This window comes from Roseivivax sp. THAF30 (assembly GCF_009363575.1).
In the GTDB taxonomy this organism is placed as follows: domain Bacteria; phylum Pseudomonadota; class Alphaproteobacteria; order Rhodobacterales; family Rhodobacteraceae; genus Roseivivax; species Roseivivax halotolerans.
On sequence record NZ_CP045389.1, the window covers coordinates 3,139,112 to 3,254,454 of the forward strand.

The window sequence follows — 115,343 nt, forward strand, 5'->3', positions numbered from 1 at the left end:
TGCGACCGTTCCCGTCAGGCAGGCGGCGGCTTCCAGCACCATCTCGAGGCTTACGGCGAGCGGCAGGACCGGCAGCGCCTGCAAGTCAGGATCGCTGTCCGAAACGTGGTCGGCGTAGAAGGTATGATGAGCGATAAACGGGTCGCCGAGCGGGTCGAAATCGCTCTCGGCGCGCAGATGCGTGTCGCTCATATCGACGCGGTGCAGCAGCGGTGGCTGCCAGTCGCCGGGCTCGGTCTCGGACCCGGTTGCGCGCCCACCCATCGCGGCCTCCGCGACGCTACCCGCCGTTTCGAGGAAGCGCTGCATCAGGTCGAAATGCCCCTGCATGAGACCGGCGGCCATTGCAGGATCGGCGCGCTCTGCGGTGGTTTCGGACTGGGGTTCTGAATGCGGGACCGGAGCAGGATTGGCCCGCTGGACCGTATCTGCGCGTTGCTCGGACATTGGCGCGACCGTGCCGGCATCCGTGGCAAGCGCGGTTGCAAGCTCGGCGGCGACATCTTTGGGCAAACGGACAATTGCGAGCGTGTTGTCGATCCGCTGCGGGCGGCGCTTCGGCGGATCCGCCTCGATATCCTCGCGCACCAGATCGCGCCCGGCAAAGAGCCCGGCAATATCGATCTCGCGTCCCGCGCAGAAGATCCGCCCCAACGCCTGCAAGAGATGCCCGAGTCCACCGCGCCGCCGCGAGTCGAGCGCGATCGCCGTCGTATCGCGCCCCTTCAGCGTGTCCTCGACGAAGCCGGTGAGGTTGGAGGACGGCCCGATCTCGACGAAAAGACGAACGCCATCTTCGTAGAGCCGCTCGACCGTTTCGGTGAACCGCACCCGCGCCGCCCATTGATGTGCGGCGAGCGCACGCAGCGCATCCGGCTCTTCCGGCATCGGCGCGGCGCTCGCACAGGAATAAACCGGCAGGGTCGGCGATGCGAAATCCATCGCGCGGTAGACAGTCTCGACCTTGTCGGCGACATCCTGAAACAGCGGCGTGTGGTAGGGTCGGTCGAAGGGCAGAAACGCGGTCATGCCGCCTTCGGGGCGCAACTCTTCGGCAATGGCTTCCATACGGGCGCGGCTGCCGAACAGCACCGCCTGGTGTTCACAATTGTCGAGCGCGAGATGCACGTCGCGGTCCGCCTCGACGATCTCGAGGATCCGCGCGCGAGGCACGCCGCCCACCGTCAGAAGCGCGCCCGAGCCGACACCGCCCGATGCCTCGATCTCTTGGTAAAGCCCGTTCAGCGCACGAATACGCGTCGCGAAAGCGGCGCGATCCTCGGCCGTCTCCGTCTTTCCGAAGACGCCTGCAGCCGCGAGCGCCGAGTTCTCTCCCGAAGAATGGCCGAGGACCAGATCGGGCGTAAGGCCCACCCGTCCCATCACGGCCATAAGCGCCTGCGCGGCGATGAACATCGACTCCGAGCCAAACTCGAGACCGAAAAGCTTGTCCGCGAGGAGCTGCGAGAGCTCGGGCGAAAGGGTCGTCGGCGGCGGGAAAACGGACGCAGACGGTGGTGTCTCGCGCGATGGAAACAGCCCATCCCAGAAATCGAACCATGCGCGCGCCTCGGGGAAGGCGGTGAGCACCTCGCCGAGCATGCCCTGGTATTGCGCGCCTTCGCCCGGAAAGACGAAGGCCATCTTGCCCCCGACCGGCGTGTCGGACGCGATGATGCCCGACTTGATGCGGAAACTCGTCTTGCCCGCCTCCAGCCGCTCGGCCGCTTTGGCGAGCTTGTCCTCGAGGTCGGTCCGGCTCTCGGCCACGATGGCGAGGCGGTTGTCGCCGGACCCCACCGTCTCGGCAGCGAAACGCGCGATCTCCGCAAGCGAGGCATCATCCCGCACCGCGATCCGCTGGCCGAGATGGCGCGCGGCGGTGGCAAGCTCTGGCGCTGAGGCAGCGGCGAGCACCACAAGCTCTTCCGCCCAGTTGGCGGGCGTTGCGCCGTGGCGGCGCGCCGGATCGTCAGCCTCCGTCCGCGCCTCTTCCAGAACCGCGTGCGAATTGACACCTCCGAAGCCGAACGCGTTCACCGCTGCCCGGCGCGGGACATCGGGCGCGCTGATCCAGGGCCGCGTCTCGGTGTTGACGTAGATCGGCGTCTCCTCGATCCCGATCCCGCCCCGCACCTTGTCGCAGAGTGTCGGCGGCAGCGTCTTGTGATAGAGCGCGAGCGCAGACTTGATGAGCCCCGCGGCACCGGCCGCCGGGATGCAATGCCCGATCATAGATTTCACCGACCCGATCGCCGTCGTCGGCAAGCCCGAGGCAGAGCGCCCTCCGAAAACATGGCTCAGCGCGCCGATCTCGGTGCGATCACCAAGCGGAATGCCCGTGCCGTGCGCCTCGATGAGGCCCGGCGGCGTCTCGGCTGTGCCCGCATCCGCGATTGCCCGCTCGATCGCGAGGCGCTCGCCTTCAAGCCGCGGCGCCAGAAGGCCCGAGCCCTTGCCGTCGCTCGACTGGCCCGCGCCCTTGAGGATCGCGTAGATCCTGTCACCCGCCGCTTCCGCATCTTCGCGCCGCTTGAGCGCCAGAAGCCCCAGCCCCTCGCCCAGAAGCGTGCCATCGCCGCCTTCGGAGAACGGGCGCACATGCCCCTTGCCCGAAAGCGCGCCGAGCTGGTTGAACACCATGTAGACCTCGGCCGGGATCGAGGCGTTCACCCCGCCCGCGAGCATCATGTCCGACCGGCCCGCGCGCAGCTCGAGCATCGCGGAATTGACCGCGAGGATCGACGAGGAGCAAGCGGCGTCGAGAATGTAGTTCGGCCCGTTGAGGTTGAGCCGGTTGGCGATCCGGCCCGACATCACGTTCGGCACGAGGCCCGGCGCGATATCGGCGTTGAAGGGCGGCAGGCGCTTGGCCATTTCCTCCCGCACGCGGTCGAGCGTCGCGGGATCGGCCCAAGGCATGAGCTGCGCGAGGATCTCCCGCGTCTGGTCAAGGACGACGCCGTGCTGCACCACCGCCGCGTTGCCGCGATGCAGGTAGGTCGAATGGCCGATGATGACGCCGGTGCGCTCGGAATTGATCTCCGCCTGCCGCGCATCGGCGAGAGCGGCCTGCGCCACCCGGAGGGCGACGAACTGGTCCGGCTCGCTGCCATCGACCGAGGATGGCATCACGCCGAGATCGACGGGATCGGCGGCGAAATTCTCACCAAGATAGCCGCCGCGCGCGGTTGGAATATGGGTCGGGCCTTCGGCGCTCAGATAGCGCTCGGCTTCCCATTCTGGCGGCGGCTCTCCGACGAAATCGAGCTTGGCGCAGATATTGGCCCAGAAACGATGGATATCGCCCGCGCCCGGAAACATGCCGGCCATTCCGACAATGGCGATATCGCCCTGCCCTGTCCCTGCCCGGCTCATTCCGCTGCCTCGGCGCGCGGCGCACCGGTCACGTCGGACAGGATCTCACCCTTGAAGCCCGCAAAGCGCGCAAGCCCCGCATCGGATGTGCACTCAAAGGCTTCGCAGACGAAAACCGGCCGGTCGTCCGCATCGACAACGACAGCGTCGAACAGGACCTGCGGCGCGGCGTCATCAGTCCGCATCTTGAGAACCATGCGCGCGGGCTCTCCGCCGCTGAGCGGAACGAGCCGGCCGATGGCATTCGGCAGCGCAGGCGCATCGCGCGTCACGACAGACCAGACCCAGGCAAGCTGCGCCACGGCATCGAGGAGGCCCGGATCGACCGTCCAACCCGGGCCCGCACCGAAGGCACCGGCCGGGCTTGGCGCGATGCGGGCGGAGACGCCACTCTCATCGAGGCCGGTCAGGTCTTTCACGCGCTGGTATTCCGAGCCGTGGAACAGCATGTCGCGATAGGCCGCGCGGGCAGAGACCGGCGAGGCAGCAGGCCGCGTCATCAACACCTCGAGTGCCAGATCCTCGATCCCGTCGAGCATTGCCGCGTCGGTCTTGGGACGCAGAAGCGCCGAGGCGCGGTAATGGCCGCGATGGGGAGGCTCGGCCGCTTTCAGATCGACGCGGGCCGAAAAACCTGTCGGATCGCCATGTTCCGCCGAATTGCCCACGACCAGAAGATCGCGCCCGCCGTCGTCGTCGAGCCGGAGCCCGTTCAGCGCGCGCAGATCCGAAAGGCCCGCAACGCGCCAATCGGGCCAGATCGCGGCGGCGGCTTCGGCGCAGATCTCGGCGGCGCAAGCCAGAGGCAGGACCGCCGTGCCGCCGATCCGATGTGCATCGAGCCAGGGATCGGAGGCGACGCTCAAATGCCGCGCGATGGCGGTGCCGCCCTTGGGCGCGGGCACTGGCGTCGGGTCCGGCAGAAGCGGGAAGGCGGAAGGGGCGACCGGCGCCGCAGCCAACGGCTCGCCGCCCGCGCGGTCGCTTTCGTGTTTCTCCCAGGGGCCCGCCCCGAGCGTCACCTCGGCTACGCCCTGAGGCGCGCGCAGGATCTCGTCGAAGAAGGCCTCCGCGCCGCCGGAGGCCGGCACGAGCGTCACGCCCTGAGCCTCGAATTTCGCGCGCACCGCGTCCGAAACCATGCCCGCGCCGAACTTCGTCGCGTCCCACGGCCCCCAGTTGATCGCGACGGCACGGCTGTTCGCCCAGCGATGATCGAGCGCGCAGGCGATGCGGTTCAACACTTCATTCGCGGTGGCATAATCGGTCTGGCCCGAATTGCCGTAGCGCCCCGCGACCGACGCAAAGAGCGCGAAGAAAACCGGTGGCGCGGCGTCGAGCCCCGCTGCAAGCGCCAGCGCGCCCATGACCTTGGTCTCGACCACGCGGTCCCAGCTCTCGGGCGTTTTGTCCTGGATCAGCTTGTCCTCGATCACGCCCGCGCCATGAATGACGCCGTGAACCGGGCCGATATCGCTCAGCAAGGCGCGCACCGCGTCCGGGTCGGCCATGTCGCAGGCGCGATAGCTGACCTCGGCTGCGCCGAGCGCGGCAAGATCGGCCAGGTTCGCGCGGATCTCGCGATCCCGCTGGATCGCGCCGAGGCGACGTTCGATGAGGACCGGCGTGACCGCCTCGCCCTGCGCCTTCGCCTCGGCGGCGAGATGCTTGCGAAGAGCACCGGCATCGCGGATCGCCGCAAGGTCAGCGGGCTCATCGCCCGGCAGATCGGAGCGGCCCACCAGCACGAGCCGCGCACCGGCGCGGGCGAAAGGACGGAGAATTTCTGCCGTGATGCCGCGCGCACCGCCGGTCGCAAGGATCAGCGCGCCTTGAGGCAGATCGCGCGGTGCAAGCTCCGTGACCTCGCGCGCCACGCTGCGGAAGATGGTGCGCGTGCCACCCGGATAGCCGACCTCGATCCGGCCCTCATGCGCGGAGAGCTCGGCGAAGAGGATGTCCGCCATCTTGTCGGCATCGAGCCCGGGATCGAGATCGACCGCGCGGGTCCGGGCCTCGGGCCATTCCTCGCGCAGTGATTTCGCAAGGCCCGTAGACCCACCCGCAAGCGTCAGGCCGGCCGTGCCGTCCCGCCCGAACATGCCGCCAAGCGCGGAGGCGAAAAGAACGCGGGCGGTCTTGAGGCTGTCCGCATGATCGCGGGCGAGCGCATAGGCGCTCTTCTCCGACGCGGCCAGGGCCGCACGCCACGCCTCAACCCCGGCATCCAGCGGAACGGGAATCGCGTCGAGCGCTGCAAGATGCACGAGACCTGCGAGCGGCGTGCCGGTTTGCGCGGGCACTTCCGCTGGCACGATCTCGGGCGTGCCGCCCGCCGCGGCGATGCGCTCTGCAAGACGCTTCGCCACGCCGCGACTGTCTTCGGTCAGCAGATAGACCCCCTTCGGCAGAGGCCCTGTGACGGGGCCCGGCTGGGCCTCCGCCTCGAAAACGAACCGGGGCGGTCGGGCCATGTCGACATGGTCCGCATTCTCCGCCCCGGCAGGATCAAAAGGGACCGGCGCCCCTTCCTTTTCAAGATGCGTCGCCAGCGTCTCGACGATCGCGCCGAGGGTCTTCTGCGCGTTCAGCGTCTCGCCAATCGGCGCGGCAGCTTTCGCCTGCCCCTCTGGCAGTGCCTTGACCAGCGCGCCGACGATCTCGAGCCGTTTGATCGAGTCGATGCCGAGGTCGGCTTCGATGCCCTGATCGAGGCCCAGCATGTCGGAGGGATAGCCCGTCCGGTCCTCCACGATCTCCAGCAGGAGGGCGGTCATGCCCGCCTTGTCAAGCCCGGCGGACGACGCGGCGGGAGCGGCGGCAGGCTGCGGTGCCGGAGCGGGCGCATCCGCTTTGGGCGCTGCCGCGGCGGCCTGAGGTTCGGGCTGCGCGGCCGGAGCGGGCGCAGGCGCGACCGGCGCCGGTGCAGCAGCCTGCGCGGCAATCGCCGGACGCTGCATCGCCGGGCGCGATGTCGGCGCGAAACGCGGCACCGGACGCGCGCTGCGCGCCGCCGGAGCCTGTGCTCCAAGGCTCGCCAGCATCACGCGCTCCTGGGTTTCGAGGAAGCATGCCATCGTGGCCTGGAAGCCGGCCATGATCGCCTCGCTCGGGGTGTCATAGTAGGTTTCTGGATAGACCGCCTCGCTCCGAGACAGGTCCTGTGGGCTCTGGTCCATGCGGGTCTCCTTTCGCGGTCCACGGGATACGACCTCCGTGATGGTGGCCGTGGCGGGTAGGTGTGCAGGACGCGACGGATCGGTCGCGGGTTTCGCCCCGCGCGCCTCGATGTCCTCGAGCGTGAGGACGGGCAGCGGCGGGCTGCCTGCGGGGCGCGCGCCCGATCCGTTCAGCATCCAGATATTGCGGCCTGGCTCCTCGATGCGTTCGACCGGGCCCTTGAGCGCGATGCTCTGCGCCCCGCGTCCCGAGAAGAGCCGCGCGAGATCGAGCGTCGCGCCTTGCGACAGAAGCTGCCCAAGCGCGCCGAGGAAGCCTGCAAGACCGCCCTCTTCATCATCGACCGAAATCGCGAGCACGTCTTCGCCCTGAAGGCACTGGCGGACCATGCCCGCATGACTGCCCTTGGGCCCGAGGCTCAGGAAGACGCGCGCACCGTCGCGGTGCATCGCCTGCACTTCGCTCATGAATTCCACCGGGCGGGCAAGCTGGCGCGCGAGCGTGCGGCGCACGGCCTTTGCGTCGGCCTCGTAAGGCTCGGCCGTCGTGTTGGCGTAGACCGGGAAAGCCGGTGCCGCGACCGGCATCTTGTTGAGGAACCCGGCGAGACGCTTTTCCGCCGGGGCGACAATCGGCGAATGAAACGCCGCGCCGACCGGCAGGACCCGGAAGGAGAGCCCCTCGGTCTCTGCTTTCGCGCCCGCCGCTTCGATGGCGGCGCGGGTGCCGGACAGGATGCTCTGTTCCGGTGCGTTGTGATTGGCGACACAGATGTCGTCCATGCCGGCGATCAACGCCTCGATCCGCTCGCGCGGGGCGCGGACGGCCGCCATCGTGCCAAGGTCTGCCCCGTCCCCTGCCTCGACCATGAAGCGGCCGCGGGCGCGGGAGACGCGGAAAAGATCGTCCCGCGCGATTGCGCCGGCAGCGTGAAGCGCGACAAACTCACCGTAGCTGTGGCCCGCGGCCATATCGGGCGCGAGGCCGAGGTTGCGGAAGACGTCCCAGAGACCGGCCTCGACCGCGCCGAGGGCGGGCTGCGCCATGTCGGTCCGCGTGAGCGTTTTGGCTGCCTCTTGGCGCGCCTCTGCATCGTAGGCGGCCTCGGGCAGGATCGCGCGGCTCAACGGCTCGCCCAGTGCAGCATCGGCGGCGGCGAGGCTCGCTGCCATTTCGGGCAGCATCATCGCGAGATCGGCGAACATGTCGGGATATTGGCTACCCTGCCCCGGGAAGATGAGCGCGAGCTTACCCCCGCTCGCAAGGTGCGGGCTGTCGCTCCAGCTTGCGCCGGCGGGTAGCGGGCCGCCATCTTCAAGCGCCTTGAGAAGCGCGACAAGCCGTGCGGACAGATCCGCCGCGTCCGAGATCACGAGCGTCGCGGTCAGCCCTTTCTTCGGGGCGGCCTCCCAGAGGCTCAGCGCAAGATCGGCAAGCTCCGGCGTCCAGCCTTGTCCAAGCCGGTCGAGCTGCGTGCGGATCTGTGATGCCACGGCCTTTGCGGATGCGCCGCGCCAGACCAACAGCTCATGCGGCCAGCGCGACCGCGCGGGCGGCATGAGCGCAGGGATCGCGCGCTTGGCGTCATGCTCCTCAAGCGTCACGTGGAAATTGGTGCCACCGAAGCCGAAGGCGGAAACACCCGCGCGACGCGGCTCCCCGTTATCGAGCCAAGGGCGCGGACGGTCCACGAGATAGAGCGGAAGACTCTCGTCGGTCAGCTTCGCATTGGGCGCACCCTGGCGGCCATGCGGCGGCAGCACCGAATGATGAAGCGAGAGCGAGGCCTTGATGAGCCCCGAGATCCCCGCCGCCGCCTTGGTGTGACCGATCTGCGTTTTCACCGATCCGATCGCGGCGGAACGCGGTGCGGCCCCGGCCTCGGTCAGCAGTCGCGTCACGGTCTCCATCTCGGCGGTGTCGCCGACGACGGTGCCGGTGCCGTGCGCCTCGAACAGACCCACCGTTTCGGGGCCGTAGCCGGCCATTTCGTAGGCCCGGCGCAGGGCGCGGATCTGCCCGTCGGGATGCGGCGCGGTCATCGACTTGGCCTTCCCGTCCGACGAGCCGCCGACGCCCTTGATGACCGAATAGATGCGGTCGCCGTCACGCTCTGCATCGGCAAGCCGCTTCATCGCGATCATCGCAAGGCCTTCGGAGATAACGATCCCGTCCGCGTCAGCTTCGAAGGACGCGCAACGCCCGCGTGGGCTGAGTGCGCGTGTCTTGGAGAAGCACAGATAGCCGAACGGGCCCTGGACCGTGTCGATCCCGCCCGCGAGCACCATGTCGGAGCGCCCGGTCTCAAGCTCCAGAACGCCCTGATAGACCGCCGCGAGCGAAGAGGCACAAGCGGCGTCGATCGTGTAATTCACCCCGCCGAAATCGAGCCGGTTCGCGGTGCGACCGGCCGCCACGTTCAGAAGGATTCCGGCGAAGCTGTCTTCCGTCCATTCGGGCAGATAGGACGCGGCGTCCCCGTCGATCTTGCCGAGAAAGCGCGGCATCTCCGACCTGACGGCATATTGCGCGCCGACATCGCCTGCGCCGCCGGACGCACCGAGGATAACGGACGTCTTGAGCCGAGGACCTTTGATTCCCGCCTCGCCCGTCAGCCCCGCATCGTCGAGGCAGCGCCGCGCCACCTCGAGCGTCATCAACTGCAACGGATCGAGCGCCTTCACCGCGCGCGGCGGAATGCCGTAGCGCATCGGATCGAAGGGCATGTCCTCGAGGAAGCCGCCCCATTTGGAATAGATCTTGTCGGGCGCGTTCTGGTCCGGGTCGAAGTAGATCCGCCAATCCCAGCGATGCGACGGGATCTCCGAGATCGCGGAACGCCCGTCGAGCAGGTTTTCCCAATATTCGCGCAAGTTCCGCGCACCGGGCAGAAGCGCAGACATGCCGACAATGGCGATATCGGCCGGCGCGGGCGCCCGCACGTCTGCGGGAGTGACCTCTGGCTTCTCCGCCTGAGCCGCGATCTCGCGCAGAAGCGCGCCGCCGTCTTCGCAGATGCCTGTGTGCAAGCCGCGGATGTCGGTCAGCGCGTCGCGCAGCTGCGCGACCTGGCCGATCATGTACATGCCTTCCTGAAGCTGCCGCTCGACCGGCACGGTAAGAAGATCGTCCCCTTGCCGCTCGGTCGCCTTGGAGGCGATGCGCAGGCGGCCGAGCGTGAGGCTCTCTAGCTCTTCGCGCATATCCTCCGCACCCACGCCCTGCGCTTCGAGCGCGCGGCGCTTGGCGGCAAATTCCTGTGCGAAGGGGGTGAGCGCAGCGCGGCTCGCATGGCCTGCGCCGGTCTCCAGTGTCACGGTTTCGGTGCAGGTAAGAAGCGTGTTCTGGAACGTGTCCGCGATGGCCCCGTCCCGCACCGCTTCTTCGGTAAAGAGATACGCGGTGCCGACCAGCACGCCGACCTTGATGCCCTTCGCGGCGAGCGGCGCGGCGAAGGCCCCGACGATGGCCGCGGAGGCCGCATCGTGGATGCCCCCCGCGAAAAGAACAGAGATCTCGGAAGCGGTCTTGGCGTCGTCCACCTCTTCGAGAATCGTGCGGACCATGTTGTCCCAGAGAACCAACGAGGACATCGGACCCACATGGCCGCCGCATTCGCGCCCTTCGAAGACGAAGCGGCGCGCACCTTGTTCAAGGAACATCGACAACAGGCGCGGCGAGGGAACATGCAGGTATGAGGGGATGCCATCGGCCTCGAGCGCGACCGCCTGATCGGGGCGCCCGCCCGCAATGAGCGCGAAGGAAGGTCCATGCTTGAGCGCGACCTCCACCTGGTCCTTCACGAGCTGCGAGGGCGCAAAGCCCAGAAGGCCCACACCCCAGCTCTTGCCCTGAAGCCGCTCGGCCACATCCGCCAGAAGCTTATCGGCCTGGGCCGGGCGCATCAGTGCCAGCGCCACCATGGGCAGCGCGCCACCTTCGGCCACCGACTGCGCGAAAGGCGCAACGTCGGAGACGCGTGTCATCGGCCCCTGGACGATCGGAAACTCGGTGCGGTGGTCCGCTGCGAGCGGCGTGCCAGCACCGAGAATGTCGGTATCCGCCGCGCGGGCGACCGCTTCGGCGGAAAGCTTTTCAAGCGCCGCGCAGAGACGTCCGACGCTGCCATAGCGCCGCGCAAGATCAGGGGCGAAGGCCGCCGCCTGCCCCATCGGCGCAAGATCGCCACCCGTGATGTTCCAGCCGAACGCCCCGTCCGCGAGTGCGTTCTGCGCCTCGGCGACGGCTCCCGCGATATGCGCGCGAAGGCTTGCGGCGGCATTCCTGCCCGGTGCTTCGATACCGCGCCAGCGCAGGCCGCACTGACCTTCGATCAACACCGTCTCGCCACCGGTCATCCGCGCAAGGATCGGCGCGACTCGGTTGGCCAGCGCGCTCTCCCGCAGCATCAGGCATTGATCGTCGAGCACCACGCCCGCAGCACCGCCCGCGCGCACCGCGCCTGCCGAATGCAGCCCGATACCGCCGCGAACGAAGACCTGCGACAGCCCCGCAGCGCGGGCTTTCTGCAGAAGGATGAAGCTCGTCGCCTCGCCAACGCAGCCGCTCGCTTCGTGGCCTTTGAGAATCACGCCATCCGCCGCAAACGGACCGGAAAGGCGGTCATCCCACGTCGTGGCCTCGAGCATCACATGAAGGCCTGCCGCGCGGATCGCCTCGACTTGGGGCTGGGACTCAAAGGCGACCGGAGCCGGAAGAATGACCGTGCCGAGACCCGCTTCGCGGTACGCACCGACAAGATCAGAGGCGAGCCCCGCATCGGTCAGCTGGACGCCCCAGCCCACTGGGGCCGTCTGCGAAAGACGCGAAAGCCCCGCTTCGAGCGCGCCCTCCGGCAGCGGCAGCTCCGCGTTGAAGACGCCGATCCGCCCTGCCCGCTGCGCCGCGATGGCGAGCGAGGGGTCGCCCGTACCCGCGGGGGTCAGAACAAGGATACCGAAATCTTGGTCCATGTCGCGTCTCCGTCAGGGGCGTACGCAGCGCCCGTCCTTGAGCGTCAGGTCTTCTTCGTGATGCTGGGCGCGGCGTCGGCGATGGCCTCGGCCTCTGTTGTCTTCGTGGTCTCTGCGGTCTTTTCGTCCGCTTCGAGCTTCTCGAGGCGGGCCTGAAGCTTCTCGATCCGCTCTTGCAGCTTGTCGCGCAGCTTTTCGGGATCGCGCCCATGCGCGAGCGGCGTTCCGGCCTCGGCCGCAGCGCCGTCGCCCGCACGATTGGCCATCATGCGCCGCAGCAGCGGGCGTCCGCGAAGACCGCCGGCCGCTCCGGCGCCAGCGCCGCCTGCCGCGCCCGCGGCCAAGCCGCTGCCACGCGGTCCCGCCCCGCCATTCTGGGCGCGCGCGCGCAGACGTTCTCGCAACGCGCCACCGCCGGCTCCGGCACCCGCGCCGCCACCGCCAAGCCCCAGGCCGGCGCCCACACCGAGTGGACCGCCACCCCCAGCCTGTGCGCCACCGCCGCGCCGCTCAGCCAGGATCTGGCGCAGCCGCGCGCCGCGCTCACCGGTCGCTCCTCCCGCACCAGCGCCTGCGCCGCCGCCACCACGCCGCGCCCTGAGGCGCTTCAATGCTTCGAGACGCTTGTCGTCTTCGGTATCAGCCATGACAGTCCCCTTCCCACTTCCACACCCGTGTTCTGCGCGCTTTGTGTCGTGGCGCAGTATTCCGTCAGATCAGACTTGCCTTCCTCGGCCGCGGGCCTTCGACATACGGCACCTCGAAGACCTTCTCGTGCATCACCGGCCCGTGGCCGAAATATCCCTGTTCCCCAAAGGCTTCGCCATGATCGCCCATGATCATGAACCACGTGTTCGACGGTGCCTTGTCAAAGAGCGCACCGAGCAACCCGTCGAGATATTCGACACAGCGGATCTGTTGCTGATGCAGCCCGCGCATCACGTCGTCCGAGAAGAATTCGTCAACGCTCATCGCGGATGCGCCACGACCGCCGGCATCGCCGCCCTGGGCCAGCGTCTTGGCGACGCCGTGCAGTCCCGAAATATGGGGCAGCGCCTCGTCCTTGAGCATGTAGGGGTAATGCGTCTCGCCGAGATTGAAGAAGTGAAAGCTGGGATGATCGCGGGAGAAGCTCACGTCCTCGATCATGCCCGCGAAATCATTGTGGTTGGACATCAGCTTGTAATCGTCGAACGCGTTCGAGATGACCGTCTGCGGGTTCAGGACCGGCATCGAGACCCGGCCCACGGTGCGATAGCCATACTGGCGCAACATGCCCGGCAGCGAGAGCTGCGGCAGGAACGTCTCGAAGGCGAGGTCTGGGATCTCGAGGCGATCGGACCACTTCGCGAAATCCTCCTTGTAGACCTCGGAGGCATAGACATGGGCTGGCGACAGATGCGGCACGAGGCCCATCATGAAGGTGTAATGGGACGGCGCGGTCCACGAGGCGTAGGAGTAGCGCTTCTGGATATCGCCAAGCTTGCGCAGGTTCGGCGCATCGGCGGCCATGACCGAGTCATAGCGGCAGGAATCGTAGGTAATGAGGACCAGATTGCGCGGCATGTCGTGTCGGTGTCCTCTCAGCCGGCGGCGGCTTCACGGCGGGCGGCGAGACGCGCGCGGATCGCGCCGCGGCGGGCACCGCCATCCTCGCCCGGAGCGGGGAGTTTCTCTGCGATGGCCGCCTTGAGCGCGGCCGCATGCGACGTCGCATCCGCGGGCACCTCGGCCTCGGCGAGCGTTGTCAGCTCGGGATGCGTTTCCTGCAGCTTGGGCGAGTTCAGGATCGCGGCGCGATAGCATTCCGAGGCATCACCGGGACGCCCCATTGCGAGGTAGATATCGCCCATCGCCTTCTGCACGAAACCGGATCGGCGCGCCTTGGGGCCGAGTTTCATCAGCATGTCGAGGGCATCGCCGTGGCGGCCCGTCTGCGATCGCGCTTGCGCCGCGCGGAGCGTGGCGCGCAGATTGTTCGGCTTGATCGCAATGGCGCGTTCAAAGCTGCGGACGGCTTGCGCTGGCTCGTCGAGCGCGGCCTGCACCTGACCCAGCGCCTGATGCACCGGCGCACGGTCCGGCGCGAGGCTTGCCGCCTTGTCGAGCGCCTCCCGCGCCGCATCCATCTCGCCCTGACGCATGAGGATGCGGCCAAGCTGGTAATGCGGCATCCAGAGATCTGGCTTGATGTCCGAGACGCGGGTCAATTCACGCACGGCCTCGTCCGTCGCACCCGATTGCGCGAGGGCGCTCGCGAGAGACATCCGCAGCCGCACATCCTGTGGATTGTGCAAAACGCCTTCGCGCAGCGCCTCGAGTGCCTCGGAAGACTTGCCTGCCTCTTTCAACATGCGCGCCAGGCGCAGATACGCGGCGCTTGCCGACGGATCGAGCGCGATCGCGGTCTCCAGCTCCGTCATGGCTTCCTCGGTCTCGCCCATCTTACCGAGCATTCCGGCACTCAGGATCTGGGCGGGGACGAGATCGGGCTTCAGCGCTTGCGCTTCCTGGAAGTGCTCCAGCGCGCGGTGCGGATCGTTCAGCTTGGCAAAGACCCGCCCAAGCCCGAGATGCGCGATTGCAAGGTCTGGTTGTGCTTCCAAAAGATCTGTAAAGATCTCTTGAGACGTATCCAGATCGCCGTCCTTCAGTGCGGCCATCCCGTCTTTGACGCGCTGACGCAAGAGAGCCTGGCTCTCACGAGCAAATTGGCGGTCGGACATCTCAGATCCCCCTGAAATATTCTTGGCGGCGCGAAATGCGTGCGCCTTGGCAGGCTTGGTGGCAGCGTCTTAAAAAACACCCCCGGTATAAGGATTGGCAGAGATCACGTCTACATGAACCTCCGCTACGTCACGCTTGACTTTTCAGAATCACCTTTCCCCCCGCCGCTGGCTATATAATTGAAAGTTAACTATCTTTTTGCAAACGCATTATTGCGCGAAGGCGGATTTGCGGCGAAGTAGCGCGTCAGAAATGCTGCGCTGCGGCTAAAAAGTTGAGCATCAGTGACAGATTTACAACGACATATCGGCGCATGGCCTCCGCAGAGACCGCGGCAGCGCGAATCGGTATTTGTAAATTCTCGAATCGATTCGACCGAACTGCGCGATCCGGCTGTCAGGTGACCTTGGAGCGCTTCGCATAAGCGGGGTCGCGCCACATGTCTTCCCCGATGACACGTGTCAGCACGGAAACCGCCGCGTCGATATCCGCCGTGTCGAGAAAGAGCGGCGTCAGCCCGAAGCGCATGATGTCCGGCGCCCGGAAATCGCCGATGACGCCGTGTGCAATCAGTGCTTGCATTGCCTCGTAGCCGTGTTCGAACCGGAACGAGACCTGACTGCCGCGCATCGCGGGATCGCGGGGGCTCGCCAGAGCGAGGTCCGGGCACGCCGCTTCGACACCGGCGATGAACCGCTCGGACAATTCGATGGAGGCTGCGCGCACATCCTCCATAGCGACCCCGTCCCAGAGGTCGAGCGCGGCATCGAGCGCGGCCATCTGCAGAACCGGCGGCGTGCCGACGCGCATGCGCTCGATCCCTTGCGCGGGCCGGTAAGCGGGCTCGAAGGCGAACGGCGCGTCATGGCCGAGCCAGCCCTGCAGGGCCGGCATCACCGTATCGGCGAGATCGGGTCGCACGTAGATGAAAGCCGGGGCGCCGGGCCCGCCATTGAGATACTTGTAGGTGCAACCGACCGCGAACTCGGCACCGGCGGCTGTCAGGTCGATCGGAAGCGCACCGGCGGAATGCGCCAGATCCCAGATCGCCACCGCGCCTGCATCCTGTGCCGCGCGCGTCAACGCGGCCATGTCGTGACGCCGCCCGGTGCGGTAATCTACCTCGGTCAGCATCAGCGCCGCGACGTCCGGGCCGATCCGGGCCGCGATGTCCTCGGGGTCGACGACCTCGAGCCGGTGTCCTTGCCCCAGCGTCGCGATCAGCCCTTCCGCCATGTAGAGATCGGTCGGGAAATTGCCGCTGTCGGACAGAACGATCTTGCGGTCGGGCCGCATCGCCAGCGCGGCGGCCAGCGCCTGATAGACCTTCACCGACAATGTATCGCCCAGAACGACGGAGCCTTCGGGCGCACCGATAAGCTTGCCGATCCGGTCGCCGATCCGCGCGGGCTGCGCCATCCAGCCGGCTTTGTTCCACCCGCCGATGAGCATGTCTCCCCATTCGTGGCGCATCGCCTCCTGCATCCGGACGAGCGCGGCATTGGGCAGCGGGCCTAGCGAGTTCCCATCGAGATAGATCACACCCTCGGGCAGATGGAAGAGATGCTTTCGTGTGACGGATGATGCAGCTGACATGGAAGCTCCGGCTCGGTGACGGGCAAGCTATGACATGAACGCTCGCTCCCGAGAAGGTGCGCGGGACTTTCTTCGCTTCGGTGCTACCGTTCCATGCAGACGGACCAACAGGAGAAAACATGATGCGCCGAGCGCTCGTTTCCACACTTCTCATTGCTGCCCCGACCCTCGCCCAGGCCGAGCCTGCCCGCTACGAGCTCGACCCGGCGCATACGACCGTGGCCTTTCTAATCGATCACGTCGGTTATGCGGCGACCCTTGGCCTGTTCGGCGAGGTCGTGGGAACCTTCACGTACGACATGGAGACCCAGGAACTCAGCGACGTCGAGGTTACGGTTCAGACCGGCAGCCTCGAGACCATGAACGACGCTCGGGACGAACATGTGCGCTCGGGCGATTTCCTGGCCGTGAACGATCATCCCGAAATGGTGTTCACCGCCGATAGCGGCACCCCGTCAAGCGATACCGAAGGCGAGGTCGCGGGCGAGCTGACGCTTCTGGGACAGACGAACCCCCTTGTACTCGATGTCACGCTGAACAAGGCCGAGGAATATCCGTTCGGCCATGGCCGCTTCGTTCTCGGGCTGACCGTCCGGGGCAGCCTCAACCGGAGCGATTGGGGCATGACCTACGGCGTCGACAACGGGCTTGTCGGCGACGAGGTGACGCTCATCATCGAGACCGAAGCGATGCGTATGGACGAATAAAGCCAGTCCGCGCCGCCGGGGCTTCGGCGGCGCGGTGTCGCATCAGGCCGCAGACCGGGCCTCCGCCCTCTCCGCCGCGTAGCCCGCCCATCCGTTCTTCGTATAGCGCGCCGCAACCGCGCCGGTCTCGTCCAGACGGACCAAGGTCAGCCAGCCATTGTCGAACAGCGCCCGCACGTGCGGCTGGCGGTCCAGCACCTCCGAGATCATCGCCTCAGGCGCGTCGATGGCGACAACGAGGCGGCTGGCGGCATGGCGCGGCGCTGCACCGTCATGCACCGATTGCCAAGGCAGACCGGCGCGCAAGGCTCCGCCATTTCCCTCGAGCACACCGATGCCGCCCACGACATTGTGCAGCAGCTTGTTCCCTGCTCCGAAGGTCTCCGGCGCGACCGTCGAGCCGTGGTATTGCAGCGCGATCCAGCTTGCCACGACGACGGGCGCGCTGAGGATCAGCTCGAGCGTTGCGGCATCCTCGTCCTGCCGCCAATCGTAATCGTGCAGGAAGACACGGCCGCCGAGATCGCGCCCGGCCGTGCGGGAGCGCGGCGCGGCGATGAAGCCCCGGCATCCGGCAAGCCCCCATTCGGGCCGGATCTCGGACCAGTCCTGCCCGCGAGAGGCGAGCGCATCGGCGACCCCGTGCGGAAGGCTCTGAGCCCGTTCCGTTCGGGCCAGCGCACCGGCCTGCTTGAGTGCGAGCTTGAGGCGCGCGATATCGCCTGCATGGCTGCTGTGCACACCGTCGGTGAAAAGCGCGACCTCGTCGGAAACGGTGTCGTGCAGCCCGGCGACGAAATGGGTGTCCGCAGGGATCTCGATGCCCTCGCCCGCGAGCCTGCCGCGCACCGCCTGATCGTTCAGAAGTGCAGCCAGAAGGCGCGCGTTCACGTCACCTGCATGTCCGCCACAGGCCCCGCATTGCAATGCGCTGCGATGAGGCGCGTTGGCAACCTCCGATCCGTGACCGCAAATCAGCACAAGTCGCGCGAAGCCAGAGGTCAGCGACATCGCCTTGAGAATGCGCGCGGCAGCCGCGACACGCTCCTCGAGGGGCAGATGAAGCGTCGGCGCGTGGCTTGACGAGGCCGGTTTCGGAAGGCCGAGACCGTCGCGAACGAGCTTGCCGACATAAAGCGGCCCTGCGGCCTCGACGAAGGCGAAGGCCGAGACGGCGGCGCGCTTGAAACGCCCCCAGGCGCGGATTGCGCGCAGGTAGATCCTGCTTTCGGTATCGTCGCCCTCAGCCTGCGTATCGACAGCCGGGGCCAGCAGGATCGGGGCGCGCATCTCGACGATGTCGGAGGCATGGCCATGATGCCGGATCGGCAAGCCGAAGAAGCCGGCAAAGCCGATGGTCCGCAGGTCGGGATCTGCCGCCTCCAATGCACGGCGCAGAACTTCTGAGCGCACGTCGATGCAGAATGCCGCCTGGATCGCAGGACGCGCATCGGTCACTGCGGCGGACGGGCCGTCAAGCATGTCGGCGAGCTTCCGCTCTGCACCCAGATCGGCGGCCTCCTGCAACGCCGCGCACAGCCGCATCTCCTGATCGGGCTCGATCGGCATTGCATAATCATGCAGAGCTGCGTGCCATGCGTCGCGAGTGAGCGCTCCGCCTTGTTCGAGAAGGGCCTCATCCCAGATCAGCCGGATCGTGAGCAGTTCGAAGAGCGTGCGGTCGCGGCCGCCATCCCGCTCCGCGATCCAGCCGAGATGCCGCGCATATTGCGCCCAGCCCGACAATGTCACGAGAAGCCGATGAAAGTAGAGCTGAGCCGCCTCCCGCGTCAGCCCGAGCGCGTCGCACGCCGCGCAGAAGGCCGCGCGCACATCCGTCGGCGCCTCGGCAACGCGCGCATTGAAGCCATGAAGCCCCGCAAGACCGGGCGTGAGGTCGCGGCTGCCATAGGCCCGCCAGGACCGCCAAGCATCGCCTTTGGCCGCGGGCCAGAATGCCTGACCCTGATCGAAATGCGCCGCGGCCCAGGAGCCGAACCGCTCTTCGATCAGCCCAGGCCAATCGATGCCGCTGGCCTCGCGCGCCAGATCGGCCACCGTCGGCAGAGGCTGCACCGAGGGCGCATTGAGCCGCGCCGCGCGGCGCAGCGCATCTGACGTGATGCCGTGCCGGGCGGCGGCATCGGCCAGATCCTCCGGCGTGATCTCACCGCTATCGATCATCCCGGAGACGGATTGCCGGGGCAGGAACATCGCCCCACCGCCGACCCGTGCGAGGCGTGCCGCGGCAACGGCGCGGTCCTCCCCGGTCTGTCCAAGCCACGGGTTGACCGCGACCGTCGCCTCCAGAGGAAAAGCAGGCGGCACTTGGCGGATTGCATCCTCGGCAGCCGCGAAGAACTCGAGCGCTTCGCCAGGCCATGTCATGTGCATGTTCATTGGATCTCCTCCTTTCCGGGGGTCCAGCGGCCGCTGAGCCGTTCAAGGACCGCGTTGATATAAAGGCCGTTCATCAGATGGACGCGCATCCCCGCGGCTGCCGGATGTCCGGCCCAGAGCGGGAAGGTGGTCTGCGCGACGGCGGCGATGGCGAAACTGACGAGCGCAAGGATGATGGTCGCCCAGATCAGCCCGTCCGGTGCGGGCGGTGGCGGCAACGTTCCCGTAGAGGCCAGCGTCGCGCCCTGCTGCAGCGCGAAATACGCCACGGTCGCGGCGACCGACATCGCCACCGTTCGCCAGGCCAATGCGCGCGGCGCGAGATCGGCCAGACCTTGGGCGATCAGGTAGACCACGCCGAAGATGAGGATCGCGCCCAGCGCCACGGTCTGCGGCGGCTTCGATCCGATCCCGAAGGCGAGGCCGACCACCACGTAAAGCGCCAGTGCGAGGCCGAAGGCCCGCGCGACCGCGCCGAGCTTCGGCACCGCAACCGGGCCGGGCCGCCGGATCGCCGCGACCTCGCGCACCGCATCGCCCGTGGCAAGGAAGGCATGCGCCTTGTAAAGTGAGTGCGCGACGATATGCAGAAGCGCCAGCGGGAACAGGGCGAGCCCGCATTGCAGGACCATGAAGCCCATCTGGGCCGATGTGGACCAAGCGAGCGCCGTCTTCACCGCCGGTTGCGTCAGGGCGACCGCCGCACCGATGAGCGCGCTGAACCCGCCGATGAGCGCAAGCACCGCTAGCACGCCGGGCACCGCGACCAGAACGTCGGCAAAGCGAATGAGAAGGAAGCCGCCCGCGTTCACAACGCCCGCATGCAGGAGAGCGGAGACCGGCGTCGGCGCCTCCATGACCTCGGTCAGCCAGGCGTGCGTCGGCACGAGCGCGGATTTGAAGATCGCCGCGACCGCGAGAAGAAGCGCTGCAAGCCAGAGTGTCCCGGTGTCTTGCCCGGCTTGCGCGGCCGCATTGATCGCCGCGATATCGGACGTGCCGAACCCCGCAACGAGAAGGCCGACCGCCAGGAGGAGCGACCCGCTCGCGACGATGCCGCTCAGAGCCTTCTTGCGCGCGGCGCGCTGCGCGCCCGGCCGCCCGGAATAGAATAGCAGAAGCCTGTGCAGCGCGGCACCGGTGGCAACCCAGCCAAGCGCAAGTTGCACGACGTTCCCCGCCGTGACGAGCAGGAGAACGCAGGCAATGGTGGCCGACATCCAGCCCATGAACGCAGGCTGACGGGCTTCGCCGTCCATCGCCACACGCGAAAAGCGCAACACGATCCAGCCGACGAAAGCGACAGTGAGTGCCATTGCCACGCTGACGATGTCGAGGCGCACGGAGAGCCCGATCCCGGCAAAACCGATAAGCGGGCTGGTGACCGGACCAGACAGCCACAAGGAGGCGCCTGCTGCGAGCGCGATGACCAAGGCGCCAAGCGCGGCAATCTCAGGCACGCGCAAGAGCCGCGCGCCCCTGGCAGGTGGCCGATGCGCCATCAGCAATGCTGCGGCAGCCAAGAGAGCCGGCGCGATGAGTAGGGGAAGGCTCATGATATCTCTCCTTCGTTCAATCGAAGGGACATCTAGAGAGCGGCTTGTTTGAGATAAATTATATTGTTTGGAATGTTTCGTTCTATTAATTAGAACAAATGCGTCTCAACTATCATCATCTGCGCTATTTCCAGGAGGTCGCCCAGGAAGGCACGCTGACCCATGCGGCGGCGCGCCTGAACGTCTCGCAATCGGCGCTCTCCTCGCAGATCCGGCTTCTGGAAGAGCGGCTTGGGCATGAGCTCTTCGAGCGAACGGGGCGCAAGCTCGTGCTGACCGAAGCCGGACGCATCGCGCTCGATCACGCCGAGCGCATCTTCGACATGGGTGACGACCTGATCGCCATGCTCGCACAGACCGGTGATGTGGCACCGCCGCTGCGCGTGGGGGCTCTGTCGACGCTGTCGCGGAACTTCCAGCTGCAATTCCTGCGGCCGGTCCTCGGCGTGGCAGCGACCGAACTCGTGCTCACGTCGGGCAACAGCCAGACGTTGCTGACCGCGCTCGAGGATGTGGCGCTCGACGTGGTTCTTCTGACCGAATTGCCCCCGCGGGATCGCCTGCCCGGGCTCGTGGCGCATCGCCTCTCCGAGCAGCCCGTGGCGATCCACGGAACGGAGCGCCGCCTGCGGCACCCCGACCTCGCGACGCTTCTGTCCGAAGAGCCGGTGATCCTACCCACGGAAAGCTCGATCCGGACCGGGTTCGACAGTCTCGTGGATCGGCTTGGCATCACCCCGCGCATCGCCGCGATCGTTGACGACATGGCGATGGTCCGGCTTTTGGCGCGGGACGATATCGGTCTCGCGATTACGCCTCCGGTCGTCCTCGCCGACGAATTGGCGCAAGGACTTCTGGTGCGCGCGCCCTTCGAGCTCGACATCGTGGAGAGCTTCTTCGCGGTGACGGCCAAACGGACCTTTCCGCATCCGCTTCTCGGTCGGCTGCTCTCACCGTCCAAGACATAACGCAAATTCGCACTTCAAGATTCGGAAGCCCGCGTTTTCGCACATATCACGTCGCGATTTGCGGAGTTGGCTTGGCGGTCTTGATCGTCAAGTCTCGGGCATCGCTTGTTCAGGAGAGATCGTCATGAGCTGGAACCCTGCCCTCGATCCCCATTGCCCGACCGGCGACGAAGTCGATGCGATCGAAACCGTTATCATTCCGCGCGCCCGCGATCTCGGCGGGTTCGAGGTGCGTCGCGCCTTACCGGCACCCCGCCGGCAGATGGTGGGCCCGTTCATCTTCTTCGACCAGATGGGACCGGCGGAGTTCCTTCCAACGCGCGGGCTCGACGTAAGACCGCACCCGCATATCGGTCTGGCAACCATCTCCTATCTCTACAGGGGCCGGATGCACCACCGCGACAGCCTCGGCACCGATGCCTGGATCGAGCCGGGCGCGGTCAACTGGATGGTCGCAGGCCACGGAATCACCCATTCCGAGCGCACCGACGATGCCACCCAGACAGAAACCATGCCCTTTTTCGGTATCCAGACCTGGGTGGCGCTGCCGAAGGATCACGAGGATCGCGCGCCGGAATTCGAACATGCCCCGGCGGATGCGCTGCCTGTGCTTGACGGCGAAGGTAAACGTGTGCGGCTGATCCTCGGCTCGGCCTGGGGCGAACGCGCGCCGGTGAAAACCGCGTCCGATATGTTCTATGCGGATGCACGGCTTGAGCCCGGCGCGGCAATCCCGCTGCCGGAGGATCACGAGGATCGCGGCGTCTACGTGGTGGAAGGCGCGGTGACCGTCGCGGGGGAAACCTTTAAGGCAGGACGCATGATGGTTTTCCGGCCCGGCGACCGCGTGTCGCTGCGCGCGGGGCCGCAAGGCGCGCGGGTCATGCTTCTGGGAGGCGAGACGCTCGAAGGATCACGCTATATCTGGTGGAACTTCGTTGCGTCCTCGAAAGAGCGGATCGAGGAGGCCAAAGAGGCCTGGCGCACGGGCGACTGGCAGAATGGGCGCTTCCACCTTCCGCCGGGCGACGATGCGGAATTCATCCCGCTCCCCGATAGATAAGAGAAGCGGGGCGCGCCGTGGACGCGCGCCCCACACTCGGTCGGCTCAGTTCTGAAGCGACCAAAGATAGGCGAGAAGGTCGCGGCGATCCGCCTCGTCGCGGAGGCCCGGATAGCTCATCTTCGTCCCGGGCGCGTAGTCGCGCGGATTGGCGAGCCATGCGTCCATCGCTTCGGGGGTCCATTGCTCACCCTGCAGATCCTGCAAGGCGGAGCTGTAATTGTAGCCCTCAACGGACGCGATATCGCGGCCGATCGAGTTCACGAGGTGCGGACCCACGCGGTTCTGCTCCTGGTCGGCGACATGGCAGGCGCGGCACTGGTTCCAGGTCTGGCTGCCGGCTTCGGCATCGCCGTCGAGAAACGCCATCTGTGCCTCGGGCCACGCACCATCGGACGCACCGCCCTCCGAGCTTGCTTCCGTGGTGTCCTCCGCCTCACCCTCGGACGCCGCGTCGTCGCTGGACGAGGCATCGGCGGTTTCGGTGTGCTCAGTGGCAGCCTCGCCTTCGTCCGCGGCAGCCGCATCGGTACCCTCGGACGCGGCCGGCTCCTCTGCGGCGGCCGTCTCGGTTTCCTGGGCAGGCGCATCCGCTTCGTCCGCAGCAGCTGTCTCGGTCTCCTCGGCAGGCGCGTCCGCCTCATCCGAAGCAGCTGTCTCGGTCTCCTCGGCAGTTGCACCCGCTTCATCCGAAGCAGCTGTCTCGATCTCCTCGGCAGGCGCACCCGCTTCATCCGAAGCAGCTGTCTCGGTCTCCTCGGCAGGCGCACCCGCCTCATCCGCAGCAGCTGTCTCGGTCTCCTCGGGCGCAGCCTCCTGCTCGGTGCCGGACTCTTGCGCCATCTCATCCGGCTCGGCAGAGGCCGTCTCGACCGCCGCGTTCCGGCTCCCCTCATCCGCCATCTGCGGATCGGGCACGACGAGCGCAAACCAGGCTGCCGCCAAGACCAGCGCACCACCGAAGACGCAGATCGCGCCGAAGACGCCCTGATCGAAGTTATCCATATCCTTGAACATGATCTCGTTCTCCCTGTCCTGTCTCCGTCCAATCTGTATCGCGCGGGCGAAGAGAAAAGACCCGCTCTCGACCTTTTGCGCGACGGCGTTGCGCCCGGCACCGGACGCCGCTTGGGAACGAAGCTGCACCGCGCGGTCTTTACACGCAAGCGCACCGCACCAGTTCTCTGCGTTACCGCGCGATCCTGCCCGCCAAGACAATGCCCGCCGCCCGGAGATCGGGCCGTGGACACCGGAGACCCAGATGAAGCTCAACCTCCTCGCCATCGCAATCGCTGCCAGCCCGACCATTCTGGGCGCGCAGGATCTCGTGACCCGGAACCGCGTCGGCCTGCCGGATGCTCCGAACACGCTGACGTTCCGGCTGACGGCCTACGACCTTTATTCAACGGATCAGGACACGAAGGCGGCTTTCGAAGAGCTTTTCAGCGAGTTCATCGAGGCGCGCCCCGACTGGAAAATCGAAACGCAGCTCCAGACCGGAAATATCGGCCAGGAACAGGCGCGGCTTCTGCAGCAGGTGCGCGCAGGGCGCGGTCCTGATTGCGCGATGATCGACAGCTCGCAGCTGGCCGTCTTCAAGAATGCCGGTGTCCTGCAACCGATGAACGCGGTTTTCTCCGAGGAGGAGGTTGCCGACCTTTTTCCGTATGTGCGCGATGCCATCACCGATGAGAGCGGCAACGTTCTGGCCTGGTGGTGGTTCACCGATCTGCGCGTCCTCTACCGCGACACTTCGGTGGTGCCCGACGCGCCGCAGACTTGGGACGAGGTTCAGGTGGCCGCGGAGGCCGCCGTCGAAGAGGGCAAGGAAGGCATTCTTTTCAATGGCGGGCGCTGGGAAGGCACCGCTTTCGACTGGCTCGCCAATTACTGGGCGCAAGGCGGCACGCTTGTGGACGAGAACGGCGCACCCGTCTTCGCCGAAGGTGAGAACCGCCAGAAGTTCCTTGATGCCGTGGCCTATTATCAGCGTCTCGTGGAGGCTGGTGCGGCGCCCCAGCGGGTGACCTCGATCACAGATTACGATTCGTTCAACGCCGCCGCGGCGGCAGGCACGGCGGCAATGTTCGTCGGCGGCAACTGGCAATACGGTCAGTTGCGAAACACGCTGCCGGACGAGGATTTCGCCGATTGGGCGGTCTCGGAACTACCGGGCCCCACGGCTGACCAGCGCGCCACGGGCACAGGCGGCTGGAGCATTGCGGCATTGTCCGAAGATCCCGAAAAGGCAGAGCTCTGCGGCGAGATCGTGAAGGAAATCTATGCCGGTCCCGGCAATACCTACCAGGGTCTCTTGCCGACATCGGAAGCCATCTACGAGCGCTACGACGCGTATGACGGCCCCGAATTCGAACTTTTCGCGGAGGCGCTGCAGAACGGCGTCGCCCGGCCCGGCGCAGAGATCTACCCCGAGATTTCCAACCAGATCCAGATCCTGATCGGCGATGTCCTGTCCGGCTCCGCCTCCCCCGAAGAGGCGCTCGCGGCCGCGGCGTCCGCGGTTCAGGCAGCTTACGAGCGGCAGTGACGGCAACGTCGGAGCGCGCACCGGGCCAGGTGCATCCCGCGCCCTGGCTCGTGCCGGCGGTGCTTGTCCTTGCGGCCTTCTACGCCGTGCCGGTCTTCGATGTGGCGCGCCTTGCGTTCAGTGACGCGAGCCTCGTCGATCCCGCGACCGAGGTATCGACTGCAGCCTTTCGCGCTGTCCTGAGCAATCCGGCGCTTCCCGGCGTCGTCGCCACGACGCTACTCTTCGTCGTGGTGAATGTCGTTGCGCTTCAGATCCTCGGTCTTGCCATCGCGCTCCTCATCGCGCGGGGCGAGCGGCGCGAACTGCCCGGCATGGCGGCCTTCCGGACGTTGGTTCTGGCAGCATGGGTGGTCCCCGGCATCGCCAACGGGCTTATCTGGCAGATTCTCTTCGACGAGGCCCCATACGGCACGCTGAACTCCATTCTGGGCGGTCTCGGGCTCGGCCCGGTCGCTTGGCTCTCCGATCCGCAGATGGCGCTCGTCTCCGCCGTGATCGCCAACCTGTGGCAGGGCACAGCCTTTTCAATGATCGTGCTTTATGCCGCGCGGCGCGGCATCGATCCGACACTCTACGAGGTCGCCGCACTCGATGGCGCGGGGCCTTGGCGGACGTTTCGCGCGATCACGCTGCCGCTTCTGCGCCGGGCCATCGCGGTGAACACGGTGCTGGTATCCGTCCAGACGCTCAACACCTTCGACTCGATCCTCGCACTGACCGGCGGCGGGCCGGGACGGGCAACGGAGGTTCTGGCGCTCTTCACGTTCAATACCGTCTTCTACAACCTCGACCTGGCCGCAGGCTGCGTTCTCGCGCTTTTGCTCTTCGCGCTCGGCATGGCGTTCACGCTACTGATCGGCTGGCTCAATCGTGGAGCGAGCGAGACATGAGCGCCGCCCGCACTGGAGATATCCTGACCTATGTGGCTTTGGTCGCTCTCGGCGTGTTCTTCGCCGTGCCCTTCGCCTGGCTCATCAGCCTTGCGCTGCGCACGCCCGCCGAGGTCTATCTTGGCGCGGCACGCTTCATTCCGTCCGAGCCGACGCTTGGCAATTTCGCCACGATACTCTCCGACCCGGCGTTTCTCATCTACCTGTGGAACGGGTTGAAACTGTCCGCCCTGGGGGGCGGGCTGGCGGTCGCGCTGGCGATCCCGGCGGCCTATGCGTGCTCCCGCATCGACTTTCGCGGACGCGGTGCGGTGATGGTGTCGCTGCTGGCGGTGCAGATGATCTCGCCCCTGGTGATCCTCGTGCCGCTCTATCGATGGATGAATGCGCTCGACCTTCTGAACCGGGATATCTCGGTGATCACGATCTACGGCGCGCTGGGTATGCCGCTTGCGGTGTGGCTTCTGAAGGTCGCGTTCGATGCGATCCCGCGCGAGATCGAGGAAGCCGCAGAGATCGACGGCGCGTCGCGGCTCGATATCCTGACGCGGATCACACTGCCGCTTGCGCGCCCCGGTATCGCCTCCGCCTTCATCCTCGCGATGGTGATGAACTGGTCGCAATTCCTGATCCCCTTCGTGCTTCTGGAGCGGGACGCCGACTGGCCGATCTCCGTGGCGATCTTCAACTTCGCAGGCTCGGTGAGCGCCTCGACCACCCAGCTGCTCGCCGCCGCTTGCCTCGTGGCGGTGTTGCCGGCGGTCACGATCTTCGTACTTCTGCAACGCATGATCGTCTCCGCATTGATCGCGGGCGCAGTGAAAGGCTGACGCGCTTGCCGCGATCTGAGCCCTTGCGGAATTCGAAACATCTTATAATCTGCATAAATGATTATACGTCGCAGAACCTTCCTGGGCTCGGGGCTTGCCTTTGCCTCGCTCGCCTCCACCGCGCTCCTGCCAACCCGCGCCGTCTCCGAAGTGTCTTTGGGGGAAGCGCGCCTTCGCACTGTTTCGGATGGCAACCTCATCCTGCCCGAAAGCTTCGTGATCGGCGATCTGCCCGAAGACGAGGCGGTGCCCATCGTCGAAGCTGCGGGATACGCCACTGACAATCTCGAAGCGCCTTGCAACCTTGCGCTTTGGGAGGACGGCGATGCCCGTGTTCTCTTCGATGCAGGCTCTGGCAGCGGCTTCATGCCGTCTGCGGGCGAGATCGTCGGCAACCTCGAAGCCCTCGGCCTCGCGCCGGACGACATCACGCATGTCATCTTCACGCATGGCCATCCCGACCACCTGTGGGGGGCACTCGACGATTTCGACGAGCCGCTTTTTCTGAACGCACAGCATTACATGGGCGCGGAAGAGCACGCCTATTGGTCCGACCCGGCTACGCTCGACACGATCGGCGCCGCGCGGCAGAGCTTTGCCGCCGGTGCGGCGCGCAGGCTCGAGGTTCTGGGCGACGGCCTGACACTCGCGGGCGCGGGCGACGAAATCTTGCCGGGTCTGTCGATGGTCTCCCTTCCCGGCCACACGCCGGGTCACATGGGCGCGCGGATCGTAAGTGGCGGAGAGAGTGTTCTCATCGTCGGTGACGCGATCGGGAACGCGCATCTGGCACTCGCGCGCCCGGAATGGCCGAGCCCCGCCGATCAAGACCCAGATCAGGGGATCGCGACCCGCATCTCGCTGCTGGAGGACCTGGCCGAGAGCGGCGAGACGATGGTCGGCTTCCATCTGCCCGATGGCGGCATCGGCCGCATCGCAGCCGCGGAGGCCGGTTACAGCTTCCGCGCCCTCTGAAAGTTATTCGGCCGCCTGCGGCACCCGCGCGAGCTGACACCGGCTCCAGAGCTCTCCGAGCGCAGCCAGCAGCTTGGCGACATCCGTGTCCGAATGCACCGGCGAGGGCGTGATCCTAAGACGCTCGGTCCCTTTGGGCACGGTGGGATAATTGATCGGCTGGATGTAGATCCCGTGGCGAGACATCAGAACATCAGACAGATAGCGGCATTTGACGGGATCGCCGACCATGACCGGGATGATGTGACTGGGGTTGTCGAGATGGGGGATGCCCAGCCGGTCGAGCCCTGCACGCACCTGTGAAACACGCGCCTTTTGCGCCGCACGCTCCGACTGGGACATCTTGAGATGCCGGACACTGGCGAGCGCCCCCGATGCGACGGCGGGTGGCAGAGCCGTGGTGAAGATGAAGCCGCTCGCGAAGGACCGGATGAAGTCGACCAGCGCCGCAGAGGCGGCGATATAGCCACCCATAACACCGAACGCCTTGCCGAGCGTTCCTTCGATCACAGTCAGGCGATCCATAAGGCCCCGCTCTTCGGCGACCCCGCCGCCGCGCGGGCCGTACAATCCGACCGCATGAACCTCGTCGAGATAGGTCATGGCACCGTAGCGATCCGCGAGATCGCAGATCTCCTCGATCGGGGCGATATCCCCATCCATAGAATAGACGCTCTCGAAGGCGATAAGCTTGGGCGTCTCCGCCGGCAGCGCCGCGAGATGCGCTTCGAGATCGGCGAGATCGTTGTGTTGCCAGATCACCTTCCGCGCACCGGAATGGCGAATGCCCTCTATCATGGAGGCATGGTTGAGCGCATCCGACAGGATCACCAGGCCCGGAATGCGCGCGCCGAGCGTTCCAAGGGTCGCCCAATTCGAGACATATCCGCTCGTGAACAGGAGCGCGGCCTCCTTGTCGTGAAGCTCCGCGAGTTCCACCTCTAGTTCGACATGGGCGCGCGTGGTTCCAGAGATATTGCGCGTCCCGCCCGCCCCGGCCCCGACCTCGTCCACGGCACGGTGCATGGCATAGAGCACATCCGGGTGCTGCCCCATGCCGAGATAGTCGTTGGAGCACCAGACGGTCACGTCACGGCTCGTCCCCTCGCAGAGCTCGAGGGCCCGAGGGAACTGTCCGCAGCGGCGTTCGAGATCGGCGAAGCGGCGGTAGTTTCCCTCCTCGCGAAGACGGGTCAGCGCGTCCGAGAAGAAGCGGTCGGGGTGAAACGTCATGTGCCGCCGGCCTCGGCCACGATCTCGGAAAGAAGGTCCTCGACGGCCTGCATCGGGCCGTCCGGGTAGTCGCGATGCATGATCTGCACGACCCCGTCGCGGTCGGTGACGGCAATGCCGTAAGGGCAGTGCACGATGTTCATCGGGTCGGCTTCCATGACCTGTCGGCTGATTACGGCCGAGCAGAAGATGAAGATGTCCGCCTCGGTGAAAAGCATCTCCTCCGAGCCGACATCCTCGCCCGTGCGGTTCAGCATCTCGCCGACACGGCTCGTATAGTCGATCACCAGCCCTTTGTTCACGATGGCATTCTCCACCGCGAAACTGGCATCGCCGAAATTGCCCTCGAAATCATACGTGATCGCCTCCTGCGCGAAGGCTGGCGCGGCCATGAATGCGGCGGCGATGATAGATGGTCTGAACATGTCGCTCCCCCCTTGGAATTCATGTCTGCGCCGGGCGAACGGGCCGCCCGGCGCGTCGGCCTCAGCCGAACATGTCGCTGGTGATGGCCGCATACCAACCGACGCTCTCTTGGTAGGTCTGCGCGCGCGTGGCCTCGTCCTCGCCGGTCTCCGAGATAAAACCGCCGGTGCTGGCGATCTTCTCCTCGGTCGCCTCGTAGGAGGCACCGACCTTCACACCGTCCTCGGGCGCGATGAGCGACCAGCAGGTGTTGGAGAACTTCGCCGGGAAGACGCGGCTGTCGGTCAAAGCGCCAAGCACGGCATTGGCACAGACCTTGGCCTGGCTGTTGGCCGAGAAGCCGGATTTCGGCATGTCGCCCTGCGCGGCGGCGTCCCCGAGAACATGGATCGCCTCGTCCATCTTGGACGACATGTCGGCCGCGTTGACCGGGGCCCAGTCGCCCTCGGTGATGCCGGCCGCGTGCGCGATCGCGCCCGCCTTCTGCGCCGGAATGACGTTGCAGACATCGACCTGCTCCACGACGCCGTCGATATCGAGTGTCATCTCGGAAGGATTCACCGATACGTTCTCGCCGCCGAAATCAGGACCGATCCGCTCGATCATGCCGCCGTAATGCTTCTGCCAGCCCTCTTCGAAAAGCGCCTGCTTGGAGAAATTGGCCTTGGGATCGACGATCAGGATCTTCGCCGTCGGATTTATCTCTTTCAGGGTATGCGCCACCATCGAGACCCGCTCATAGGGTCCGGGCGGGCAGCGATAGGGATTGGGCGGCGCGACCATTGCAAAGCGGCCGCCTTCCGGCATCGCAAGGATCTGAGCCTTCAGAAGCTCTGTTTGCGAGCCGCCCTTGTAGGCATGGGGCATGGCGCTCTGCGCCGAGACGTCCCAGCCCGGAACCGCGCCATCCTTGAAGTCGATGCCCGGCGACAGGATCAGCCGGTCGTAGGGCACGGTGGCTCCGCTTGCCAGCGCCACGGTCTTGGCGTCTCGGTCTACGCCCACGGCCCAGTCATGCACGACATTGATGCCGTAGTCGGCGGCAAGCGTGCCGTAGCCGTGGCCGAGGCCATCCATGTCCCGGACACCGCCAAGATAGAGGTTCGAGAAGAAACAGGTGTAGTATTGCCGCGTCGGCTCGATCAGGGTGACGTTCACAGCACCCCCTGAATCCTTGGCAATGTAGCGCGCGGCAGTCGCCCCGCCCGCACCGCCACCGACGACGACGACACGCGGTGCGCCCTGTGCCATGACCATCGGAGCGGCCAGAACGGCGCTTCCGGCGGCGAGACCGCTCAGAACGGTCCGTCTGTTGAGTTTCATGGTGTCTCCTCCCGGTGTTGTGCGGGCCCTTATTCGACCTCGCTGAAATACTTGGCGAGCGCGGCGATCTCCTCTTCGCCGAGCCGCTTCGCAATCGTCTCCATCACTTGATGCTGCCGCTCGCCGATCCGGTAATCCACGAGCGCGCCGACGATATAGCTTTCGGGCAGCATGTGGATCTGCGGGATCGCGCCCTGAGGGTTCGGCGAATGGCAGGCGGTGCATTCGGAGGCGAGGTAGGCCCCGTAATCCGCATCGGCCTCGATCGCCATGATCTCGGCGATCTCCGGATGCACGAGGCTTTGATCGGCCAGCACAATTTGCGCGCTGGTTACCGCGCCGGAGCAGAGTGCCGTGAAAACGCCGCCCCTCATTCCGGGCTCTCGGACTGGATGTAGGCGGTGACCGCCGCGATCTCGTCCTCGCTCCGCAGGCCGGCAAACGACATCTTGGTGCCCTGATATGTCTCGCGCGGGTTGGCGAGAAACTCGGCCAGATGCTCCTCGGTCCAGATGACGCCGTCCTCACCGGCCGATTGCATCGCGCCGGAGTAGGAAAAACCATCGACGCCCGCGACCGTCCGGCCGATCAGGCCGTTCAGCTCAGGACCGACACGGTTTTGCGCGTCCGGGCCGACCTGGTGGCAGGCCTGACATTTGCGGAAGACCTTCGCGCCTTCCTCGACCAGCGCCGGATCGACGGCGGCGACCTCCTCGGCGGCCGGTGCGGGCTCTTCGGCAGCAGGTTCCGCCGCGGCTTCTTCCTCGGCCGGAGCCTCGGGTTCGGCGGCGCTTTCCTGCATCGACGCGCCACCGCCGCCTTCAAGATCGATGCCGCCGCCATCGCTGTCCGGCGTCACGTCGAGGACGCGGGCGCGCATGACGATCTCCACGCTGTCCTTGCAATTCTCCATACAGACCTCGCCCGAGAAACGATCAAGCTCGGTGTCGGCGCGATCGTCCATGTAGAAGTTGCCCGCATTCGGCATCTCGATCTCACCGAAACTGTCCCGCGACAGGACGAAATCGTCTTCCACGACCTCGTTTAGATAGAGGATATAGGCAGTGATCGCGTAGACATCGTCATCGCTCAGCGATTGCGCGTTGCCGAAGGGCATCGCCCGGTGGACGTAATCGAAGACGGTCGAGGCATAGGGCCAGTAAGAGCCCACGGTCTTGACCGGATCCTCGGCATCTAGCGTGCCGAAGCCCATGGAAAGTTGCGGCCAGCGCCCGGCTCCTTCACCGAAATCGCCGTGACACATGGCGCAACTCTCGATGTAGAGTTCCTCGCCCGTCCAGACATCGCCTTCGCCTGCCGGAAGGCCCTGCCCATCGGGACGGATGTCGATGTCCCAGGCGGCAACCTCTTCGGGCAACGCCTCGCGGCCGAGCCCAAGGCCGCCGGTCTGCGCCTGCGCGGGCGCGCCGGTATCCGCAGCAGCCATATCCACCGGTTCCGGCGTCTCGGTATCCTGCGCCTGCGCGGCGGAGACCACCTCTATGGCACCGCGCGCCGGTGCGGGCAGGTCGACCACGAACTGATCGGCGAGAATATAAGCGCCGCCCATGACGATCGCGGCACCGCCGAGCGCGGGCAGGATCGGATTAGGAGATTTCGACATTTTCAGCGACCCCCTGCTCGTTCACGGCCCAGGTCTGGATGCCGTTGTTGTGGTAAATGGAATTCTCGCCGCGCACCTCGCGCAGCATGTCCTTGGTGGGCTGCACGTAGCCGGTGGAATCGTGCGCCCGGCTTTGCAGCAGGAGCGGACCGCCATCCCAGTCGAACTCGTAGTAGAAACGGTGCATCGACTTGTCGAATGACGGGCCCGACATGCGCGCCTGATGCCAGGTGATACCGCCATCGATGGTCACGTCGACGCGCGGGATCGTGCCCCGGCCCGACCAGGCGACGCCGGTGAGCACCGTCGGCCCCGGACCATGCGTGATCGGTGCCTGCGGGCTGGGATTGGTGATGACGGATTTCGCGTCCATCTCCCAGGTGAAGCGTCGGGCCTGGCCATCCGGGAAGAGATCGGTGTATTTCGACGTCTCCTCGCGGTGGTGCCAGGGCTGATCGCCCACTTCGAGGCGGCGGAGCCATTTGACCCACATGTTGCCTTCCCAGCCCGGCACGACGAGCCGGACGGGATAGCCCTGTTCGGGGCGCAGCGCCTCGCCGTTCATCTTGAAGGCGACAAGGCAGTCGTCGAGCGCTTTCTCCATCGGGATGGAGCGTGTCATCGCGGAGGCATCGGCCCCTTCAGCCAGAAGCCAGCTCGCACTGGTCTTGAGCCCAGCCTCTTCCAGCAGGATGCGCAGCGGCACGCCGGTATACATCACGTTGTGAATCATGCCATGCGTGAACTGGCAGCCATTGAGCTGCGCGCCGCGCCATTCCATTCCAGAATTGGCGGCACATTCGAGGAAATGGACCTTGTTCTCGCGCGGGAAGCGCATGAGGTCTTCCATCGTGAAGACCAGCGGGCTGTCCACGAGGCCATTAATCATCAGGCGGTATTCGCCGGGATCGAGTTCCGCGATGCCGCCGTGATGCCGCTCGAAGCAGAGCCCGTTCGGGGTGATGATCCCGTCGAGCTCGTGCAGCGGCGTGAAATTGACCGACGAGGTTGCGTCGGCCGTCAGCCAGGGCACGTTGCGGCGTACCACATGCGCCTCGTGCTCGGAGGGAAAGCCGTAGGGGCGCGCGTCGACGCCCTCGCCGAGATATTGCTGCCAGGGCTGCAATTCCATGATCGCAGGATCGGCGCTTTGCGCGCCGGCGCGGCCAGCCACGACGGCTCCCGCCCCGGCCATCGCGGCCCCTCTCAGGAAATTGCGTCGGGATGTGTCGGTCATCCGCCTGTCCTCCTTGTCACGTCCGCGCCCGGCGCGGTCGGTTATCCGGGATGGAGCGCACCCGGCGCTCCGCCTGTTGTGCGCGCGGGGGTCAGCCCGCGACGACCTCCACGCTCTGGTTGGGGTCGATGGAAACTGTGCCCTGGTTACGGATATGCGCCTCGACCACCTCCCAGATGGGCGGACCTTCGGTGCCCTCGTTGACGCTGGCCCATCCGGCGACGGCATAGGTCGCCGCGGGGTCGATCCGCTCGCCCGTGCGCAGGAGGGTCATTTCGGTGATGCGGCGTCCCTGGGGCTGGGAGATGTCGATGCGGTAGCCCATGCCACCCACGCGCACCATGTCGCCGCCCTGCTGGTAATAGGGGTCGGGATTGAAGAGGTTGTCCGCGACATCTTCCATGATCGTGTGCAGGAACTCACCCGTCATCTCGGTGCGGTAGGCTTCGGGATAGGACATGGCGGTGACGTTGAAGATGTCCTCGCGGGTGATGTCCTGGCCCGGCATCAGCGATGCGCCCCAGCGGAATCCCGGCGACAGCGCGACATCGGCCTCGCGCTCCGAGAGAAGCGCATTGCAGATCACGTCGTCCCAGGTGCCGTTGAAATTCCCCCGCCGGTAGAGAAGCGAGTCCGTCTTGCCGATCACCTCCGACATCTCCTCGGCAAAGGGCGCGCGGGTCTCTTCCACCAGCGCCGCCATCTCGGCATCGGGCGTAATGACATCCGAGAAGATCGGAATCAGCCGGTGATCGATGGCCTTCACGCCGGAGCCATCGACATCGAGATCGACCCGGCTCACGAACTTGCCGTGGCTGCCCGAGGCGATGAGGGCAGTCTTGCCGACCATCACCGGCTCGGGGATCGCGTCGTGGGTGTGCCCGGTCAGGATCACGTCTATGCCGGGGATGTCTTCGGCCATCTTGCGGTCCACGTCAAAGCCGTTATGCGACAGCACGACCACCGCCGCGGCGCCCTGGCCGCGGGCCTCCTGCACCACTTCGGCCATGCGCTCCTGGCGGATGCCGAAGCTCAGCTCGGGGAACATCCAGCCGGGATTGGCGATCGGCATGTATGGGAAAGCCTGCCCGATCACGGCGATCTTCTGTCCGCCGCGCTCGACCATCGTCATCGGCTCGAAGGCGGGCTCGTCCCATTCGGCATCGAAGATGTTCGCGCCGAGAAAGGCGGGATCGAGGTCTCTCTCGATGATCTGACGCACCCGGTCCGAGCCGAGCGTGAATTCCCAGTGCGCCGTCATCGCGTCGGTGCCGAGCGCGTTGAAGAGGCGGACCATGTCCGCCCCTTCCGTACGCAGGGCCGGGAGAGAGCCCTGCCACGTATCGCCTCCGTCAAGCAGGAGCGCGTCGGGGCGGTCCGCGCGGATCGCCTTGACCACGGTCGCGATCCGGTCGAGTCCACCCATGCGGCCGTAAGCTTGCCCGAGCGAGACGAAATCATCGTAGGTCAGCGCGTAATCCAGAGCCGAGCCCTTCTCGATCCCGAAGGCGGCCCGAAAGGCGTCTCCGGTCAGATGCGGCGGCTTGCCGTTGACCTCTCCGACGCCGAGATTGATCTCCGGTTCGCGGAACCAGATCGGCTGCGTCTGGGCGTGGATGTCGGTGATGTGGATCAGAGTGACATTGCCGCTGCCGCCGCCCCCGATCAGATCGTCCTGAGTGAGGGTCTGCTGCGCGGCGAGCCGGGCCCAGTTGCCGAAGCCGGAGGCCCCGACAAGGGCCGATGCGGCGAGGCCGGCTTGCAGGAAGTGGCGTCTTGCGATCATTGTCTCACTACATTCTTATTTTTGAATATTAATCGGATGAGAAAACCCCGCCAATTGCCCGGCGGGGTTTTGCGTTCAGTTACGGACGGCGGGGCCTTCGACCGACAGGCCGTTGCCGCGCGAGGCAACGTAAAGCTCAAGCGCGACGAATTCGGGGCTGCCCGCGGAGAACGTCTCGGCCATCGTGTCGCGCACGCAACCCTTGAAGCGGCCATGCACCGAATTGAGCTTGGCGTTCTTCAGACGGTAGGTCGGGAAGCCGTTGATCATGCCCTGCGACAGGTGATCGGCACGGATCATGTTGTCGTAATTGTCTTCGTGGCAATTCGCGCAGGACAGCTCCAACTGGCCATACCGGGTGTAATAGATGTCCTTGCCCTTCTGCCATGTCTCGGCGGCGGGGCCGTCGATGGCGACGTTGACCGTCTCGCCGCGCGAGACTGCCGACATCAGCGCGGACATGTTGATCATGTCCGTCTTGTCGTAGGCCCAGGCCTCGGCGCCAGCGCGTTCGGTGATGCATTCGTTGATCTGCATCTCGATGGTCTGTACCTCGCCGGCCGCTTCGTCCCACTTGGGATAGACCGCGCGCACGCCTGCCAGATCCTCGGGGCTCTCGTGGCAGCCCGCGCAGCTTTCGCCGTTGCCGAGATCGGCCGAGAACGCGTCGCGCGCCTGCTCCACGCCCAGCATCGCGGGGTTGTCGAAATCGTCCATCTGCATCGCCTGCGTCTCGGGCGAGCGGAAGGTCCAGCCGGAACGGATCGTGGAGATGTTCTCGAGATGCGCCGGGGCCTCTGCCTCCGTTACGATCTCGATGTCGCCGTTGATCACGAGGGGTGCGTCACTGGCATCCTGCGCCAGACCGGCATGCGCGGTCATCGACAGGGCCAGGGCGGTCATCCCGCCGAGGCTCTTGCGAAAGCTCATTTGTATCTCCTCCCTTTCCCTGGCCTGGTGTCAGCCCACGGTAATCTCTTTGGATTCCTCGTAGACGGAGCCGTCGTCGTCGTACCACGAGAACGCCATCGTTCCGCTTTCCGGGATCTTCGCCTGGAATTCGAAATAGGGGTTCGTGGAAATCGCGGGCTCGATGGTCACATCGATCACGGTCTCGCCGTTATAGGCGGCCACGAAGCGATTGATGATCGAGCGCGGAATGATGTTGCCATCGTCATCCTTGCGCTGCCCGGATTCCATCTGGTGGCTGATGAGCGTCTTGATCGTCACGACCTCTCCGGCGCTTGCAGAGCTGGGGACGCGGACGCGGGGTTTCACATTGTCTGCCATGTCTGTCTCTCCTGTGCTCGGATCAGCCGCCGCAGCCGCCGATGGTGACTTTCACTTCCTGCCGCGCCTCGACGAAGCTGCCGTCGGACATGCGCGCGACGGCGACAACATCCTGGGTTCCGGCTAGGCGAATTCGCGTCGAGGCCATTTGTGCGCCCGACAGCGGGCCGAAGTTGAAGGTTGCGACATCGGGGTTGGGATTGCCTGCGGCGAGGATCATGATCGCTTCGGCTCCGGGTGCGGAGACCTCGATCGGCACTGTATTGCCGTTCTCGGCAATCTCGGGCGCGGTGAGCGTCACGCCGCCCGAGCCCAGATTAGCACCGCCGGTGAATTCCGCGATCGCGTCTTCGGCCGCGGCGGCGGCCATGCGGGGCAGCACGAAGATCGAGGCGGCTGCGCCAAGTCCGAGTGCCAGTGTTTCTCTGCGGGACAGTGTCATGGTCGTCTCGCTCCTTTCAGATCAGAAGTCATTCGGGATAGGTGTCGAGCGTCATCAGGTAGGAGACCACGTCCTCGACCTCCTGCGCGCTGAGCAGCGGCGCAAGATCGCCCTCTGCCGCGTTGCCGGTGTAGGCGTCGCCCGGACGCTCGTAGGGGCCGGTATGGTAGAAGGCCGGCATGATCGTGCCCGGGAAGACCATCTTCGCGTTGGAGACGATGCCGCGCAGCTGCGCCTCTTCCCAGCGGGTGGCGACACCATCGAGTGACGGGCCGACTTCGCCGTGGAAAGGAAGCTCCTCGAGATCCGTAACCTGGTGGCAGGCGATGCAGTTGCCCGCCCCCTTGTTCATGAGTGCCGCGCCGTTTTCGACATTGCCTGCCGTGTCGGTCAGGGGCTGTTCGATGCCGCCCATATCGGTGAAGGCGACCTCGGTGGGCGCGACGGCATCCTGGGCCATTGCGACGGTCGCTCCGGCTGCAATAACGCCAAAAGCGCCAGCGAAACGCTGTGCAAATCGAGTCATGGTTCCTCCCTTGGCCGGGGCTTTTTTGCCCTCGTTATCGTCACGGTAGCGTCGGCATACCATCACATGCAACAATTATATTTGCATAAGCGAATATTTATTATTCCAGCACGCCCTCCTCGGCCAGGCGGCGCGCATGATACTTCTGGAACGGCTCGTCGGTCTCGTAGACCTTGTCGGAAACGAAACTCAGCAGGTTGCGTGTCGTGTGCTTGCCGAACGCGCCCGGCATCGTTGCCACGGCTGCCTCGGAGGCTTTTGCATCCTCCGCGACATCTTCGGGCAGGAACATCATCGTCGGGGTGAACAGCATGCCCCAGCGGCGCACCATGTCCTTCTCGGGAAGCGCGGTGCCATCGAAATCCGTGATCTCGACATCCCCGAACATGTTGACCTGCACAACGAAGAACGTCTCTCGGATCGCGGCATCGACCTCTGGCGCCGTGAAGATCTCTTCGTGCATCCGGTTGCAGTAAATGCAGCCGCGCTGCTCCACGAGGACGAGGAGTCGCTTGCCTTCGGCATTCGCTTCCTCGAGGTCCTCGCGCAGATCGAGGAAGGTCTCGCGGAGCCAGTCCGGCTTGTGAAGACCGTCATCGCCCATCGGCACCTCGGCCCAGGCCGGAGCGACCGCAAGCGCAGCGGTCAGGGTGAGAAAAGCACGTCGAAACATCGCGGATTCCTTTCTGATGTCATCCGTAGCGAGCGAAGATCGGGAAGGTCTCGAGCATCCATTGCGCGATGGCGTTGACCGAATTGGTCGCGATCAGGAGGCCGAAGAGGACCAGCATCGCGCCGGTGACCTTCTCCACGACGCCCATATGCTTGCGAAAGCGGGTCATGAATCGCTGGAAGGGTCCGATGAAGGCCGCCGCCAGCACGAAGGGCGCTGTCATTCCGATGCCGTAGGCGAAGAGCAGCCACGCCCCCTGCCCCGCAGTATCGGTTCCCGCCGCCGTGAAAAGGATGGCCGCGAGAACGGGACCGACGCAGGGCGTCCAGCCGAAGGCGAAGGCGAGCCCGAGTACGAAGGCCATCGGCAAAGACAGCGCATGCACATCGCCCGGCTCGGCCCGGAACTGGCGATAGAGAAAGCCGATCCTGAGGACGCCAAGGAAGTGCAACCCCATCACGATGATGAGCCCCGCAGCGATGTAGCGCAGCACGTCGAACCATTCGCGGACGAACTGCCCGGCAAAGGAGGCCGACGCTCCGAGCGCCACGAAGACGGTAACGATACCGAGCGAAAACAGGATCGCAGGAAGAAGCGCCGCGCGGCTGGCGCTTCCGTGCGGCGCACCGGCCGCGACATTTCCAGCCCCTGCGCCTGCGAGATACCCAAGGTAAAAGGGCACGATCGGCAGGATACAGGGGGACAGAAACGACAAAAGGCCCGCAAAAGCAGCACCGCCCAAGGATACTTCGAACAAAACCGGCCCCTCCCCTTGCCGAATTGTATCTTTATATTAGTATTCATGAATAATCATCGCCCTGACAAGGGGCGTTTCGCGAGCGTCGCTATGAGACACCAGATCCAACGCCTCCTGCAGACAGGCGCTGTCGCGGCTTTTGCCGTGTTCGGCGCGCACCCGGCCTTCGCGGAGGTCGAACTCTTGATGATCGAGGAGGATGGCTGCATCTGGTGCGCCCGCTGGGACGCCGAGGTCGCCGCGGCCTATCCCAAGACACCGGAGGGCCAGGCCGCGCCGCTGCGGCGTGTCGACATCCGCGCGCCCTTGCCTGCAGACCTCGATCTTGCCTCCCGGCCCCGCCTGACCCCGACCTTCATCCTGGTCGATGACGGCGTCGAACTGTCCCGCATCGAGGGCTATCCCGGCGAGGATTTCTTCTGGCCGCTGCTCGGCGAGATGTTGACAGACGCACAGGTAAGCTTAGACACCGAGACTACTCGCTCTGGGGGAACAGAGTGATGACATTGCAGATCGTGCCGAAGGATCAACTTCTGTCCGCCGCAGCCAAAAGCTCGTTGCCCGTCTTCGACGAGTCGCTTTCCGAAGAGGATCGCGATCGCATGATCGCGCAGGCGTGCGAAGCCGCGGACTTCCTGAAGACCTTCGGGCATGAGGGACGGCTGATGATCCTGTGTCATCTCGCGACCGGCGAGAAGTCCGTGGGAGAGCTGGAGCGATTGCTTGCTGCGAGGCAATCGGCCGTCTCGCAACAGCTCACAAGGCTGCGCCTCGAAGGGCTGGTCCAACCGCGTCGCGAGGGTCAGACGATTTATTACAGCTTGACCGACGACAAGCCCCGTCGGATCATGGAGCTTGTCTACGACATGTTCTGCCGCGACGCGGAGCAAGGCGAGACACCGTCGGGAACGGAGTAAACTCCGGTAGCCTTCCCGGCGAGGGGAGGAGACAATGCTGGATTTACTGGGCGAAGACTGGGCGCTTGTCCTGGTCGGGTTCGCGGGTGGCGTGCTTCTGGGGCTCGCCGCCAGGCTGGGCCGTTTTTGCACTCTCGGCGCGATCGAGGATTATCATTTCGCAGGTCAATCGCTGCGGCTCCGGATGTGGGGCGTGGCGCTCGGTTTCGGCATCATGCTGATCTTCTCAGCGCAGATGCTGGGCTGGTTCGATGCGACCCGCTCCGTATACCTGCTGCAAACGCCGGGTCTTGTCGCCGCGGCCCTCGGCGGTCTCATCTTCGGTCTCGGTATGGCCTTGGCCGGCAATTGCGGCTTCGGGGCGCTGAGCCGTCTTGGCGGCGGCGAGATGCGCTCGTTCGTGATCGTCGTAGTGATGGGTCTGACCGCGATGGCGACGCTCTCGGGACCGCTGGCCGAATTGCGCCTCGCCATCTTCCCGCGGGTCACCTCCGCCGAAGGGACGGGTGTCGCGCAATTGATCGGCGGCGCGACCGGCATCGCCCCTGCCTTGGTCGGCGTTCTTCTCGGGGTCAGCCTATTTGCGGTCTCGTATTTCGGGGCGTCCGACCGGCGCGTGCTCTGGGGGCTGCCGGTCGCCTGTGCCATTGCGTTGGGGTTTGTCGGAAGCGCCTGGGTTGCCCGCGAAGGTTTCGCACCTGTCAGCGTGACCTCGCACAGCTTCGCCGCACCGATCGGCGAGACGATGATCTACGCGATGCTCTCGAGCGGGATCAGCCCTGGCTTCGGCGTCGGCTCGGTTCTCGGCGTCCTCGTAGGCGCCTTCATGGGCAGCACGAGCCGCGGCGTCTTCAAGTGGGAAGCCTGCGACGATCACCGAGAGCTTCGCCGACAGATCGGCGGAGCGATGATGATGGGCTTTGGCGCCGTCCTGTCCTTTGGGTGCAGTGTCGGGCAAGGGCTCTCGGCCTTCTCCGTTCTTGCCGTGACCGCGCCTGTAACGCTAGGCGCGATCTGGCTCGGCGGCTATCTCGGCCTGCGCTACATGATCGAAGGGCCGGCCTTCGTGAAGCGCTGGCAAGGGTCCGCGGCGGATTGATCGAGGCCCTTTTCCAGCGCCCCTCGACGCGCGGCTTCGGGATGGATCAAGCGGCTCTGGCAGATATCCGCCGCGGTCATGGCGATGGATTGCCAAGAAATTTCACGACTTTGGCAGTTTTTGGCCGACGCGGTGCGCGAGATGACATAGCATCCGAAGTATCTCGAAAGGGAGTCGGGAGTACGACGGGCAAAAGCCCAAATGGGAGGACTATCATGACGAATAATGTAAGCCGCAGGTCTTTCGGCCTGCTCGGAACCGCTGTCGCACTGGCCGTGGGCTTCGGAGCGCCTGCCATGGCGCAATCCCAGCTCTCCATCGCAACGGGCGGAACCGGCGGCGTCTATTATCCGATGGGCGGCGGTCTGGCAGAGATCATCAACAACCATGTCGACGGCTATTCCGCGACGGCAGAAGTCACCGGCGCGTCGGTCGAGAACATGGGCCTCATCGCGCTTGGAGACGCGGATCTGGCCATCGGTCTCGCGGATACGGTCTCGCAAGCCTATTCCGGCACCGGCCGCTTCGAAGGTCAGGAATTGCCGATGATCCGCGCGGTGACGTCGCTCTATGCGAACATGGTGCAGATCGTCGCGCTCGAAGGGTCGGGCATCACCTCGCTCGAGGATCTGCGCGGCAAGCGCGTTTCGATCGGCGCGCCGGGCTCGGGCACCGAAGTGAACACCAACGCGATCCTGGCGGCCAATGGCATCAGCTACGATGACATCGAGGAACAGCGCCTGAACTTCAACGAGACCGCCGACGCCCTGTCGAACGGCGATATCGATGCAGGCTTCTGGTCCGTGGGCGCGCCCACCTCGTCGATCCTCAACCTGTCGACGACGCAGGATATCGTGATCCTCGCGCTCAGCGATGCCGAGCTCGATGCGGCGATTGCCGAGGACGAGACCTTCACCAAAACGACCCTCGCGGGCGGCACCTATACGGGCGTCGACAAAGACATCACCGTTCTGGGCATTCCCAACGTGCTGACCGTCTCGTCCGAGATGTCCGAAGATGTAGTCTATGCCATCACCAAGGCGATGTTCGAGAACATTGCCGAGCTGCAGGCGGTGCACCCCGCCGCGCAGGAAACGACGGTAGAGTTCGGCTTGTCGGCCACCCCCGTGCCGATGCACCCCGGTGCGATTCGGTACTACGAGGAGATCGGCGAGACCGTCCCTGACAACCTTCGCCCATGATCGGTGCGATTTGGGAAGGGGGAAGCAAAGTCTTCCCTCTTCTCGCTCTACTGCTGCTGCCGGTCTCGGTCGGCGCAGAGGCACTGACAGCAACGCGCGAAGACGGTACCGAGATTGCCCGCTTCGACATTCCCGAAGGCAAGGGGTGGTGCGTTCTCTGGAACCACTCGGTTCAGGGATTTACGGTCTCCGATTGTTACGAGAACCAGGCGGGCCGAATGGTTCTGGTCAGGTCGCATCTTCCAGATTTCGCCGCCGGTCTCGATCATATACCCGGACGCGGCCGCCAGGTGACCGATGGGCAGGGCGGCTATTTCATCCTCGACATCGATGAACCGGTTCCGGGGAACGCCTACATCCTGCGTCCCGGTGCCGGTCCGGTAAACCACCGTCTGCAGGTCGGAGACCGCGTCGTTTCCCTGTCCGCGGTTGCGCCCCGAGAACGCGTGCGGATCGCGCTTGAAAGGACCGAGAGCCAATGAGTTCACAGACCGAAGAGACCTCTCTGCCGCTTGAACAGCCAAAGATCGTCGTGCGGGCGATCACGGTGATCGGCATCGCGCTGTCGCTCTTCCAGCTTTACACGGCAGGGCTGCAGCCCCTGGGTCTGTTCTTCCAGAGACCCATTCACCTCGGTTTCATCCTCGTCCTCTGTTTCCTGATCTACCCTGCCTTCGGCCGCCACCGCGAGCGGGGTGTGACGGGATGGATCATCGACGGCGTCCTGATCGTGATGAGCATCGCCGCGGGCGCCTGGGTGCCGATGAATATCGACACCATCGCCAACCAGATCTTTCCCCGGACGATCGACATCGTCATGGGCGTCGCGACGATCATTGTCGTTCTAGAGGCCGCGCGCCGCGCGGTGGGCCTCGGCATGACGTTGATCGGCGTGTTCTTCTTGATCTACGCCTTCGCGGGCAACCGGGGCGAGCTGCCCTTCCTGTCGGACTGGATGCCCGGCATCCTGAACCACCGGGGCTATTCACTCGACCGAGTGGCGAGCCAGATGACGCTCGGCGCCGAAGGCATCTTCGGCATTCCCTTGGGCGTGGCCGCCACCTTCGTCTTCATCTTTGTCCTGTTCGGGGCCTTTCTGGAAGTCACCGGCGCGGGAAAGTTCTTCATCGACCTGGCCTATGCCGCGGCAGGCAAACAGCGCGGCGGCCCGGCCAAAGCCGCCGTCATCGCCAGCGCTGGCATGGGCTCGATTTCCGGCTCGGCCATCGCCAACGTCGTGACGACCGGTGCCTTCACGATCCCGCTGATGAAGAGGCTCGGGTACCGGCCGGCGCAGGCAGGCGGGATCGAGGCCGCAGCCTCTACGGGCGGTCAGATCATGCCGCCCTTGATGGGGGCGGGCGCCTTCCTGATGAGCGAATTCACCCGCATGCCGTATATCGACATCGTGCTGGTCTCGATCTTTCCGGCGGTTCTCTATTTCGGGACGGTGTACCTCCTCGTCCACATCGCCGCGGTCAAACAGGGCATGACCGGCCTCACCGCGGAGGATCTGCCCAATACCCGCCAGATCCTGGCCGAGGGCTGGCACTTCCTTCTGCCGCTCGTGGCCCTCGTGGCCCTTCTCGTCGCGGGCTACTCGCCGATGCGGGTGGGCTTCTACGCGATCCTGTCGATCATCGCCGCCGCCTCGGCGCGGGCGCTCTGGATGTTCGCCGCCTCCGGCCCGACGACCGCGGGGTTCATTGAGCTTTGCAAGCGCGGATTCGTCCTGACCCTCGAGGCGCTTGATCTTGGCGCACGCAATGCGGTCGCGGTCTCCGTCGCTTGCGCGGTCGCAGGGATCATCGTCGGCATCGTGGGTCTGACCGGTCTGGGGCTGAAGTTCTCGGCAATGATGATCGCTTTCTCGGGCGGAAACCTCGTCCTCGCGCTGATCCTTGTCCTCTTGGCGAGCCTCGTTCTCGGCATGGGACTGCCGGTGACGGCTGCGTATATCGTGCTCATCATCCTTGTCGGCCCGGCGCTGACCGAGGAATTCGGCATCCCGCTCTTGATCGCGCACCTCGTCGTGTTCTGGTATTCGCAGGACAGCAACGTGACGCCGCCCGTGGCGCTCGCAGGCTTCGCCGGGGCCGCGATTGCCGGGTCGAAACCGATGGAGACAAGCGTTCAGGCATGGAAATACGCCAAGGGCCTCTACCTGATCCCGCTTTTCATGGTGTTCAACGAAGAGATCATCCTCGGGGGACCGTTGCCCATGGTCTTGTGGAGCGGTGCCATCGCCATCCTCGGGCTTGTCGCTTTCGCAGCCGTGCTGGAAGCCTTCCTGTGGCGGCCGATGGCGGTCTGGATGCGCGTGCTGCTCGTTCCCGGGGTGATCGCCTTGTTCTGGCCAGAACTCTGGGTCGAGATAGCCGGTTTCGCGCTCGTCGCCGTCCTTCTGGGGATGAATTGGCTGCAAGCGCGTCGCGAGAGAGACTTGCCGGGTGGACCGCCTTGGGCGCAGAGCATCTCGAACGGGTGAGCGCGTGAGCCTCGTCCGGCCGCTTCTGCTTGCGGGACTTGTCGGCGGGCTGGTCTGGGTCGGCGCCCAGAACCTCGCCCTCGGCATGGCGCGCACGGAGCTGGACCAGACGCTGCTTCTGACCGAGCGGGCTGTCGAAGCCGAGGTGGAGCGGCTCGGCTCGCTTCCGTCCGTCACGGGCGAGGACGTGCGCGTGCGCGATGCGCTGGCTGGAACCGGTTCGCTGCAAGAGGCCAATACCTACCTCGAAACCATCGCGGTGCATGCCCAGGCGGACCAGTTGTTCCTGATCGATGCACAGGGGCAAACCATCGCGGCGTCGAACTGGAATCGTCCGGGCAGCTTCCTCGGAGAGAATTACGGCTTCCGCCCCTACTTCAAGGAGGCGATGGAGAGTGGGACGGGCGATTTCTACGGCATCGGCGTGACAACGGGCGTGCCGGGCTATTTCCTGTCGCGCCGGATCGATGTCGACGGCGTATCCGGCGTGCTTGTCGTCAAGCTCGATCTGCGCCCGTTGCAGAGTATCTGGCGCACGGCGGATGCCGATGTGTCGCTGGCCGACGAGCACGGTATCGTCTTTCTCTCCGCCCGGCCCGATTGGGAGTATCGCGCGCTGACACCGCTCAGCCCGGACGTGCTCGAGGAGTTGGAGGCAACGCGTGCCTACGAGGGCGCACAACTCGGCTCGACTCCTCCGCTTGTCACCAAGGCCCGCGATCTCGACGATGCCGCAGGAGCTGGGTGGATCGGCCGGATCGCGACGATGCCCTCTACCGGATGGCACGTCGTGGCCGCCCGCTCCACCTCCGGGCTGCAGCTCATGTCCCTCGGCGCAGCGGTTCTCGCGACGCTTGCGACCCTGGCGCTGGTCGCGACCTTCAAGGCCTGGGACCAGCGCCGCCAGATCATCGCTCTGCGCCTGTCTCAATCCGAGAAGCTCGAATCAATGGTCCGCGCCAGAACCGCCGATCTGGCCCGGGAAGTCGAAGCGCGCACACAGGTGGAAATCGATCTGCGCGCCACCCATGAAGCCCTGGTGCATACCGAGAAGATGGCCGCGCTGGGGCGGATGTCCGCAGCGATCGTCCACGAGATCAGCCAGCCGCTCGCCGCGATGGAGGCCACCTTGTCGGCAGCGGAGATGGGCCTCGACAAGAACGACACCGCCACAGGCAACCGCCTGGCCTCGGCGCGCGGCTTGATCCGCCGGATGCAGCGCACGACCAAGCACCTGAAAAGCTTCGCCCGCAAGGATGTGGCGGAGCTGTCGCTGATCGATCTTGCAGCGCCCGTGGCCTCAGCGCTTGAACTGGTCGCCCCACGGGCGCGGGCCCTCGGCGTGGTGCCGGAATTCCGTGCCCCGTCCCGCAAGATCGAGGTGATGGCCGGCGCGGTGCGGATCGAGCAGGTCGTGGCCAATCTGCTGTTGAACGCGCTCGACGCCGTGGCCGACATGCCAAACGCCCGGATCACCGTCACGCTGGAGGAGGCAGGCGGTCAGGCCGTTCTCTGCGTGACAGATACTGGGCAGGGCATCCCGGAGGAGGATTTGCCAGATGTCACCGAGCCCTTCTTTTCGACCAAGATAAGCGGCGAAAGCCTCGGTTTGGGTCTGGCGATCTGCAAGGCGATCTTGTCCGATTTCAATGGCGGCCTTGAGATAAGCTCGGCGCCCGGCCAAGGCACCGAAGTCGTCGTCACCGTGCCCATCGCAACGGCCAAAGGAGCCAAGGCCGCATGAACGCAGGTATCGTGATCGTCGACGATGATGGAGATCATCTGGCCGCTCTCGCCGATCTGATCGGTGCCTCCGGCTATGCCGTGCAGACCTTCGATACCGCGGACGCCGCCCTCGCGGCGATGACCGAACAGCCGGATCTGGTCGTCAGCGATCTGCGTATGCCGGGCATGGATGGCATCGCCTTTCTCAGGAAACTCCGCGAGAGATGGCATGACGTACCCGTTGTCCTGCTGACGGGCCACGGCGATGTCGGTCACGCGGTGGAGGCTATTCGCGCCGGTGCCGAGGATTTCCTCGAGAAACCCTACGATTCAGCGCATCTCCTGGCGGTTCTGCGCCGCACGCTCGAGGCGCAGGCCGCGCGCAATGAGGTCGCCCGCCTGCAACAGGTTCTGGCCGAGCGCGCCGATGTCAGCATTCTCGGCCAATCCCGCGCGATGCAGCAATTCCGCAAACGTATTTCGGTGCTGGCTTCGGTCGATCTCGATGTGCTCATCACCGGCGAGACCGGAACGGGCAAGGAGCTGGCCGCACGCGCCATTCACGCCGCGAGCGCGCGGGCGGAGGGCCCGTTCGTCGCGCTAAACTGCGCCGCGCTTCCTGAGAGCATGGCGGAAACCATCCTTTTCGGCCACGGCGAAGGCGCGCTGGCGCATGACGCCGATGGTCGGGCAGGAAAGCTCGAAGCGGCAGATGGCGGCACGTTGATGCTGGACGAGGTCGAAACGATGCCGATGGCCATTCAGGCCAAGATGCTCCGCGTGCTGCAAGAGCGCAGTTTCGAGCGTCTCGGGGACAACGTGGCACGGCCTCTGTATGTCCGGGTGATCGCCACCACGAAGACCAATCTGCGCTTGCTCGACACCTTCAGGCCCGATCTGTTCTACCGGCTGGCCGGGGCGGAGCTGACAACGCCGACCCTGCACGAGGCGGGAGAGGATATTCCTCTGATCTTCGCGCACTACGCGCAGCTCGCCGCCCGCCGCTATGGCCGTCCCGACCCCGAAGTGCCGTGGGCGCTATCCCAAAACCTCAAACGACGCGCCTGGAGCGGGAACGTGCGTGAGTTGAAGACAAGCGCCGAAGCTTTCGCACTGGGACTGCTTGAGCTCGAAAGCGCCGGCGCTCAGAAATCCGGGCCGATGACGCTGGCCGATCGCGTGGCCGAATTCGAGGCGCGCGAAATCACGGCCGTTCTGGAGGCTCATGCCGGCAACACGCTTCGCACGGCTGAAACGCTCGGGCTTCCGCGTCGCACGCTGAACGACAAGATGCGGCGATACGCGATCACACTGGATCCCGAGCGGCAATCGGACGAAACCCGATAGCCCTGCCCTGGCAGAACGTGTCGCGGCGACCGGTATGAGGGGCTTGGCGTCACGCGATCCGGCACGCCAGGTTCAGCGCGAAACCGAGAGACAGGGCCCCAGAAAATCCCGACTAAAACACCTTGATATCGCCCTGCGATGGGGCTACGCGATTCCCGACAGAACAACTCAACAATGAGCTCCTCCCGATGTCCCACAAATCCATCACGGCGATTGCACTCGCAGCGTCGGCCTGCCTTGGTTCTGCGGTTTACGCGCAGACGGACTATCCGCTGACCATCGAGAATTGTGGGCAGTCGGTCACGTTCGAGGCACCGCCGCAGAACGCCGTCGCGCTTGGCCAGAACAGCGCCGAGATCATGCTGATGCTGGGGCTTGAGGACCGCATGGCCGCGACGGCCTTCTGGCCGAACACCGTGCTCCCCGAATTGGCCGAGGCGAACGCCGAGGTGGAGCTTCTGTCGGTCGAGTTCCCCTCGCTGGAATCGGTGCTGGCGGTGCAGCCCGACTTCGTCGCGGCGATGCTTGTCACGCTCATGGGTCCCGACAGCAAGGTGGCCAAGCGTGAGGATTTCCACAGCCTCGGCATTCCCACCTACCTGTCCCCGAGCGCATGCTCAGTGACGGACGTCGCCACCGATATCTATGGCGCGCGCTCCGAACTCTGGACCATGGATCAGCTATACAAGGAGATCGAGGATCTGTCGCGGATCTTCGACGTGGCAGATCGCGGCGAGACCGTCATCGCGGACCTGAAGGCGCGCGAGGCGGCGCTGCGCGGACGCTTCGAGGACCGCGGCGACCTCTCCTTCCTGTTCTGGTTCTCCAGCCCGTCGCCCGAGGATGACGCCTACCTTGCCGGCGGCAACGGTCCGTCGACCTATATCGCCGACCTTCTGGGCGGCACGAACGCCGTCAAGGCCTCGTCCGAATGGCCGACCCTCGGCTGGGAAGGCATCATGGCAACCGACCCCACCGTGATCGTCGCGGCACAGGTCGACCGCAAGCGCTGGAGCCTCGACGAGGCCGAGAACAAGATCGCCTTTCTCGAATCCGATCCGATCGTCAGCCAGATGGAGGCCGTGCAGAAGGGCCGCATCGTCGTGATGCCGGGGGCTGCGACCAACGCCAGCATCCAGACGCTCTACGGGGCCGAGGAAGTGGCCGAGCAGCTCGAGGCGCTCGACCTCTCGGAATGAGTACGGGCGTCATGGATCGCGGCATGGTGCGGCTCGCGCTGCTGACGCTGGTCTCGGCCACGGTCCTGGCCTTCGCCATCGCCGTCGCGACCGCCATCGGCGACTACACGATCGGGCTCGGAACCGTCGCCCTGGCAATCACCAACGGGCTCGGCCTGACCGCGGCCGAGCTTCCGCCCATCGAGGAAAGCGTGGTCTGGGACCTGCGGCTCAGCCGCGCGCTCGTTGCGGGGCTCGCCGGGGCGGGGCTGGCGCTCTGCGGAGCGATCCTCCAGGCACTCCTGCGCAACCCGCTGGCCGAACCCTTCGTGCTGGGCATCTCGGCCGGCGCCTCGACCGGCGCGGTCTGCGTGATCGTCCTCGGCGTCGGGGCGGGCAGCCTTTCGCTGTCGGCCGGGGCCTTCGCCGGGGCTTTCGCCGCCTTCGGAGTGGTGGCGCTCCTGTCGAACGGGGCCACAAGCGGGCCGAACCATACGATCCTCGCCGGCGTCGCCGCATCGCAGCTCTTCAACGCGCTGACTTCCTACATCGTGACCACCTCCGGTAACGCCGAACAGGCGCGCAACGTCATGTTCTGGCTTCTGGGCAGTTTCGGCGGCGTGCGCTGGCCCGACTTCCAGCTTCTGCTGGTGACGGTGCCGCTGGGTCTGGCGCTCTGCATCTACATGGCGCGCGCCCTCGACGCCTTCACCTTCGGAGACGAGGACGCGGCCGCGCTCGGCGTGCCGGTGGGGCGGATACGGCTCGCGCTCTTCGCGGTGACGGCCGTGATGACGGCGACGATCGTCAGCATGGTCGGCGCCATCGGCTTCGTGGGCCTTGTCGTGCCCCATGCCGCGCGCTTCGTCGTGGGCCCCATGCACATGCGCCTCCTGCCCGCCTGCGCAATCATCGGGGCGATCTTCATGGTGACTGCCGACATCGTGTCGCGGGTGATCGTGGCGCAGCAGACCGTCCCCATCGGCGTCGTCACCGCCCTTGTCGGGGTGCCCTTCTTCGCAATCATCCTCTACCGCGCGAGGCCGCAGACATGAGCGTCGTGGCGCAGAACCTCACTTGGGGCGTGAAGCGCAAGACCATCGTCTCGGACGTCTCGCTCACAGTCGCCCCCGGCGAGACACTTGGCCTGATCGGGCCCAACGGGTCGGGCAAATCCTCATTGCTCCGGCTTCTCGCAGGGCTGCGTCGTCCGGGCACGGGCCGGGTCGAGATCAACGGTCAGGACGTCGCGAGGATCACCCGCAAGGCACTGTCCCGGCAGGTGGCCTTCGTGCAGCAGAGTGCCGCGACCGACACCAATGTTACGGTCGCGGACGTCGTACGGCTCGGGCGGACGCCGCACCGCTCGGCGCTCGCAGGCTGGTCCGAAGCCGACGAGGCGGCAGTCGGCGAGGCGCTGACCCGCGTCGACATGGCCTCGCGCAAGACACAGGCTTGGCAAACGCTGTCGGGGGGCGAACGGCAGCGCGTGCATATCGCCCGGGCCCTGGCGCAGGCGCCGCAGGTGATGTTCCTGGACGAGCCCACCAACCATCTCGACATCCATCACCAGATCGAAATTTTACGCATGGTGCGTGACCTCGACCTGACGAGCGTGATCGCCTTGCACGATCTGAACCTCGCGGCGATGTTCTGCGATCGGATCCTGGTCCTCAGAGAGGGCGCTGTCTGCGCTTGCGGGACGCCGCACGCCGTGCTTACTCCGGATATCCTGCGTGACGTCTTTCGCGTCTCGGCCCATGTCGACGCCCCGGCAGATGCCGGTCGCCCACATATCCGCTTCAGCGCAGGGTAAGACGCTTTGGATCGAGCAGGATGACACCGAGCCACTCAAGACGCTTCACTGCCCCGGCCGCACGGCCATGAGCGCGCCTCTGCCGCAGGTGACGAGCCTGCCGTTCTTGCCGAACGAAGCGCTCGGGATCACGCTGCGTATTCTCTCCACGCTGGCCTTTGCGCTGATGAGCGTCTGCATCAAGGCTCTCGGCGATGTGGTCCCTCTGGGCCAAGTGGTGTTTTTCCGCTCCGCGATCGCCCTTTTCCCGCTTGCCGCATACCTGTGGTGGCGCGGCGACTGGCCCGGCGGTCTCAGGACATCGCGACCGCTTGGGCATATCGGACGCTGCCTTATGGGCGCCGCGGCGATGTTCACCTCGTTCGCGACGATCCGGCTGCTGCCGCTCGCGGAAGCGACGATGCTCTCCTACCTCGCACCGGTCATGCTCGCCGTTCTGGCATGGGCGCTCCTCGGAGAGCGCCTGACCGCGCGGCGCATCGCCGGCGTGGCGCTCGGCCTTGCAGGAGCGGCCGCCTTCTGCCTGCCCGCCTTCGCGGGCGCCTTGCCCGACGCGGGCGGCCTCGGCGTGTTTCTCGGTCTCGTCACCGCCATGCTGACCGCTGGCGCCTTGATCCAGGTGCGGCGTTTGACCTTGCTTGGCGAGGGTGCTGGCGCAATCGCGTTCTGGTTTGCCGTCGTCTCCGCCTTGTGCGGCCTCACGACGCTGCCCTTCGGATGGGCTTGGCCCGGCGTCGCCGGGATGATGCTCCTGGTCGCCACCGGCCTTGCAGGCGGGCTCGCCCACATCCTGATGACATTGTCGTTCCGACATGCCGATGCCTCCGCATTGGCGCCGTTCGAATACCTCTCGGTGCTCTGGGCCGTCGCGCTTGGCTTTGCCTTCTTCGCCGAAGTGCCCGGTCTCGCCTTCCTTGTCGCAGGACCGCTGGTGCTGATGGGTGCCATCATCACACGGACCCCTCGAGCGCGGTAGCGGATGGCAGTGCTTGGCTTGGCTTGGCTTGGCTTGGAGCAAGGCGCATGGCCCCGGCTCCTCGGCGCAACTGGAACAGCGGTTGAAAAGTGCGATCAGCCCGGGGCTGGCGCGCGCTACCTCGCGCCGGTCGTGATCCGTCAACCCGCGGAAGGGGCTCCGGCATTCCATCGGCTGACAGCACGTCCACGCTGAAACTCGCGGCGCAACGACGCAACGCGGGGCGTAAGAGTTTTGAGAAACATGGCTGGGGTGGTAGGATTTTCTGTTTTATTTCATGATGTTATCAACACTTATTGATATTGGGTCGTTTGTCAATCGGGAGAAATCGGTTTCCGGCGGTTTATTTCAGACTGTGTGTCACAGAAGGTGCCGCCACCATTCTGGCAGCCCGACAGTTGGGTCCGGATCGAAGTGTCGCTGACGGAACTAATGAGATGAACTGCCTTCCCACCAAACGCTGCTACCATGGCGTGCATAGGTGGAGAGACGAGCATCTGAAGGACATCAGGGTTCCGGGCTTGCATCAAACCTTGGGTCAAACGTTTCCGTTTGGCGGCAAACGATACATTTAATTCTCATGGCGGCTGTCCAAGCACACGCTGCCGAGGATTTGTTCTATCGAGCGCGAGAAAGGAGGTTTAGCAGGTCCGGTATCCAAATAAGCCAGCACTCGAGACAAATCATTGGTCATCGTCAAAAAGCGGCGCGCCGCGGGAAACTGATCACCCCCAGATACGATGACATCGTTCGAACGGAAACGCCTCAATATCCTCGGTACGCTCACTTGCCGACCGCAGCAGAAGGTCGACCATGGCGGCCTTTGAAGGCCCGGCCACCGACGGGAAAATCGGACGAGCGCGGTGGCGCTCGCTCTCAAACGAGAAAAGCGAATGGAAACATATTGCGGCGCGAGCCTCTCCAACGGGAAAACCTCTCGCTGGAGTGCTTGCCCGTGCACAGAGGATTAACGTTTCGGCGTCACAGAGGCCTTTTTGTGACCGTCACGGACAGTTGCAATCATGATCTGATGTGCTGCTCATACCCCATGAGCAACGCACCAATGAGGTGGTCCGAGGAAATCGAACAGTCAGCCCGCAGGTAGACCTATTTGTATTTGGTCGTTCGCCGAAAGCGCTCGAAAAGATGCTGTCGCGCCAGGCGCCTTTCCCGTTCGTCCTGAACCTTGATTTACCTGCTGGACCGTCACGAACGGCCCAGATCTGACATCGAGACGTTGACCCTATGCTGCATCGCAGTCCGTCGAAGCCGCCATTCGCAGATCATGCAGCATTCTCCTTCGCGCGTTACGATTATGTGGACCACAGTGGAAGTGCCGCAGGCACATGCTCCAGCGCAACACACTGACCAGATCAGCGAGCGGTTTGCAGTCGTGAAGTGACACTCGTGCAAAGTCGTGGATGATCTGAAAGCCAAGTCGCGATGGAGGATGCGAGGCTATGCTGGCAAAGTCTTGGTATGCAGATAGCGCACGCGAAATCGACTACGCGCTGAGGCAGCTTTATTTACTCGCCGCAGACCCAGAAATTGACTTCGAGTCAAAGGCTCAAAGCCTACTGAAGATTGGTTGCGAGGCGCTGAATCTGTCTCTCGGAATCATAAGTAAGGTTACCGATGAGCGTTATGTCGTTAAGTTCAGCTTCGGTGTGCTGGATGCGCCAACTGTGGGAACCTCGTTCGACCTGTCAGGTACGTACTGCGTGCATACCCTTGAAGCCAGCGACGTGACGGCGTTTCACCACGTTGGCGCGTCTGCGATAAAAACGCACCCATGCTACGCGGACTTCGGCCTGGAAAGCTACATTGGCGTTCCGTTGACAGTACATGGAAAAGCACGGGGTACCCTGAATTTCTCGTGTGCCTCTGCCCGCCCCAAACCTTTCAGTGCGAAAGAGTTAGAACTGGTTCGATTTTTCGGAAAGTGGATATCCAAGGAGTGGGAGCGCAAACTCGAGAAACACGATCTTGAGAATAAGACGATGCTCCTGGAGTCGATATTGGAGGCCATGCCCGACGCCATGGTCTTCGCGAACAGGCACCGTGAAATCGTCGCGGTGAATCCTGCGGCGGAAAAGATGTTTGGGTATCCTTCATCTGACTTGGAGGGTCGCAGGAGCTCGGCGCTCTATGCAAGTCTCGATGTCTATGAAGAGGCCGGACAGCGCGCCTATAACCAAGAGGTCTCAGGCAAGAGCGCGCCGATGATGGTCGATTACATGCATAAGTCGGGCCGCATCGTGGTAGGCGAGACGCATTCGGCTCCCATGGACTCAGCAAGTGGTGATAGGATCGGCTACCTCGCAGTTATCCGAGATGCGACATCGCGCAGTCGAGCAGACACCGAGCGGGACAATGCGATTGCCGCCGCCAGTCATGAGTTGAAAACGCCTATAACCGCCTTGAAAGGCGCACTGCGCCTGCTTGAGCTATACACGACTGATCTTCCATCGGATGCCAAGCAACTCCTGACAAGCGCTGCGCGAAGCTCTGACCGCCTCGAAGCATTAACCCGTTCCATTTTGGATGCCGGGAGGCTTTCGGCGCAGTCCAGGCAAGTTCAGTTCGAAGAGGTCAGCCTAAGCTTGCTCCTTCAATCCTGTGTATTCGACACAGAACGATTTGCAGAGGATAATGACGTGCAGGTGGTGGCGCCCAAGACCACACGCGCAGACTATGTCGTCCGCGGCATCGAAGCTATGCTCCTACAGCTTGCGGTGAACCTCGTGACCAATGCAATCAAGGCTTCTCCAAAAGGAGGCGTTGTCGAGTTGGGGCTGTTCCCGGATCGTGCTGGTTTCTGGGTTAAAGACAATGGACAGGGAATTCCCGAGAGGATTCGACCGGTCTTGTATGACCGCTTTACCAAGGCGGGCGAGACTTCATACCGCTTCGGTGGCGGAACCGGGCTCGGTATGAGCATTGTTAAGGCGGTCGTCGACCAGCACCATGGGAGTATCTCTTTCGATAGCGAAATCGGGGTTGGAACGACATTCTATGTCGAACTACCTGAGGTCGAGTGATCCCGCAGACATTAGAAGTGACATACCTCCGGACAACTTGGCCTCTGGAACTCGAAAAGTACTACCCCTGCATCCTGCCAATACGATACGGATGCTTCGAGTCGAAAAAGAATGCTCTAACCAAACGCCAACGTTAATGAACTCGTGGCCAAGCCAGCCGTCGCTTCTGGCCCAGTCTTGCCATTCGGTCCTTAGCCAATCGCCGCGGTGCAGCTTCACCAGACCGGCCATTTTTTAACCGCGCAGCATTCTTCTTGGGTGATGGTCGGCAGTGCGGGACTTTGCTGCCATTTGCTTATTGGCGAAATTGTGTAGACTCCTGAAAAACGGAGGCCGTCTTGCTTGACCCTTATCTAACCGGCATTTTGCTCGCCTACGGCGTTTTCATGATCGGTATGTTCACGCCGGGCCCAAACATCTTGGCGGTGATTGGCACATCAATGTCGATCGGTAGAACAGAAGGCAAAGCTCTGGCGCTTGGCGTGGCGACGGGAACTTTTTGCTGGTCAATGCTGACCGCTTTGGGCCTCACCGCACTTGTCTCGACCTATGCCTCAATAATGGTCCTTCTGAAGGTGATCGGCGCAGCATATTTGCTCTGGTTGGCCTTCAAGGCGTTCAAGTCGGCTATGACGATAAAAGAGTTAGAGGTGCGTCCTGTTCATCTGAATGGTGGGCCACTTGCGTTCTATCGGCGTGGGCTTCTGATCCAAATGACGAACGCCAAGGCCGCCTTGGTATGGATCGCGATTATGTCCCTTGCGATGGACGGGCAAGCACCGATCTGGGTGGCTTCTCTCGTCGTTGTCGGCACCAGCATCATGTCCGCAGTCGGACATGTGATTTACGCGGTGGCGTTTTCCACATCGCCGGTGGTCGCGGTCTATGCGAAAGCCCGCCGGTGGATCGACGGAGTGCTTGGCGTCTACTTCTGCTTTGCGAGCTACAAACTCGTCACCTATCGCCCGTAGATCGCGCGGTCGAATTGGGCTCGAAGCAGACTTGCGGCGTTGCAGCAGGACGCCCGCCTGGTCCTCGCCCCGCGCCCGTCGCTCCCGGCCCATTGCAGACCTCCACTGCGATGGTCGAGGCTGCGGCGCGGCTTCACCGAATCGGACATCCGCGACCTCCCGCAGCATCCGCTGGGAGGCCAAGGTCAGCAGTGCGGAACCTTGCTGCAGTTCGCTGCACATGCTCACTTTCAGCCGCATCTGCGACGTCATTCGGAGGTAAGGGCGGCCTCAAGACTAAGTCACGAAGTGAACCAGTCGCGGGCATTTCGATAACAGACGTCGCCCACAAGCGCATCGAGAATCTCGGGATCGTCCGGCACGTGCCCCTCGGCCTGCCAGCGGCCGACGATGCGGCAGAACAGGCGTCGGAAATACTCGTGGCGGGGGAAAGACAGGAACGAGCGGCTGTCGGTCAGCATCCCCAAGAAGGTCGAGATGAGGCCCATCTGCGCCAGCGTGCGCATCTGGACCTCCATGCCGTCGAGCTGGTCGTTGAACCACCAGGCCGTGCCCGCCTGCACCTTGCCGGGCACGCTGCCGTCCTGGAAATTGCCCGCCGTGGTGACGATCACCGGGTTCTTCGCTGGGTCGAGCCCGTAGATCACCATACGCGGCAGCTCCTCGGTGCGGTCCAGCCGGTCGAGCAGATCGTTCAGCGGCTCGGCCATCGCGGTGTCGCGGATTGAATCCGCGCCGACATCGCGGCCCACCGTCTCGAACAGGCGGGTGCGCGTGCTGCGCATCGCGTTGACGTGCAACTGCATGACGAGGTTGCGGCGTGCATAGGCCTGCCCCATCGCGACAAACAGCGCCGCGCGCCAGGCCGCGGCATCCACGGCCCCGACCTCGCGCCCCGCGCGGGCCGCGTCAAGCGCCGCATCCAGCCGGGCCACGGACACCTCGGCGCCCGCATCCAGCCGGTCGATGCCGTGATCGGCGGCGCGGCAGCCATGGGCCACGAAGTGATCCAGCCGCGCCTCGAGCGCCTCGACCACATCGTCGAAGCCGGAGATCGGCTGCGTCGCCGCTTCCAGCCGGTCGATCCAGTCAGCGAAGCCCGGCGCGTCGATCTTGACCGCCGGGTCGGGCCGGAAGGTCGGCACCACCCGCCACGGCGCATCGCGAAGCGCGGCGTGGTGTTCGAGCGTGTCCAGCGGATCGTCGGTGGTGCCCACCAGCTCGACGTTCATCCGGGTCAGCAGACCCTGCGCGCCGAACTCGGGGCGGGACAGCCTGTCCTGCGTGACCTCCCACACATGGTCGGCCGTGTCGGGGCCAAGGATCACGCCGTCGAGGTCGAAGTGCCGCCAGAGCTCCAGGTGGCTCCAGTGGTGCACCGGGTTGCCGAGCATCCTTGGCATCGCCCGTGCAAAGGCGTCGAATTTCTCGCGCGGAGAGGCGTCGCCTGTCACCAGACGCTCCTCGACCCCGGCCCAGCGCATGACACGCCACTTGTAGTGGTCATGACCCAGCCAGAGCGAGCCCAGATCTTCCCAGTGCTGATCCCCGGCGATTTCGGCCGGGGGCAGGTGGTTGTGGTAATCGACGATGGGAAGATCCTTCGCCACGTCGTGGTAGAGACGACGCGCCTCGGCGGTGTCGAGAAGGAAGTCTTGGTTCAGGAAACGGGTCATCGGGCCTCCTTAAGCGCGGCGATCATGCCGACCTCCACGATGCGCTCATGCGCCTTGCCGACCGGGCCTGCGAGGGTTTCGACTTCGTCGACCAGCCGAGGCAGGCCCAACACGGCGCGCACCGGATCAGGCTCTTGCGCGGCGGCACGCAGTTCCTCTTGACGGGGATCGGACACGGCGGGCAGCTCGCGCAACGCGGCGACCCAGCTTGCGATGGCATGAGCCGTCACCGTCCAGTCGCGGCCGGCCTCGGCGTTTTCCAGCGCCGGCACGAAGAGCCGCTGCGGCATCTTCTGGCTGGTGTCCTGCGCGATCTGGTCAAGCCGGTGGCGCAGGCGCGTGTTGCCAAAGCGTGCGATCAGCGCGTCGGCATAGGCGGCAAGATCCACGTCCCCCGGCATGTCGAGCGTCGGCGCCTGCTCGTCGAGCATCAGGCGGCGGGCCGCATCGGCCAGCACCGGGTCACCGACGGCCTCGGCCACGGTCTCGTGCCCTGCCAGCCGTCCTGCGTGGGCAAGAAAGGTATGCGCGCCGTTCAGCATGCGCAGCTTCATCTCCTCGAAGGGCCTGACATCCGCCACCAGTTCGGCCCCGCCTTCGGCAAAGGGCGGACGCGGACCGGCAAAACTCTCCTCGATCACCCATTGCAGGAACGGTTCGGTCACGATGCCGCTCGGATCGTCGTGGCCCACGGCCTCGCGCAGAAGCGCGGCGCCATCCTCGTCCATCGCCGGGGTGATCCGGTCCACCATGGAACTCGGGAAGGCCACGTTCTCGGCGATCCAGGTGCCAAGCTCGGGATCCGTCTGCCGGGCAAAGTCGCCCACGACCCGAGACAGCATCTCGCCGTTGCCGGGCATGTTGTCACAGGACAGCACCGTCATCGGCGCACCACCGGCGGCGCGGCGGCGACGCAGCCCCTCGACCAGAAGACCGATAGCCGTGCCCGGCGTTTTGGGCGCTTGAAGATCCGCCCGGATATCGTCGCGGTCGGTGTCGAGCCGTCCGCCGCTCTGGCAGTAACCCTTTTCGGTGACCGTCAGCAGGATCACGTCCAGCCCCTCACTCGCGATCAGGTTCGTAAGCGCGTCCGGTCCATCGCGCCGGGGATGGCAGGTGCCCACGACACAACCGATCTCGCGCACCGTAGCCGCTTCGCCGTCCGCGGCAGCTACATGGTAACGGCCCTCGGCGGCATCGAGCGCGTCAAGCGCGCCGGTCCCCGAATTCAGACGCGAGGCGATCACGCCCCAGTCGCCACCCGCTGCATCAAGCCCACGGTCCAGAAACCACATGGGATGCGCGCGCCCGAAGGCACCGAAGCCGATGTGCAGGATACGCGGGCGGAGCGCCGCGCGGTCGTAGCCCGGGCTCTCGCGGGTTATGGCCAGATCGGTCAAAGAGGCACCTCGTCTCCGTTTTGCGTTTCGTTGCCTCGCACGTGCAGGTTGCGCCGCTCACCGGCGGGCAACACGATGCGCGCGGTGTCCAGCACCGGCTCGCGCCCGCCCTCCTGCGCCCAGTCGAGGGTCAGCGTCTCGCCGCAGTCCAGCTCGAAACGCAGCAGGCTGAACGGGGCATCCTCGCTCACACCGTCGTCCTCGTAGAGCAGCCCGCCACCCCTGCCCGCCCCGGGCACCGGGAAAAGATGCAGCTCGCGAACCGTTTCCGCCGAGGGATCAGCCCGCATGGCGCCCGACGATAGGGGCAGCACCGCCCCTGCCCGCACGAACAGCGGCATCGACGACAAGTCAACGTCGAGTGTCACCCGCGCGCCCGGCGCGTTCCATTCGCCGGTGTGGAAGTTCCACCAGCCGGTGCCGTTGCGCGGCAGACGGACCTCGCGGGTCGTCGCGCCTTCGTCCAGCACGTTGGCCACGAGAAGATCGCGGCCCAGCATGAACTCGTCGCACTCGGCCCAGGCCTCGGGGTCATCGGGATGGTCGAGGAATACCGGACGCAGCATCGGTTCGCCCTTGGCCACCGCCTGCCAAAGGCAGGTGTAGAGATAGGGCAGCAGCCGGTAGCGCAGGCCAAGCGCCGCGCGGATCTGGGGTAGCACCTCGGGGTACATCCAGGCTTCGTTCACCGTGGCGTCGTCGTTCCACGAATGGATGGTGAAGCGCGGATGGAAGATCCCGTTCTGAATCCAGCGCAGGAACAGCTCAGGGTCCGGACGCGGACCGGCGAAACCGCCGACATCATGACCGACGTTGTAGAAGCCCGACAGGCTCATCCCCAGGCCGGTGCGGATGTTGTAGCGGATCGTCTTCCATGCGGTACGGTTGTCGCCCGACCATGTCTGGGCGTGCCGCTGCAGGCCAGGCGCGCCGGAGCGCGAAATCAGGTAGGGCCGCTTGCCCGGCGCGTGGGCGCGCTGCGCCTCTTCCGAGGCGCGCGTCATCAGGATCGGCATCACCGGCCGCATCAGACCCACGTCGATCGGATCGCCGAAGCCGTCGCAGCGCGCGCGGCCGTCCCAGATCTCGTATTCGTTGTTGTCGTTCCAGGTCGACCCGATCCCGTGATCGAGCAGCTGGGAGGTCACGCCCTCCTTCCACCAGGCCACCGCGTCGGCATTGGTGAAATCGATATGCGAGCCCTCATCATCCCAGAAGCTCGACCGCTCGGGGCTGTCGGGGGCCTCGCTGTCGCGAATGAATAGCCCTGCCTCGGCCACCTCGTTGTAGCGCGGATGGTCCTGCAACAGGCAGGGCTTGATGTTGGCGATCAAGTGCACGCCCGCCTCGCGGAACTTGGTGGTCATGGCGTCCACGTCGGGCACCTTGTCGCGGTTCCAGTTGAACACGTAACGCTTGGCCCCGATCGAGGTGTAGCCCGAGGACATCTGGAAGCTGTCGCAGGGGATCTGGTGTTCCTCGAGCCGGTCGAGAAATCCTTCGAGCTGCGCCTGCGCGTCGGGCGCGTCGGTATAGCTCATGGTCGAGCCGGAATAGCCCAGCGTCCAGCGCGGCGGAAAGGCGGTGCCGCCGGTCAGCGCCACCTGCCCCTTGACGAGATCGAGCATCTCGGGCGCCCAGCGCACGTAGTAATCAAGATCCCCGTCCTCGGCCCGGAAGGCACGATAGGGCAGGTGATAATTGTCAAGCTCGTTGCCCAGATCGAACCAGCAGGACGCGAGGTTGTCGTAGAAGATCGACCAGGCGCCCGCCCGGTCGGTCTGGGTCATCGTGAAGGGCACGTGTTTGTAAAGCGGATCGGTGCTTTCGGCGTCATAGCCCATCGCGTCGAGGTTGCGCATCTCGTAGCGCTTGCCCGACCGTTCCAGTTCGCCCGCCTTTTCACCCAGCCCATGCACCCGGTCGCCCGGGTAGCGGCGCAGGAAATGCCCGTGGCGATGGTCGTCGGTGCCCATGAGGATGCCGCCCGTGGGACGTTCCTCGGTGAAGGGCACCCAGTCGCCGCCGATCTTCGCTGCCCAGCTCAGCTGCAGCGGGCGGTGGATGGTGAGCCGAAGCGCGGCGGCCTCAACCTCCAACGCATCGCCTTCGCGGAGCTCGTGCGCAGGACAGGAGAAGCCCGACAGGTCGTCGCGGCTGCGGCCCTCCCAGGACAAGTCGCCTTCGGGTGCAATCGTCCATGTTCGCGGCAGCCGCCAAGCGCCGTCCTTGAGCAGCGACACCCGAATCAGGTCGTCCTCGAGAACGCGGACGCGCAGTAGGTGGCGGCCCTCGACCAGCAGGTCGACGCCGGCGTCGTGGCGGGCATGAAAGACCCAGTCGCGAAGTGTCTTCATAGGCCATATCCCAAGAGTAGACGAGGCAGGAAAAGGCTGATCTCGGGGACATAAGTCACGACGAGCAACAGCGTGAACAGGACCGCGTAAAGCGGCAGCAGCGGCCGGATCACCTTGGCTATGGACGTGCCGCCAACGGAACAGCCCACGAATAGCGCCGAGCCCACCGGTGGCGTGCAGATCCCGATACAGAGATTGAAGGTCATCACGATGCCGAAATGCACCGGATCCATACCCAGATCGCCGACGACGGGAAGGAAGATCGGCGTGAAGATCAGCAGCGCCGGCGTCATGTCCATAAAGGTACCAATCAGAAGAAGCGTGATGTTTATGGCGAGCAAGATCGCAAGCGGATTGTCGGACATCCCGAGGAGAAAGTCCGAAATCGTGTTGGGGATCAATCCGAAGGCCATCGCGCGGCTCATGGCGATCGAGGCGCCGATCATGAGGAGGACGACCGAGGTCGTCACAGCCGATTCGATGATGATCCGGGGAAGATCACGTAGCGTGATTTCCCGATACCAGACCAGCGCGAGCAGCAATGCGTAGATGACGGCCGCGGCAGAGGCTTCGGTGGCGGTGAAGGCGCCGCTGATGATACCGCCCATGATCACGACGATAAGCCCGAGAGGCAGGATCGCATCGCGTGTCGCCACCCATACCTCACTCTTGCTTGGCCGCGGAGAGACCGGATAACCGCGCCGCTTGGCGATGATACCGGCCACGGTCATGATGCCGGCGCCCATGAGGATCCCCGGCAGATAGCCCGCCACGAAGAGCGCGGCGATCGAGGTGCCGCCGGTGATCAGCGAATAGACGATGAGCGTCGCCGAGGGCGGGATGAGCAGGCCCGTAGGGCAGGAAGCGATGTTGACGGCGGCCGAAAAACTTCGGTCATAGCCTTCCTTGTCCTGAAGCGGAGCCATCACACCGCCGACCGCCGCAGCGGACGCCACCGCCGATCCCGAGATTGCACCGAACATCATGTTGGCAAGGACATTGCAATGTGCGAGCGCCCCCGGCAGCCGCCCGGCCAGCACCTTGGCAAAGTTGATGAGCCGCATGGCGATCCCGCCATGGTTCATGATGTTGCCGGCAAGGATGAAGAACGGGATCGCGAGTAGGGTGAAACTGTCGAGCCCCGAAGCCATTTGCTGCGCAACGATGAAAACGGACTGTTCGACGCCCATAAAGAGCAGAAAGGTCAGCGTCGCCGCAGAGCCGATAGCGAAGGCGATTGGTACCCCCATCGCCATGAAGATGAAGAAGGATCCGAAGAGGACCCAGATCGCATAGTCCATGTCCAGTTCCTCATTCCAGCGGCATGTCGACATCGCCTTCGGCCTGAGGCATCCGCCCGCGCGCGACATCGGCGAAGAAAAGAAGGCAATAGTAGAGTATCACTGCGCCGGCGAAGGGGATGGCGGCATAGATCCACCCCATAGAAATGCGAAGGGCGGGCGTCACCTGACCCGAAGCCAGGGTACGTGAGACAAGCGAATACCCACCCCAGATCATCACGACGGCAGCGAAAATCGCAACCACGGTCAGGATCGCGCCCTCGGCGGCAACGCGCCTGCGCCCTTTGAGCGTGGCGGTCAGCAGGTCGATTGCAAGGTGACGCCGGGCCCCAAATGTGTATGCGCCGCCGATGAGCGCAAGCCACATGAACAGGAATCGCGCGATCTCGTCGGTCAGCGTGCTTGGCGTACCGAGGACATAGCGGCTGAAGACCTGCCATGTCACGCAGGCAACCAGCACTGAAAAAATCACGATTATGACCCAACGAAGCGCATTGTCGATAACAGGCTTCATGGCGCAACCACCGGTGTGTCCGATGTCGGGTTGGAATGGGCAGTCATCTCGTCTCCTCCTCGTGCCGAGATATCTGGAGAACAGTGGCAGCTTCATGAATTTTGGTCAACCAATTTAGAAATAGGTTGACTTCTTGGCTGTCGTGAAGCCATTTTTTGCAGTGATTGGTCAGCCAAATGAATTGGCCGATCATCGTAATTCCAGGGAGGATGACCATGAAATTGACCACAACGCTCACCGCCATTGCGGTCGCTGGGCTTGGCACGGCGGCAGCGGCCGAGACGCTCCGCCTGAACCACAACAACCCGCCGGATCACCCTACGCATCTCTCCATGCAGTTCATGGCCGACCGCGTAGCCGAGTTGACCGATGGCGAGATCGAGATTCAGCTCTTTCCCAACGCCCAGCTTGGTACGCAACGCGAGTCGATGGAACTCGTCCAGAACTGCGCTCTCGAGATGGCACGCTCTAACGCTTCCGAGCTTGAAGCTTTCGAAGAGAGCTATTCAGCAATGAACCTGCCCTACATCTTCGCATCGGAAGACCATTTCAACGATGTGATCTCGGGCGATATCGGCCAGGACATCCTCGAAGCGTCAGTCGATAATGGCTTCCGCGGTGTCGCCTTCCTGACCGAAGGCGCGCGCTCCTTCTACGGACAGAAGCCCATCCTCTCCCCGGCGGATCTCGAAGGGGTCAAGGTTCGCGTACAACCTTCCCCCTCCGCAATCCGTATGGTCGAATTGCTGGGTGGCAGCCCTACCCCGATCTCTTGGGGCGAACTGTATAGCGCGTTGCAGCAAGGCGTGGTCGACGCGGCCGAGAACAACCCGACCGCACTCACAACGGCGCGCCACGGTGAAGTGGCCACGGATTTCTCGCTCGACGAGCATACGATCATTCCGTCGGTTGTCGTGATGTCGAACTGTGCGTGGGATGCGATGACGGCCGAACAACAGGAGGCCTTCATGACCGCCGCGGCCGAGATGCAGGAGCGTCATGGCGTGGAATGGAAGAAAGCTTCGGATGCTGCGATCGAGGAAGCGCAGAGCGAGCTGGGTGTGACGATCCACGAAGTCGACAAGGGGCCCTTCGTCGAAGCAGTGCAGCCGATGTATGAAGAGGTCGCTTCACAATCGGATACCATTGCCGACCTGATCGAGCGCATTCAAGCCTCGGCACCCGACTCGGGCTCCTAATCGCACATGCTCGAAAGGTCCGATATCGCGGAGAACGCTCTTCAGGCACTGCATGACGAAGACTACGATCGTCCTTTCAACCTGCAGAACCTGAATGCGGAAACCCTGATCTTCACCAGCGGTCGGCAGGGCCGGTCGCTGGATGGAGATTGGTTCTTCTGCGTCGATCTTCTCGATACCGGTCTGCGGCAGAAGTGGTTTGCCATGACACCGCAGCAACCGGCGGACCGTATCGAGCCTTGGGATTATGACCCCTATATGGGCGAGACGGTGCCGGTACCGTCGTGTTGGCAGATGCTCAAGGAGAAATGGTATTTCTTCGAAGGCTCGGCCTGGTACACACGGTCGGTCTCGGTAGATCCCCTCACTGACGGGCGGCGGCGATTCTTACGGATCGGCGCCGCACAATACGATTGCAAGGTCTTCGTGAACGGGCGATTTTTGGGCAATCACTACGGTGGTTCGACCCCGTTCTGTGTAGGGGTGAGCGAAGCATTCCTGCCGGGCGAGAACTGGCTCATACTCTGCGTGAACAACACCAGAACCCACGACCGGGTGCCCATGCGCAATACCGATTGGTTCAACTACGGCGGCGTGTACCGCGAGGTCACGCTGCACGAGACCCCGGCTACGGTGATCCGCGATCTTTTCGTGCGCCTTGACGGAGATACGATCCGGGCGAGCGTCGTGTCGGACGGCCCGGCCGCCGCCGCAAAGCTTGAGATCTCCGAACTCGGGATCAACACCGAGATTCCCCTGCAGGACGGGCACGGCGAGGTCGCGATTGCGGCGCAACCCGAGCTCTGGTCGCCCGAGAAACCGCGGCTTTACGACGTCACCTGTTCGGCCGGGGGCGACGTGGTCCGCGATCGCATCGGCTTCCGCACGATCGAGCGGCGCGGGACCGAGATATTTCTCAATGGCGAACCGATCTTCCTGCGCGGGATTTCAGTGCACGAAGACGACCGGGACACCGGCAAGGTTACGAGCGACGAGGACATCCGCCGCCGCTTTGCCCACGCGAAGGAGCTGGGCTGCAACTTCCTACGCCTGGCGCATTATCCGCATCACGAACGGGCCGCGGAGATCGCCGACGCGCTTGGCTTGCTGCTCTGGGAAGAAATCCCCGTCTACTGGGCGATCGACTTCGAAAACCCCGCGACCCTGCGTGACGCGAACAACCAGCTGACCGAGCTGATCCGTCGCGACCACAACCGCGCCAGCGTCGTCATCTGGTCCATCGGCAATGAAAATCCCGACACGGAAGCGCGACTGAGTTTCATGCGCACCTTGGCAGACACGGCCCGCGCGGAGGACCCGACCCGGCTGATCGCCGCCGCCTGCCTTGTCAACCACAACAAGCTCAAGATCGAGGATCGCCTCGCCACATCGCTCGATATCATCGGGATCAACGAATATTATGGCTGGTACGACGAGAATTTCGACGAGCTCGCGATAATCGGCCGCAACTCGGCTCCCGACCGACCGGTCGTCATCTCAGAGACCGGCGCCGACGGCGACCACGAGGCAGGCCCGGAAACCGGCCTGTTCTCGGTTGCGTACCAGGCCGACGTGTATCGCAAGCAGATCGCTACGCTGCGCGACCTCGACTACATCAAGGGCATCTCACCGTGGATCCTCTACGATTTTCGTGTCGAGCGGCGACAGAACGTTTTCCAGCGCGGTTGGAACCGTAAGGGATTGATCGGCTCCGACAAGCGCTCGAAAAAGCCCGCTTTCGATATCCTGGCGGCGCATTACGCAAACCGCGCATCGGAGGAGAACGCATGAGCGATCGCAGGCAATACCAGGATGTCGCGCGGTCGATCCGGCAGATCATCCGCGACGAGAGTCTTCAGGCCGGCGATCGTCTGCCGCCCGAGCGCGGTCTGTCGGAACGTCTCGGCGTGTCCCGCTCGCTGGTCCGCGAGGCCCTGATCCTTCTCGAGATCGAGGGGGCCGTCGAGGTGCGCAAGGGCTCGGGCGTCTATATTTCGGACACGCCCCCAGCGGCGTCCCAGCAAATGCGCGACGATATCGGCCCGTTCGAGCTGCTTCAGGCGCGCCAGCTGATCGAGTCGGACATCGCGGGCTTCGCGGCTCGGATGGTCACCAAGAACGACATCATGCGCCTGCGCGATATCTTGGCGAAAGAACGCGCGGACATGGAAAGCGCCGATCCGGATTATTCCGGCGACCGCGCCTTTCACCGACAGATCGCGGAGGCCACGCAGAATTCGGTTCTCGTGGACGTGGTCGAGGAACTCTGGGCCAAGCGCGAACAAAGTCCGATGTGGGCGCGCCTGCACAATCGGATCTTCGAGACGACATACCGGCGGGCCTGGCTGGACGACCACCAGGCCATCCTGACCGCCTTGCAAGCACGCAATCCCGAACAGGCGCAGACGGCGATGTGGCAGCATCTCGGGAATGTCCGGGATACGCTGATGACTCTCTCCGACGTCGACGATCCCGCATTTGACGGCTACCTGTTCCAGCCCGTCTCACGGAGCGCTTGAGCGCTCGAAACCACTTCCTGGAAAGGCAGCACATGATCGAGTCCTGGCGCTGGTTCGGCCCCGACGACCCCGTGACCCTGAACGATGTCCGGCAGACCGGGGCCAAGGGTATCGTCACGGCGCTGCATGGCGTTCCGGCGGGCACCGTCTGGCGCCACGAGGACGTCGAGGCGCGGCGCGACATGATCCGCGACGCGGGGCTCGACTGGGTCGTGGTCGAAAGCATTCCCGTGCACGAGGACATCAAGACCGGCGCCCCGGGCTGGGAGGTCCGTGCCGACGCCTGGGCCGAGAGCCTTCGCGTCCTTGCCGCCGCCGGTATCCGGACCGTCTGCTACAATTTCATGCCCGTGCTCGACTGGACGCGCACGACGCTGAACCACGATCTGCCGGGCGGCGCGCAGTGCCTGCGCTTCGACGCCGTCGACGCGGCCGTGTTCGACATCTTTCTGCTGCAGCGCCCCGATGCTCAGGCCGACCACCGCGCCGACATCGTCGAGCAGGCCCGGCGGCGCTACGCCGCGATGGACTACGAGGCGTGCCGGCAGCTCGTGGAAACCATCATCGCCGGCCTGCCGGGCTCTGAAGAAAGTTGGACGATCGAGAGTTTCCGCGACCAGGTCGCGGCCTACCGGGACATCGATCACTCACGCCTGCGCGCCAATCTCCTTGCCTTCCTCGACCGGGTGCTGCCCGTGGCCGAGGCCGAGGGCGTGCGTCTTGCCATCCACCCCGACGACCCGCCCTTCCCGCTCTTCGGCCTGCCCCGCGTCGTCTCAACCGAAAGCGATTTGGCGGCGATCTTCGATCACGCGCAGACGGCCGCCAATGGGCTGACCTTTTGCACCGGGTCGCTCGGGGTGCGCGCCGACAACGACCTGCCCGCGATCTTGGAGCGGTTCGCCGATCGGGTGCATTTCCTACATCTACGCTCGACCCGGCGCGAGGCGGACGGGATCAGCTTTCACGAAGCCGAACACCTGGGCGGGGACGCGGGACTGGTGCGTATCGTGAGTGCCGCGCTGCGGCTCGAGGCCCGGCGCGGAACCGCGCTTCCGATGCGCCCCGACCACGGCCACATGATCGCTTGGGACCAGAGCCGCGCCATGCGCGCTGGCTATCCCTATATCGGCCGCCTGCGGGGCCTGGCCGAACTGCGCGGCGTCGCCGCTGCGCTGACCGATCCGTACGCCCGATGACACGCGTTCTCGGCATAGGCGAATGCATGATCGAGATGGCGTTGCAGGACGACGGGCGCTACGTGATGGGCTTCGCCGGCGACACTTTCAATACCTGCTGGTACCTTCGCCAGGTTGCCGGGGACGCGCTGTCGGTGGGGTATTTCTCGGCTATCGGGGATGACGACGCCTCGGCTCGGATGGAAGAGTTCATGCGCTTCGCCGGCATAGATCCGGTTCTCGCGGTCCGCCCGGGACGGACGATCGGCCTTTACCTGATCTCGCTGAGGGACGGCGAGCGGAGCTTCAGCTACTGGCGCTCGGCCTCGGCCGCGCGGACCCTGGCCGACGATCTCGAAACGCTCCCTGGCCTTGGCAGGGGCGACGTCGCGTACTTCTCGGGGATCACGCTGGCCATCCTGCCTCCGGCGGGACGCGAGCGGTTGTGCGCCGCGTTGACCCGGGCCCGGGCCGAGGGGGTGACAGTCGTCTTCGACCCAAACATCCGCCCCGCGCTATGGGACTCGCGCACCGAAATGCGCGCGCAGATCATGCGAGCGGCCGGTTTGGCCAATCTGGTTCTTCCATCATGCGACGACGAGGTTACGCATTTCGGAGATTCCGGTCCCGACGATGTAGCGGGCCGCTATCTTGACTGCGGGGCAGCAGCCGTCGTTGTAAAGAACGGCGGCAAGTCCCTCGTCGTCCAGTCCGAACAAGAGCGCGTCGATTTTCTGCCTGATCCGGTGTCGAAAGTAGTCGACACTACCGCTGCCGGCGATGCGTTCAATGCGGGTTTTCTGGCAAGTTGGCTAATCGGTGAGACCTTGGAAAATTCGTGCGCCGCCGGCTGCCGGGTGGCTGGACAGGTAATTACTCAGCATGGCGCCCTCGTGAGACTGACCATGGATAATGAATAGCCCACTCGGCTTGGCTTCGACCTTTAGAAAATTCTCTCTTCCGGAATTCTCAAATAGTCTTCATGCTTTTGTGGTGAGCTTCTGTGCTCGCCATAACAAGATAGAAAGTAGTTTCTGTGACGGCGCTAAGCGTCATGGATAAAATGGTTGCGCGAAAGCACTTTTCATCAAGCATTCGCCGAGGTCAGTCAACGCCTGGCGAAAAGCTTGCTTAAGCCCAGCTTTTTGATCGAAAGTTTGGGTCGATGACCTGTGACCTAATGGGATGAAATGCCTTCCCACCATCCTGCTGCTACCGTGGCGGGCATAGGTGGAGAGAGGAGCATCTGATGGACATCAAGGTTCTGGGTATTGATTTGGGCAAGACCGTTTGCAGTCTTGCCGGGCTGGATGAAGCGGGAGCGGTTGGAGGTCGCCGATGCTAAGCGGCTGCAGGCGCTCGAGACCGAGAACGCCAAGCTGAAGAAGATGCTGGCTGAGCAGATGATGAATGTGGCTACGCTGAAAGAGATGAAGGCCAGGCACTACTGCGCGTGACGGACTTACCGAACTGCGCTTGGATGGCCCTCGCTGCGTCGCCGCCGGGCGAAGCGACCCGCTTGGGATCATGCACAATTTTCAATTGGCGTGCTGTGGCTATAGGGACCAAGCTGCAGGTGTCTCGAGCGCATGCTAAAGCGCGTAAGTGTGTGTCCCGGGCTTGGAGCATTGTATGAAATTCTGCCTTTCCTTGGCTCTTCTCTTGGGTGCAGCGCCTTGCATGGCGGAGACAGTGGCAGGTGTCGTCTATCTTCAGGATACCTCCCTTCAGGAACGCCCTCTATCGCTCTCGATCTGGTATCCATCGGAGGAACCGGCGTCGGCCGAGATTGGCGGCAATCCTGTCTTTGAGGGTGTTCCAGCCGCTCCGGGTTCTGCATTTCCGGATGAGCCTCTCCCTTTGGTCGTTGTCTCACATGGTGGTTTGCGATCTGCGTCCGACTCCGGCGCTTGGCTTAGCTCATCTATCGCTCGGACGGGCAAAGTCGTCGTCGAGGTCAATGCGCCACGCCCCGATAACGCGGCCGTTGCCTTGGAAGAGATCTGGCGGAGACCGCAGGATATCGGCCGCGCCATTGACAGAGTGACCGGTGATGAAACTTGGGGTTCGCGCGTCGAAGAGAATGACGTCTCCGTCATAGGGATTGCCCTGGGCGCGACCGCGGCCCTTTCTGTTGGCGGGGCTGAGCTGGATACAGCGCGCTACTTGCGGTCCTGCACTGCAAACACCGCAACGGAGGGACCAGATTGCGGGTGGTACGCCGCCCAAGGCGTAGATCTGTCTCAGTCCAGCCAAGAGGGCTTCGAAGGGCTGGCCCAAGACCCTCGGGTAGCCTCGGTGGTTGCGCTGAAACCGGAATACGCGACCGCTCTGAGTGCGACCTCTGCCGAAGTAGACACGCTGCGGATCTCGCTCGGAAACGCCGACGGTGCATCTGCTGGAGATCAGACATCTCACGTCGTCGCGATACCCGACGCCTCCGTCTTCGACGCTTTCGCGGTTTGTACCGCTGCCGGACCGGACATCCTGATTGAAGAAGCGGGAGATGCGTCGCTTTGCGAGGGGTCAGCAGGGGAACGCCGAACCGTACACAGGGAGGTTCGAGACGCGACCCTGTCATTTCTCGAGGCCGTTGCCGAATAGGCGGGCATGGCTCGTCTGTCATGCTGTGAAGCTCGTCCGGGGCGATCCGAGTGCGCCTCTGCTGCACTGCAACCGCCTCTCTGGCACGGTCTTCTTCGCCAGAGCTGGGGCCGTGCAAACCTTGGCAGACCATCCGGTCAGCATAGGTAACCAAGGCGTGTGGAGCCGCAGTCCCGTTTGGGGGAGGTTATGCAGACGTGAGACTCGAATTGAGAGTTCCAGAAGGACTTCGCGAAAAGACCGAGCTTCTGGACGCCCTGGATGTTGCCGAGGGGAACGAGGCAGCCAAGAGCCTGCTGCGCCCAATCCTGACGATCCTTTGCCGCGCCGTGTCCTCCGGCATCCAGCAGGAGGTCTTTGAGAACTTTGAGCGTTACGCGACCCTGACGACCTTGCCCCGGCAGGGCCTCGGCGCGGTTCGGATCGCGCTCGACCTGCGCGAGGCGGAGCTTGAAGCGGCACGTGGAGAACTCATCGATCTCGCCATGGAGGGATCTGAATGGATCTGGCAAACCGCATCGGACGGACAGAGCGCCGTTGTCTTCGAGGTCCTCTGCGACATTCTCGATGAGGGACTGACCCCGGTCGACCAGCAGGCTCTGCTCGACGCCAATCTTGCTGACTTGGCAAACTGACCTGGCACCACCCGCGATCCGCCCGTTCTGCCAAGTGTCGAGTACCGACCACGTCGTGGTCCATCGGTTCTGAAGGACGATACGGACCACCAAAGAACCCATCCAGCGCCTGGAAACTGCGTCTCAACACGCGCTTCGGGGCTCTCGCTCCAGTAGAAAATGTCCGCGCGACGGTTTTCTGCTCTATGCTACGACAAGCCCGAAGCAGACCTCCAACTTATCGGGCGACACCGCACCGCAACTTCGCGACAACAGCCTTTCGTGGCTGGCGCGGCGTTGGACTGCACCTGGTCCGGCCTCATGGGACCGGCACTCATCCCAATCCAGCTTCCTCGTTCACTTTCTTGGTCATCACACTCAGCTTCCGGGCCCGTGTGATCGCACGCCAGTATGCCGAGAATTCCAAAATCCGCTCTCGATCTATTCCAGGTCCTATCGACTAATCGGACGCCTGCTGTACCTTGCACCATGCCAGACACCCCGCATCAGCCCCGGACGCCAAACGTGGACATCGAACATACTAATCTTGCGATCCATGCTCGTGGCCTCGTCCGCCGCTACGGGGATTTGACCGCCGTCGCAGGGATCGACCTCGAGGTGCCGCGCGGCATGATTTTTGCCGTTCTGGGGCCGAACGGCGCTGGAAAGACCACGCTGTTGCGTATGCTGGCCACCTTGGATTCCTCGGATGCCGGAAGCGCGACGGTGATGGGCCATGATATCGCCGCTGCACCGGAGAAGGTTCGTTTCTGCATCGCGATGACGGGCCAGTTTGCCTCGCTCGACGAAGATCTGACGGGCCGTGAAAACCTGGTGATGTTGGCCCGTCTCTGGGGATTTCGGGGCGGCCTCGTGCGAGCGCGGGCTGACGAATTGCTCGACGCTTTCGAGTTGTCGGCGGCCGCGCACAAGCAGGTCAAAGATTACTCGGGCGGAATGCGGCGCAGGCTTGATATCGCGGCGTCCCTGATCGTGACGCCGGGGGTGTTGTTTCTGGATGAGCCGACGACTGGGCTGGACCCTTCGGCGCGTCAGGGCGTGTGGCGTCTGATCCGGCAACTCGCCGCGTCGGGCGTGACAATCCTCCTCACAACTCAGTACCTCGAGGAGGCTGATCAACTCGCGGACCGGATCGCGGTCATCAACCACGGGCGCAAGATCGCCGAAGGAACCAGCCGTGAACTGAAGGCGGCCACCGGCTCTGGAGTCTTGCATGTTTCGCTCGCCGACCACGGCCAGATCGAGACTGCGGCGGACCTGTTGTCTGAGCATCTGGGTAGTGCGGTGCAGCGCAGCCCGGAGGGTGCCGAGCTTTCGGTGCTGGCGGGCGATGCATCTGCGGCCAATGCGGCCGTCGCGGCTCTGATCTCCGGCGGGTTCGCCGTGGCCGACTTCCGAATGGGCGCGCCGAGCCTCGACGAGGTCTTCTTTGCCCTGACTGGCACGCCAGAGACTTCGGCCTCTGAGACGGGGCCCGAGAGAGAAAGGGCCCATTCATGACCGATCTGACTGCGGACGCGCCGGTCTCGCGGTCCACTGTAAAAGCTCCCGAGCCCGGAACACCTGGCATAGCGGCGCTGCGCCGAGTTCCTCCGCCGACCCCGCCCGGAGCACTGTCGAACGCGCTGGTCTTTGGCTGGCGCGCGATACTGAAATTCCGCCATGTGCCCGAACAATTGTTCGACCTTATCATGACGCCGATCATGTTTACGCTCCTGTTCACCTTCGTCTTCGGGGGAGCGCTAGCGGGATCGTCGGGCGACTATCTGCAGTATTTCCTGCCGGGAATTCTGGTGCAGACCGTCGTGTTCAACTCGGTCTACTCCGGCATGGGTCTATCGACGGACTTCCAGAAGGGCCTGTTCGATCGCTTCCGCACCCTGCCGATCTGGTCGCTTGCCCCTTTCGCAGGTCTGATGGTCGGGGACGTCCTGCGCCACCTTATCGCCGGCGGCATCATCTTGGGCATCGGGCTCGCCCTTGGCTACCGTCCGGAAGCGGGTCTGATTGGCACGCTCGCGGCCTTTGCCATGCTGTTGACGATCGGCTTTGGCATGGGTTGGGTGTTCATAGTACTGGGTCTTCTGGTGCGAACACCGATGACGGTGATGACGCTGGGATTTACTATCCTGTTTCCGGTCACCTTCGCTTCCAACATCATGGTCGATCCGGCGACGATGCCCAGCTGGCTCCGCAGCTTCGTCGAGGTGAACCCGGTCTCCCTGATGACGACCGCCATGCGAGGCTTGATGTCAGGCACAGCCAGCCTGGCGCAGATCGGGCTCGCCTTGATCGCGCCGGTCGTCTTGACGATGGCCCTGGCACCTGTGGTGCTATGGCTCTACCGCCGCAGGTGAGGCGGTTGGGTGTGGGAGGGCCGAAGAGGTATCCGACCCTTTTCACATAGTCGTCCCGGACGATTGTTGCGTTAGATGATGGATTGCTGAGAATCTGCCCGTGAGCGCATTGACCTGCGCCGTTTTCGTCGAGATCGGCCACAGCTGCCGTTCGCTTTCGGTCCCAGCGCTGGAATGCAGCATCAGTCAAACCTGCCATTCATGTTTGGCGCAGCATTTTCACTTGCGAGTTTCAGAAGTGTGGTCCTTCCCATCAGGCGCCGAACTTGACGAGTTCACCCACGAGTAACAGGAACAGCGGGTTCATCGCTGCAGGGAATTCGCGAAACTGCGGCGGTATGGCGAAGTAGGTTTTAAGCCCATCCTACCTGCCCAAAGCCGCTTTCCATGCGGAAAGAAAACTCTGTCGTTTAAGTTCGTCCAGGTGGGTCAGTAGGCTGGGCGTTAATCGAATAGGAAGAAACGTCCCGATCCGATCCTGTATTTGTGCTCCGATCTGGGTGGTCGGTGTTTGCGGTTGAACGAGTGGTAGCAGCGGAGTGCGATCCGCAATGATCCGCTGACCCTCTGCCGAGAGAAGAAACGCGATGAATTGTGCCGCCAGATCCACGTTCGGCGCATTCGAGGGCACGAACGCGGTACGCGACATCACAAGGTTGTAGTCGTCAAAGAAATGGAGGCCGAGATGTGGTTCGGTCTCGACCTGGTCTGACGCGTAGGACCCAATGGCGTTGAAGGCGAAGGCAAGCTCGCCATTTGCCGTCGCTGCGACCATGTCCGATGTGCAACAAAACGTGCGCAAGTCGGCGCGTCCCAGGACTTCGAACAGACGCAGCACCTGCGGCCCCTGAAGGCTGTCCTGGGTCGCATAGAGGTAGCCTATGCCGGACGCCGCAATGTCATATGTCCCGATCCGACCTCTGAATCGCTGCTCGTTGGCGCGCACAAAGGTCGCAAGATCCCTGTGGCTGGCGGGAAGCTCCTCGGCCGAGATCGCTTGCTTGTCGTAGACCATGACAGCCGGCTCGAATGTGAAGCCGTAGATTTCCGACCTCCAAGTCGCCCAGGACGGTGGAGCGATCTGAGGCGGCAACTGGATGCTCTGCGCAAGACCGCGATTGACCAAATCGACCTGCAAATCCATCGCGGAGGAAATCACGACGTCGGGAGTTGTTTCGTTTTCCGGGTCGAGAATGGACTCGTAAAGAGAGATCGTCTGGAACTCCACGTAGCTCACATCGACACCAGGCCTTCGCTCCTCGAACGCCTCAATCAGAGGGAGCATCGCCGGCGTGTCGGTCGCGCTGTGAACGAGCAGTGTTTGGGCCATCGCGGTTTGCCCCAACGGCATTGCGAAGAATGCCAGAAGCAGCAGTCCAACGATTCGCTTGAAGACCAAGGTCACATCGAGCCCTCCCATACGCGAACGGCCGAGCTTCAGTTGGGCGTCATGCCCTTCGGCCACGGCTTTCACTATGGATAGGCCAAGCCCGGACCCCTGACTCTTTTCCGACAGGGACGTAAACCGCTCAGTTGCCTTCGGTAGATCTATCTCGGCTATTCCGGGGCCAGCATCCTCGACTTGCAAGTGAACGTGAGATGAGGACGCGCTGAGCGTTATCAAGATCGAGTTGTCGGCCGGACCGTGCCGGACAGCATTTTCAATTAAGTTGCGAAGGGCTTCGCGGATCGACACGCTGTCACCGGAGACGACATCATCACCCTCTCGGATCGTATCTCCATCGAAGGCGAGTGTGATATCGCGCAAACGGCTGTCACGCAGGCTTTCGGCAAGAATGTCATGGACAAGAGGTTTGAGGGCGATGGGCTCCAGACCCGGCCCGTCCGATCGATGAATGACCATCGCATTCGACAGAAGCTGGTTCGTCAGTCTCACCGTTCGCTCCGATTGGCGGTCGGCTTTCAAGAGACGGTATCGCATCTGTTCAGAGTCTTGCGCGTCGACCGCCAGCGACAGATGCCCCTGCAAGGCGGACAGTGAGGTGCGTGTCTGGTGCGCGACATCGGCGATGAAGGTTTCCGTCAAGGCACGGTTGCGACCAAGGCTTTGGATAAAGCCGTTGATGGCGTCAAACAGCGCGCGGATCTCGCGGGGTGGCGTTCCTTTCACCAAGCCGAGGTCGGAGGGTTTACGCTGAGCGAGATCAGATGCGATCTGGCGCAACGGATGCAGCGACGTTCGGATGGCGACCCAGACGAAGCCAAGCCCGATCAACGACAGCCCGGCAAGTCCAGCGAGACCCGTCCCGAAGAACGACAATTGCTGTGAGGTCCGCCATTCGACTGTCTGGCCGATCTGCACCGCAACCCATTGTCGCCCATTCGAGCCGGTCAATTGGCGTCCCTGGACCAGGAAGCGATACTTGGATCCTTGATAGTCCATCTCAAAGAAGACCGGATCTGCTGTCGCCTCGACGCCCTCCGGAACCGGCAGATCTTCGGTGCCGGTAATCTCGCGTTCGTTCGGGATGAAGATGCGATACAAAACCCGGTCGACCGGATTGAGCGACAGGATCTCCATCGCGGAATTCGGCAGATCGACCGTCACCCCTGCAGGCCCAACGGATGTCCGATCCAAGATAGATAGCCCCGCTCCGGCCAGCAGTAGATCATGCGTTCGGTTTGCCGCGTTTCGCGCATAGCCCCACAAGAGCAGAGATATGAGAACGATGAGAATGGCGAAGCCGCCCGCCATCGTGACCAACAATCGACGCTGTAGCGAATGGCCCGCAGGTTCAGTCATCGTCTGACAGATATGCCATGTAGCCAAGCCCACGCGCCGTCTTGATCACCAGCGGGGTGCCTTCCAGCTTGCGCCGAAGACGCGTCACGAGCTGTTCCACCGCGTTCATGCTTGGCGCCTCTTCGAAGGTGTACAGCCGGTCGGCAACCTCTTCTTTCGTGAGCATTCGACCCATATTGTCGATCATGATTTCCAGAAGCTGGATCTCACGCGCCCGCATTTGAGCGTCGCGCGCGTGGATCGTGGCACGCTTTGCGGCGCGATCGAAAATCAGCGCTCCGGCCGTGAAAATGTTGCTGGCATTCCCCGCACGACGCCGAGCGAGCACCCGGCACCTTGCGGACAGTTCACGAAAATCGACCGGCTTGATCATGTAGTCGTCGGCGCCCGCGTCCAGGCCGATCACCCGGTCGTCGATCTGGCTGCGCGCTGTCAGGATAATCACCGGAGTATCGTCGGACCGGCTTCGCAGCGACCGCAGGACCTCGTACCCGCTGCGCCCCGGAAGGTTCACGTCCAGCAGAACAATGTCGAACTTGAAATGCCGCAGAAGCTCGTTGGCCTCGTTGCCGTCGCTTTCACGGTCCACGGAATGCCCCTCAGACCGAAGCCGATCGATGATCGTCTCCGCCAGGTCGTCGTTGTCTTCCACAAGCAGCATTCTCATCGGGACAAATTAGCAGCGTCGCCAGCCGCCGCATAGACAGGCTCGACACGCCAGGCCTCGAGTCAGCGTCCTGTCAGCTTGGCGTCAGGGTTCGCTCAGACTGGTCAGCGATAGATGGGGAACCGGGGGAGGACCCGGACAACAGACATCTGGGAGGAACTCATGTCATTCGCACGCCTTGGCGCGACCTTTGTCGTGGCCGCTACCGCTTTCGCGGCACCCGCCTTCGCTCAAAGCCAGATCGACGATCCCGAATGCATCGCACCAGCCAATCCGGGCGGCGGCTTCGACCTGACATGCCGTGTCGCCCAGACCGGCCTCGACCCGCATATCGAGGCGCCGGTTCAAGTGACCTTCATGCCCGGCGGCATCGGCGCCGTGGCCTATAACCTGTTCAACACCACTCGAACCGATGACGGATCTGCCATCGTCGCATTCTCGACGGGATCGCTGTTGAATATCGTGACCGGCAAGTACGGTGACTTTACCGAGCAGGACGTGCGCTGGGTCGGCACCGCCGGGGCGGACTTCGGGGCCGTCGTCGTGCGCGCCGACAGCGAATACGAAACCCTGTCGCAGCTCATGGACGACTTTTCGTCCGATCCCTCGTCCGTGGTCGTCGGGGCCGGTGGCTCCGTCGGGTCGCAGGACTGGATGAAGGGCGCGCTTCTGCTGCGCGAAGCCGGCGCGTCGCCAATGGACATGCGATATGTTGCGTTCGACGGCGGCGGCGACGCCATCGCGGCGCTGCTCGGCGGCTCGATCGAAGTTTATACCGGCGATGTGGGCGAGATGGTTCCGCACCTCGAATCCGGTCAGATGCGCATCCTTGGCGTCATGTCGCCGGAGCGCCTGGACGAGCCCTTCGCCGAGATCCCAACCGTGATGGAGCAGGGCTATGACGTCGAATGGACGATCCTGCGCGGCTTCTACATGGGCGGAGAGGTCTCGGACGAGGACTACCAGGCCTGGGTCGACGCGTTCAACGCGGCCTACGAGACCGAAGAATTCGCCGCCGTTCAGAAGGAGCGTGGGCTTCTGCCCCTGAATATGGCGGGTGAAGAGCTTCAAGCCTCGATCGAAGATCGCGTGCAGAACCTGCGCGACATCGCGACAGAGGCCGGCCTGATCGGCAACTGATCGGGCGAGCCGACCGGCCCGCATCCTCGTGATGCGGGCCACTTCCCTTTTCGACATTCACCCCCGATGTGAAGGAGACCGCCATGGTCGACCGCATTTTTGCCGGGGTGCTTCTGATCGTGACGTTGGCCTATGCGGTCATCGCCTTCACCGCCATCAGTGCGCCCTTTCAATACGACCCGCTCGGCCCGGAAAGCTGGCCGCAAATCCTGTCGGTTGTCGCGATCATCTGCCTGCTGATCATCCTGTGGAAGCCTGATACCGACGAGATGAGCGTGGCACGGAAAACCTGGTTCCGCCTCGCCGCAACGGTGGTGATGCTCGCCGCCTACGCGGAACTGTACGAGCCTTTCGGCTTCGTCCTTTCGACCATCCTCTTCGGCGCCACGATGAGCGCCATGCTGGGCGCAGGGCTCCTGCGCGCGTTGGTCTTCGGCATCGCGGCAGGCGTCGGCGGCTATCTGTTCTGCGCGTCGCTTCTCGACCTCAATCTGCCATCCGGAGAACTGATCGAGCAGATCCTCGACTCTTCCGCCGAAGAAGGAGCCTCGTGATGGATGCTGTCCTTTCCGGTCTTGCGACAGGCTTTGGTGTCGCGCTCGATCCGTTCAACCTCTTCCTGGTGCTCGCCGGGTGTTTCCTCGGGACGCTCATCGGCGCGCTGCCGGGCCTTGGCCCGATCAACGGTGTGGCGATCCTTTTGCCGATCGCTTACGGCCTTGGATTCGGCCCGGAATCGGCCCTGATCCTTCTTGCCGGGATCTACTACGGCGCGGAGTATGGCGGACGCATCTCGTCCATTCTCCTGAACGTGCCGGGCGACGCGAGCGCGGTGATGACCACTCTCGACGGTAACCCGATGGCCCGTTCCGGCAATGCAGGGCGCGCGCTGTCGCTTTCGGCTGTCGCCTCCTTCGTCGGCGGCACCTTCGCGGTGATCCTTTTGTCGCTCTTCGCGCCGCTCCTTGCGAGTTTCGCAGTGAAATTCTCGCCGGCCGATTACGTCGCGCTCATGGTCTTCGCCTTCGCGTCGCTCGCCTCGCTCGTGGGCAAGAGCACAGTCAAGACGCTTCTGGGCGCGCTGATCGGCCTGATGCTGGCGACAATCGGTATCGACGCCAACACGGGCGTGCCGCGGTTTACCTTCGGCATCCCCGATATCCTGGCCGGCATAGACTTCCTGATCGTCGTCGTCGGCCTTTTCGGGATGGCGGAGTTGCTGACACTGGTAGAGCAGCAGGTCTCGGGCAAGCTGAAATCGCTGCCGGTGGACAACAGTTTCGTGCGGATGGCCGACCTCGTGACCTGCAAGTGGACCATCGTGCGTTCTTCGATCATCGGCTTCTTTATCGGCATCCTGCCGGGTACGGGCGCCTCGGTCGCCTCGGCCGTGGCCTACGGAACTGAAAAGCGGATCGCGGATTCCGAAAAGACCTTCGGCACCGGAGACGTGAGGGGCCTTGCCGCGCCGGAGGCCGCCAACAACGCGGCCGCAGGCGGGGCTATGGTGCCGATGCTGACGCTTGGCATTCCGGGTTCGGGCACAACTGCGATCCTTCTCGGTGCGCTGCTGATGTTCAACATCCAGCCGGGCCCGATGATGTTCAGCCAGCGGCCGGAAGTGGCCTGGGGCCTGATCGCGTCGATGTATATCGGCAATGTCGCCCTTCTGGTCATCAACCTGCCGCTGGTGGGCCTTTTTGCCCGGATGCTGACGATCCCGCAGCACTACCTGACACCGCTGATCGCGATCCTGGCCTTCATCGGCATCTACACCATCGTCGGCAATCCCTTTGACCTGCTGCTGATCACGGGTCTCGGCGTCTTTGGTTGGTTCCTGCGCAAGCTCGACTTCAGCCTCGCCCCGGTCATCCTGGGCTTCGTTCTGGGCAGCCTGTTCGAAAACAACCTTCGCAGGGCATTGTCCATTTCCGGCGGTGACTGGGGGATCCTGGTCCAGGACTACAAGAGCGTCACGCTCTACATCCTCGCGGCTCTGGTGGTGATCGCTCCGATCTGGCTCGGCCGCCGGGCGCGGAAGATGGAAGGCGACGCCAAAACCCAAGGCTGAGGAAATGACGAACGCAAAACCATACGCGGTCACGCTTGTGGCAGGCTTTGCGGGGGCGGCTGTGGCCGCCCTCGCGGGCATTCCGGCCGGAGCCTTGATCGGCAGCACAGTCGCTGTTGTTGCTGTCGCCACGACCGGGCAACGCGTCGGCTTGCCATCCGGGCTACGCGATCTTGCATTCGCGAGCATCGGTGTGTCACTCGGCTCCGGGATCGACGATAGGATCTTCGATCAGGTCGAGGTCTGGGCGGTCAGCCTGGCAATTCTCGTGGCATCCTTGATTGCGACAATCGGCCTTGGCCGTCTGATCCTGACAAAGACGTTTGGTCTTGATTCCCAGACTGCAACCCTGGCCAGCTCTCCCGGCACGATGTCGAACGCAATCGCAATCGCCGCAGAGGGACACGGCGACGCCACGACCGTCATGTTTCTTCAATTGATGCGTCTCTTGATCCTTGTGATCTCGGTGCCGCCACTGGCCTACGTTCTGGAAGGATCGGCGACGGGCGAGGCAGTGGCGGGCGACACGATGCCGATCCTGGTTCTTGCTGTTCTGGTCGGCCTTTCAGCCGGGCTGGGACTGCTGGGCGCGCGCAGGGGCCTTCCGGCCGCTTGTCTGCTTGCCGGAATGATCGTCAGTGCGTTTGCTCATGCAACCGGGCTTGTCCATGGAACGTCGCCCTCTTGGCTGCTTTTTGCGGCCTTCGCCATCACCGGAGCCGTCCTGAGCAGCAGATTGAGCCGGGTGACGGCAGCACAGGTGAAGCACAAACTCCAAGCAGGCGTGTCGGTCGTTGCGACGGCACTGGTCCTGTCGCTGGTCTTTGCATGGATTGCACAACGCGCCACTGGTCTCCCCTTCGCTCAGGTTTGGATCGCCTACGCGCCCGGCGGGGTCGAAGCGATGGCGGCCATCGGTCTATCCTTGGGATACGACCCCGCCTATGTCGCGGTACATCACTTCGCCCGCATCCTCGCGCTGGTCGTGATCGTCCCGATCGCACTGCGCTTATAATTACCGCAGAACCTGCCCGGCGCCTGCCCGCAAACTCGCGCGAGACGGGGCCGTTAAGAGCAAGAACATACCTATGCCAAGCATCAATCGGCAAATGCACCAATTGCCTGCAAGAGCTGCATGCTGCGACGGATTACGGGTATTGCTCATACGGCTTTCATGCGCTTCACGTCGAACTGATCCTTTTGGCAGCGCTTCTCTCGGATCACACATGGCGAAATCCAGCTTGCCCCAATGAGGGAGAGGCTCTCGCCAGTGGAACCAAAGTCCGCTTCATGCCTTTGGCAACCGAAACTTCGCAAGTGCAGAGAAAGTCGGCTTTCCGCCGATTCTGTGGAAAAACACTCGTTTGCTGGCGCAGAATATCGCCGCATGGAAGGGGCACGAGCGCCTTTCGTGTCAGGCTTTTCGCGGTTGCTGCGGTGCAGGAAGGATCTTAGCCAGTTTGCGGAGGTTCTTGGCGGCTGCGGCGAGTAGGAATTCGTCGTTTGCGCCGTATGGCCCGCGTAATCGGAGCCGATTGAGGCCGAGGATTCGCTTGAGGTGGGCAAACAGCATCTCGACCTTCTTCCGTAGCTTCATCGAGATTACGTATTGGTCGGTCTTGGCGATCTCGCGGGCGACCTGGCGGGCGTCTTCATGTTCTTCACGAGTGATGGATCTGGCATCAGCGTTCGGGCAGCATTTTGCTTTGGATGGGCAGGCCTGGCAGGTCAGTTTCAGGGCACGGTACTTCGCTCTACCCTGTCCGGTCGGCCCCCGGTTCGGGTCGGAATAGTTCCTTCGGAATTGCTTCAGTTCTTGCCCCTCAGGGCAGATGTATCGGTCGTTCTCGGCGTCCCACTCGAAGTCCGCTCGGCTTCAGGTGCCGTCGGTGCGCTCGGACTTGTCCAAGACGGGAATATGCGGCGCGATCTCGCGGTCGACCAGCCAGCCCAGCATGGGCCCAGTGCCGTAGGCCGTGTCCGCGATCAGCCGTTCAGGATGCAGATCGAACCTGGCCTTCACCCGGTCCAGCATGGTCTTGGTCGAACCGACCTCGGCTTGCCGGATGGACCTGGTGGCTTCGACATCCACGATCACGCCATGATCCGTGTCGATCAGATAATTGTCGGAATAGCTGAAGAATGCCGGGCCCTTGCGGGCTGCCGTCCACTGGCTGGCGGGGTCGGAATGCGACGTGAACTTGGGCTGCACCTCGCTGGCGGCACCGAACGCTACCTCGTCCAGGGTGTCGAGATACTCGCGAACGGCCCGCGATGCGTCGGCGGGATCTGCCTGCGCCGGATTCCATTCTTCCTTTGGCGTCGAGTTCTGCTTGTTGGCATCCGCCTCGATGAGGCTTGCATCAACGGCCATGCGCTGGCCGCTGACGAGGCCTTCGTCGATGCAGCGGGCAACGGTCGTTTCGAACAGGTGGCGAAGCAATTCGCTGTCGCGGAATCGCCCGTGCCGGTTCTTCGAAAACGTCGAGTGATCCGGGACCCTGTCACTCAGATCGAGGCGGCAGAACCAGCGATATGCCAGGTTCAGATGCACCTCTTCGCACAGCCGCCGCTCTGACCGAATGCCGAAGCAATAGCCGACCAGCAGCATGCGGATCAGCAACTCGGGATCGACCGAGGGGCGGCCAGTGTGGCTGTAGAAATCTGCAAGATGGGCGCGGATGCTGCTCAGGTCGACAAAGCGGTCGATGGATCGAAGCAAGTGGTCTTGCGGGACGTGATCCTCAAGCGAGAACTCGTAGAACAACGCCGGTTGCACCTCCTGCCGCGGTCCCATCATCGCCGATCCTCCCACCCTTCACAGGAATTGAAACAGCCAGATGCCCCCCGATCAAGGACGAGTTTTTCAACGGAATACGCCCATCCCGTGGAAAAACACCCGTTCGCCAGCGCAGAATATCGATGGCGGAACATGGCGCGAGTGCCTTTCCTGTCAGGCGTTGCGCGGTTGCTGCGGTGCAGGGAGGATCTTGGCCAGCTTGCGGAGGTTCTGGGCGGTTGCTGCGAGGAGGAATTCGTCGTTTGCGCCGTATGGCCCGCGTAATCGGAGCCGGTTGAGGCCAAGGATCCGCTTGAGATGGGCAAAGAGCATCTCGACCTTCTTCCGCAGCTTCATCGAGATGACGTATTGCTCGGTCTTCGCAATGTCGCGGGCGACCTGACGGGCATCCTCATGCTCTTCGCGGTTGATGGACCGGAAGTCCATGTTCGGGTAGCACTGCGCCTTCGAGGGGCAGGCCTGGCAGGTGTGCTTCAGACACCGGTATTTGGCGACGGCTCTGTTGCGCAAAGCCGGCGGTAGACGGAATGCCCCTTTCCCCGGACGGGTTTATCCTACGGCCTCTGTGATCGGGATGCCGAGCGCAGTGAAGCCATTGAGCACGGCGATGCGGACGTGCAGCTCCGCGACCCGACGGTCGAAGTCTCGAGCCATCAGGCCCTGACCCAGCAGCTTCACAAAACGCATCTTTGTCTCGACGCGGCTCCGGCGGTGGTATCCGCTCCATCGTCTCCAGAGCGCTCGACCGAGATATTTTGAGGCTCGCAGCGCCTCGTTGCGGGTGACGGCGCCAGCGCTTGAGCGCTTCCAGGGCTTGGCGTTCCGGCGTGGCGGTATGACGGCATGAGCGCCCCGCTCCGCAATCACCTCCTGGCACTTGCGGGGTGAGGGGCGGCCCGGAAACAGGCCAGTGGCCTGTTTCAGCCACGAACGGGCGGAGCCCCGGGACGAAGCACCGTCGGCCGTCACGGATCCTATCTCTTCATTGGCCGGGATCTGGGTGAGCAGCTCTGGCAGCATGGGCGCGTCGCCAATGTGGCTCCCCGTGATCTCGACGGCCCGAACCTCCAGCGTTTGCTCATCGATCCCGAGGTGGATCTTGCGCCACAGGCGCCGCTTGGGACCGCCGTGCTTCCGGGCGTGCCATTCTCCCTCGCCTTCCGCCTTGTTGCCGGTGCTTGTCCACTGCCCGGCAGTGCATCACGCAGTGATGTCACGAGAGGGGATCAGGAGGTGTAGAGGGCCATGGGAGCCTAGATACGGGATGTCGACCGCCAGCGACTTCTGGCGGCGGCAGAGGGTGCTGTCGTCTGGCACCTCCCAGTCCAACCCCATCAGGCGCAGCAGGCTCTCGACGAAGCCAGTCGTCTGCGTGAGCGGCAGGCCAAACAGCACCTTCATCGTCAGGCAGCTCTGGATCGCAGCGTCGCTGTAGCACGGTTGCCGACCCCGTTTGCCGGTCGGTGGCGGCTTCCAGGCCATGCCCGGATCGAACCAGATCGTCAGGCAGCCACGCTGCTTCAGCGCATCGTTGTATGCCGGCCAGTTCTTGGTCTTATAGCTCGGCGGTGTAGGTCTGCTCATGCAGCCCCAGTTACCATGCTGGACTCACGAGATGAATCCTCGGCCCGTTTTGCGCAACAGAGCTTATCCTGACCCCCGAAAACCGGCAGCGCAGAATTGAATGAGATACTCTATCTGACTGTTCTCCAAGTTTCTCTTAGCGCCCAAGCTCATTATCCGGTCCTGCGAGGTTAGCAGCGCGAGCATAGCTGAGACCGAATACACGAATCCTTCAACGACCTGCTGTTTCGATCGCTCTGGCAATAGAGTTGAAATCTCAGATACGAAAACCTCGACAACAGTATCGAAATATTCTTTGGAAACGTCGGTCCAGCGAGCATCGACCGATACATAGGCTACGAGACGCGCGTAATCGCGCCAGCGCGGGTTCTGTGCGGACAACTCAAAGAACGGCCAGATGAAGGCGCCGAGGATGTTTTCCAGGGTCGGAGCACCAGCGGAGAGGACCTGCTCGAGCGCCGCGAGCCGTTTGGCCGAAAGGGTTTCGGCCCGGCGAGCGACGGTTCGCTGAAACAGAAGCGCTTTGCCGCCACCATGATGGTGAATCGTCCCAACTGGCTCACCGGCCTCGTTGGCGATTTTCCGGATCGTGGCCCCATCGAATCCCCGTTCGGCGAACACTTTCTCGGCGGCATCGAAGACTCGCAGCCGCGTTGCCTGCGCCCGTGCGGAAAGGACTCTCTTTCGTTTCTTTTCAGCAAGTTGCGATACGGTCATGAATAAATCTTGCCTTAGATTGAACGTTTGTTCAATCTAATCTTCAGCACGGGAGGACGCGATGGGAGACGCGCAAGGACGGCTCGCCCTGATCGGGGCTGGGCCGATGGGGTTGGCTGCGGCCAAGCTGCTGGTGGAGCATGGGGTCGCTTTTCAAGGGTTCGAGCTCAATTCTGGCGTAGGCGGACTGTGGGACATCGATGGCCCACGCTCGACGATGTACGAGACCGCGCATCTGATTTCGTCCAAGACGATGACCGAATTCTCCGACTTCCCGATGCGGGAGGACGTAGCCGAATACCCGTCTCATCGTGAGATGAAGCGGTATTTTCGGGACTTTGCGGATCGCTTCGACCTCTTGAGACACTACCAATTTGACGCGGAGGTGGTTTCTTGCACCCCTCTGGGCGATTCCGGCGAGGGGTGGAAGATTGTCTGGCGCAACGACGGCGAGGAGCATGTCGAGGAATTCTCAGGGCTTTTGATTGCGAACGGCACGCTGAGTGAGCCCAATATGCCAGAATTTGAGGGTACGTTCACCGGAGAGATGATTCACTCATCCAACTACCGCTACCCAACCCAATTTTCTGGCAAACGTGTCCTGGTCATCGGTGCGGGCAATTCCGGCTGTGATATCGCCGTTGACGCCATCCATCATGGGACGTCCTGCGATCTGTCGATGCGGCGCGGATATTACTTCGTACCGAAATACGTCTTTGGAAAGCCGGCGGATACAATGGGTGGCGCGATCAAATTGCCCATGGCGCTCAAGCGGATCGTGGACGGAGCGATTCTAAAATGGTTCGTGGGCGATCCTCAAAAATATGGATTTCCCAAGCCCGATTACAAACTTTACGAAAGCCATCCAGTGGTCAATTCCCTGGTTCTGTATCACGCAGGGCACGGGGATCTGAACATCCGCCCCGATATTGCTCGGTTCGAGGGCAAGACCGTGCATTTCAAGGACGGGACCCAGGCGGAGTACGACATGATCCTCGCCGCAACTGGCTATAAGCTCGACTATCCTTTCATCGACAATGCGCTGCTGAACTGGCGAGGCGAAGCGCCGCATCTTTACCTCAACTGCATGCACCCCGACCGCGATGACATCTTCGTGCTGGGTATGGTCGAGGCGTCAGGCCTTGGCTGGCAAGGGCGGCACGAGCAGGCCGAAATGGTCGTGCGCTACATCAAGGGGCTTCGCGACGGGGCGCAAGGTGCCCGCCAATTGCAGCAAACCAAGGCGCAGGGCTTTGAGCGCGCGACGGGCGGGATGACGTATATCGACCTGCCGCGGATGGCTTACTACGTCGACAAGGCAACCTACCGCAAAGCCGTGACAGACTGGATCGCAAAGCTCGGCGGGCGGCGAGCATGATCGACGAGGCCGTACTCGACTTCTCCGCGCACTCGCTGACCCTGCTCAACGCCATCCTGGCAATCGTCATGTTGTCCATTGCGATTGATCTGAAGCCACGAGACTTCAAGGTCGTGGCGCGCGCGCCGAAACCGCTGATCGTAGGCTTGGGCGCGCAGTTCATCGTGCTTCCTGTGCTTACTTTTTTGCTGGTTTTGGTGGCCCGGCCACAGGCGTCCGTCGCCTTGGGACTGATCCTCGTAGCGGCTTGCCCAGGAGGCAATATCTCGAACTTCATAACGCATCGCGCAGGCGGAAATGCGGCGCTTTCGGTTTCGATGACCGCCTTTGCCACGATCGGCGCGATCGTCATGACGCCCGCCAACATCGCCTTTTGGGGAAGCCTCTACGAACCCTCCGCGGCCATTTTGCGGGAGACGTCAATCGATCCGGTCAACATCGTTGTCACGATAAGTCTGATGCTGATCCTTCCGCTGATCCTCGGCGTGGCGCTGAACGCGCGCTGCCCCGATATCGCGGCAAGGATACGTGGGCCCTTGCAATGGATCTCGATGGGCATCTTTCTTGCCTTCATCGGTTTGGCACTTTCGGCAAACTGGGGTCTGTTCCTTGCCTATGCGGGCAGCATCGCGGGGCTGGTCGTCGTTCATAATGCATTGGCCCTTTCCGGTGGGAACCTGACCGCCGCCGCTTTCGGTCTTTCTCCCTTTGACCGGCGTGCGATCACGATCGAGACCGGCATCCAGAATTCCGGTCTCGGGCTGGTTCTTATATTCGGCTTTTTCGGCGGGCTCGGCGGCATGGCAATCGTGGCGGCATTCTGGGGCGTCTGGCACGCAATATCAGGCCTTGCACTTGCCAGCGTCCTGTCGCGCAAGAAGGCCTCGGCATGACGCGGATCCTGATAACCGGCGGGGCCGGGATGGTGGGCCGCGCCTTGGCGGAGACGCTGGAAGGCGGTGAGGTCCTGGTGACAGACCTCGCGCGGGGAGACTTGCCGAGGCAAATCCCCTTCGAGCGCATGGATGTCACGAGCAGCGATCCCGATAGGGTGATAGGGCAAACGCGCCCCGAGGTCGTGGTGCATCTGGCATCCATTGTGACTCCGCCGCCGGGAATGGCCCGCGAGGCTGCCTTTGCGGTTGATGTGACGGGCACGAGCAATGTTCTGGATGCGTGTCTAAAGCACCGGGTCAAACGCCTTGTTGTCACCAGTTCAGGCGCGGCCTACGGATATCATCCGGATAATCCCGTCCCGCTAACCGAAGACCATCCCTGTCGCGGCAACCCCGAATTTGCCTATGCCGACCATAAGCGGCAAGTCGAAGAGATGTTGGCGGAAGCGCGTGCGCGTCATTCCCAGCTGGAACAGGTCGTCTTGCGGGTAGGAACCGTTCTTGGCGCCGAGACCGACAATCAGATCACGGCGCTGTTCCGACGCAGGCGGCTCCTGGCCATCAAAGGCAGCGAAAGTCCCTTTGTATTCATCTGGACACGTGATCTCGCCCGGATCGTCGAACGGGCGGCGACAGAGGGGCCCGCAGGTATCTACAATGTCGCCGGCGATGGCTGGCTTTCGGTCGAGGACCTCGCCGCGGCCTTGGGCAAGCCGATCCTGCGTCTTCCCGCCTTGGCGCTGAAGGCGGCCCTTGGGATTGCAAAGCCTTTGGGCCTGTCGCGGTACGGACCGGAACAGGTGCGTTTCCTGCAATACCGCCCGGTGCTGGATAACGGCCGCCTAAAGCGCGAATTCGGCTATACCCCGGAACTCACTTCCGCCGAGGTCTTTGATCTTTGGAAAAGAACGGCAGGGCTATGAAGACGGCTGTTATCTCTGGTGGGAACGGCGGTTTGGGCCGTGCCATGGCCGATCAGCTTGAAGCGCAGGGTTGGCATTGCGTGCTCATGGACGTGACCGTCGCTGGTCTGAAAGCCACGGAAAGCCGTACGCCTGTCGAGGTCGACCTGACCGACCCCGCCGCGTTGAACGCTGCCGCGGTGGAAATCATTGCCGCACGCCCCTCGATTGACATGGTAATATACAACGCCGGAGTAACCCAGATCGCTCCGTTTGAGGAGGCGACGGCAGACAGTCACCGCCGGGTTTTCGAGATCAACTATTTCGCAGCCGTGGGAATGGCCCGCGTCTTTTTGCACCCGCTTCGCCGAAGCGGCGGTACGCATTTGGCGATTTCTTCCGTTGCCGGGTTTTCTCCGCTTTATGCACGCACCGCTTATGCCGCTTCGAAACATGCAATGCAGGGCTTCTTCTCGACGCTCCGCTCTGAAGAGCGCGCTTTCGGTGTGCGATGCCTCATCGCGGCCCCCAGTTTCATCGCGACAAACCTTGGCACGTCCGACCAAGACGACAATGCAATCATGCGCCCCGGCGCCGCAGCGGACAGCATGGACCAGTTGACTCCAGATGCTGCGGCGAAAATTATCTTGCGCGGGACCGTCAGGGGGCGTGATTTCATACCGGTAGGTCGTATCGCGCGTCTGGCTGCATTTCTGGTTCGCCTATCGCCGTCGCTCTACGAATGGGCCATGCGCCGGAACACACACGCCGGTAAGCAGACAAGGTAGCTGTTTGTTGGCCGAGCGGACAGATGGAAAGCTGTCGAACGTCTGGCCGAACCGTTCAAACAAGGTTCCCGTTGACCTGCCTCGACTACGCAAGCGATTTACAGCCGTAACTCGCCGGACGGGGCCTCGCTTCGGCGCGGCTTCTTGGATGCAGACCGTCGACAGATCCTTCAGATCGGCCGTGACGACGGGGGCATCAACGTTTTTTGCAAAGCCGGGTTACGCAATCATCCATCCGAGGGCGTCGCTTTCGTCAAGTTTCTGCCCATTTCGCATTGTAAACAATTGAGGTAATTTATCTTTTCTGGAAAGCGCCGTGGAAGAGCTTCAGTTTACCGGGCTGCAAATCGCGACGTTCGATCAAGCCCAACAAACCGGCAACGCATCGACTGGCGATCTGACGCTGAATTTGCGGAACGTGCAGGCTATCGGCGGCGCGGACGACGTATTTACTCTGCGTCAGACCCAGGGTGGCGGCGATCAATTTTCCAATGGTCAATTTTGGGAACTGCGCGCGCCGGACGGCAGCGTGGTCGCCAGGCAGCTCAATCCGGGCAACGATCTCTACCAGGGACTTGGCGCGACTGACGAGTATATCATCTTCCAATCCAACTCATTCGGAAACGTGATTGTCAGCGTCAATGATTTCTCCGAAACGCCGACAGATGTGACCTTCACCCAAGCAGACGAGCCGGGAGATACGACGCAGGGCGACAATGATGGTCAATTTGACTTCGATGAGACGACCGCACCGGTCTGCTTTGGACCGGGAACACAGATTTCGACTCCGGAGGGCTTGCGCCGTATCGAGAGGATCGGAACGGGCGACCTTGTCTTGACGCAAGACAACGGTCAGCAACGCGTGATCTGGAAGAATTCGTCCTTCTTCGATCTGCAAAAAGCCGATGCCGAGGCGGCTCCGGTTGTGATTATGCGGAATGCACTCGGAGAAGGCAGACCGTCAGAGGATCTCACCGTCTCGCCAAATCACCGAATTCTGGTCTCTGGCGCGGCCATGCAACTTCAATTTGGCCTGGATGAGGCGTTCGTCGCTGCAAAGCATCTTGTAAATGGGGCCGATATCAAACACGTCACCGGTCGAGCTTTCATTCGATATCATCATATCATGTTTGAGAGCCATGAGATCCTGTGTGCGAACGGCTTGGCCGCCGAGAGCTTCTTTCCCGGAGATATCGCAAAAAGCAATTTGTCTGCAGCAGCAGAACAGAGCCTGCACCGCATACGAGCAACCAACCGGACCCCAGCACTCCTCGCACGGCCCGAGATCAAAGGTCAGATGGCTCGCGTGTTGCGCGATGGCTACGCTACTCTTTCTGCGCCCAAAGATAACCGAAACGCTCCGATCAAAAAGGCTGCTTGATTGGGCTTTTGGAAATGCGGTCTTGCTGTTCCATCGACCACCTCTGACTTCCCAAGCGCGCCGCGATGCCAAGAGGCAGAACTTAGCGAATAATCGTTCATTCTCGCGGGAGGCTCTTATTCGCCATCGGATCGATGCCCCCCGATGCTGCGCCCAGGGTCACGAATGTGGTCGCTCCTATATGGTGCATCATTCGCCACTACAGGGCGGCGGTGCGAACAAAATCTCCCGTCCTAAGTGGACGCGATGAACCAGGATATTCTTGGCTCAAATTTCAGTTCACCAGCCCGACAAGCATGAATATGATCCGGCTTTTCGAAGTGCGGATCATGCCGGTGCGGGAACGATAGAAGGTTAGTCGACGCAGGAAGAACTGCGGTCCTGGTGCCTTTCACGCGAGCGGAAGGATGGGACCACTTTGCTCCGGTGTTCCCCACCCGCAGGCGAGCGTCGCTAGCCGCAGCAAAGCTGATGGGATGACTGTCCGGCATTGGCAATAAATCCATACGAAGCCGTCAGACCCGCGCCCGATCTATCTTCCTGATGACCCTCACGTTTTTTCCAGCCTTGCAGCCAGCGCGCGGATTCCGGCGGCGAAGGTCTCCTTCCCGACAGCCTGCCGGATCTCCGGCTCGTCGTCGGCGCCGACTTCGAAAGTTGCCCACCACTCGACGAACGTCGCCTCACGTTCTGTCACCGAGGTGCACCGGAAGGTGGCGACATAGTTCTCGATCGGCATCGGAGAGACGATGATCGAGTATGTGAAAAAATGATCCAGATCACTGAAGCTGAGCAGCCGCTCACGAAGGTGGCCGCCATCGGTAAGCGTGAAGTTACGCACGCAGCCGACTTGGTCTGGCGGAAGCCCATCTTCGATCGTGCTTTCCGCGATCCGGGGGTGCCAATCGCCGTGGCCGTTATAGTCGCGCGCGAGCGCCCAGACCTTCTCGATCGGAGCGTCGATGACATCGCTGATATATACCTTTGCCATGTTCTTTCCTTCACTTGAGGGCGCGGGGCTTCAGGCCCTTGAACTCACGTGTCTGCGCGATCAGCGCGTTTTCGGTCGGAAGCCGCTCCATGGAGCTCGCACCGTAGAAGCCGTGGCAGCCGGGACAATTGTCGAGGATGAAGGCCGCATCGTCCGGCATCGCGATCGGACCACCGTGGCAGATCACCATAACATCGTCGCGCACCGTGCGGGCGGCATCCGCGATTGCATTGATCTCGCCGACGCAATCCTCGAGCGTCAGGGCTGTTTCCGCACCAATCGCCCCGCCCGTCGTCAGACCCATATGCGCCACAATGATATCAGCCCCGGCGCGGGTCATCTCTTTCGCGTTGTCGGTGTTGAAGACGTAGGGCGTGGTGAGCATGTCCTTTCGACGCGCACGCGCGACAAGATCAATCTCTAACCCATAGCCCATGCCGGTTTCTTCAAGGTTGGCGCGGAACGTTCCATCGATCAGTCCCACCGTGGGGAAATTCTGGATGCCCGAAAAGCCGACCGCGCTTAATTGGTCGAGGAAGTAGTCGAAATTACAGAAAGGATCGGTTCCGTTGACCCCGGCGAGAACTGGCGTCTCGCGGACCACGGGTAGAACCTCGCGCGACATCTCCATGACCACGTCATTGGCGTTGCCATATGCCAGAAGCCCGGCAAGCGACCCTCGTCCGGCCATGCGATACCGGCCAGAATTGTAGATTACGATGAGGTCGATACCACCGGCCTCTTCGCACTTCGCCGAAAGGCCCGTGCCGGCGCCGCCGCCAACGATGGGGAGGCCCTCGTCGATCATGTGGCGGAACTTTGCGAGGATCTCCTCGCGGGGGATACGGGGCATCACTGACCTCCTGTCGTTATCTCCCGCCATTCCGAGACGAGTGCGTCGGCGAAGGCGGAATCGTTGATGTGATGGGGTACGCGAACGAGGCGGCGGGTCTCCGTCTGCTTCACGCTTGCTTCGAGCGCCTCGAAGAGTGCGGCTCGCGCATCTTCGTCGTGGAAGGCCGCATCGGGCGCATCAAGAGCAGAGACGCCGCCCTCGGGCAAAAGAAACCGCACCTGACCCTCGCACGCGTTGAGCTTCGCCCCGAGCCAACGACCCATCTCGGCGTTCTCTTCCGGCGTTGTCCGCATCAGCGTAACCTGCGGGTTGTGCTCGTAAAATAGCCGGTCAGCGTATCGCTCGGGCACCGTGTCCGCGGCCCCGAAATTCACCATGTCGAGCGCGCCGACTGAGCCGACATAGGGAACACGCGTCCGAGCAATGGCTCCCAGCCGATCTTCCGTCGCAGGAAAGACCCCGCCGAAGAGCAGATCGCAAATCTCGGTCGTCGTAGTGTCGATCACGCCTTCGACCAAGCCCGAGTCGACCAGCTTCTCCATCGACTGTCCTCCGGTGCCGGTGGCGTGGAATACAAGACAGTCGTAGCTGCCCGAGAGCCGCTCGACAGTCTGGTTCACGCAAGTCGTTGTGACGCCGAACATGGTCAGACCGAGCGCCGGTTTCATTTCAGTGAGTGGCACCTCCGCACGAGCCATTCCTGCGATTGCGCCAGCCGCATTCGCAAGCACGCGGCGCGAGATCCGGTTGAGGCCCGCGACGTCCGTTACAGAATACATCATGGTGACGTCCGACGGTCCGACATAGGGTGCCACGTTCCCCGACGCGACGGTGGAGACCATCAGCTTGGGCACGCCCACATCGAGCGCGCGCATAGCAGGCGTGATGAGCGCGGTGCCACCCGACCCACCAAGCCCGATCAGGCCGGCCAGGTCGTCGCGGCTCCGCGCGAACCTCTCGAACGCCTGCGCCATCGCTGTGACGGCGCTGCCGCGATCGCCGGTGAAGACGGCTGCAGCGCCGCCGGGATGGTGCGCGGCAACCTCGCGAGCAGTGATATCGGCACCGTCTGGCCCTGCGTCCGTGGTCGATAGATCCACAAGCGCGACCTCCGCACCAATTGCTCGAATACGGGCGCGGACGTAGTCGAGTTCGGGGAATTTGGTGTCACAGGTGCCTGCGAGATAGATGCGCTTGACCATTGATCCTACTCCTTCATGCCTCGGCCGCGACGCCGAGGTAGCGGTTACGCAACGCGCGGTCGTTCAGCAGCGAGTTCGCATCCGTCTCGAGCGCGATCTCACCGTTCATCATCACCATGATCCGGTTGCTGACCTCGGTCGCTACGCTCAGGTTCTGCTCTACCAGCAGCAGCCCGACACCCGATCGGCCTATCTGTCGCAGGACCTCGACCACCTGGTCTACGATGACCGGCGCCAGACCCTCGGTCGGCTCGTCCATGACCAGAAGCCGCGGATTTAGCAGTAGCGCACGAGAGATCGCCAGCATCTGCTGCTCCCCGCCCGACAGTGCGCCGCCACCGTTCTTGCGTCGCTCGGCGAGGCGCGGGAAGGTGTCGTAGATGCGTTCGATGGTCCATTCGCCATCGGGCTTTCCGACGAGCTTCAGGTGTTCGTCCACGCTGAGCGAACGGAAGACGCGACGGCCTTGCGGCACGTAGCCTACGCCCGCCCGTGCGACCTTGTAGGCGCGCCGCCCGCTTATTCGCTCCCCACCAAGACGGACTTCGCCGCGCGCTGCGGGGACAAGGCCCATGATGGCCTGGCACAGAGTCGACTTGCCCATGCCGTTTCGCCCGACGATGGAAAGGGGCTCCGTCCCGGCCTCAAGCGACAGCCCGTGCAACACGTGGCTGGAGCCGTAGTAGACGTGCAGGTCCTCGACCTTCAGAAGAGGTTCATTTGCCATGGCGACCCATGTAGATGTCCTGAATATCCTGATTGGCCGAGATCTCGGCCGGCGTGCCTTCGGCCAGGAGCCGGCCGTTGTGCATGACGCTGACGTAGTCGACTGCCTTCAGAGCGATATCGAGATCGTGCTCTATCAGGATCAGGGTCAGATCGCGCGGCAGGTCGGCGAGCATCGCCACCAGCGACTCGCGCTCGCGGGTCGACAGGCCCGCCGCCGGTTCGTCCAGCAGCAGCAGTTTGGGCGGATGCGCCAACGCCATCCCAAGCTCGAGCTGCCGCTGCTCGCCATGGCTGAGTTCATTCGCCATTGTATCGAGCCGATCGGTGAGGCCCACTCGCTCGGCCAGCCCATCGGTCTCTATGCGGTCAGGCTGGTGTTCGGCGCGCCTCCAGATTGCCAGGCGCGGTCCGGTTGCGCCACGAATGGCGACATAAAGGTTATCGCGCACGGTCATGCCGCCGAAGACCAAAGATTTCTGGTAGGTCCGGCGCACGCCCTGCAATACGCGTTTCTGCGGCGATAGCCCCGTGATGTCCTCTCCGAAGAGGCGGATGCGCCCGGTGCTCGGCGGCAGATCGCCCGCGATCATGTTGAAAAGCGTCGTCTTGCCGGCGCCGTTCGCGCCGAGCACGGCCCGGCGCTCTCCGGGCGAAACGCGCAGTGTTACGTCGTCGACCGCCACGAGCGCGCCGAAGCGGCGGGTGAGGCCCTCGAGAACGAGGGCCTCACCTGTGTTCTGGCGAGCCGCCTGCATCACGACGGGCAGGACGGGTTTTCGCGGGACGGCAGACCAAGCTCCATGTAGGTCTCCCGGTCGAGCCCGAGATACTGGTCCACGCTCTCGATCCGCTCCAACGGTTCGAGCGCGAGCGAGCCGTCACCCTGCTCTACCACCTCGTTGATGTAGATCGCGGCGGTCGCTTGCCGGTTTTCGTTAAGGCTCACGGTGCCGGTCGGGCTCGTGAACTCGAGATTGCTCAGCGCCTCGTTGAACGCGGCGTGATCGTCGGACAGATCACCTTCGACTTCTTGCAACGCAAGCAGCGCTGCCTTGGTGTTGGTATAGTAATTCGACGCGAACAGCGAAGGCGACGGCAGACCTTCGTCGCCGTAATAGTCGCGGTAGAGCTGCTTGAACTCTTCCCACGCCTCGAGGTCGTCATTGTCCGACACCGGACCAGAGGACAGGATGCCGGGCAGAAGCTCGCGCGCCGGACCTTGCGTGGTCAGGACGGTCTGGTCGGTCACGTTGGTGCCACCCACGATGGGAAGCTGCCCGCCCATCTGCGCGTATTGCAGGAAGTTCACCGCGTCCGAGCCGCCGAGCACGACGTACATGCCGTCGATCTCGCCCGCTTCCAGCGGAAGCTGCGCAATCACCGAGGAATAGTCGTTGTTGCCGACCGGCGTGAAATATTTCTCCGCCACAGTGCCGCCGGCTTCGCAATAAGTTGCCATGAACCCGAAGATCTGCGCGTACGGGAACGAGTAGTCTTCGGACACGATGACTATGTTGTCCCAACCCCTCTCATTCACAACGTAGCCGCCAAGGGGAGCGGTCCACTGCGCGCCTTCAGTGTTGAAGCGAAAGAAGTTCTCTGCCGGATCGACCAAAGTCGTCTCGATTGCAGCTGAACCGCCATTGAGAAACGTGGTTCCCGGCTGCTCCTTGGCGTATTGCGCGATCCGGATGCCTTCCGATCCTGAGAGCGGACCTACCATGATATCGACGCCGTCCTGCTCCACCAGACGGCGCGCGGATTCGAGCGCGACGTCGGGATTGCCGTCCGAGGACGCAGTGACGAACTCGATCGGGCGTCCGGCGATCTCGCCGCCGAACTCGTGGATCGCCAGCTCGACGCCGCGAAGACCATCCTCGCCCGGCGCTGCGAAGGGCCCCTCGAGCGTGGCGAGCCCGCCGATGGTAATGGTCTCGCCGTCCTGCGCGAGCGCGGTCGTGCCCATCAGAGCGGCAAACGTCGCTGCCATTCCAAGCGTGAATCGTTGTGTGGTCATATCGGGATACCTCCTCATTTTCCGATATCGTCGGTGTCTCGGGCGCCGCCGCTCGAGCGGCGCGCCCATCCGGTCCCCCGCGTCCACGCGCGGCGGACAAGGCCGGTCAGCCCGTCGGGCGAGAACAGCACGATGGCCAGAAAGATCAGGCCGATCAGCGTGTTGAACCGCTCTCGGGCGATGAAATCGATGGCGAAATTATCGACAACGGTGAACACGAATGCGCCAATATAAGCGCCGAACGGATGACCGATGCCGCCAAGCACGCCTGCCATCAGCACGTCGATCACCGGGTTCAGCGCGACCGACCCTGGCGAGATCGATGCATTGAGCCAGATGTTCAGGATCCCGCCGATCCCGGCGATGAACCCCGCGAGCCCGAATGCCAACACTCGCAGAAGCGGCACGTCGTAGCCGAGCGCACGCAGGCGGTCCGGCTCGTCCCGCACCCCTTGAAGGGCCAGGCCGAAGGGCGTGCGCACAACGTGGCGGACGCCGAAATAGCAGGCGGCGGCGAGTACAACGCTCATGTAGTAGAATGGAAGGTTGGCGCCGAGATCGAGACCCAGGATCACCGGCGGCTCGACGTTGTTGAAGCCGGTATAGCCGTTGAACAGGTCATAGTTCTGGAGCGTCAGGAAGTAGAACGCCATTGCCACGGCGAGCGTGATCATCAGCGTATAGATTCCCCGCGTGCGCACCGCGACGAGACCGACCAGAAGCCCGGCAATCGTGGCGAGGCCAAGCGCAAGGATTAGCGCAAGCGGCCAGGGCAATAGCAGCCCGACACCGCTTGTCGGCGCGGTGAAATACGCTGTCGCGTAACCTGCAACGCCCGCCACGGTCATCTGCGCGAGACTCAGCATGCCGGTATAGGCGGTAAGGAAGACAAGACTGAGCACAATGGTGCCGAAGCCCAACGTACGACCGCCGATCTGCACCAGCCAGAAGCTGTTCACGAGGAACGGATAGACCAGCAGCAGGCCGATCACGACGAGAGGGAGGACAATGCGCATCATGCAGCCCTCCCCAGAAGTCCCTGCGGGCGCACAGCCAGCACGGCAACCATGATCGCAAAGGTGTAGACGATACCGTAGGTCGGCGTATAGGCGAGCCCGTAGGTCTCGGCCATCGCCACGAGAAGCGCGCCAATCGCCGCGCCGGGAATCGATCCCATGCCGCCAACGATCACGACGATGAGGGACGACAGCAGATAGCGCGCGTCTTCGCCGGGAGAAACGGAAAGAACCGAGCCACCGATCACGCCGGCCATTCCGGCAAGCCCGGCACCGATGGCGAAGACCCCGACAAAGACGAGCGGCACGTTCACGCCCATTGCCTCAAGCATCCGGCGATCGTCCACGCCCGCCCGGATCAGCATCCCGATCCGCGTGCGGTTAAGGATGAGCCAGAGCGCGATGCCTATGACCAGCGCGAACCCGATCAACATCAGACGGGCCATCGCGTAGCGACCAGCGATGGGGACAGGCACAAATGTCGACACCGCGTCAGGCAGGGTGATTTGATAGGCTGAGCCACCCCATTGCGCCAGCATCAAGTCGGCTGCCACGATGGACACGCCGATGGTGGCCAGCGCCTGCCGCAGATCCTGTCCCTGCATCCAAGAAAGGATCGACGCTTGCAGCGCCGCCCCCGCCGCTGCGACCGCAATGCCCGCGGTGAGGATGCCGAGAATCCAGCTACCCGTCGCCTCAGAAACCTCGAAGCCTACGTAGGCACCCAGCAGGTAAAGCGAACCGTGCGCCATGTTCACCACGCGCATCAGGCCGAAAATTAAGGAAAACCCGCTCGCCACGATGAAGTAGAGAGAGGCGAGCGTCAGGCCGTTCAGCGTGACGACGGCAAACAGACGCCAGTTGATCTCAGCCAGCATCTGGATCATGGCCGGTCCGATCTGTCGATCGCGCTGGGTCGCATTAAAGTTGCCTCCTCCAGACAAGTGCCGCAGGCACGACATCTCCGGCCTGCGACGCGCTTTGCATCGCTGGTTGGCACGCGCTGAAAGGCACGAGCGTTCCGGATTGTCCTCCCGCATCGCGGTTCGGGTGGCAGGGCCACATCCGACTGCGATGACTCGACGATTCCATGCCTCGATGCTTCCACTCAACGGTGCGAAAACGTATTATTGGGTAATATTGAGTAAAGCTGAGCCGAGATGCGTAGATTCTCCAAATGGCCAATCCATCGCTTCAGTGCCGCGGCAGAGAATCTGCCGGATGCTCTCGTCACCGCCTGGGTCGGGATTCCTGCGACAGAAATGCCGCCAGTCGTCTCCATGCTCCTGCCAACTTCTGGCGGCGCGCAGGACGTCCTCGACGATCTCGTCGAGGTTTTCCCCTCAGCTCTCGGCTTGTTCCTTGCTGATCCCAACCTGCTGACAGGCCGATTGTCGCGTCAGATTGCCCGGCGGAGCCGATGGGTCTGCAATTTCCCGAGCGTCGGTCAACACGAACATGCGTTCCGGCGGTATCTCTCGGAAGTGGACCTTGACTACGCGCGGGAGATGCAGGTGCTGTCCGATCTGGGCATCGCCGGACTGGACACTATCGCCACGATCTCCGCGCTGCGCGACCTGGATGCGGCGCGCGCGGCGAAGCCATCGGCATTTCTGGTCGTGCCGCCGGTGCCCGAATTCGGGGACGGTCCCGCGCCGCTCGCACGCCGAGGAGATCTCGAACTGGCGATTGCAGAGCAAGCCCGCGGATGCCCAGTAATCGGACTCCGCTGGCCCGGCGAGCCGGCGCTCGGTCTCGATGCCGGCCTCATGCCCCCGCAAGACCTCAGTCGCTGAGACCCAGCCGCGCCATCTTGTTGTAGAGCGTCTTGCGCGAGACGTGCAGCGCCTCGGCCGTCCGGCCCCGGTGAAAGTCATTGCGCCAGAGCGCCTCGACGATCTGTCGCTTCTCGAGATCGGTGGCGGTTTCGAGCGGCGCCCGTCTCTCTTCACGGGTATCGAGAAGTTCCGCAATCTCCCTGCCGCTCACCTCGTCGGCATGTCCCCGTGCGGCCAGTTTACCGATCACCCTTTCGAGCTCCGCCTCGTTGTCCGGCCAGGGATGACGACGCAGTCTCTGCAAGGCACTGGCGCCAAGTGGCGGAAGATTTCTGCTGTCGAGGCCGGTCGCGTTGACCAAAGCCGTCATGATATCGGGCAGATCTTCTATGCGGCGCCGCAGCGGTGACAGTCGAACCGCCCAACCGGAAAGCAGCGCAGCGAGAGACGGATGCAGTTCTTCCGGAAAGCGCTGCTCGTCATCGGCGCGCTCGAATAGGAATATGAGGCGTGCTGTGATGCGCATGCGCCGCCGGCGACGCGAGGTCACCAGCGCGCCGCTTTCAAGGCTGCGCGCCAGCCGAAGCTGCAGCGTCGGCAACGCCCGGTGTATATCGCGCAATACGACTGTTTCGCCGCCGGGCGCGGTCAGGATTCCGCCCTCGTAACCGTCGACGTCGTCGTGTCCGAAAAGGCGGCGAGAGACGCGCGGTCCGGGATCGTTTCGTCCGTCGACTTGCGGCGCATCGCGATTGCCGCCGTCGAGTGCCGAGAGGATCGGGCCGAGCGGCGTGCCTGGCTCCATCGCAACTGCGATCGCCCGGCGCGTGCCTGACAGCGCCTCGAGGTGCGCGAGGTCTTCGAGCAGAGACCTGGAACGCCCATGGAGCCCATGGCGGCGGCCCCAGCGCAGGAGGGCCTCTTGCCGCTCTGTCAGGGCGTCCTGACGGCGCCCCGCCTGCCGGTAGCCGGCGATGCGGTTCGTCACGGATTCCTCATATGGCATGCGGTCGAGCGTCGAGCCGCCGACGTAGCCATCGAGCGTTGCGACATTCGCGACGTGGCCGAGATCCTCGACCGAAACAACCGGGCCGCCTTCCAGCAGAATTTGGGCCGCCGGATGGATGCGGCGCACGAGCGCGGCGTAGTCGCGGGCGATTAGGCCCACCTCTTCCAACGACGCTCTTTGAGTGTGGCCGAGCGAGCCGCCTGCGTTCCAGCCGAAATTCAGCAGGATCATGTGGAGGCCCGCTTCCGCCGCCGCCCGCGCTTGTTCTCGCGTGCCGCAATAGTAGAGCACCTGATACCCTGCCGCCTGGACCCGCGCGAGGGCCTCTATCTCGGCGCGGAACCCGCGCCCGGCCCGATCCAGAAGCTGCCGCATCGCGCGCGGCATCAGCGTGGTGTTTGGGAAGTTGACCGCCCCGGCGAAGCCAGGCTCTGCGACACGATCGACCGCGGCTTCGGGCGTGAAGTCTGGATCCCAGCAATTGATGCCAAGGAGTACCGGAACCGAGACGCGTGGAAGGATCTCGCGGGCGGCGAATGCATCGGTCATCGCAGTGGCCGCGTGACAAGGTAGCATGCTCGCGACCGATGGGGCGCCCATATTGCGCATCCGCGCAGCGTTCACTGCCAGCAGAAAATCAGCTCCCCCGACTTCTGCCGTCTGCGCCGCTATGCCGCTTCCGACTGCGGCACCGATCAAGAGCCCGCTTGTGTCAGAGTTCAGTTGATGCAGTTCCTGCATTGATTTTTTCCGGCGGTAGTTAACGGCCTCTGATGCTTGCTCACTTGCCTGCTTTTCCGGCGCCCAGTGCGGTAGTCCTGAATGCGCGCGGAAGAAGTCGCGCGTGATTCACATAATAGCACAACTGCACTTCAGGTATCTTACGCGACGGCTCATTCGGAGCTGAGAGTGTACAGACGCTCCGAATGACTTGTGCAGACCACGGCAACCCCTGTGCCTGAACAGCCCCAAGCCGCCACTCCCCAGACTTAGCGTTGTGCGATGCAGCCTCCGAAAGGGAGACGTGGACACCCTGATGCAGCACGCGTCCTACTCGTTTTCAGAAGGTCCTTCGCCAGGCTTGCAAGCGATGGACAAGATAGCATTCACGGTTTGCCGCCGGATAATCTTTTGGCCATCTTCTTCAAAGAGGTCGTTTCCGAAGATCGCGGAGAAAGTCGGCCGGTTCGAGACGTTGAAAAAACTGGCCGCGCTGATTTGCCAATGCAACGCCACTGGATCGAGCGCTTCCCGGAATACTCCTGCCTTCTGCCCGCGCCGGCAGATCTCGGCCAGCTTGTCGATCGCAGCCACGTTGAAATCCCGGATGACCTGGCTCTCGGCCAAGTGTTTGGCTTTGTGAATGTTCTCGATCATCACCATGCGGATGAAGTCGGGATTGGCACGGTGGTGATCGAAGGTGAACGCAACCAGCCGGGCCAGAGCGTCCTGAGGGTTAAGGTGGTCGAGTTCGAGCTGTGTCTCTCCCTCACGGACTTTCAGGTAAGCCGCCTCGAGGGCCCGGGTGTAGAGGCCCAGCTTGTCGCCGAAATAATAGTAGATCATCCGCTTCGACGTCTGCGTCCGCGAGGCGATCGTATCGACGCGCGTGCCTGAAAAGCCATTCGCCGCGAACTCCGAGAGCGCAACAGACAATATATCCTGCTGCACCGCCTCTGGATTTTGCGTCCATCCTCGCCGTTCTGCGTCCGCCGTCGTTCCCATGCGACCACCTATAAACAAGCTGTCCCGAAAACGAAATGAACCATACAGTACATTTTATCTTGACGAATTGTACCGCCCCGAACATTTTGGGTCTGAAACGTGGTTGGGAGGCCACGCAGAATGCAACCCGAACCTGCGGCAAAGCTGGCGACGACGGCTCGAGGCTCCTTTCGGATGGGTCTTGTCGGGCGCGGAATCCAGCTCTCGCGAACGCCCGCCATGCATGAGGCCGAGGCCTCAGCGCAGAGCCTGTCCTGTCGGTACGAGCTGATCGATACGGATGCCGACCCGGCCAGCGACCTTCATGAGATTGTGGCGCGCGCCGAGGCCGAGGGGTTCGCAGGGCTCAACGTCACCTTTCCCTACAAGCAGGACGTTATCGCGCATCTTCACCACCTGTCGGATGCCGCCAAGCGTGTCGGCGCGGTCAATACGGTTGTGTTCCGTGAGGGTCGACGATTTGGGCACAACACGGATTTCTGGGGCTTCACTGAAAGCCTACGCACTGGCCTGCCAGATGCCTCCATCGACGATGTTCTTTTGATCGGCGCCGGGGGCGCGGGCGGTGCGCTCGCGCACGCGCTGGCGGACCTTGGCGCAAACAAGATCCGGATTTTCGACACGCGGGATGGCGCGGCGGCGTCCCTTGCGCGGGGGATCACTGTCGCCGAACCGGCACAGGACTTGGCCGAAGCCGCCGCACATGCATCGGGCATCGTCAATGCAACGCCAGTCGGGATGGCAAAGCTGCCGGGGATGCCGATCGCGCGAGATCTTCTGGAAGCACGCCACTGGGTCGCGGACATTATCTACTTTCCGCTAAGAACCGAGCTTCTGCGCGAGGCCTCCTCAATGGGATGCCGGACACTTAGCGGTGAAGGCATGGCCGTGTTCCAAGCCGTCCGGGCCTTTCAGCTCTTTACCGGTCACATCGCCGATGCAGACCGGATGCGCGCCACATTTCGTGCAATGGGGGCGACATGAGCGGGATGCGGACGGGAATTGCGACAGTGTCGATCTCCGGCACGCTCGAAGAGAAGATCGAGGCCATCTCCGAAGCGAGCTTCGACGGGATCGAGATATTCGAGCAAGACTTCATAGCCGACATCCGCAGCCCCAAGCTTGTAGGCCAACGCATCCGCGACGCAGGGCTCGATGTCATGCTGTTCCAGCCCTTCCGCGACTTTGAAGGATTGCCGAACCCGATGCGCGCGAAGGCCTTCGACCGGGCCGAGCGCAAGTTCGACGTGATGGAGGACTTGGGCTGCGAGCTGATCCTGATGTGCTCGTCCTGTCATCCAGAGGCCCTCGGCGGTGTGGACCGCGCCGCAGACGACTTCGCGGAACTTGGCGAAAGAGCCGCAGCGCGCGGTTTGCGCATCGGCTACGAGGCGCTGGCCTGGGGCAAGCATGTGAGCGATCATCGTGATGCCTGGGAGATCGTCCGCCGCGCCGATCATCCGAATGTCGGCCTTGTGCTCGACAGCTTTCACACGCTGGCCCGCAGGATCGACCCGGACAGTATCCGCCGCATTCCAGGCGACAAGATATTCTTCGTGCAACTTGCCGACGCTCCCGCCATGGACATGGATCTGCAGTATTGGTCCCGGCACTTCCGGAACATGCCGGGCGAAGGCGATCTGCCCGTCACACCCTTCATGCAGGCCGTGATGGCAACGGGCTATGACGGACCGATCAGCCTGGAGATTTTCAACGACCAGTTTCGGGGAGGTGCGCCCGATACCATTGCGCTCGATGGCTATCGCTCGATCATCGCGCTTATGGATGACGTGCGCCGCGTCGAACCTGAAGCCGATCCCGGCCTGCCAGAGCTTCCGAGCCCTGTCACCGTCCGGGATACCGCTTTTATTGAATTTGCCGCGCAAGGCACGGAATTAACCGCTCTGGAAACCCTGCTCGACACGCTGGGTTTCCGGCGCGCGGGCCGCCACGTCTCCAAGGCAGTCTGGCTCTGGCAGCAGGGCGAGATCCGTATCGTTTTGAACGCCGAAGCCACGGGGCATGCCGGAAGCGCGTGGAATGCGCGCGGGACCACGGTTTGCGATATAGGTCTCAACGTGGGTTCGGCGGCGGATACCGTCACACGCGCGACGGCACTCGGCGCACGGCCCTTCACCCAACCGCTCGGCCCGGGCGAGATGCCCGTTCCTGCGATCCGGGGGCTCGGCGGGAGCGTGATGCATTTCATCGACGACGGGGACCTGGCGAATGTTTGGGATGTCGATTTTCTGCCCCAAGACGAAGCGGCAGACGGCGTCGGCCTGACCCGCGTCGATCATATCGCACAGACGATGACCTACGACGAGATGCTGTCCTGGTCACTCTTCTACACCACACTTTTTGATATGCAGAAGGCGCCGATGGTCGATGTGATCGACCCCGACGGGCTGGTGCGCAGTCGGGCCATCTCGACGCCGGGTGGCACGTTCCGCATTACCCTTAATGGAGCAGAAACCCATCGCACCCTGGCCGGATCCTTTCTGACCGAAGGGTTCGGCGGCTCTGTCCAGCATGTCGCTCTGGCGACGGACGATATCTTCGCAACGGCCGTGGCCTTGCGGGAGCGGGGTTTCGCGGCGCTTCAGATCTCTCCGAACTACTTCGACGATCTTGCCGCCCGGTTCGATATCGCACCGGAAACGCTCGCTCGAATGAGGTCGGAAAACATTCTCTACGATGCGGACGACACCGGAGAGTTCCTGCAGCTCTACTCACAGCCTTTCACCGGGCAGCTGTTCCTCGAGATCGTAGAACGGCGCGGCGCCTATGCCGGATACGGAGCACCCAATGCGCCGTTCCGGATCGCGGCGCAGAAAAGATTTCAAAGGCCGAAAGGAATGCCGGCGATCTGATCTGCCCCAGTCCAGGATGACGCGCTTTCATCCTATGCGCTTCGAAACCCACCAAAACGGTGGACACGTCAAAGGGAGGAAACCAATGACATCACTGACCCGCAGGACCGCACTCGCGGCCGCACTCGCCACCACGACCACCCTCGCCCTGCCGACATCGGTCTTGGCTCAGGACTTGCCGACGCTGAGGCTCTCATCGGTGGTCTCCGACAATGACATCCGAGCGGAAGCGTTCGCCGAGATCGCCGAGGCTGTCTCGGACACGTTCGACATGCAGGTTTTCAACGGCGCGACCCTGGTCGCGCAGGGCTCCGAGATGACCTCGATCCAGCGTGGCAACCTCGAGATGGGTCTGATCGCACCGCAGACCATCGCCGAGCAGATCCCCGAATGGTCGATCGTGACCTCCGCATACCTCTTCAGCGATGCCGACCACCTGCAGGCAACGTTCGAAAGCGATGTGGGCGAAGAGCTCAACGCGCTCGCAGCAGAAGCCGGTATCCATGTGCTTGCGCCGGTCTATTTCGGCACGCGGCAGGTGAACCTCGCTCCGGATATCGATGTGCAGACGCCGGAGGATCTCGACGGCATCACCATGCGGATGCCCGGCGGTGATGCCTGGCAGTTCCTGGGCGAAGCCATCGGCGCAAACCCGACTCCGCTGGCCTATGCCGAGGTCTACACGGCCTTGCAGACAGGCGCGATCGACGGTCAGGACAACCCGCTTCCCAACGACTACAACATGAAATTCTATGAGGTAACGAGCCAGATCGTGCTCACCGGTCACCTCATCGGCTTCGACGTGCTCGCCATCTCCAAGGAGCTGTGGGACGGGTTCACCCCCGAGCAGCAGGAAACGCTGCAGGATGCTGTTGACGAAGCCATCGCGACCTCGACCCAGCGGCATCTCGATCGCGAGGCCGAGCTGGTCGAGTATTTCCGCGACGAAGGTCTGCGGGTCTACGAGCCCGATCGGATCGCCTTCCGCGATTACGCGCAGCAGAAGTATCTCGAATCCGAGTTCGCTACGAGCTGGCCGGAAGGGATGGTCGACCGCATCAACGCGCTGGCCGAATAATCACGCCTCAATGACATGGCCCGAGCCTGCCCAACGCGGCAGGCTCGGTGCCGAAAGGATCCGCCATGTCGTCTTCGCCTTCCCGACCAATCCACGTTCTGCGCGCTCTCGCCGACGCCGTGCCGGCTTTGCTGCTGGCGGCAATGTTCCTATGCTTCATCATCCAGGTCTTCATGCGCTACGTCATGAACAGCCCCGTCGGCTGGACGGTCGAGGTCTGCGTCATCGCCTGGCTCTGGATCTTGCTTTGGGGGCAGTCCGTCTCGGCCGAGGAACGCGACGAAATCCGCTTCGATATCCTTTACGGGAGCGTCTCTTCCGAGGTGAGGCGCTGGTTCCGTATCGTGTTTTCCGTTCTTCTTGTCGGCATATACGCTTGGTCGCTGCCCGCGCTCTGGGACTTCGTGACCTTCATGAAGATCCAGGAGACGTCCTATCTCGATATCCCCTTCAGCTGGGTCTATTCGGTAGCGATCATCTTCTCGGTCGCGACGATCCTGCGATATCTCTGGATTTTCTGGGGAGCCGCCCGCGGTACGAATACCGGCCTCGATGCTGAAGACGACCTCGTACGCAAGGATTTCAAGGAATGAGTTGGGAATTCGGCGTGGCGGTCGGAATGATCGTCATTTCCGCACTGATCGGCCTGCCCATCGGTCATGCTATGTTGGCCTCCTCGGTGTTCTACCTGCTTTTGCAGGGTCAGGACATGTCCATCGCCTTCGAGCAGATGCTGACCGGCCTCTACGGCTCCTATGTGCTTCTGGCGATCCCACTCTTCATCTTCGCGGCCGATCTGATGAATGTGGGCTCCCTGTCGGACAAGCTCTTGGATTTCTGCCGCGCACTTGTCGGACGCTTCCGCGGCGGGCTCGGACATGTGAACGTTGTCTCCTCGCTGATCTTTTCGGGCATGTCCGGCTCGGCCATCGCGGATGCGGTCGGCATGGGTCGGATCATCATCAACTTGATGACGAAGGACGGCAAATATCCCGGCGCCTATGCCGGCGCGATCACTGCCGCCTCTGCGATCATCGGGCCGATCATCCCGCCGTCGATTCCGATGGTCCTATACGCGCTCGTTTCGGACACCTCGATCGGATACCTGTTTCTCGGTGGAGTGGCCCCGGGGGTGATCCTCGGCATTCTCCTGATGGCGATGAATGCCTGGCAGGCGCGCATCCACGGCTACCCGGTGGAAGAGCCGGTGCCGCTGCGAGAATTACCCGGAATCACGCTACGCGCTGTCCCTGCCCTTCTGATGCCCGTCATCCTGTTGGTCGGCATTTATGGCGGTGTCACGACACCGACGGAAGCGGCGGCCCTGGCCGCGTTATACGCCTTTCTTGTCTCAACGCTGTTCTACCGGTCGGTCAGCTTGCGAATGGCCTACGAGACGGTTCGTAGCTCGGCCAAATCAACAGCTGCCGTCGGTTTCCTGATCGCAGGGGCCCTCGCCTTCAACTACGTGGTAACGATCGAGCAGGTGCCAAACGTGATCCGCGATGTCCTCGGCGATACCGAACTGACGCGCATCACGTTCCTGCTGCTCGTCAACGTGATCCTGCTTCTGCTTGGCTGCCTTCTCGAGGCGAACGCGATCCTTCTCGTGATCGTCCCGATTTTCCTGCCCACCGCCGTGGCGCTCGGAGTAGACCCGGTGCATTTCGGCGTCCTTGTGGTGGTCAATACGATGATCGGCCTCGCGACACCGCCCTACGGGCTTCTGCTGTTCGTGGTAACATCGATCACCCGCTCGCCCATCCGGGACACGATCCGTCACCTCTTGCCGTTCCTCGCGATCATGATCGTTGGACTGGGCATGATCACCTTCTTGCCGGATGTCGTGCTCTGGCTGCCGCGTCTCTACGGATACGGTGGATGAAATCTCGGAGACCCGGATGGACCCAATCCTGATCATTAACGGCCCCAACCTCGACATGCTCGGCATTCGTCAGCCGGAGGTTTACGGATACGACACCCTCGCCGATGTCGAGGCGCTCTGTCAGCGCACGGCCGAGGAAGAAAATGTCTCGATCGATTTCCGCCAGAGCGATAGCGAGGCAGAGATTATGGGCTGGATTAAGAAAGGACGCGGCACGACATCCGGCTTGATCCTGAATCCGGCCGGTTTCACCTCAACGTCAATCGCGATCCTCGACGCATTGCTGATCTACGACCGACCCATCATCGAGGTGCATATCTCGCCCCTCTTCCGGCGCGACGAGTTCCGGCATCTGAGCTATCCCTCCAAGGCAGCCTCCGCCAAGATCGAGGGGTTCGGAATCCGCGGCTACGAGTTCGCATTACGCAAGCTGGCTGAATGGGCGCGCGGTTGAGCGGGATGATCTGGAGCTTCAAGAGCGGCCCACGAGTGAAGTTGGTCGCGAGGCAATGGCAGCCGTGGCAGGCGTTCGGGAATAATCGCCATGCTATGCTTTCGGCAATGTGGTTCACTATCTGACAATTTAAATGTCTCAATCGTTAGACAGGAAGTTCCCATGACCCAGAGAGAATATGACCGCCGCGAGCGCAGATGATCGAAGACATGCGCGTCCGAGAGATGGACTAAAAGGAGCAGAAGTCCCGCATCCGGGCCGTAGAGAATTTCGCTCAGTTCCTTGATCATTCGCCAGACACATAAGACACCGGGAAACCTCCGGGGGTAGATCTGGAGCTTTTCGGGCGTGCTGTTATAGCGTCACGCTTAGCGCCAGTGTCCGGTCTTTTCTGCGACCTTCGCGCTATCGTCGCGCACGTGCCCTTGACCGCATTTCTCTGGATCAATCGCGGCCTCAAGCCAAGGACAAATTCAGCCACTCGCCAGTGGCACAGACTACGGCACATAGTTTGTCACACTGCAGAGTCGGACAGGAGTCGCTCTCCAAAAGTGAAGCAAATTCAGTGACTTGAGGCGCGCACTCCGGCCTCTACCGTCGGAGCTACCAATCCAGAATGAAGCCTATTCCGCAAGAAAGAGACGTATTGCACGGGGTGCTGCACAATTCCTCGGAACGCCACTGAAAACTCCGTCACACTCCATAAAGACCGCGGTCAGACGACGGTCAGAGCCACAAAAGGCTACAATCTAAACGGCGCCGGCCGTAGCAAATGCTACGGCCGGCGAGGCTGATATGATTGGTCGAGCGAGGGTTGACTGCATTGAGCGCCAGGAATTGTCAGGCCGAGGCAAGAAAACTCTCGAACGCACGCCTCTTGATCGGGCTCTTTGGCAGCCGGATATCGTAATGCTCGACGATCCGGCGCGCCGACCGCACGAGATCGCGGTAGATCGCCTTTCTTTCTTTTGGGGCTTCCGGCAGCGTCTTCAGATCAACCGATAGAATCGGCGACGACTGGCTATCGGGCCGAAAGGTCACGCACTCGACCGCTTCATCCGCCCCAAGGATCACCTCGACCCCAACCTGTATGGCCCCGCCCAGATTACAGTCACGAATAACCGGGAAGCCGTGGCGCGGGCTGTGCGAGATCTTGAGACCGAAATCTGCCCGGTCCACGGCCGCCTTCATCTCGACCGTCCGGTGCGCGGTGTAGTGCTTGTTGATGATCGCGTGACGATGGTGTCCGGCAATCGCCTGCCGCAACCCATCTTCCACGCCATGCTGGCTCAACATGCTCAGAAAGGTCTTTCGAAGCGCATAGAAGTCCTCGTCGAAATCCTTCAAGCCAAGACGTGACAGCATACGCCCCATTGACCGCGAGAAATTCTCCGACGCCTTTCCGGTTTCCGAGCGCTTTGCCGCATCCGGAAAGAGCAGCGGGCCATGATCATCAGGCAAGGCGCGCACCCAATCGATGAAGCCGAGATCAAGGAGGATCTGTGGGATTGGCAGGAAGCGCTCGCCGTCCTCGGTCTTGCTGTGCAGTAGAAGACCGTAGACCCCGTTGCGCAAAACGAGCGCCCGGCGCGGTGCGAGCACGAGCTCTTCATGGCGGGTCCCGACCGCAAGCCAGAAGAGCGGGATCCAATAGGTGCCGTCGCGCGTGATGACCTGCCCGCGTTTCCAACGGCGATGCGGAGACGCGTGACCGGTGAAGATCGGGCTCTTCAAGAACGCTGAAAGCCGCTCGGCGCTCCATGGCAAGCGGATCTTCGGCTGTGTGACCCGCATGTGCAGCGTGTCATCGGACACGTTCAAGGCTTTCACGATCCGATCGATATCCTTGTAGCCGACCATTGGCGGAACCTCGGCCCCGAGCTCCACGGCAGCCTTGAAGATGCGGGAGAGACCGTCCCGATTGCGCCGGATGGTCGATTTCGACAAGCGCGGCGCAAGGCGTTCTGCGAGCAATTCACGTTTCTCCGGAATCGAAAGGTCCTTGGCACGAATCTCAGCAATGATGAGAGCGTCATCTGCGTCCGCCTCGGCAATCTCGGCGTTCTTGTCGAGGAGCTTGCCAGATTTTTCGAAGCGGTTCCGGCCATGCTTCTTGCCGTGCACTTTCGGCAACCGGGTCATCCAGGTGAAGAACTCCTCCTGGCGCGTTTTCGTAATCGACGTGATCGCGCAATTGCCGAAATGGTAGCGTGCGAGCTTTGCGATCGCGTCGAGGTTCCCCTTCATGTCTTTGGAGGGATACAGGCGATAGGTCTCGGTAATCGCGTCCTCGAGCTGGATCGTGGGTGCGACAAATCTGTCCACCGGCTTGTCCGAGAACCGTGCGACGACATCGCGGGCGAGGTGCCGCGGGTCTTCGAGCTCCAGCGAAGCGGTCTCGATATCGAGAAGTTGGCGCTTCAAAGTGGCGCCCTGCAAGGCCAGGCTGGTCGGCAGATCATCAGGAAGATCGACGCCTGCCACGCGTGCGGCGTCCTTGAGGCGAGGCGTGAGCGCGCTGAAATCCCGCGCCCGCGCGCCGGCTTTCAAAGCTTCCCGGGCCTCGTCGATACGACAGGCGTCGGTCTCCGCGAAGAGCGCGCCTGAATCGTAGCGCAGCAATTCCATCAGAACGCTGTTGGCCTGGGCGGACGTGAGGGTCGTGATTTCGGCGAGTTGGGTCATCTGGGTCTCCGCGAGTTCGAGGGCGGCGAGGACCCGTCCAACACGGATCATCGCCTCGGAGACGAGGTGAGTCTGCAGTGAAAAACACAGAAATGCGCGTTTGACTCGTTCGGCCAGGGGCTTGGGAAGGCGCTTTCTGAAGAAGATTTGACCACGGCGCTGGAGGTACGGGCCCGCACTTTTGGCGCCGCGTCGGCGTGCAGAGGGTGTCTTTGACGCGCCTTGCTGCCGAGACGAGACGACGTCCGGGGACCGGGCGTGTGTCACACCCTGTGTCAGGGTTTGTGTCATACCCAGCGCGTTGCAGGCATGTCCGGTTTTGGAAACCGGCTTTTGGAACCCATGTGCTTGGGTTTTTTTGTTCTGGGGAAGAAACATGGCTGGGGTGGTAGGATTCGAACCTACGGTACACGGTACCAAAAACCGCTGCCTTACCGCTTGGCTACACCCCAACTGCGCGCGTATCTACGGCGTCCTCTCCGGGGGATCAAGAGCCGTCGGCAAAATTTCCCGGCGCTTTCGGCGATACATCCGGCGGCGGCTGGCAGCGGGGTTCGGCAAGTGTCACGCGGCCGCGGCCTGCAGCTTTGGAGGCGTAGAGCGCCCGGTCCGCCTGCCCCATCAAATCCTCGGTCGAGACATCGCTCCCGCCGTGCCAAAGCGCGATCCCGGCGCTTGCGGAGATCGCGTAGATGCGGTCGTTCATCCGGCGCTCCCGCTCGATACGGCCGATCAGGCGTTCGCAGAGCCGGATCAATTGATCAGCATCGGCGAGGCCCGGAAAGACAAGGAGAAACTCGTCCCCGCCGATCCGCGCAGCGAGATCGCCCGGACGCACCGCCTTCGTGAGATCGCGCGCCACGTCTTGCAGGACGGTGTCGCCGGCCCTGTGACCGAACCGGTCATTCACCTGCTTGAAGAAATCGAGGTCGACATGAACGAGGCTGAAGGGTGTTTCACCCGCCTCCAGCGTTCTCAGGGTGAGGTCCGCGGCACGACGGTTCGCAAGACCGGTCAGCCCATCGGTCGTGGCCTCCGTCTCGGCGGCAAGACGGGCCACGTGCAAACGGCGGTTCAGCTTGCGAGAGGCAGCCATCGCGGCTTGCTGCGCCTCGATCAGGAAGAGGATTTCGAGCGTCAGGTCCGTCGCCGAAAAATCGGCGGCGGTCAGCCCGTGTCGCCGCACGGCCTCGGCCACGCCAATGCCGAACCCGAAATCGATCACCATGCCCCCTGCCTCGTCCATCGCGATCTGCGCGACCATCGGCGTCTCGGGCGCGCTTCGCGCCCGAACGTGCAGTTTTGCACCCGATTGGGCCCGGAGCGCGCTCAATGTTGCAATCCCCTTCGGCCGCGAGACGTCGAGCATGTCGAAAAGTGGCGTGCCGACGATGTCACCGAGCACCTTTCGCGTGGTCGGTCCGGCCGAAACGATGGCTCCAGCAGCATCCACGCAGAGCGACATCGGTCTGAGCGATGACAGGACCGCGCTCTGCGTGCTCATCCCGTGCGGGCCTCGCCTGCCAGCGAAAACGCCCGCCCTGCCGAGAACCTGTCCTGCGCAACGGAGATCGAAAGCAGGTCCCTGTCGCCGCGCCCTTTCGTCAGGTCCAGGATCGCCAGCGCGCCGTAATCGTCCGACATTGCCCGCAAGAGCCCCAGAAGGACGTGGCTGGCACCTGGCGGCTTATCCCGGATCGCAAAGACGATGCGGTTCTCGTCCACCGCCTTCAGGTCGATATCCGGCAGCTCTAGGTCCGGAACTGCAAGGCGCACCCGATCGGGCAGCTCGTCGAGCGCGTGAAGGAAATCGCGGAAAGAGCGCCCTGAGAACCGCAAGAGCCGGCGCAACGCTTCCCGCCGGGGGTGCGAGACAAGGTAGTGTCCCACATCTTCGAGCAACGTGCCGGGTAGACGCCCCAGCTCCTCCGCGATCGCGGAGACAAGGCGCGCCGTCAGCTCGTCCTCGTAGCTGAGCATCGCCTCGAACCCGGCCGCATCCAAATGCAGCGCGCAGAGCACCTTCGCCCAGCGCGCATCGCCATATGTGTCCCGCATGAAGCATTGCAGTGTCGTGTTGATGAGCCCGTGCATCGGAGCCTGCGAAATCCGTTCCGGAGGCTTTATGCGCGCATCCGGTTAAGATCCGGCAAACGGATATCGGGTCGCGGCCAGCCAGCCCGGCAGATCTCCGATGTCGGGCAAGACCACCTCCGCGAGGGGTGCAAGATCCGAGTGAGTGGCGATCCCGGTCAGAACCGCGGCTGCGCGCATTCCTGCCGCACGCGCCGCCGAAAGGTCATGGCTCGAGTCTCCGACCATCAGGACGCGCGCCGGGGCGACACCGACACCATTGGCAAAAGCCAGAAGCGGCTCCGGACCGGGTTTTGCGCCGAACCCTGAATCCGCGCCGATCACGAGGCGAAATCGATCGGCAATTCCCACGGCCGCGAGATGCGCCCGCGCGACGGATTCGCTGTCGTTGGTCATAACGCCGAGGGCGAGGCCGCGCGCGTCGAGGTCTGCCAGGAGCGCGGGCAGATCGGTTGCTGGCACCGGGTGCGCGGCGGCGGCCTCCGCGTCGAGCAGGCTGCGAATGTCCCGCGCACTCAGGTCGGGAAGATGCGGCACAAGGCACTCCGCGACCTCTTCGGCGGTTCCGGCAATGACCGGGCTGTCAGGAGAGAAACCCTGATCGCTATCAAAGCCGATCGCGTTCCCGAGCCTCCGGGCCAGTGCCGCATCGCCGCCCGAAAGCCGGTCGAGCACCCCGGCCGCCCAACCCTCCCAGGTCAGTCGAAAGTCGAACAGCGTGCCATCCTTGTCGAAAAGGATCGCATCGATACCGAGAAGATCGGACCTCACGTCCAATGCACCGCCTCGCCGCCCGGCAGCATTGCGCGTGCCGACATCGGCGCAGTGTAATCGAGGCCGGCATCGTCGCAGAAGGCCGTCAGCCACGCATCGTCCATCAACAGGAAGTCCAGCACCGATCCCTGGAAGTCAGGATCCGAGACGCTGTCGCGGAATTGAGCCTCCGAGGCGCCGGTCGCCCCCAGAAATACCGCAAGCAGCTCTTCGTTCCCTGCCAGCCATCCCACGGCCTGCAGGCCGATGATCTCTGCGTTCTGGCGGTTCAGAGCCATTCCCGTGCCTTCTGAAAATGTTTGTTAACCTTTGTGCATAAAGACTATCCGGGCCGGTCGGCGCAAGCGCGACCTGCATCCTGTCAATTATCGGGAGGCGCGGGATTGCCCGGGCGCATTCTCATCCTCGACAGCGTGGCGATCAACCGGGTCGTGCTGCGCGTCAAGCTGGCCGCTGCCTGCTACGAGACCTTCCAGGCCGAGACCCTGGCAGAGGCGCTACGCGTCGCGAAGGCAGCCCGCCCCGATATCCTTCTCTTCTCGGCAGCCGCTCCGGGAGTGGACCCTGCCCGCCTGGTGTCTCGTTTTAAGACACTCATGCCCGGTCATATCATAGCGATCATGATGATCGAGGCAGGCAGCGCGCCAGCCTCACCGGAAGCGGCGCTGGCGGCCGGAATCGACGAGGTGCTGCCACGGACCTGCGAAGACGCCTTTCTCACCGCACGCCTGAGGGCTGTGTTCCGCGCGCTCGAGGAGCGGCGCGAATTGCAGGCGCACGAGGACGAAACGCGGCTTCTCGGTTTCGCCGAAGCCGCTGCCGCCGCGCCGGGACGGCGACGCGTGGCGCTTGTTGGCAGTCACGTGACGGGAGAGCGGGACCGGTTGTCGGACGCGATCTCGGGACTGGCTGACGCGAATATCGAGCGGCGCACCGCAAGGGAGGCTTTGGGCGCATCAGGGAGGGGAGCGGACGGATACGTCATCTCTGACGCCGGCCTCGACGGCGATGGATGCCGCAGCCTCATTGCGGATCTGCGATCCCAGACGCAGGGGCGCGAGGCGGCCATCATCGTCTTGACCGATGGTCCATCCGCGCAGGAGCGGGCCGCGGCCGCGCTCGATATGGGTGCCGACGACGTACTCCTTCCTGACGCCAGCCGCGCTGAGATTGCGATCCGCGTACGGCGTCAACTTGACCGGCGCGCAAGCCTTCGGCGGCAGCGACTCGGCCTTGAGGCCGGGATGCGCGCGGCTCTGACGGATCCGCTCACCGGGCTGTGGAACCGGCGCTATGCGCTGCCAAGGCTCGGCGCATGGCGCGCGTCGGTCGCCAAGAACTCCCGACCGCTTGCCGTGATGATCGCGGATATTGATCGGTTCAAGGCGGTCAATGATCGGTTCGGGCATCCACTCGGCGACCGCGTGATCGCAGAAGTGGCGACATGCCTGTCAAGCGCCGCAGGGCCCGAAAGCCTT

93 protein-coding genes, 1 tRNA gene and 3 pseudogenes (2 of these 97 running past the window's edge) are annotated in these 115,343 nt (G+C 63.4%); 48 read left to right on the forward strand and 49 right to left on the reverse strand.

Annotated features, from left to right (window positions below; translation table 11 throughout):
- The 6 genes from FIU91_RS15255 to kynU form a co-directional block, all read right to left on the reverse strand.
- Window positions 1-3,378, reverse strand: partial view of a type I polyketide synthase gene (locus tag FIU91_RS15255; RefSeq protein ID WP_152463126.1) — the 5' portion only. The gene continues 1,458 nt to the left of window position 1, outside the view; only the first 3,378 of its 4,836 coding nucleotides appear in the window; its start codon is at window positions 3,376-3,378; the stop codon falls past the left edge of the window.
- Window positions 3,375-11,531, reverse strand: coding sequence for a type I polyketide synthase (locus FIU91_RS15260; RefSeq protein WP_152463127.1), 8,157 nt, complete (start codon window positions 11,529-11,531; stop codon window positions 3,375-3,377). Before FIU91_RS15260 ends, FIU91_RS15255 begins: the two co-directional genes overlap by 4 nt.
- Window positions 11,532-11,575: 44 nt before the next feature.
- On the reverse strand, window positions 11,576-12,178 hold the full coding sequence (locus FIU91_RS19495) for a hypothetical protein (protein WP_172975028.1): 603 nt from the start codon (window positions 12,176-12,178) through the stop codon (window positions 11,576-11,578).
- A gap of 64 nt (window positions 12,179-12,242) precedes the next feature.
- Complete coding sequence (locus FIU91_RS15270; RefSeq protein ID WP_093009693.1) at window positions 12,243-13,097, reverse strand: sulfatase-like hydrolase/transferase; 855 nt, start codon at window positions 13,095-13,097, stop codon at window positions 12,243-12,245.
- 17 nt (window positions 13,098-13,114) lie between these two features.
- Window positions 13,115-14,257, reverse strand: coding sequence for a lipopolysaccharide assembly protein LapB (locus FIU91_RS15275; RefSeq protein WP_152463128.1), 1,143 nt, complete (start codon window positions 14,255-14,257; stop codon window positions 13,115-13,117).
- Between the two features lie 397 nt (window positions 14,258-14,654).
- Complete coding sequence (kynU, locus tag FIU91_RS15280; protein WP_152463129.1) at window positions 14,655-15,854, reverse strand: kynureninase; 1,200 nt, start codon at window positions 15,852-15,854, stop codon at window positions 14,655-14,657.
- Window positions 15,855-15,973: 119 nt separating this feature from the next.
- Between kynU and FIU91_RS15285 the strand changes: the two genes are divergently transcribed.
- The gene (locus tag FIU91_RS15285) at window positions 15,974-16,561 is read left to right on the forward strand and encodes a YceI family protein (protein WP_254701974.1); all 588 of its coding nucleotides are present in this window, start codon (window positions 15,974-15,976) and stop codon (window positions 16,559-16,561) included.
- Between the two features lie 42 nt (window positions 16,562-16,603).
- On the opposite strand, the gene FIU91_RS15290 is transcribed toward FIU91_RS15285, so the two are convergent.
- Together FIU91_RS15290 and FIU91_RS15295 are read right to left on the reverse strand one after the other, a co-directional pair.
- A complete protein-coding gene (locus FIU91_RS15290) occupies window positions 16,604-18,961 on the reverse strand; it encodes a YbcC family protein (RefSeq protein ID WP_152463130.1) in 2,358 nt (785 codons plus the stop codon).
- Window positions 18,958-20,517, reverse strand: a complete 1,560-nt coding sequence (locus FIU91_RS15295; protein ID WP_152463131.1) for a proton-conducting transporter membrane subunit — start codon at window positions 20,515-20,517, stop codon at window positions 18,958-18,960. Before FIU91_RS15295 ends, FIU91_RS15290 begins: the two co-directional genes overlap by 4 nt.
- Before the next feature lie 98 nt (window positions 20,518-20,615).
- On the opposite strand from FIU91_RS15295, the gene FIU91_RS15300 reads away from it, so the two are divergent.
- Window positions 20,616-21,485, forward strand: a complete 870-nt coding sequence (locus FIU91_RS15300; protein ID WP_152463132.1) for a LysR family transcriptional regulator — start codon at window positions 20,616-20,618, stop codon at window positions 21,483-21,485.
- Window positions 21,486-21,609: 124 nt separating this feature from the next.
- On the forward strand, window positions 21,610-22,548 hold the full coding sequence (locus FIU91_RS15305; protein WP_152463133.1) for a pirin family protein: 939 nt from the start codon (window positions 21,610-21,612) through the stop codon (window positions 22,546-22,548).
- Between the two features lie 45 nt (window positions 22,549-22,593).
- On the opposite strand, the gene FIU91_RS15310 is transcribed toward FIU91_RS15305, so the two are convergent.
- Window positions 22,594-23,565: a cytochrome c family protein gene (locus FIU91_RS15310; protein ID WP_172975029.1), complete on the reverse strand. Its 972-nt coding sequence runs from the start codon at window positions 23,563-23,565 to the stop codon at window positions 22,594-22,596.
- Between the two features lie 244 nt (window positions 23,566-23,809).
- Between FIU91_RS15310 and FIU91_RS15315 the strand changes: the two genes are divergently transcribed.
- Genes FIU91_RS15315 through FIU91_RS15330 form a run of 4 tightly spaced genes read left to right on the forward strand, consistent with a single transcriptional unit; the run spans window position 23,810 to window position 27,794 of the window.
- Window positions 23,810-25,096: an extracellular solute-binding protein gene (locus FIU91_RS15315; protein WP_152463135.1), complete on the forward strand. Its 1,287-nt coding sequence runs from the start codon at window positions 23,810-23,812 to the stop codon at window positions 25,094-25,096.
- On the forward strand, window positions 25,093-25,989 hold the full coding sequence (locus FIU91_RS15320) for a carbohydrate ABC transporter permease (RefSeq protein WP_245760184.1): 897 nt from the start codon (window positions 25,093-25,095) through the stop codon (window positions 25,987-25,989). The genes FIU91_RS15315 and FIU91_RS15320 overlap by 4 nt, the downstream gene beginning before the upstream one ends.
- Window positions 25,986-26,819, forward strand: coding sequence for a carbohydrate ABC transporter permease (locus tag FIU91_RS15325; RefSeq protein WP_152463136.1), 834 nt, complete (start codon window positions 25,986-25,988; stop codon window positions 26,817-26,819). Before FIU91_RS15320 ends, FIU91_RS15325 begins: the two co-directional genes overlap by 4 nt.
- 57 nt (window positions 26,820-26,876) lie before the next feature.
- The gene (locus FIU91_RS15330; protein WP_152463137.1) at window positions 26,877-27,794 is read left to right on the forward strand and encodes an MBL fold metallo-hydrolase; all 918 of its coding nucleotides are present in this window, start codon (window positions 26,877-26,879) and stop codon (window positions 27,792-27,794) included.
- A 3-nt stretch (window positions 27,795-27,797) separates the two neighbouring features.
- On the opposite strand, the gene hemA is transcribed toward FIU91_RS15330, so the two are convergent.
- From hemA to FIU91_RS15395, 13 genes are all read right to left on the reverse strand, one after another.
- Entirely contained in the window at window positions 27,798-29,027 is a 1,230-nt protein-coding gene (gene hemA, locus FIU91_RS15335; RefSeq protein WP_152463138.1) for a 5-aminolevulinate synthase, read from the reverse strand.
- Window positions 29,024-29,452 (reverse strand): DUF302 domain-containing protein, encoded by a 429-nt coding sequence (locus FIU91_RS15340; RefSeq protein ID WP_152463139.1) that lies wholly within the window; start codon window positions 29,450-29,452, stop codon window positions 29,024-29,026. The genes hemA and FIU91_RS15340 overlap by 4 nt, the downstream gene beginning before the upstream one ends.
- A gap of 61 nt (window positions 29,453-29,513) precedes the next feature.
- On the reverse strand, window positions 29,514-30,776 hold the full coding sequence (locus tag FIU91_RS15345; protein WP_152463140.1) for an NAD(P)/FAD-dependent oxidoreductase: 1,263 nt from the start codon (window positions 30,774-30,776) through the stop codon (window positions 29,514-29,516).
- A gap of 29 nt (window positions 30,777-30,805) precedes the next feature.
- Entirely contained in the window at window positions 30,806-31,150 is a 345-nt protein-coding gene (locus tag FIU91_RS15350; RefSeq protein ID WP_093009707.1) for a c-type cytochrome, read from the reverse strand.
- Entirely contained in the window at window positions 31,147-32,400 is a 1,254-nt protein-coding gene (locus FIU91_RS15355; protein ID WP_152463141.1) for a c-type cytochrome, read from the reverse strand. The genes FIU91_RS15350 and FIU91_RS15355 overlap by 4 nt, the downstream gene beginning before the upstream one ends.
- Complete coding sequence (gene soxC / locus FIU91_RS15360) at window positions 32,384-33,637, reverse strand: sulfite dehydrogenase (RefSeq protein WP_152463142.1); 1,254 nt, start codon at window positions 33,635-33,637, stop codon at window positions 32,384-32,386. Before soxC ends, FIU91_RS15355 begins: the two co-directional genes overlap by 17 nt.
- A 91-nt stretch (window positions 33,638-33,728) precedes the next feature.
- Entirely contained in the window at window positions 33,729-35,423 is a 1,695-nt protein-coding gene (soxB, locus tag FIU91_RS15365; protein ID WP_152463143.1) for a thiosulfohydrolase SoxB, read from the reverse strand.
- 75 nt (window positions 35,424-35,498) lie between these two features.
- Window positions 35,499-36,353, reverse strand: coding sequence for a sulfur oxidation c-type cytochrome SoxA (soxA, locus tag FIU91_RS15370; protein WP_152463144.1), 855 nt, complete (start codon window positions 36,351-36,353; stop codon window positions 35,499-35,501).
- A gap of 30 nt (window positions 36,354-36,383) precedes the next feature.
- Window positions 36,384-36,713 (reverse strand): thiosulfate oxidation carrier complex protein SoxZ, encoded by a 330-nt coding sequence (soxZ, locus tag FIU91_RS15375; protein WP_152463145.1) that lies wholly within the window; start codon window positions 36,711-36,713, stop codon window positions 36,384-36,386.
- A 22-nt stretch (window positions 36,714-36,735) separates the two neighbouring features.
- Window positions 36,736-37,155, reverse strand: coding sequence for a thiosulfate oxidation carrier protein SoxY (gene soxY, locus FIU91_RS15380; RefSeq protein WP_152463146.1), 420 nt, complete (start codon window positions 37,153-37,155; stop codon window positions 36,736-36,738).
- Window positions 37,156-37,183: 28 nt separating this feature from the next.
- Entirely contained in the window at window positions 37,184-37,681 is a 498-nt protein-coding gene (gene soxX / locus FIU91_RS15385) for a sulfur oxidation c-type cytochrome SoxX (protein ID WP_152463147.1), read from the reverse strand.
- Between the two features lie 100 nt (window positions 37,682-37,781).
- Complete coding sequence (locus tag FIU91_RS15390) at window positions 37,782-38,354, reverse strand: thioredoxin family protein (RefSeq protein WP_152463148.1); 573 nt, start codon at window positions 38,352-38,354, stop codon at window positions 37,782-37,784.
- A gap of 19 nt (window positions 38,355-38,373) precedes the next feature.
- Window positions 38,374-39,111 carry a cytochrome c biogenesis CcdA family protein gene (locus tag FIU91_RS15395; RefSeq protein ID WP_152463149.1) on the reverse strand — a complete coding sequence of 246 codons (738 nt, stop codon included), beginning with the start codon at window positions 39,109-39,111 and terminating at the stop codon, window positions 38,374-38,376.
- 90 nt (window positions 39,112-39,201) lie between these two features.
- Between FIU91_RS15395 and FIU91_RS15400 the strand changes: the two genes are divergently transcribed.
- The 14 genes from FIU91_RS15400 to FIU91_RS15465 all read left to right on the forward strand — a co-directional run bounded on the left by FIU91_RS15400 (window position 39,202) and on the right by FIU91_RS15465 (window position 55,871).
- Window positions 39,202-39,612 (forward strand): hypothetical protein, encoded by a 411-nt coding sequence (locus FIU91_RS15400; RefSeq protein WP_152463150.1) that lies wholly within the window; start codon window positions 39,202-39,204, stop codon window positions 39,610-39,612.
- Complete coding sequence (locus FIU91_RS15405) at window positions 39,612-40,028, forward strand: helix-turn-helix transcriptional regulator (protein ID WP_152463151.1); 417 nt, start codon at window positions 39,612-39,614, stop codon at window positions 40,026-40,028. Before FIU91_RS15400 ends, FIU91_RS15405 begins: the two co-directional genes overlap by 1 nt.
- A 34-nt stretch (window positions 40,029-40,062) precedes the next feature.
- Window positions 40,063-41,127, forward strand: coding sequence for a YeeE/YedE family protein (locus tag FIU91_RS15410; RefSeq protein WP_152463152.1), 1,065 nt, complete (start codon window positions 40,063-40,065; stop codon window positions 41,125-41,127).
- 215 nt (window positions 41,128-41,342) lie between these two features.
- Window positions 41,343-42,329 carry a TAXI family TRAP transporter solute-binding subunit gene (locus FIU91_RS15415; RefSeq protein WP_152463153.1) on the forward strand — a complete coding sequence of 329 codons (987 nt, stop codon included), beginning with the start codon at window positions 41,343-41,345 and terminating at the stop codon, window positions 42,327-42,329.
- The gene (locus FIU91_RS15420; protein WP_152463154.1) at window positions 42,326-42,811 is read left to right on the forward strand and encodes a DUF1850 domain-containing protein; all 486 of its coding nucleotides are present in this window, start codon (window positions 42,326-42,328) and stop codon (window positions 42,809-42,811) included. Before FIU91_RS15415 ends, FIU91_RS15420 begins: the two co-directional genes overlap by 4 nt.
- Entirely contained in the window at window positions 42,808-44,817 is a 2,010-nt protein-coding gene (locus FIU91_RS15425) for a TRAP transporter permease (RefSeq protein ID WP_152463155.1), read from the forward strand. Before FIU91_RS15420 ends, FIU91_RS15425 begins: the two co-directional genes overlap by 4 nt.
- A gap of 4 nt (window positions 44,818-44,821) precedes the next feature.
- Window positions 44,822-46,561, forward strand: coding sequence for an ATP-binding protein (locus tag FIU91_RS15430; RefSeq protein ID WP_152463156.1), 1,740 nt, complete (start codon window positions 44,822-44,824; stop codon window positions 46,559-46,561).
- Window positions 46,558-47,889 carry a sigma-54 dependent transcriptional regulator gene (locus FIU91_RS15435; protein WP_152463157.1) on the forward strand — a complete coding sequence of 444 codons (1,332 nt, stop codon included), beginning with the start codon at window positions 46,558-46,560 and terminating at the stop codon, window positions 47,887-47,889. Before FIU91_RS15430 ends, FIU91_RS15435 begins: the two co-directional genes overlap by 4 nt.
- A gap of 188 nt (window positions 47,890-48,077) precedes the next feature.
- Window positions 48,078-49,088 carry an ABC transporter substrate-binding protein gene (locus tag FIU91_RS15440; RefSeq protein WP_152463158.1) on the forward strand — a complete coding sequence of 337 codons (1,011 nt, stop codon included), beginning with the start codon at window positions 48,078-48,080 and terminating at the stop codon, window positions 49,086-49,088.
- Entirely contained in the window at window positions 49,085-50,122 is a 1,038-nt protein-coding gene (locus tag FIU91_RS15445; RefSeq protein ID WP_152463159.1) for an iron ABC transporter permease, read from the forward strand. The genes FIU91_RS15440 and FIU91_RS15445 overlap by 4 nt, the downstream gene beginning before the upstream one ends.
- Window positions 50,119-50,883 (forward strand): ABC transporter ATP-binding protein, encoded by a 765-nt coding sequence (locus FIU91_RS15450; protein ID WP_152463160.1) that lies wholly within the window; start codon window positions 50,119-50,121, stop codon window positions 50,881-50,883. Before FIU91_RS15445 ends, FIU91_RS15450 begins: the two co-directional genes overlap by 4 nt.
- Window positions 50,884-50,950: 67 nt before the next feature.
- Window positions 50,951-51,859, forward strand: a complete 909-nt coding sequence (locus FIU91_RS15455) for a DMT family transporter (RefSeq protein WP_152463161.1) — start codon at window positions 50,951-50,953, stop codon at window positions 51,857-51,859.
- A gap of 1,460 nt (window positions 51,860-53,319) precedes the next feature.
- On the forward strand, window positions 53,320-54,900 hold the full coding sequence (locus tag FIU91_RS15460) for an ATP-binding protein (protein WP_152463162.1): 1,581 nt from the start codon (window positions 53,320-53,322) through the stop codon (window positions 54,898-54,900).
- Between the two features lie 338 nt (window positions 54,901-55,238).
- Window positions 55,239-55,871, forward strand: coding sequence for a LysE family translocator (locus FIU91_RS15465; protein WP_254701975.1), 633 nt, complete (start codon window positions 55,239-55,241; stop codon window positions 55,869-55,871).
- Window positions 55,872-56,152: 281 nt separating this feature from the next.
- Here the strand turns inward: FIU91_RS15465 and uxaC are convergent, their stop codons facing one another.
- Genes uxaC through FIU91_RS15490 form a run of 5 tightly spaced genes read right to left on the reverse strand, consistent with a single transcriptional unit; the run spans window position 56,153 to window position 63,215 of the window.
- The gene (gene uxaC, locus FIU91_RS15470; RefSeq protein WP_152463163.1) at window positions 56,153-57,547 is read right to left on the reverse strand and encodes a glucuronate isomerase; all 1,395 of its coding nucleotides are present in this window, start codon (window positions 57,545-57,547) and stop codon (window positions 56,153-56,155) included.
- Window positions 57,544-58,947 (reverse strand): mannitol dehydrogenase family protein, encoded by a 1,404-nt coding sequence (locus tag FIU91_RS15475; protein WP_254701976.1) that lies wholly within the window; start codon window positions 58,945-58,947, stop codon window positions 57,544-57,546. Before FIU91_RS15475 ends, uxaC begins: the two co-directional genes overlap by 4 nt.
- Entirely contained in the window at window positions 58,944-61,304 is a 2,361-nt protein-coding gene (locus FIU91_RS15480; RefSeq protein ID WP_152463164.1) for a TIM-barrel domain-containing protein, read from the reverse strand. The genes FIU91_RS15475 and FIU91_RS15480 overlap by 4 nt, the downstream gene beginning before the upstream one ends.
- Window positions 61,301-62,605 carry a TRAP transporter large permease gene (locus FIU91_RS15485; protein WP_152463165.1) on the reverse strand — a complete coding sequence of 435 codons (1,305 nt, stop codon included), beginning with the start codon at window positions 62,603-62,605 and terminating at the stop codon, window positions 61,301-61,303. Before FIU91_RS15485 ends, FIU91_RS15480 begins: the two co-directional genes overlap by 4 nt.
- Window positions 62,606-62,615: 10 nt before the next feature.
- Window positions 62,616-63,215: a TRAP transporter small permease gene (locus FIU91_RS15490; RefSeq protein ID WP_254701977.1), complete on the reverse strand. Its 600-nt coding sequence runs from the start codon at window positions 63,213-63,215 to the stop codon at window positions 62,616-62,618.
- A gap of 119 nt (window positions 63,216-63,334) precedes the next feature.
- On the opposite strand from FIU91_RS15490, the gene FIU91_RS15495 reads away from it, so the two are divergent.
- The 10 genes from FIU91_RS15495 to FIU91_RS15540 all read left to right on the forward strand — a co-directional run bounded on the left by FIU91_RS15495 (window position 63,335) and on the right by FIU91_RS15540 (window position 73,611).
- Complete coding sequence (locus FIU91_RS15495; RefSeq protein WP_254701978.1) at window positions 63,335-64,318, forward strand: TRAP transporter substrate-binding protein; 984 nt, start codon at window positions 63,335-63,337, stop codon at window positions 64,316-64,318.
- 6 nt (window positions 64,319-64,324) lie between these two features.
- The gene (locus FIU91_RS15500) at window positions 64,325-66,109 is read left to right on the forward strand and encodes a glycoside hydrolase family 2 protein (RefSeq protein WP_152463167.1); all 1,785 of its coding nucleotides are present in this window, start codon (window positions 64,325-64,327) and stop codon (window positions 66,107-66,109) included.
- Entirely contained in the window at window positions 66,106-66,837 is a 732-nt protein-coding gene (locus FIU91_RS15505; RefSeq protein WP_152463168.1) for an FCD domain-containing protein, read from the forward strand. The genes FIU91_RS15500 and FIU91_RS15505 overlap by 4 nt, the downstream gene beginning before the upstream one ends.
- A gap of 32 nt (window positions 66,838-66,869) precedes the next feature.
- Entirely contained in the window at window positions 66,870-68,036 is a 1,167-nt protein-coding gene (gene uxuA, locus FIU91_RS15510; RefSeq protein WP_152463169.1) for a mannonate dehydratase, read from the forward strand.
- Window positions 68,037-68,062: 26 nt separating this feature from the next.
- Window positions 68,063-68,935, forward strand: coding sequence for a sugar kinase (locus tag FIU91_RS15515; RefSeq protein ID WP_254701979.1), 873 nt, complete (start codon window positions 68,063-68,065; stop codon window positions 68,933-68,935).
- Between the two features lie 351 nt (window positions 68,936-69,286).
- The gene (locus tag FIU91_RS19820; RefSeq protein WP_172975030.1) at window positions 69,287-69,472 is read left to right on the forward strand and encodes a hypothetical protein; all 186 of its coding nucleotides are present in this window, start codon (window positions 69,287-69,289) and stop codon (window positions 69,470-69,472) included.
- A gap of 223 nt (window positions 69,473-69,695) precedes the next feature.
- Window positions 69,696-70,619, forward strand: coding sequence for a hypothetical protein (locus tag FIU91_RS15525; RefSeq protein WP_152463171.1), 924 nt, complete (start codon window positions 69,696-69,698; stop codon window positions 70,617-70,619).
- 197 nt (window positions 70,620-70,816) lie between these two features.
- The gene (locus tag FIU91_RS15530) at window positions 70,817-71,254 is read left to right on the forward strand and encodes a hypothetical protein (protein ID WP_152463172.1); all 438 of its coding nucleotides are present in this window, start codon (window positions 70,817-70,819) and stop codon (window positions 71,252-71,254) included.
- Between the two features lie 468 nt (window positions 71,255-71,722).
- On the forward strand, window positions 71,723-72,754 hold the full coding sequence (locus FIU91_RS15535; RefSeq protein WP_152463752.1) for an ATP-binding cassette domain-containing protein: 1,032 nt from the start codon (window positions 71,723-71,725) through the stop codon (window positions 72,752-72,754).
- Window positions 72,751-73,611, forward strand: coding sequence for an ABC transporter permease (locus FIU91_RS15540; RefSeq protein ID WP_152463173.1), 861 nt, complete (start codon window positions 72,751-72,753; stop codon window positions 73,609-73,611). Before FIU91_RS15535 ends, FIU91_RS15540 begins: the two co-directional genes overlap by 4 nt.
- Before the next feature lie 364 nt (window positions 73,612-73,975).
- On the opposite strand, the gene FIU91_RS15545 is transcribed toward FIU91_RS15540, so the two are convergent.
- Together FIU91_RS15545 and FIU91_RS15550 are read right to left on the reverse strand one after the other, a co-directional pair.
- A complete protein-coding gene (locus FIU91_RS15545) occupies window positions 73,976-76,375 on the reverse strand; it encodes an extracellular solute-binding protein (RefSeq protein ID WP_254701980.1) in 2,400 nt (799 codons plus the stop codon).
- Window positions 76,368-77,036, reverse strand: a complete 669-nt coding sequence (locus FIU91_RS15550; RefSeq protein ID WP_216651612.1) for a response regulator transcription factor — start codon at window positions 77,034-77,036, stop codon at window positions 76,368-76,370. Before FIU91_RS15550 ends, FIU91_RS15545 begins: the two co-directional genes overlap by 8 nt.
- A 168-nt stretch (window positions 77,037-77,204) precedes the next feature.
- Here FIU91_RS15550 and FIU91_RS15555 point away from each other — a divergent pair, with 168 nt between their 5' ends.
- From FIU91_RS15555 to FIU91_RS15570, 4 genes are all read left to right on the forward strand, one after another.
- Window positions 77,205-78,182, forward strand: coding sequence for a tripartite tricarboxylate transporter substrate binding protein (locus FIU91_RS15555; RefSeq protein WP_152463175.1), 978 nt, complete (start codon window positions 77,205-77,207; stop codon window positions 78,180-78,182).
- Between the two features lie 83 nt (window positions 78,183-78,265).
- Window positions 78,266-78,736 (forward strand): tripartite tricarboxylate transporter TctB family protein, encoded by a 471-nt coding sequence (locus FIU91_RS15560; protein ID WP_152463176.1) that lies wholly within the window; start codon window positions 78,266-78,268, stop codon window positions 78,734-78,736.
- Window positions 78,736-80,253 (forward strand): tripartite tricarboxylate transporter permease, encoded by a 1,518-nt coding sequence (locus FIU91_RS15565; RefSeq protein ID WP_152463177.1) that lies wholly within the window; start codon window positions 78,736-78,738, stop codon window positions 80,251-80,253. Before FIU91_RS15560 ends, FIU91_RS15565 begins: the two co-directional genes overlap by 1 nt.
- 61 nt (window positions 80,254-80,314) lie before the next feature.
- Complete coding sequence (locus FIU91_RS15570) at window positions 80,315-81,268, forward strand: AbrB family transcriptional regulator (RefSeq protein WP_371418192.1); 954 nt, start codon at window positions 80,315-80,317, stop codon at window positions 81,266-81,268.
- Window positions 81,269-81,667: 399 nt separating this feature from the next.
- Here FIU91_RS15570 and FIU91_RS15575 read toward each other — a convergent pair.
- The 4 genes and pseudogenes from FIU91_RS15575 to FIU91_RS15590 all read right to left on the reverse strand — a co-directional run bounded on the left by FIU91_RS15575 (window position 81,668) and on the right by FIU91_RS15590 (window position 85,354).
- Window positions 81,668-83,053 (reverse strand): annotated as a pseudogene (locus FIU91_RS15575) (transposase).
- 153 nt (window positions 83,054-83,206) lie between these two features.
- Window positions 83,207-83,542: pseudogene (locus FIU91_RS15580) on the reverse strand (transposase); the annotation flags it as partial.
- Window positions 83,543-83,602: 60 nt separating this feature from the next.
- A pseudogene (locus FIU91_RS15585) lies at window positions 83,603-84,637 on the reverse strand (IS5 family transposase).
- 63 nt (window positions 84,638-84,700) lie between these two features.
- Window positions 84,701-85,354, reverse strand: a complete 654-nt coding sequence (locus FIU91_RS15590; protein WP_152463179.1) for a TetR/AcrR family transcriptional regulator — start codon at window positions 85,352-85,354, stop codon at window positions 84,701-84,703.
- Window positions 85,355-85,415: 61 nt separating this feature from the next.
- Here FIU91_RS15590 and FIU91_RS15595 point away from each other — a divergent pair, with 61 nt between their 5' ends.
- From FIU91_RS15595 to FIU91_RS15615, 5 genes are all read left to right on the forward strand, one after another.
- Entirely contained in the window at window positions 85,416-86,732 is a 1,317-nt protein-coding gene (locus FIU91_RS15595; protein WP_152463180.1) for an NAD(P)/FAD-dependent oxidoreductase, read from the forward strand.
- Window positions 86,729-87,625 (forward strand): bile acid:sodium symporter family protein, encoded by an 897-nt coding sequence (locus tag FIU91_RS15600; RefSeq protein ID WP_152463181.1) that lies wholly within the window; start codon window positions 86,729-86,731, stop codon window positions 87,623-87,625. Before FIU91_RS15595 ends, FIU91_RS15600 begins: the two co-directional genes overlap by 4 nt.
- 44 nt (window positions 87,626-87,669) lie before the next feature.
- Window positions 87,670-88,551, forward strand: coding sequence for an SDR family oxidoreductase (locus FIU91_RS15605; protein WP_254701981.1), 882 nt, complete (start codon window positions 87,670-87,672; stop codon window positions 88,549-88,551).
- Window positions 88,548-89,318 (forward strand): SDR family oxidoreductase, encoded by a 771-nt coding sequence (locus FIU91_RS15610; RefSeq protein ID WP_152463183.1) that lies wholly within the window; start codon window positions 88,548-88,550, stop codon window positions 89,316-89,318. The genes FIU91_RS15605 and FIU91_RS15610 overlap by 4 nt, the downstream gene beginning before the upstream one ends.
- A gap of 316 nt (window positions 89,319-89,634) precedes the next feature.
- Entirely contained in the window at window positions 89,635-90,699 is a 1,065-nt protein-coding gene (locus FIU91_RS15615) for a Hint domain-containing protein (RefSeq protein WP_172975031.1), read from the forward strand.
- Between the two features lie 550 nt (window positions 90,700-91,249).
- On the opposite strand, the gene FIU91_RS15620 is transcribed toward FIU91_RS15615, so the two are convergent.
- From FIU91_RS15620 to FIU91_RS15655, 8 genes are all read right to left on the reverse strand, one after another.
- Window positions 91,250-91,690, reverse strand: coding sequence for an SRPBCC family protein (locus FIU91_RS15620; RefSeq protein ID WP_152463185.1), 441 nt, complete (start codon window positions 91,688-91,690; stop codon window positions 91,250-91,252).
- 10 nt (window positions 91,691-91,700) lie between these two features.
- Complete coding sequence (locus FIU91_RS15625; protein WP_152463186.1) at window positions 91,701-92,543, reverse strand: phosphoenolpyruvate hydrolase family protein; 843 nt, start codon at window positions 92,541-92,543, stop codon at window positions 91,701-91,703.
- Window positions 92,543-93,748, reverse strand: coding sequence for a Tm-1-like ATP-binding domain-containing protein (locus FIU91_RS15630; RefSeq protein WP_152463187.1), 1,206 nt, complete (start codon window positions 93,746-93,748; stop codon window positions 92,543-92,545). Before FIU91_RS15630 ends, FIU91_RS15625 begins: the two co-directional genes overlap by 1 nt.
- Window positions 93,749-93,761: 13 nt before the next feature.
- Complete coding sequence (locus tag FIU91_RS15635; protein ID WP_152463188.1) at window positions 93,762-94,475, reverse strand: ABC transporter ATP-binding protein; 714 nt, start codon at window positions 94,473-94,475, stop codon at window positions 93,762-93,764.
- Window positions 94,465-95,160, reverse strand: a complete 696-nt coding sequence (locus FIU91_RS15640; RefSeq protein ID WP_254701982.1) for an ABC transporter ATP-binding protein — start codon at window positions 95,158-95,160, stop codon at window positions 94,465-94,467. Before FIU91_RS15640 ends, FIU91_RS15635 begins: the two co-directional genes overlap by 11 nt.
- A gap of 71 nt (window positions 95,161-95,231) precedes the next feature.
- Window positions 95,232-96,494, reverse strand: a complete 1,263-nt coding sequence (locus tag FIU91_RS15645; protein WP_152463190.1) for an ABC transporter substrate-binding protein — start codon at window positions 96,492-96,494, stop codon at window positions 95,232-95,234.
- Window positions 96,495-96,508: 14 nt separating this feature from the next.
- Complete coding sequence (locus FIU91_RS15650) at window positions 96,509-97,513, reverse strand: branched-chain amino acid ABC transporter permease (RefSeq protein WP_254701983.1); 1,005 nt, start codon at window positions 97,511-97,513, stop codon at window positions 96,509-96,511.
- Window positions 97,510-98,397 (reverse strand): branched-chain amino acid ABC transporter permease, encoded by an 888-nt coding sequence (locus FIU91_RS15655; RefSeq protein WP_152463191.1) that lies wholly within the window; start codon window positions 98,395-98,397, stop codon window positions 97,510-97,512. The genes FIU91_RS15650 and FIU91_RS15655 overlap by 4 nt, the downstream gene beginning before the upstream one ends.
- 273 nt (window positions 98,398-98,670) lie before the next feature.
- Between FIU91_RS15655 and FIU91_RS15660 the strand changes: the two genes are divergently transcribed.
- The gene (locus tag FIU91_RS15660) at window positions 98,671-99,306 is read left to right on the forward strand and encodes a hypothetical protein (protein WP_152463192.1); all 636 of its coding nucleotides are present in this window, start codon (window positions 98,671-98,673) and stop codon (window positions 99,304-99,306) included.
- On the opposite strand, the gene FIU91_RS15665 is transcribed toward FIU91_RS15660, so the two are convergent.
- Both FIU91_RS15665 and FIU91_RS15670 read right to left on the reverse strand, forming a co-directional pair.
- Window positions 99,296-101,038, reverse strand: coding sequence for a phosphoenolpyruvate hydrolase family protein (locus FIU91_RS15665; protein ID WP_152463193.1), 1,743 nt, complete (start codon window positions 101,036-101,038; stop codon window positions 99,296-99,298). The two genes, FIU91_RS15660 and FIU91_RS15665, sit on opposite strands and share 11 nt — an antisense overlap.
- Window positions 101,039-101,347: 309 nt before the next feature.
- The gene (locus FIU91_RS15670; protein WP_152463194.1) at window positions 101,348-102,022 is read right to left on the reverse strand and encodes a TetR/AcrR family transcriptional regulator; all 675 of its coding nucleotides are present in this window, start codon (window positions 102,020-102,022) and stop codon (window positions 101,348-101,350) included.
- A 120-nt stretch (window positions 102,023-102,142) separates the two neighbouring features.
- Between FIU91_RS15670 and FIU91_RS15675 the strand changes: the two genes are divergently transcribed.
- The 6 genes from FIU91_RS15675 (at window position 102,143) to FIU91_RS15700 (ending at window position 108,312) form a co-directional block, all read left to right on the forward strand.
- Window positions 102,143-103,006 carry a shikimate dehydrogenase gene (locus FIU91_RS15675; protein ID WP_152463195.1) on the forward strand — a complete coding sequence of 288 codons (864 nt, stop codon included), beginning with the start codon at window positions 102,143-102,145 and terminating at the stop codon, window positions 103,004-103,006.
- A 5-nt stretch (window positions 103,007-103,011) separates the two neighbouring features.
- Entirely contained in the window at window positions 103,012-104,895 is a 1,884-nt protein-coding gene (locus FIU91_RS15680; protein ID WP_152463755.1) for a bifunctional sugar phosphate isomerase/epimerase/4-hydroxyphenylpyruvate dioxygenase family protein, read from the forward strand.
- 85 nt (window positions 104,896-104,980) lie between these two features.
- The gene (gene dctP, locus FIU91_RS15685; RefSeq protein WP_152463196.1) at window positions 104,981-105,973 is read left to right on the forward strand and encodes a TRAP transporter substrate-binding protein DctP; all 993 of its coding nucleotides are present in this window, start codon (window positions 104,981-104,983) and stop codon (window positions 105,971-105,973) included.
- A gap of 65 nt (window positions 105,974-106,038) precedes the next feature.
- Window positions 106,039-106,566: a TRAP transporter small permease gene (locus tag FIU91_RS15690; protein ID WP_152463197.1), complete on the forward strand. Its 528-nt coding sequence runs from the start codon at window positions 106,039-106,041 to the stop codon at window positions 106,564-106,566.
- On the forward strand, window positions 106,563-107,858 hold the full coding sequence (locus FIU91_RS15695; RefSeq protein ID WP_152463198.1) for a TRAP transporter large permease: 1,296 nt from the start codon (window positions 106,563-106,565) through the stop codon (window positions 107,856-107,858). The genes FIU91_RS15690 and FIU91_RS15695 overlap by 4 nt, the downstream gene beginning before the upstream one ends.
- Window positions 107,859-107,874: 16 nt before the next feature.
- Window positions 107,875-108,312, forward strand: coding sequence for a type II 3-dehydroquinate dehydratase (locus FIU91_RS15700; protein ID WP_216651613.1), 438 nt, complete (start codon window positions 107,875-107,877; stop codon window positions 108,310-108,312).
- A gap of 840 nt (window positions 108,313-109,152) precedes the next feature.
- On the opposite strand, the gene FIU91_RS15705 is transcribed toward FIU91_RS15700, so the two are convergent.
- From FIU91_RS15705 to FIU91_RS15730, 6 genes are all read right to left on the reverse strand, one after another.
- Window positions 109,153-110,997 (reverse strand): integrase, encoded by a 1,845-nt coding sequence (locus tag FIU91_RS15705; protein WP_152463200.1) that lies wholly within the window; start codon window positions 110,995-110,997, stop codon window positions 109,153-109,155.
- A gap of 377 nt (window positions 110,998-111,374) precedes the next feature.
- Window positions 111,375-111,449 (reverse strand) — tRNA-Gln (locus FIU91_RS15710).
- 35 nt (window positions 111,450-111,484) lie between these two features.
- Entirely contained in the window at window positions 111,485-112,501 is a 1,017-nt protein-coding gene (locus tag FIU91_RS15715; RefSeq protein ID WP_152463201.1) for a GGDEF domain-containing protein, read from the reverse strand.
- Entirely contained in the window at window positions 112,498-113,091 is a 594-nt protein-coding gene (locus FIU91_RS15720; protein WP_093015234.1) for a heme NO-binding domain-containing protein, read from the reverse strand. Before FIU91_RS15720 ends, FIU91_RS15715 begins: the two co-directional genes overlap by 4 nt.
- Window positions 113,092-113,136: 45 nt before the next feature.
- On the reverse strand, window positions 113,137-113,862 hold the full coding sequence (locus FIU91_RS15725) for an HAD family hydrolase (protein ID WP_152463202.1): 726 nt from the start codon (window positions 113,860-113,862) through the stop codon (window positions 113,137-113,139).
- Window positions 113,859-114,143, reverse strand: coding sequence for a DUF3572 domain-containing protein (locus tag FIU91_RS15730; protein ID WP_093015237.1), 285 nt, complete (start codon window positions 114,141-114,143; stop codon window positions 113,859-113,861). The genes FIU91_RS15725 and FIU91_RS15730 overlap by 4 nt, the downstream gene beginning before the upstream one ends.
- Before the next feature lie 105 nt (window positions 114,144-114,248).
- Here FIU91_RS15730 and FIU91_RS15735 point away from each other — a divergent pair, with 105 nt between their 5' ends.
- On the forward strand, window positions 114,249-115,343 hold the 5' portion of the coding sequence (locus FIU91_RS15735; RefSeq protein WP_172975032.1) for a diguanylate cyclase. It continues 339 nt past the right edge of the window; 1,095 of the gene's 1,434 nt are visible here — the first part of the coding sequence; it begins with the start codon at window positions 114,249-114,251; its stop codon lies beyond the right edge, outside the window.

What these genes read in the sequence shown, in the direction of transcription:
- FIU91_RS15260 (WP_152463127.1), bottom strand. Translation starts at nt 11,531, where the DNA reads ATGGACCAAGATTTCGGTATCCTTGTTCTGACCCCCGCGGGTACGGGC.
- FIU91_RS19495 (WP_172975028.1), bottom strand. Translation starts at nt 12,178, where the DNA reads ATGGCTGATACCGAAGACGACAAGCGTCTCGAAGCATTGAAGCGCCTC.
- FIU91_RS15270 (WP_093009693.1), bottom strand. Translation starts at nt 13,097, where the DNA reads ATGCCGCGCAATCTGGTCCTCATTACCTACGATTCCTGCCGCTATGAC.
- FIU91_RS15275 (WP_152463128.1), bottom strand. Translation starts at nt 14,257, where the DNA reads ATGTCCGACCGCCAATTTGCTCGTGAGAGCCAGGCTCTCTTGCGTCAG.
- kynU (WP_152463129.1), bottom strand. Translation starts at nt 15,854, where the DNA reads ATGTCAGCTGCATCATCCGTCACACGAAAGCATCTCTTCCATCTGCCC.
- FIU91_RS15285 (WP_254701974.1), top strand. Translation starts at nt 15,974, where the DNA reads ATGATGCGCCGAGCGCTCGTTTCCACACTTCTCATTGCTGCCCCGACC.
- FIU91_RS15290 (WP_152463130.1), bottom strand. Translation starts at nt 18,961, where the DNA reads ATGAACATGCACATGACATGGCCTGGCGAAGCGCTCGAGTTCTTCGCG.
- FIU91_RS15295 (WP_152463131.1), bottom strand. Translation starts at nt 20,517, where the DNA reads ATGAGCCTTCCCCTACTCATCGCGCCGGCTCTCTTGGCTGCCGCAGCA.
- FIU91_RS15300 (WP_152463132.1), top strand. Translation starts at nt 20,616, where the DNA reads ATGCGTCTCAACTATCATCATCTGCGCTATTTCCAGGAGGTCGCCCAG.
- FIU91_RS15305 (WP_152463133.1), top strand. Translation starts at nt 21,610, where the DNA reads ATGAGCTGGAACCCTGCCCTCGATCCCCATTGCCCGACCGGCGACGAA.
- FIU91_RS15310 (WP_172975029.1), bottom strand. Translation starts at nt 23,565, where the DNA reads ATGTTCAAGGATATGGATAACTTCGATCAGGGCGTCTTCGGCGCGATC.
- FIU91_RS15315 (WP_152463135.1), top strand. Translation starts at nt 23,810, where the DNA reads ATGAAGCTCAACCTCCTCGCCATCGCAATCGCTGCCAGCCCGACCATT.
- FIU91_RS15325 (WP_152463136.1), top strand. Translation starts at nt 25,986, where the DNA reads ATGAGCGCCGCCCGCACTGGAGATATCCTGACCTATGTGGCTTTGGTC.
- FIU91_RS15330 (WP_152463137.1), top strand. Translation starts at nt 26,877, where the DNA reads ATGATTATACGTCGCAGAACCTTCCTGGGCTCGGGGCTTGCCTTTGCC.
- hemA (WP_152463138.1), bottom strand. Translation starts at nt 29,027, where the DNA reads ATGACGTTTCACCCCGACCGCTTCTTCTCGGACGCGCTGACCCGTCTT.
- FIU91_RS15340 (WP_152463139.1), bottom strand. Translation starts at nt 29,452, where the DNA reads ATGTTCAGACCATCTATCATCGCCGCCGCATTCATGGCCGCGCCAGCC.
- FIU91_RS15345 (WP_152463140.1), bottom strand. Translation starts at nt 30,776, where the DNA reads ATGAAACTCAACAGACGGACCGTTCTGAGCGGTCTCGCCGCCGGAAGC.
- FIU91_RS15350 (WP_093009707.1), bottom strand. Translation starts at nt 31,150, where the DNA reads ATGAGGGGCGGCGTTTTCACGGCACTCTGCTCCGGCGCGGTAACCAGC.
- FIU91_RS15355 (WP_152463141.1), bottom strand. Translation starts at nt 32,400, where the DNA reads ATGTCGAAATCTCCTAATCCGATCCTGCCCGCGCTCGGCGGTGCCGCG.
- soxC (WP_152463142.1), bottom strand. Translation starts at nt 33,637, where the DNA reads ATGACCGACACATCCCGACGCAATTTCCTGAGAGGGGCCGCGATGGCC.
- soxB (WP_152463143.1), bottom strand. Translation starts at nt 35,423, where the DNA reads ATGATCGCAAGACGCCACTTCCTGCAAGCCGGCCTCGCCGCATCGGCC.
- soxA (WP_152463144.1), bottom strand. Translation starts at nt 36,353, where the DNA reads ATGAGCTTTCGCAAGAGCCTCGGCGGGATGACCGCCCTGGCCCTGTCG.
- soxZ (WP_152463145.1), bottom strand. Translation starts at nt 36,713, where the DNA reads ATGGCAGACAATGTGAAACCCCGCGTCCGCGTCCCCAGCTCTGCAAGC.
- soxY (WP_152463146.1), bottom strand. Translation starts at nt 37,155, where the DNA reads ATGACACTGTCCCGCAGAGAAACACTGGCACTCGGACTTGGCGCAGCC.
- soxX (WP_152463147.1), bottom strand. Translation starts at nt 37,681, where the DNA reads ATGACTCGATTTGCACAGCGTTTCGCTGGCGCTTTTGGCGTTATTGCA.
- FIU91_RS15390 (WP_152463148.1), bottom strand. Translation starts at nt 38,354, where the DNA reads ATGTTTCGACGTGCTTTTCTCACCCTGACCGCTGCGCTTGCGGTCGCT.
- FIU91_RS15400 (WP_152463150.1), top strand. Translation starts at nt 39,202, where the DNA reads ATGAGACACCAGATCCAACGCCTCCTGCAGACAGGCGCTGTCGCGGCT.
- FIU91_RS15405 (WP_152463151.1), top strand. Translation starts at nt 39,612, where the DNA reads ATGACATTGCAGATCGTGCCGAAGGATCAACTTCTGTCCGCCGCAGCC.
- FIU91_RS15410 (WP_152463152.1), top strand. Translation starts at nt 40,063, where the DNA reads ATGCTGGATTTACTGGGCGAAGACTGGGCGCTTGTCCTGGTCGGGTTC.
- FIU91_RS15415 (WP_152463153.1), top strand. Translation starts at nt 41,343, where the DNA reads ATGACGAATAATGTAAGCCGCAGGTCTTTCGGCCTGCTCGGAACCGCT.
- FIU91_RS15420 (WP_152463154.1), top strand. Translation starts at nt 42,326, where the DNA reads ATGATCGGTGCGATTTGGGAAGGGGGAAGCAAAGTCTTCCCTCTTCTC.
- FIU91_RS15425 (WP_152463155.1), top strand. Translation starts at nt 42,808, where the DNA reads ATGAGTTCACAGACCGAAGAGACCTCTCTGCCGCTTGAACAGCCAAAG.
- FIU91_RS15435 (WP_152463157.1), top strand. Translation starts at nt 46,558, where the DNA reads ATGAACGCAGGTATCGTGATCGTCGACGATGATGGAGATCATCTGGCC.
- FIU91_RS15440 (WP_152463158.1), top strand. Translation starts at nt 48,078, where the DNA reads ATGTCCCACAAATCCATCACGGCGATTGCACTCGCAGCGTCGGCCTGC.
- FIU91_RS15445 (WP_152463159.1), top strand. Translation starts at nt 49,085, where the DNA reads ATGAGTACGGGCGTCATGGATCGCGGCATGGTGCGGCTCGCGCTGCTG.
- FIU91_RS15450 (WP_152463160.1), top strand. Translation starts at nt 50,119, where the DNA reads ATGAGCGTCGTGGCGCAGAACCTCACTTGGGGCGTGAAGCGCAAGACC.
- FIU91_RS15455 (WP_152463161.1), top strand. Translation starts at nt 50,951, where the DNA reads ATGAGCGCGCCTCTGCCGCAGGTGACGAGCCTGCCGTTCTTGCCGAAC.
- FIU91_RS15460 (WP_152463162.1), top strand. Translation starts at nt 53,320, where the DNA reads ATGCTGGCAAAGTCTTGGTATGCAGATAGCGCACGCGAAATCGACTAC.
- uxaC (WP_152463163.1), bottom strand. Translation starts at nt 57,547, where the DNA reads ATGACCCGTTTCCTGAACCAAGACTTCCTTCTCGACACCGCCGAGGCG.
- FIU91_RS15480 (WP_152463164.1), bottom strand. Translation starts at nt 61,304, where the DNA reads ATGAAGACACTTCGCGACTGGGTCTTTCATGCCCGCCACGACGCCGGC.
- FIU91_RS15485 (WP_152463165.1), bottom strand. Translation starts at nt 62,605, where the DNA reads ATGGACTATGCGATCTGGGTCCTCTTCGGATCCTTCTTCATCTTCATG.
- FIU91_RS15490 (WP_254701977.1), bottom strand. Translation starts at nt 63,215, where the DNA reads ATGAAGCTGCCACTGTTCTCCAGATATCTCGGCACGAGGAGGAGACGA.
- FIU91_RS15495 (WP_254701978.1), top strand. Translation starts at nt 63,335, where the DNA reads ATGAAATTGACCACAACGCTCACCGCCATTGCGGTCGCTGGGCTTGGC.
- FIU91_RS15500 (WP_152463167.1), top strand. Translation starts at nt 64,325, where the DNA reads ATGCTCGAAAGGTCCGATATCGCGGAGAACGCTCTTCAGGCACTGCAT.
- FIU91_RS15505 (WP_152463168.1), top strand. Translation starts at nt 66,106, where the DNA reads ATGAGCGATCGCAGGCAATACCAGGATGTCGCGCGGTCGATCCGGCAG.
- uxuA (WP_152463169.1), top strand. Translation starts at nt 66,870, where the DNA reads ATGATCGAGTCCTGGCGCTGGTTCGGCCCCGACGACCCCGTGACCCTG.
- FIU91_RS15515 (WP_254701979.1), top strand. Translation starts at nt 68,063, where the DNA reads ATGATCGAGATGGCGTTGCAGGACGACGGGCGCTACGTGATGGGCTTC.
- FIU91_RS15525 (WP_152463171.1), top strand. Translation starts at nt 69,696, where the DNA reads ATGGCGGAGACAGTGGCAGGTGTCGTCTATCTTCAGGATACCTCCCTT.
- FIU91_RS15535 (WP_152463752.1), top strand. Translation starts at nt 71,723, where the DNA reads ATGCCAGACACCCCGCATCAGCCCCGGACGCCAAACGTGGACATCGAA.
- FIU91_RS15540 (WP_152463173.1), top strand. Translation starts at nt 72,751, where the DNA reads ATGACCGATCTGACTGCGGACGCGCCGGTCTCGCGGTCCACTGTAAAA.
- FIU91_RS15545 (WP_254701980.1), bottom strand. Translation starts at nt 76,375, where the DNA reads ATGACTGAACCTGCGGGCCATTCGCTACAGCGTCGATTGTTGGTCACG.
- FIU91_RS15550 (WP_216651612.1), bottom strand. Translation starts at nt 77,036, where the DNA reads ATGCTGCTTGTGGAAGACAACGACGACCTGGCGGAGACGATCATCGAT.
- FIU91_RS15555 (WP_152463175.1), top strand. Translation starts at nt 77,205, where the DNA reads ATGTCATTCGCACGCCTTGGCGCGACCTTTGTCGTGGCCGCTACCGCT.
- FIU91_RS15560 (WP_152463176.1), top strand. Translation starts at nt 78,266, where the DNA reads ATGGTCGACCGCATTTTTGCCGGGGTGCTTCTGATCGTGACGTTGGCC.
- FIU91_RS15565 (WP_152463177.1), top strand. Translation starts at nt 78,736, where the DNA reads ATGGATGCTGTCCTTTCCGGTCTTGCGACAGGCTTTGGTGTCGCGCTC.
- FIU91_RS15590 (WP_152463179.1), bottom strand. Translation starts at nt 85,354, where the DNA reads ATGACCGTATCGCAACTTGCTGAAAAGAAACGAAAGAGAGTCCTTTCC.
- FIU91_RS15595 (WP_152463180.1), top strand. Translation starts at nt 85,416, where the DNA reads ATGGGAGACGCGCAAGGACGGCTCGCCCTGATCGGGGCTGGGCCGATG.
- FIU91_RS15600 (WP_152463181.1), top strand. Translation starts at nt 86,729, where the DNA reads ATGATCGACGAGGCCGTACTCGACTTCTCCGCGCACTCGCTGACCCTG.
- FIU91_RS15610 (WP_152463183.1), top strand. Translation starts at nt 88,548, where the DNA reads ATGAAGACGGCTGTTATCTCTGGTGGGAACGGCGGTTTGGGCCGTGCC.
- FIU91_RS15620 (WP_152463185.1), bottom strand. Translation starts at nt 91,690, where the DNA reads ATGGCAAAGGTATATATCAGCGATGTCATCGACGCTCCGATCGAGAAG.
- FIU91_RS15625 (WP_152463186.1), bottom strand. Translation starts at nt 92,543, where the DNA reads ATGCCCCGTATCCCCCGCGAGGAGATCCTCGCAAAGTTCCGCCACATG.
- FIU91_RS15630 (WP_152463187.1), bottom strand. Translation starts at nt 93,748, where the DNA reads ATGGTCAAGCGCATCTATCTCGCAGGCACCTGTGACACCAAATTCCCC.
- FIU91_RS15635 (WP_152463188.1), bottom strand. Translation starts at nt 94,475, where the DNA reads ATGGCAAATGAACCTCTTCTGAAGGTCGAGGACCTGCACGTCTACTAC.
- FIU91_RS15645 (WP_152463190.1), bottom strand. Translation starts at nt 96,494, where the DNA reads ATGACCACACAACGATTCACGCTTGGAATGGCAGCGACGTTTGCCGCT.
- FIU91_RS15650 (WP_254701983.1), bottom strand. Translation starts at nt 97,513, where the DNA reads ATGATGCGCATTGTCCTCCCTCTCGTCGTGATCGGCCTGCTGCTGGTC.
- FIU91_RS15655 (WP_152463191.1), bottom strand. Translation starts at nt 98,397, where the DNA reads ATGATCCAGATGCTGGCTGAGATCAACTGGCGTCTGTTTGCCGTCGTC.
- FIU91_RS15660 (WP_152463192.1), top strand. Translation starts at nt 98,671, where the DNA reads ATGCGTAGATTCTCCAAATGGCCAATCCATCGCTTCAGTGCCGCGGCA.
- FIU91_RS15665 (WP_152463193.1), bottom strand. Translation starts at nt 101,038, where the DNA reads ATGCAGGAACTGCATCAACTGAACTCTGACACAAGCGGGCTCTTGATC.
- FIU91_RS15670 (WP_152463194.1), bottom strand. Translation starts at nt 102,022, where the DNA reads ATGGGAACGACGGCGGACGCAGAACGGCGAGGATGGACGCAAAATCCA.
- FIU91_RS15675 (WP_152463195.1), top strand. Translation starts at nt 102,143, where the DNA reads ATGCAACCCGAACCTGCGGCAAAGCTGGCGACGACGGCTCGAGGCTCC.
- FIU91_RS15680 (WP_152463755.1), top strand. Translation starts at nt 103,012, where the DNA reads ATGCGGACGGGAATTGCGACAGTGTCGATCTCCGGCACGCTCGAAGAG.
- dctP (WP_152463196.1), top strand. Translation starts at nt 104,981, where the DNA reads ATGACATCACTGACCCGCAGGACCGCACTCGCGGCCGCACTCGCCACC.
- FIU91_RS15690 (WP_152463197.1), top strand. Translation starts at nt 106,039, where the DNA reads ATGTCGTCTTCGCCTTCCCGACCAATCCACGTTCTGCGCGCTCTCGCC.
- FIU91_RS15695 (WP_152463198.1), top strand. Translation starts at nt 106,563, where the DNA reads ATGAGTTGGGAATTCGGCGTGGCGGTCGGAATGATCGTCATTTCCGCA.
- FIU91_RS15700 (WP_216651613.1), top strand. Translation starts at nt 107,875, where the DNA reads ATGGACCCAATCCTGATCATTAACGGCCCCAACCTCGACATGCTCGGC.
- FIU91_RS15705 (WP_152463200.1), bottom strand. Translation starts at nt 110,997, where the DNA reads ATGACCCAACTCGCCGAAATCACGACCCTCACGTCCGCCCAGGCCAAC.
- FIU91_RS15715 (WP_152463201.1), bottom strand. Translation starts at nt 112,501, where the DNA reads ATGAGCACGCAGAGCGCGGTCCTGTCATCGCTCAGACCGATGTCGCTC.
- FIU91_RS15720 (WP_093015234.1), bottom strand. Translation starts at nt 113,091, where the DNA reads ATGCACGGGCTCATCAACACGACACTGCAATGCTTCATGCGGGACACA.
- FIU91_RS15730 (WP_093015237.1), bottom strand. Translation starts at nt 114,143, where the DNA reads ATGGCTCTGAACCGCCAGAACGCAGAGATCATCGGCCTGCAGGCCGTG.